The 115,343-nt window shown below is 52.8% G+C and carries 83 protein-coding genes and 1 riboswitch (1 of these 84 running past the window's edge); of the genes, 58 read left to right on the top strand and 25 right to left on the bottom strand.

Annotated features, from left to right (window positions below; translation table 11 throughout):
• Window positions 1-6: the final stretch of a TVP38/TMEM64 family protein gene (locus tag DQG23_RS28820; RefSeq protein WP_158560744.1), read on the top strand. The gene continues 546 nt to the left of window position 1, outside the view; only the last 6 of its 552 coding nucleotides appear in the window; the start codon falls outside the window, past its left edge; it ends in the stop codon at window positions 4-6.
• A gap of 73 nt (window positions 7-79) precedes the next feature.
• Complete coding sequence (locus DQG23_RS28815; RefSeq protein WP_113034502.1) at window positions 80-1,075, top strand: inorganic phosphate transporter; 996 nt, start codon at window positions 80-82, stop codon at window positions 1,073-1,075.
• 519 nt (window positions 1,076-1,594) lie between these two features.
• On the opposite strand, the gene DQG23_RS28805 is transcribed toward DQG23_RS28815, so the two are convergent.
• A complete protein-coding gene (locus DQG23_RS28805) occupies window positions 1,595-1,930 on the bottom strand; it encodes a DUF4870 domain-containing protein (RefSeq protein WP_420330259.1) in 336 nt (111 codons plus the stop codon).
• 294 nt (window positions 1,931-2,224) lie between these two features.
• On the opposite strand from DQG23_RS28805, the gene DQG23_RS28800 reads away from it, so the two are divergent.
• On the top strand, window positions 2,225-3,463 hold the full coding sequence (locus DQG23_RS28800; RefSeq protein ID WP_113034499.1) for a two-component system sensor histidine kinase NtrB: 1,239 nt from the start codon (window positions 2,225-2,227) through the stop codon (window positions 3,461-3,463).
• A 118-nt stretch (window positions 3,464-3,581) separates the two neighbouring features.
• Here the strand turns inward: DQG23_RS28800 and DQG23_RS28795 are convergent, their stop codons facing one another.
• Window positions 3,582-4,487, bottom strand: a complete 906-nt coding sequence (locus DQG23_RS28795) for a helix-turn-helix domain-containing protein (RefSeq protein ID WP_113034498.1) — start codon at window positions 4,485-4,487, stop codon at window positions 3,582-3,584.
• 174 nt (window positions 4,488-4,661) lie between these two features.
• On the opposite strand from DQG23_RS28795, the gene DQG23_RS28790 reads away from it, so the two are divergent.
• The 10 genes from DQG23_RS28790 to DQG23_RS28745 all read left to right on the top strand — a co-directional run bounded on the left by DQG23_RS28790 (window position 4,662) and on the right by DQG23_RS28745 (window position 14,989).
• Entirely contained in the window at window positions 4,662-5,792 is a 1,131-nt protein-coding gene (locus tag DQG23_RS28790; protein ID WP_113034497.1) for a Gfo/Idh/MocA family protein, read from the top strand.
• A 98-nt stretch (window positions 5,793-5,890) separates the two neighbouring features.
• On the top strand, window positions 5,891-6,325 hold the full coding sequence (locus DQG23_RS28785) for a hypothetical protein (RefSeq protein WP_113034496.1): 435 nt from the start codon (window positions 5,891-5,893) through the stop codon (window positions 6,323-6,325).
• A 218-nt stretch (window positions 6,326-6,543) separates the two neighbouring features.
• A complete protein-coding gene (locus DQG23_RS28780) occupies window positions 6,544-7,083 on the top strand; it encodes a PadR family transcriptional regulator (protein ID WP_113034495.1) in 540 nt (179 codons plus the stop codon).
• Between the two features lie 110 nt (window positions 7,084-7,193).
• On the top strand, window positions 7,194-9,116 hold the full coding sequence (locus tag DQG23_RS28775) for an ABC-F family ATP-binding cassette domain-containing protein (protein ID WP_113034494.1): 1,923 nt from the start codon (window positions 7,194-7,196) through the stop codon (window positions 9,114-9,116).
• A gap of 182 nt (window positions 9,117-9,298) precedes the next feature.
• On the top strand, window positions 9,299-10,177 hold the full coding sequence (locus DQG23_RS28770; protein ID WP_113034493.1) for an ABC transporter ATP-binding protein: 879 nt from the start codon (window positions 9,299-9,301) through the stop codon (window positions 10,175-10,177).
• Window positions 10,170-12,032: a hypothetical protein gene (locus tag DQG23_RS28765; RefSeq protein WP_113034492.1), complete on the top strand. Its 1,863-nt coding sequence runs from the start codon at window positions 10,170-10,172 to the stop codon at window positions 12,030-12,032. The genes DQG23_RS28770 and DQG23_RS28765 overlap by 8 nt, the downstream gene beginning before the upstream one ends.
• 73 nt (window positions 12,033-12,105) lie before the next feature.
• Window positions 12,106-12,771, top strand: a complete 666-nt coding sequence (locus tag DQG23_RS28760; RefSeq protein WP_113034491.1) for a hypothetical protein — start codon at window positions 12,106-12,108, stop codon at window positions 12,769-12,771.
• 30 nt (window positions 12,772-12,801) lie between these two features.
• Complete coding sequence (locus DQG23_RS28755) at window positions 12,802-13,413, top strand: RNA polymerase sigma factor (RefSeq protein ID WP_113034490.1); 612 nt, start codon at window positions 12,802-12,804, stop codon at window positions 13,411-13,413.
• Window positions 13,410-14,297 carry a hypothetical protein gene (locus DQG23_RS28750; RefSeq protein WP_113034489.1) on the top strand — a complete coding sequence of 296 codons (888 nt, stop codon included), beginning with the start codon at window positions 13,410-13,412 and terminating at the stop codon, window positions 14,295-14,297. Before DQG23_RS28755 ends, DQG23_RS28750 begins: the two co-directional genes overlap by 4 nt.
• The gene (locus DQG23_RS28745) at window positions 14,294-14,989 is read left to right on the top strand and encodes an ATP-binding cassette domain-containing protein (RefSeq protein ID WP_113034488.1); all 696 of its coding nucleotides are present in this window, start codon (window positions 14,294-14,296) and stop codon (window positions 14,987-14,989) included. Before DQG23_RS28750 ends, DQG23_RS28745 begins: the two co-directional genes overlap by 4 nt.
• 548 nt (window positions 14,990-15,537) lie before the next feature.
• Here DQG23_RS28745 and DQG23_RS28740 read toward each other — a convergent pair.
• Entirely contained in the window at window positions 15,538-16,806 is a 1,269-nt protein-coding gene (locus DQG23_RS28740) for a BaiN/RdsA family NAD(P)/FAD-dependent oxidoreductase (protein WP_113034487.1), read from the bottom strand.
• A 398-nt stretch (window positions 16,807-17,204) separates the two neighbouring features.
• Here DQG23_RS28740 and DQG23_RS28735 point away from each other — a divergent pair, with 398 nt between their 5' ends.
• From DQG23_RS28735 to DQG23_RS28700, 8 genes are all read left to right on the top strand, one after another.
• On the top strand, window positions 17,205-19,304 hold the full coding sequence (locus DQG23_RS28735; RefSeq protein ID WP_113034486.1) for a glycoside hydrolase family 36 protein: 2,100 nt from the start codon (window positions 17,205-17,207) through the stop codon (window positions 19,302-19,304).
• 90 nt (window positions 19,305-19,394) lie between these two features.
• Window positions 19,395-20,300 carry an AraC family transcriptional regulator gene (locus DQG23_RS28730; RefSeq protein WP_113034485.1) on the top strand — a complete coding sequence of 302 codons (906 nt, stop codon included), beginning with the start codon at window positions 19,395-19,397 and terminating at the stop codon, window positions 20,298-20,300.
• Between the two features lie 337 nt (window positions 20,301-20,637).
• Entirely contained in the window at window positions 20,638-21,957 is a 1,320-nt protein-coding gene (locus DQG23_RS28725) for an ABC transporter substrate-binding protein (protein ID WP_113034484.1), read from the top strand.
• 57 nt (window positions 21,958-22,014) lie between these two features.
• The gene (locus DQG23_RS28720) at window positions 22,015-22,923 is read left to right on the top strand and encodes a carbohydrate ABC transporter permease (RefSeq protein WP_113034483.1); all 909 of its coding nucleotides are present in this window, start codon (window positions 22,015-22,017) and stop codon (window positions 22,921-22,923) included.
• A gap of 100 nt (window positions 22,924-23,023) precedes the next feature.
• Window positions 23,024-23,860: a carbohydrate ABC transporter permease gene (locus tag DQG23_RS28715; protein WP_113034482.1), complete on the top strand. Its 837-nt coding sequence runs from the start codon at window positions 23,024-23,026 to the stop codon at window positions 23,858-23,860.
• A gap of 29 nt (window positions 23,861-23,889) precedes the next feature.
• A complete protein-coding gene (locus DQG23_RS28710) occupies window positions 23,890-27,540 on the top strand; it encodes a DUF4838 domain-containing protein (RefSeq protein WP_113034481.1) in 3,651 nt (1,216 codons plus the stop codon).
• A gap of 14 nt (window positions 27,541-27,554) precedes the next feature.
• Window positions 27,555-28,580 carry an S-layer homology domain-containing protein gene (locus DQG23_RS28705; RefSeq protein ID WP_113034480.1) on the top strand — a complete coding sequence of 342 codons (1,026 nt, stop codon included), beginning with the start codon at window positions 27,555-27,557 and terminating at the stop codon, window positions 28,578-28,580.
• A gap of 46 nt (window positions 28,581-28,626) precedes the next feature.
• A complete protein-coding gene (locus DQG23_RS28700) occupies window positions 28,627-32,481 on the top strand; it encodes a cohesin domain-containing protein (RefSeq protein WP_158560743.1) in 3,855 nt (1,284 codons plus the stop codon).
• A gap of 70 nt (window positions 32,482-32,551) precedes the next feature.
• On the opposite strand, the gene DQG23_RS28695 is transcribed toward DQG23_RS28700, so the two are convergent.
• Window positions 32,552-32,779: a hemolysin XhlA family protein gene (locus DQG23_RS28695; protein ID WP_113034478.1), complete on the bottom strand. Its 228-nt coding sequence runs from the start codon at window positions 32,777-32,779 to the stop codon at window positions 32,552-32,554.
• Between the two features lie 443 nt (window positions 32,780-33,222).
• Between DQG23_RS28695 and DQG23_RS28690 the strand changes: the two genes are divergently transcribed.
• The 7 genes from DQG23_RS28690 (at window position 33,223) to DQG23_RS28660 (ending at window position 41,014) form a co-directional block, all read left to right on the top strand.
• Entirely contained in the window at window positions 33,223-34,104 is an 882-nt protein-coding gene (locus DQG23_RS28690; protein ID WP_113034477.1) for a helix-turn-helix domain-containing protein, read from the top strand.
• Window positions 34,105-34,468: 364 nt separating this feature from the next.
• Window positions 34,469-35,392 (top strand): hypothetical protein, encoded by a 924-nt coding sequence (locus tag DQG23_RS28685; RefSeq protein ID WP_113034476.1) that lies wholly within the window; start codon window positions 34,469-34,471, stop codon window positions 35,390-35,392.
• Window positions 35,393-35,527: 135 nt separating this feature from the next.
• Window positions 35,528-36,268, top strand: coding sequence for an ABC transporter ATP-binding protein (locus DQG23_RS28680; RefSeq protein ID WP_113034475.1), 741 nt, complete (start codon window positions 35,528-35,530; stop codon window positions 36,266-36,268).
• Window positions 36,261-37,007 carry an ABC transporter permease gene (locus tag DQG23_RS28675; protein WP_113034474.1) on the top strand — a complete coding sequence of 249 codons (747 nt, stop codon included), beginning with the start codon at window positions 36,261-36,263 and terminating at the stop codon, window positions 37,005-37,007. Before DQG23_RS28680 ends, DQG23_RS28675 begins: the two co-directional genes overlap by 8 nt.
• A gap of 69 nt (window positions 37,008-37,076) precedes the next feature.
• A complete protein-coding gene (locus DQG23_RS28670; RefSeq protein WP_113034473.1) occupies window positions 37,077-38,555 on the top strand; it encodes a sensor histidine kinase in 1,479 nt (492 codons plus the stop codon).
• 6 nt (window positions 38,556-38,561) lie between these two features.
• Window positions 38,562-39,248, top strand: a complete 687-nt coding sequence (locus DQG23_RS28665) for a response regulator transcription factor (protein WP_113034534.1) — start codon at window positions 38,562-38,564, stop codon at window positions 39,246-39,248.
• A gap of 230 nt (window positions 39,249-39,478) precedes the next feature.
• Window positions 39,479-41,014, top strand: coding sequence for an MDR family MFS transporter (locus DQG23_RS28660; protein ID WP_113034472.1), 1,536 nt, complete (start codon window positions 39,479-39,481; stop codon window positions 41,012-41,014).
• 169 nt (window positions 41,015-41,183) lie between these two features.
• Here the strand turns inward: DQG23_RS28660 and DQG23_RS28655 are convergent, their stop codons facing one another.
• The 3 genes from DQG23_RS28655 to DQG23_RS28645 form a co-directional block, all read right to left on the bottom strand.
• On the bottom strand, window positions 41,184-41,642 hold the full coding sequence (locus DQG23_RS28655; RefSeq protein WP_202865964.1) for a MarR family winged helix-turn-helix transcriptional regulator: 459 nt from the start codon (window positions 41,640-41,642) through the stop codon (window positions 41,184-41,186).
• 27 nt (window positions 41,643-41,669) lie between these two features.
• Window positions 41,670-43,703, bottom strand: a complete 2,034-nt coding sequence (locus DQG23_RS28650; RefSeq protein ID WP_113034470.1) for a Na+/H+ antiporter — start codon at window positions 43,701-43,703, stop codon at window positions 41,670-41,672.
• 139 nt (window positions 43,704-43,842) lie between these two features.
• On the bottom strand, window positions 43,843-45,462 hold the full coding sequence (locus DQG23_RS28645; RefSeq protein WP_113034469.1) for an MDR family MFS transporter: 1,620 nt from the start codon (window positions 45,460-45,462) through the stop codon (window positions 43,843-43,845).
• A gap of 296 nt (window positions 45,463-45,758) precedes the next feature.
• Between DQG23_RS28645 and murC the strand changes: the two genes are divergently transcribed.
• Window positions 45,759-47,051: a UDP-N-acetylmuramate--L-alanine ligase gene (gene murC / locus DQG23_RS28640; RefSeq protein WP_113034533.1), complete on the top strand. Its 1,293-nt coding sequence runs from the start codon at window positions 45,759-45,761 to the stop codon at window positions 47,049-47,051.
• Window positions 47,052-47,258: 207 nt separating this feature from the next.
• Here murC and DQG23_RS28635 read toward each other — a convergent pair whose 3' ends face one another.
• Together DQG23_RS28635 and DQG23_RS28630 are read right to left on the bottom strand one after the other, a co-directional pair.
• Window positions 47,259-47,669: a VOC family protein gene (locus tag DQG23_RS28635; RefSeq protein ID WP_113034532.1), complete on the bottom strand. Its 411-nt coding sequence runs from the start codon at window positions 47,667-47,669 to the stop codon at window positions 47,259-47,261.
• 107 nt (window positions 47,670-47,776) lie between these two features.
• The gene (locus DQG23_RS28630) at window positions 47,777-49,159 is read right to left on the bottom strand and encodes an AraC family transcriptional regulator (RefSeq protein ID WP_113034468.1); all 1,383 of its coding nucleotides are present in this window, start codon (window positions 49,157-49,159) and stop codon (window positions 47,777-47,779) included.
• Between the two features lie 222 nt (window positions 49,160-49,381).
• On the opposite strand from DQG23_RS28630, the gene DQG23_RS28625 reads away from it, so the two are divergent.
• Window positions 49,382-50,452 carry an LLM class flavin-dependent oxidoreductase gene (locus DQG23_RS28625; RefSeq protein WP_192894652.1) on the top strand — a complete coding sequence of 357 codons (1,071 nt, stop codon included), beginning with the start codon at window positions 49,382-49,384 and terminating at the stop codon, window positions 50,450-50,452.
• Window positions 50,453-50,554: 102 nt separating this feature from the next.
• On the opposite strand, the gene DQG23_RS28620 is transcribed toward DQG23_RS28625, so the two are convergent.
• On the bottom strand, window positions 50,555-51,310 hold the full coding sequence (locus DQG23_RS28620; protein WP_113034467.1) for a hypothetical protein: 756 nt from the start codon (window positions 51,308-51,310) through the stop codon (window positions 50,555-50,557).
• 161 nt (window positions 51,311-51,471) lie between these two features.
• On the opposite strand from DQG23_RS28620, the gene DQG23_RS28615 reads away from it, so the two are divergent.
• From DQG23_RS28615 to DQG23_RS28595, 5 genes are all read left to right on the top strand, one after another.
• Complete coding sequence (locus DQG23_RS28615; protein WP_113034466.1) at window positions 51,472-52,203, top strand: response regulator transcription factor; 732 nt, start codon at window positions 51,472-51,474, stop codon at window positions 52,201-52,203.
• The gene (locus DQG23_RS28610; protein WP_113034465.1) at window positions 52,200-53,561 is read left to right on the top strand and encodes an ATP-binding protein; all 1,362 of its coding nucleotides are present in this window, start codon (window positions 52,200-52,202) and stop codon (window positions 53,559-53,561) included. The genes DQG23_RS28615 and DQG23_RS28610 overlap by 4 nt, the downstream gene beginning before the upstream one ends.
• A 1,021-nt stretch (window positions 53,562-54,582) precedes the next feature.
• Window positions 54,583-56,130: an MDR family MFS transporter gene (locus DQG23_RS28605; protein WP_272949073.1), complete on the top strand. Its 1,548-nt coding sequence runs from the start codon at window positions 54,583-54,585 to the stop codon at window positions 56,128-56,130.
• Between the two features lie 114 nt (window positions 56,131-56,244).
• Window positions 56,245-56,808: an NAD(P)/FAD-dependent oxidoreductase gene (locus tag DQG23_RS28600; RefSeq protein ID WP_113034464.1), complete on the top strand. Its 564-nt coding sequence runs from the start codon at window positions 56,245-56,247 to the stop codon at window positions 56,806-56,808.
• A 130-nt stretch (window positions 56,809-56,938) separates the two neighbouring features.
• Window positions 56,939-57,084, top strand: a riboswitch (cyclic di-AMP (ydaO/yuaA leader).
• Window positions 57,085-57,449: 365 nt separating this feature from the next.
• Entirely contained in the window at window positions 57,450-58,625 is a 1,176-nt protein-coding gene (locus DQG23_RS28595; protein ID WP_113034463.1) for a KamA family radical SAM protein, read from the top strand.
• A 313-nt stretch (window positions 58,626-58,938) separates the two neighbouring features.
• Here the strand turns inward: DQG23_RS28595 and DQG23_RS28590 are convergent, their stop codons facing one another.
• The 3 genes from DQG23_RS28590 to DQG23_RS28580 all read right to left on the bottom strand — a co-directional run bounded on the left by DQG23_RS28590 (window position 58,939) and on the right by DQG23_RS28580 (window position 61,226).
• On the bottom strand, window positions 58,939-59,607 hold the full coding sequence (locus DQG23_RS28590) for a DUF2642 domain-containing protein (RefSeq protein ID WP_113034462.1): 669 nt from the start codon (window positions 59,605-59,607) through the stop codon (window positions 58,939-58,941).
• 61 nt (window positions 59,608-59,668) lie between these two features.
• Window positions 59,669-61,012, bottom strand: a complete 1,344-nt coding sequence (locus DQG23_RS28585) for an arsenic transporter (protein ID WP_113034529.1) — start codon at window positions 61,010-61,012, stop codon at window positions 59,669-59,671.
• Window positions 61,013-61,034: 22 nt separating this feature from the next.
• Window positions 61,035-61,226: a hypothetical protein gene (locus tag DQG23_RS28580; protein WP_113034461.1), complete on the bottom strand. Its 192-nt coding sequence runs from the start codon at window positions 61,224-61,226 to the stop codon at window positions 61,035-61,037.
• Between the two features lie 295 nt (window positions 61,227-61,521).
• Between DQG23_RS28580 and DQG23_RS28575 the strand changes: the two genes are divergently transcribed.
• The 12 genes from DQG23_RS28575 (at window position 61,522) to DQG23_RS28520 (ending at window position 78,181) form a co-directional block, all read left to right on the top strand.
• Window positions 61,522-62,550: a hypothetical protein gene (locus tag DQG23_RS28575; protein ID WP_113034460.1), complete on the top strand. Its 1,029-nt coding sequence runs from the start codon at window positions 61,522-61,524 to the stop codon at window positions 62,548-62,550.
• A gap of 19 nt (window positions 62,551-62,569) precedes the next feature.
• Window positions 62,570-63,019: a DUF3905 domain-containing protein gene (locus tag DQG23_RS28570; RefSeq protein WP_113034459.1), complete on the top strand. Its 450-nt coding sequence runs from the start codon at window positions 62,570-62,572 to the stop codon at window positions 63,017-63,019.
• Between the two features lie 150 nt (window positions 63,020-63,169).
• Window positions 63,170-63,604: a BrxA/BrxB family bacilliredoxin gene (locus tag DQG23_RS28565; RefSeq protein ID WP_113034458.1), complete on the top strand. Its 435-nt coding sequence runs from the start codon at window positions 63,170-63,172 to the stop codon at window positions 63,602-63,604.
• A gap of 590 nt (window positions 63,605-64,194) precedes the next feature.
• Window positions 64,195-65,196 carry a zinc-dependent alcohol dehydrogenase gene (locus DQG23_RS28560; RefSeq protein ID WP_238178082.1) on the top strand — a complete coding sequence of 334 codons (1,002 nt, stop codon included), beginning with the start codon at window positions 64,195-64,197 and terminating at the stop codon, window positions 65,194-65,196.
• Between the two features lie 60 nt (window positions 65,197-65,256).
• Complete coding sequence (locus tag DQG23_RS28555) at window positions 65,257-66,213, top strand: ABC transporter permease (RefSeq protein WP_113034456.1); 957 nt, start codon at window positions 65,257-65,259, stop codon at window positions 66,211-66,213.
• A gap of 15 nt (window positions 66,214-66,228) precedes the next feature.
• Window positions 66,229-67,116, top strand: coding sequence for a carbohydrate ABC transporter permease (locus DQG23_RS28550; protein WP_113034455.1), 888 nt, complete (start codon window positions 66,229-66,231; stop codon window positions 67,114-67,116).
• Between the two features lie 188 nt (window positions 67,117-67,304).
• Complete coding sequence (locus tag DQG23_RS28545) at window positions 67,305-68,912, top strand: type 2 periplasmic-binding domain-containing protein (protein ID WP_158560742.1); 1,608 nt, start codon at window positions 67,305-67,307, stop codon at window positions 68,910-68,912.
• 381 nt (window positions 68,913-69,293) lie between these two features.
• Window positions 69,294-70,076, top strand: coding sequence for an SDR family NAD(P)-dependent oxidoreductase (locus tag DQG23_RS28540; RefSeq protein ID WP_113034453.1), 783 nt, complete (start codon window positions 69,294-69,296; stop codon window positions 70,074-70,076).
• 38 nt (window positions 70,077-70,114) lie between these two features.
• Entirely contained in the window at window positions 70,115-71,848 is a 1,734-nt protein-coding gene (locus tag DQG23_RS28535) for an IlvD/Edd family dehydratase (RefSeq protein WP_113034452.1), read from the top strand.
• Between the two features lie 44 nt (window positions 71,849-71,892).
• On the top strand, window positions 71,893-74,343 hold the full coding sequence (locus tag DQG23_RS28530) for a twin-arginine translocation signal domain-containing protein (RefSeq protein ID WP_113034451.1): 2,451 nt from the start codon (window positions 71,893-71,895) through the stop codon (window positions 74,341-74,343).
• 100 nt (window positions 74,344-74,443) lie between these two features.
• On the top strand, window positions 74,444-76,645 hold the full coding sequence (locus DQG23_RS28525) for a peptidase C14 (protein ID WP_113034450.1): 2,202 nt from the start codon (window positions 74,444-74,446) through the stop codon (window positions 76,643-76,645).
• A gap of 159 nt (window positions 76,646-76,804) precedes the next feature.
• Entirely contained in the window at window positions 76,805-78,181 is a 1,377-nt protein-coding gene (locus tag DQG23_RS28520) for an extracellular solute-binding protein (RefSeq protein WP_113034449.1), read from the top strand.
• An 899-nt stretch (window positions 78,182-79,080) separates the two neighbouring features.
• On the opposite strand, the gene DQG23_RS28510 is transcribed toward DQG23_RS28520, so the two are convergent.
• Both DQG23_RS28510 and DQG23_RS28505 read right to left on the bottom strand, forming a co-directional pair.
• The gene (locus tag DQG23_RS28510; RefSeq protein ID WP_113034447.1) at window positions 79,081-79,743 is read right to left on the bottom strand and encodes an HAD family hydrolase; all 663 of its coding nucleotides are present in this window, start codon (window positions 79,741-79,743) and stop codon (window positions 79,081-79,083) included.
• 145 nt (window positions 79,744-79,888) lie between these two features.
• On the bottom strand, window positions 79,889-80,767 hold the full coding sequence (locus DQG23_RS28505; protein ID WP_158560741.1) for an AraC family transcriptional regulator: 879 nt from the start codon (window positions 80,765-80,767) through the stop codon (window positions 79,889-79,891).
• A 269-nt stretch (window positions 80,768-81,036) separates the two neighbouring features.
• Between DQG23_RS28505 and DQG23_RS28500 the strand changes: the two genes are divergently transcribed.
• From DQG23_RS28500 to DQG23_RS28475, 6 genes are all read left to right on the top strand, one after another.
• A complete protein-coding gene (locus DQG23_RS28500; RefSeq protein WP_113034445.1) occupies window positions 81,037-87,057 on the top strand; it encodes a DUF4838 domain-containing protein in 6,021 nt (2,006 codons plus the stop codon).
• Window positions 87,058-88,260: 1,203 nt separating this feature from the next.
• On the top strand, window positions 88,261-89,604 hold the full coding sequence (locus tag DQG23_RS28495) for a neutral/alkaline non-lysosomal ceramidase N-terminal domain-containing protein (protein ID WP_113034444.1): 1,344 nt from the start codon (window positions 88,261-88,263) through the stop codon (window positions 89,602-89,604).
• A gap of 170 nt (window positions 89,605-89,774) precedes the next feature.
• Window positions 89,775-91,427 carry a LamG domain-containing protein gene (locus DQG23_RS28490; protein ID WP_113034443.1) on the top strand — a complete coding sequence of 551 codons (1,653 nt, stop codon included), beginning with the start codon at window positions 89,775-89,777 and terminating at the stop codon, window positions 91,425-91,427.
• A gap of 216 nt (window positions 91,428-91,643) precedes the next feature.
• The gene (gene nadE / locus DQG23_RS28485) at window positions 91,644-92,453 is read left to right on the top strand and encodes an ammonia-dependent NAD(+) synthetase (RefSeq protein ID WP_113034442.1); all 810 of its coding nucleotides are present in this window, start codon (window positions 91,644-91,646) and stop codon (window positions 92,451-92,453) included.
• 60 nt (window positions 92,454-92,513) lie between these two features.
• The gene (locus tag DQG23_RS28480) at window positions 92,514-92,759 is read left to right on the top strand and encodes a hypothetical protein (RefSeq protein ID WP_113034441.1); all 246 of its coding nucleotides are present in this window, start codon (window positions 92,514-92,516) and stop codon (window positions 92,757-92,759) included.
• A 412-nt stretch (window positions 92,760-93,171) separates the two neighbouring features.
• Window positions 93,172-93,381: a hypothetical protein gene (locus DQG23_RS28475; protein ID WP_113034440.1), complete on the top strand. Its 210-nt coding sequence runs from the start codon at window positions 93,172-93,174 to the stop codon at window positions 93,379-93,381.
• A gap of 2 nt (window positions 93,382-93,383) precedes the next feature.
• Here DQG23_RS28475 and DQG23_RS28470 read toward each other — a convergent pair whose 3' ends face one another.
• From DQG23_RS28470 to DQG23_RS28445, 6 genes are all read right to left on the bottom strand, one after another.
• Window positions 93,384-96,005 carry a glycoside hydrolase family 20 zincin-like fold domain-containing protein gene (locus DQG23_RS28470; protein WP_113034439.1) on the bottom strand — a complete coding sequence of 874 codons (2,622 nt, stop codon included), beginning with the start codon at window positions 96,003-96,005 and terminating at the stop codon, window positions 93,384-93,386.
• Between the two features lie 295 nt (window positions 96,006-96,300).
• A complete protein-coding gene (locus DQG23_RS28465) occupies window positions 96,301-101,202 on the bottom strand; it encodes an Ig-like domain-containing protein (protein ID WP_113034438.1) in 4,902 nt (1,633 codons plus the stop codon).
• A gap of 212 nt (window positions 101,203-101,414) precedes the next feature.
• Window positions 101,415-102,251 carry a carbohydrate ABC transporter permease gene (locus DQG23_RS28460; RefSeq protein WP_113034437.1) on the bottom strand — a complete coding sequence of 279 codons (837 nt, stop codon included), beginning with the start codon at window positions 102,249-102,251 and terminating at the stop codon, window positions 101,415-101,417.
• A 29-nt stretch (window positions 102,252-102,280) separates the two neighbouring features.
• Window positions 102,281-103,240 (bottom strand): carbohydrate ABC transporter permease, encoded by a 960-nt coding sequence (locus tag DQG23_RS28455; RefSeq protein WP_238178080.1) that lies wholly within the window; start codon window positions 103,238-103,240, stop codon window positions 102,281-102,283.
• Window positions 103,241-103,317: 77 nt separating this feature from the next.
• Window positions 103,318-104,772 carry an extracellular solute-binding protein gene (locus tag DQG23_RS28450; RefSeq protein ID WP_238178079.1) on the bottom strand — a complete coding sequence of 485 codons (1,455 nt, stop codon included), beginning with the start codon at window positions 104,770-104,772 and terminating at the stop codon, window positions 103,318-103,320.
• A 260-nt stretch (window positions 104,773-105,032) separates the two neighbouring features.
• Complete coding sequence (locus DQG23_RS28445) at window positions 105,033-107,267, bottom strand: helix-turn-helix domain-containing protein (protein ID WP_158560740.1); 2,235 nt, start codon at window positions 107,265-107,267, stop codon at window positions 105,033-105,035.
• 230 nt (window positions 107,268-107,497) lie between these two features.
• Between DQG23_RS28445 and DQG23_RS28440 the strand changes: the two genes are divergently transcribed.
• From DQG23_RS28440 to DQG23_RS42305, 3 genes are all read left to right on the top strand, one after another.
• A complete protein-coding gene (locus DQG23_RS28440; protein WP_113034434.1) occupies window positions 107,498-107,902 on the top strand; it encodes a DoxX family protein in 405 nt (134 codons plus the stop codon).
• A gap of 244 nt (window positions 107,903-108,146) precedes the next feature.
• The gene (gene acpS, locus DQG23_RS28435) at window positions 108,147-108,641 is read left to right on the top strand and encodes a holo-ACP synthase (protein ID WP_113034433.1); all 495 of its coding nucleotides are present in this window, start codon (window positions 108,147-108,149) and stop codon (window positions 108,639-108,641) included.
• A 166-nt stretch (window positions 108,642-108,807) separates the two neighbouring features.
• A complete protein-coding gene (locus DQG23_RS42305; protein ID WP_158560739.1) occupies window positions 108,808-108,969 on the top strand; it encodes a hypothetical protein in 162 nt (53 codons plus the stop codon).
• Window positions 108,970-109,042: 73 nt separating this feature from the next.
• On the opposite strand, the gene DQG23_RS28430 is transcribed toward DQG23_RS42305, so the two are convergent.
• From DQG23_RS28430 to DQG23_RS28415, 4 genes are all read right to left on the bottom strand, one after another.
• Complete coding sequence (locus DQG23_RS28430) at window positions 109,043-109,429, bottom strand: c-type cytochrome (protein ID WP_238178078.1); 387 nt, start codon at window positions 109,427-109,429, stop codon at window positions 109,043-109,045.
• A 176-nt stretch (window positions 109,430-109,605) separates the two neighbouring features.
• Window positions 109,606-110,250 (bottom strand): c-type cytochrome, encoded by a 645-nt coding sequence (locus DQG23_RS28425; protein WP_113034432.1) that lies wholly within the window; start codon window positions 110,248-110,250, stop codon window positions 109,606-109,608.
• 198 nt (window positions 110,251-110,448) lie between these two features.
• On the bottom strand, window positions 110,449-111,042 hold the full coding sequence (locus tag DQG23_RS28420; protein ID WP_146762399.1) for a hypothetical protein: 594 nt from the start codon (window positions 111,040-111,042) through the stop codon (window positions 110,449-110,451).
• Between the two features lie 12 nt (window positions 111,043-111,054).
• Complete coding sequence (locus DQG23_RS28415; protein WP_113034430.1) at window positions 111,055-111,918, bottom strand: helix-turn-helix domain-containing protein; 864 nt, start codon at window positions 111,916-111,918, stop codon at window positions 111,055-111,057.
• Between the two features lie 258 nt (window positions 111,919-112,176).
• On the opposite strand from DQG23_RS28415, the gene mutY reads away from it, so the two are divergent.
• Both mutY and DQG23_RS28405 read left to right on the top strand, forming a co-directional pair.
• Entirely contained in the window at window positions 112,177-113,346 is a 1,170-nt protein-coding gene (gene mutY / locus DQG23_RS28410) for an A/G-specific adenine glycosylase (protein ID WP_113034429.1), read from the top strand.
• A gap of 725 nt (window positions 113,347-114,071) precedes the next feature.
• On the top strand, window positions 114,072-115,343 hold a 1,272-nt coding region (locus DQG23_RS28405; RefSeq protein ID WP_238178077.1), incomplete at its 3' end, for a spore germination protein.

The following is a 115,343-nucleotide window of genomic DNA, read 5'->3' as shown; positions in this document are numbered from 1 at the left end:
GCTTGACTTTGTTTACGAAAAATACATAAAATAATCGAGTGTGCAATTTCGACATTTTGCAACGCTCGGGAGGCGTAACGTGACACTTCTTGTCATAATTGTAATTTTAGCCCTGTTGTTCGACTTCATCAACGGATTCCACGATACCGCAAATGCGATTGCGACTTCGGTTTCCACCAAGGCGATGAATCCTAGGTTTGCCGTATTTTATGCGGCGGTTCTCAATTTCGTAGGGGCCGTTACGTTCGAAGGCGTCGCCAAAAACATTGGCGGAAGCATCGCCGATCCTTTTAAGATCGAACATGGACTGGAAATCATCGTCGCAACTCTTATTTCCGCAATACTCTGGAATTTGCTTACTTGGTATTTCGGAATCCCGTCATCCTCTTCCCACACGCTGATCGGGTCCCTTGCGGGAGCGGTTATCGCCGGAGCGGGCTTTAGCGGGCTCAACTGGGCAGGCTTCAATAAAATCATTATTATTTTGATTTTATCGCCGCTTATCGCGTTCGTCGTCGGATTCATTTTCATGAATCTCGTCAAATGGATCGTCAAACTTCTCGGCAACGGCTCTCCGAGCAAGTTCAACCGTACGTTCAGAACGATGCAGATCGTATCGGCGGGCTTGCAGGCTTTCTCTCACGGGACGAACGACGCCCAGAAGGCGATGGGGATTATCGTATTCGCTCTTGTAGCACAGGGACAGCTGACCGAGATGCATGTTCCGCTGTGGGTCAAGCTTTCGGCGGCGACTGCCATGGGCTTAGGAACATCGGTGGGCGGCTGGAAGATCATCAAAACGGTCGGCCGGAAAATTTTCAAAATCGAGCCGATGAACGGCTTCACGTCCGATATCACCGCTTTCTCCGTCTTGCAGACGGCTACGGCGTTCGGGATGCCGCTTTCCACAACTCACGTTATCACGTCTTCGATTATTGGGACAGGCACGGCATTAAGGCCGAAGTCGGTTAACTGGAGCGTCGTCGGACGGATGGTTATGACGTGGGCGATCACGATCCCGATTTCGATGCTGCTTGCTTTCCTTATTTTCAAAGTATTGATTATTTTTATCTAGTAATGGCATGTATATGCCGCAGGGATTTGTTTGCAAACCGCCTTTTGGATGCCTTTGGAGGGGATCGCGGAAAGCGGTTTTTTTGAATTGTCAGAAAGTATATCCTCCGCTGATTGCTCCAATTCCCGGTAAACGCGCTCGTCCTTTAAAGGACGGCGAAGCCGTTTATCCTTGAATTGTCAGAAAGTATATCCTCCGCTGATTGTTCCAATTCCCGGTAAACGCGCTAGTCCTTAAAGGACGGCGAAGCCGTTTATCCTTGAATTCTCAGAAAGTATATCCTCCGCTGATTGTTCCAATTCCCGGTAAACGCGCTCGTCCTTTAAAGGACGGCAAAGCCGTTTATCCTTGGTTTTTTCAGACAGAAATAGCTCCGGAACATTCTGCGTCGGAGCGTTTATGACTTGACGGATCGTTTTGCTGCATAAAAAAGGCTGAGCAGCCCGCTCAGCCTTTTTTATATGAATGTAGTCTTTTAGCCCTATGTCGGACGCCGAGCGAAGCTGCGTCATCCGCCTTCTACTTGAGGATCGAAATCGAGCCTACCAGCGGAAGCGGTTTTACTTGGCCGTTAGCGGCGTTGATGATGCCGATGATCATAAGGATGAAGACGAACAGATTGGCGAACGGCAGCAAAATCCAGCCGATGATCGGAATGATGGTTAAGACCACATTGACGATCAAATAGCCAAGAAAGACGAGCAGTCCTTGATTGGCGTGATACATCGCGAACTTCGAATCCTTGGCCGCCAGCAGTGGAATAAAAAATAAAATATAAGCAAGTATTGCCATCCCTTTGTTGTTCTGTACGTCCGATGGCTCCGGTGATTGTAAATTTGGCTCCAACTTAAACACCTCGCTCGTTTTTTCCATGCGCTTGCTCTTTACTCGTATACTATGTATGCTGTTCACAAATATGACACACATTCTAGCAAATTGTCAATGAGTGGATAGCACTACCTTGGAAAAGCTCCGAGAAATAATTTATTTTCTAATTAAAGGTAATTGTGATACAATATGAAACAACGATTATCGTTCCTATTTGCCATATTTGGGAACCGATTGATAGAGCGTGGTAGAATACATAACAAGCATTAATGACAAGTACTATGCATAGAGATCCGATAAGCGCTTGAGAGGAGTCAGGCCATGAATCGCGCGGCTACGACCGACAAGCCTGATCAATTCGTTTTGCTCCTGCTGCTCGTCCATTTGCTGGCAGGTTGGGCTGTCGTCTCGATTTACGATGGAGTGCGGTACTTGCTACCAGGAACAATCATTGTCATCGCCGGGGCTGTTCTGATGGTTGTTTCAAATAAATGGTGGCGCCAGACGAGCATCTATCATCGGTATTTTCTTTTTTTCGGCCTGCTTAGCTGCGAACCGCAATGGTGGCATATGGATTTTTCGTTCACCGTTCTGATCGTCCACGCGTTGACGATTATTGTCGTGTCCGCGCTATATTTGCAGCCGCTGCTTATTTGGGCGATAGCCGCCTGCTACAGCCTAGGATTCTTGCTGTTCGGCAGAAATGTAATCGCTTTACAACAAGAAACGTCCTCGCTGATGGTACTGCTGTTTCTTGAGCTGTTCATCGTGGCGGGCTTACATATGATCTGTTACATTTACCGCGAAAATATGCTGCTCATCCGCAAGCTGGAGCGCGAGCAAAACTTCGAGCGGCTCGGCCAGCAGCAGCATTTGGCGACGATCGGACAAATCGCGGCTTCTATCGCCCACGATATCCGCAACCCGCTTACCTCCATTCAAGGCTTCGTCCAGCTTATCGAGAAAAATGAGCGCAGAGGCAGCTACCAGGAATATTATCATATTATTCGAACCGAAATTGCGCGTATCGATAAGCTGCTGCGCGAAGTGCTCATGCTTTCCAAATCGCATACGATTGCCGATTCGATACAGGCGGTGCAGCTTGGAGAGCTGCTACAACGGCTTGTCGTTCTGATGCAGCCCGACGCAATCAAGTGGAATATTCAGATCCGGCTGCATCTGCAGAAGGATTTGGTCGTGTCCGGTTCGGAGGAGAAGCTTCAGCAGGTGTTCCTGAATGTGCTGCGCAATGCTTTCGAGGCGGTGCAGGAGAACGGGAATATCGATATTTTGCTGTACGAGGACGAGAATCAGGCGGTTGTCCGCATTCGCGATACGGGGCCGGGCATACCGGAGGATAAGCTGGATAATTTATTTACGCCCTTCTATACGACGAAGGAAGAGGGGACGGGACTCGGGCTTTCCATCTGCCAGTCGATCATTAAAGCGCATGACGGTTCGATATCCGTTCGCAATTTGCCGGAGCACGGGGCCGAGTTTACGATCAACATTCCGCGGGTAACAAGCTTCGACGTTAAAGAATACGCAGCGAGCTCTTGAGGGAGCAAGCTGCGTTTTGTTCGTTACCGCCCGGCAAAAATGTTGTGGAAGCGGTCCTTAATCCCGGTATGAGCCGACAGGAACGCCGTCAATACCCGATCGAGGCTGAAGACACGCCTTATTCGGCTCCGCTCTTCAAACGGCCTTTGACGGACCGGGCATATTCCGTCGGGCTCATGCCGGTCGTTTTTTTGAACGCTTTGGAGAAATAGTGGACGCTGCTGAAGCCGAGCATCCCGGATATTTCCGTCATATTGTACGTCTCGTCGCGAATGAGCTGCTTGGCTTGCTTGATTTTCATGCCTGCGAAATATTCCATAATGGTGCTGCCCGTACTTTTTTTGAACAGGTCCTTAAGGCGGGTTTTGGAAATGTGCAGGGCGTCGCCGATTTCAGCCAGCGAGACGTTCGCGTCCAGCCGCTCCTCCATATAAGCGATCACGCGCTTGATCACTTCGGCGTTGTCATTCTCTCGCGCCGTAGAGGAAAGCGGCTCGCTCGTTTCCGTATGAAAGTCTCTCCGCATCAGCCGGATCAGCAGCATTTCGATGTTAAGCTTGATGAGCTGCTCGCTGCCGAAAGGAGCGTCGTCGCGCCGCGATTCGGACAGGGGATAGCGGAACGGAAAATGGAAGGAAGCCATGCCTTCCTTGACGATTTGCGCGAGCAAATTCCGTTCCTCGTCATTGAGCACGATGACCTGATTTTCGAAATGGCGCATCGCCGGCGATTTGCAGTCGAACGTAAAAACGATCACGTTGGGCGCCTTTCCCTTGTAGGCATAAAAGCTGTGAAATTCGTTCGGCTTGTGAAAAATAATCATGCCCTGCTTGAGCAAATGCCGGGTGGTGTCGGCCATAACTTCGATCTCGCCCTTGTCTACGTACAGCACTTCCCAAAAATCATGCTTCTCGCCGCGAAAAATATAGTGTTTGCCGAATTCGTAGTAGTAAAGCGAAATCAGGTTGTGAATAACGATAGGCCGTTTCAACCGCGTTCGCTGATAGTGATTCTCGTTTGACATTAGCTTCCCCCGACTGTTTTGCTTACCTCCATCATACCTCGCGGCACCTTTTCGGAAAAGATGTCTTCCCGACAAAAAGAACAAAAAATGCGGCTTTCAGGACAAAGAAAACCAAGGATTCTGCTCTTATACTGTAGGTGACTGCGAACGGATTATTTGAGGGAGGCTATCATTTTGAAAATCGGTGTAATCGGGTATGGTGCGCGTATTCGCGGCGTCATTGGAGAGGTGCAGAAACTGTCGCCGGACTGTCAAGTGGCAGCCGTCGTGGACGTAAATCCGGAGAAGAGACAGAAGATCGAGCAGGAAAACGCAGAGGTGCGCACGTTCGAAACGGTGGAGGATATGCTGAACGGCCTGAAGCTGGATGGAATCATGATCGGCACGCGCTGCTCGCAGCATACGCCTATGGCGCTTAAGGCGCTGCCTACCGGGCTTCCGCTTTTCCTGGAAAAGCCGGTGGCTACGAACATGAAAGACGTACGGCGTCTGAAGGAAGGCTATGAAGCGTCCGGCAATCGCAACGTGGTCGTTTCATTCCCGCTGCGGGTCACTTCGCTCGTTCAGATTGTGAAAGAGATTGTCGACTCCGGCAAAATCGGCACGGTGGAGCATGTACAGGCCGTCAACAACGTGCCTTATGGAAGCGTATACTATCAGAACTGGTACCGCGATGAGAGCGAAACGGGCGGATTGTTCCTGCAAAAGGCGACGCATGATTTCGATTATATCAATTACGTGCTGGGCACGAGGCCGGATACCGTCTGCGCCATGATGTCCAAGCAAATTTTCAAAGGGACGAAGCCAGCAGGCCTGAAATGCGTAGACTGCGACGAAAACCGGACTTGTCCCGAAAGCACCGCTTTCCGGACGGACGGGTTGAAGGAAGCTTGGCCGTTCTGCTGTTATGCGGAGGATACGGGCAACGAGGACTCTGGCAGCGCGCTGATCCGCTACGAGTCGGGAATGCACGTTTCGTACTCGCAAAACTTCTTCGCCCGGAATAAAGCGGCTGCCCGCGGAGCCCGGTTCCTCGGCTATAAAGGGACGATCGACTTCGATTTCTACACCGGCCTAGTCAAGGTGTTCATGCACCATTCGACGCGTGTCGAGACGTATGAATTCAGCGGGGACGAAGGACATTTTGGCGGCGATACCGTGCTGGCCAGAAACTTTATCGACTTGATGCAAGGGCAGGCGGAATCCGTTTCGACGCTGGACGACGGATTGCTGAGCGCGCTTCTCTGCTTGAAAGCGAAGGAATCGGCGATTAGCGGAACGTTCCAGCAGATCGATTGGGAATAAAAAGGAAAACGCAGGGATAAGCTAAGTCCATTCCAGCCTGGCGCACGATTCTGCATGCAGCGGACGTGAGCCGGCGCCACAGAAAGGACTCGGTTTGGATGCACTTAGCCCCGATATATTTTCAATTCGCCGAAAGCAGAGCGGCCTATCAGGCGATGGATACGCTGCATGAGCTAGGGTTCCGCGCCAATTGGATCGATCATGCTCATCCGGAGCATAAGCCGACTTTGCAGGTGTATATCGAGAACAACGATTTGACGTCCGCGCTTGAAATTACGCAGTCTTTTGGCGGAACGCTGCTGGAGACGGATGAAGGCGAAAGCGAATCGCAGGCATATACGTCGGCTTACGGACTTAACGGGATCCCGATCCCTGCGCATTTGGTGAACGAGGATTTGCCGGAAGGTTACATGTCCCCGGCGGACGGCGACGGCGGCGCGTTTCGAGGCACGACGTCGGACAACAGCGATGACAAGCCGTTCGATCCTTCGGACGACGACTACAGTCAATTTTCGGCCGGCATTCACATGTAGGTCGAAGCACGCAATGAGGAAGAACGTCCCGCGGCGTTATGGCGGAGGCGTTCTTTTTTTCGTTATGGGGACGGCAATGATTCCATTGAACCACCGGACATGTGGGACTATAATGGGAAGCAAGGCGATTGTGCCGCAAACGGACGGTTTGCTATGACAGGGTACAATATATAGAAAATGCGGCTTTCCCTGAGGAAAGCTACGGGGAGGTGCTGCTAATGGATGAACGCGAACTGCTGGTGCTGGGACTTCTGAAATCGCAAAGGCAGCACGGCTATCAGATTAACGAATTTATCGAGAAAAATCTCGGCCGTGTTTCGGATATGAAAAAAGCGACAGCTTACGCGATTCTGAAACGTTTGAACAAAGCCGGCTATGTCGAGGTGTCGCACGAGCAGGAGGGGAACCGGCCGCCGCGGCAGGTTTATACGATTACTCCGCTTGGCGAGAAGAAGTTCGACGAGCTGCTGCGCTTCTCTCTCGCCAATCACGATCAAGTGACGCCGGCCGGGGACATCGGGCTGATGTTCCTCGATCATTTGCCGAAGGAGGAAGTGACGGCATGCTTGCGGGAACGGCTGCACAAGCTGGAGGAACTGCTGAGCTGGTTCGAAGCTTCTCCGGCGCACGGGCACGGAATCGGCGTCGATTTGTCGAACCGGCACCGCATAGCGCTGCTTCGCTGCGATCGGGATTGGCTGAGTCAGGCGATCAAGGACATTGAGGAAGATCACGGAAACGCGAGCCGGCCGATTTAATTATGAAAAGCGGGTGTTTTGTACGGTAACGGCATACCTGCATATCGGCATACCTGCGTCGGCAAAGCCGAGAAGACCTTTCCATCCATTTTGCGAAAAGGATTTGAATCATGAACCTATTAACGATCGAATCGATTACCAAAAGCTACGGCGAGAAAATATTGTTCGAAAACGCGTCGTTCGGCATCGACGAACACGATAAAATCGGCGTCATCGGTGTGAACGGGACGGGAAAGTCGACTTTTTTGAAGGTGATTGCAGGGCTTGAGCCGCCGGACAGCGGAACCGTGACCAAAGGGAACCGCGTCAGCGTCCGGTATTTGCCGCAAAACCCGCAATTTCTTGAGGGCGCGACCGTATTGGAGCAGCTTTACCAAGGCGATACGCCGGTCATCCGCACGATACGCGCGTACGAGGAAACGATGGCGGCGATCGAGCGCGATCCGTCGGACGCCAAGCTGCAGCAGAGGCTGCTTCAGCTCAGCTCGGAGATGGATGCGCTGGACGCTTGGCAGTTCGAGAGCGATGCCAAAACGATTCTCGGCAAGCTCGGCATCGACCGCTTCGACGCTAAAATCAGCAGCTTGTCCGGCGGTCAGCGGAAGCGGGTGGCGCTGGCGGAAGCGCTTATTCATCCGGCCGACCTGCTCATTCTCGACGAGCCGACGAACCATATCGACAATGAGACGGTCGATTGGCTGGAGCAGTTTCTGAACAAGCGCCGCGGCGCCTTGCTGATGATTACACATGACCGGTACTTTCTGGATCGCGTAGCGAACCGGATGCTGGAGCTCGATCGCGGCAGGCTGTACAGCTATACGGCGAATTACAGCCGGTTTTTGGAGCTGAAGGTAGAGCGGGAAGAGAGCGAGCAAGCTTCGGAGAAAAAGCGGCAAAATCTGCTGCGGACCGAGCTTGCCTGGATACGCCGGGGCGCTAAAGCACGCTCGACCAAGCAAAAGGCGCGGATCGAACGGTTCGAGCAGCTGCAGGATGCGGCACCGGAAGCGCGCGGCGAGCAGCTGGATATTTCGATCGGAGCTACGAGACTGGGCAAAAAGGTGCTCGAAATCGAGCATTTGAACAAAAGCTTCGAGAACCGTGTGCTGCTAGGCGACTTCAGCTATATCGCCCAGCGCGACGACCGGATCGGCATTATCGGGGTGAACGGAAGCGGCAAGTCGACGCTCCTGAATATGATCGCAGGCCGCATAACGCCGGACGGCGGCAAAATCGATATCGGGCAGACGGTAAACATCGGCTATTTTTCGCAGGAAGCGGTCGAAATGAACCCGAATCAGAGGGTGATCGAATATATCAAAGAAGCGGCCGAGGTCGTCCGGACGTCCGAGGGGGAAGCGATATCCGCATCGCAGATGCTGGAGCGGTTTCTGTTTTCCGGCACGATGCAATGGACGCCGATCGGCAAGCTGTCGGGCGGGGAACGGCGCAGGCTGTACCTGCTCCGCGTGCTGATGGGCGCGCCTAACGTGCTGCTGCTCGACGAGCCGACCAACGATCTCGATATTCAGACACTGACCGTTCTGGAAGATTATTTGGATGACTTCCCGGGTGCCGTCATCGTCGTATCCCATGACCGGTATTTTCTTGACCGGACTGTGGAGAAGCTGCTTGTTTTCGAAGGGAACGGCGTTATTTCCCATCATGTCGGCAACTATACGGAATACCGGGAGTTTGCGGGCAAGCAGACAGCCGCGGAGGCGGACAGTGCCGTGAAAAAGCCGCAGCCAGCAGCCAAAAGCGCTGCTCCTGCGGAGCCTCGCAAAGAACGCGCTCTGCGCTTTTCGTACAGCGAGCAGAAGGAGTATGAGCAGATCGACGAACTGATCGCCGGCGCCGAAGCGCGGCTTCAGGAAATCGGCGAGGAGATGAATGCTGCGGCCAGCGATTCTGCGTTATTGCAAAAGCTCGTGACCGAGCAGCAGGAGCAGGAAGCGAAGCTCGATCAGCTGCTTGAGCGCTGGACTTATTTGAACGAGCTGGCCGAACAAATAGCCGGTCAGAAGAAGTAGGCTGCTCGGACGTTTTCCTCTCGGGAAAGCGGGTATCGAACGTAAACGGCAAGGGAGGCGGGTTACCCGCAGGCGTCCCTTCGCCGTTTTTTTTATAAGAAAAAATTGCGTCCGAACCGAACGTTAAGCAAATAGCTTCGTCTTACCTTTCAAGAAGATTAGGAAGGGCGGCGGTCCGCACAATGAATATTTCCATTGAACGATTGACAAAGGCCTATCAGCCGAACATGCTCGCATTGGACGGTATTGACTTGACTATAACGGGCGGCATGTTCGGACTGCTCGGGCCGAACGGAGCGGGCAAAAGCACGCTGATGCAAATTATGGCGACGCTGCTTGCGCCGACGGAAGGAACGATCCGCTTCGGCGATTACCGGCTCGGCAAGGACGATCATGAAATTCGCCGCGCGTTAGGCTACTTGCCCCAATATTTCGGCTTATACCAGAAGCTTACGGGCGAGGAGTTCCTGACGTATATCGCAACGCTCAAGGGTTATACGGCGACGGCCGACCGCCGCAAGCGGGTAACGGAGATGCTGGAGAAGGTCAATTTGGCGGACAAGGCCAAGCGCAAAATAAAGACGTATTCGGGCGGCATGAAGCAGCGTATCGGTATCGCGCAGGCGCTGATCGGCGATCCCCGCGTTATTATCGTCGACGAGCCGACTGCCGGCTTGGATCCGGAGGAGCGCGTCCGTTTTCGCAACCTGCTGGAGGATTTGAGCCTGGAGCGCACCGTCCTGCTATCCACCCATATCGTCGCCGATATCGAAAGCAGCTGCGGAGCAATGGCGGTTATGCGCCAAGGGAAGCTTATATTCAAGGGGGCGCCTGACGAGCTCCTTGCGATGGTTAAAGGCAAAGTATGGACCGGGGCCGTTACGGAACGCGAGCTGCCTCACGTATCGCTGAACGGTAAGGTCGTCAGCCAGCGCAAAACGCGTAATGGCTTCGAGCTGCGCATTCTCGCAGCCGGGCAGCCCTTTGCGGAGGCGGTTCCCGCTATACCGGACCTGGAGGACGGATATATGGCGCTGGCAGGGGTGGATAGCCATGAGTGAGTGGGCGGTGTACTGGCGTACGGAATGGAAGCTGATGCTTCGCGGGCCTTTCCTATGGGTGCTGCTTCTCCTCGGAGCCGGGCACGGATGGCTGGTTTATTCGATAAACGACGATATTTTCGACTACGGCTATTTGATTCACCAATTCGGCTTTTTATACAGCATGCCGATATCGATTCTGACGCTGCTGGCGGGCATTCACGGGGCCAGAAGAGATACGGCTCTGGGGACGAACCGGCTGCTTGGCAGCTTGCCTTACCGGAGCGGTAAGCTGCTCTCTGTCCGTTTTACGGTTACGGCCGTCCCTTTCGTGCTGCTCGGCCTCGTTTCCTCGGGGTTATTGCTCGCGATGTCTGCGTTTCGCTTGGAGGAGAGCGTCGGGCTTGGGCGCAGTTTGCTGGTCATGGCGCCGTTGGCCGCGGGAATGGTATACGCGGTTGCGCTCGGCTGGGCACTGGGCACGCTGGTAAGCGGACGTATCGGATACGTGCTTGGTTTCGCGGTATGGTTCGTCCATGTGTATTTGATGCTGCTGGTCATCGATTCCCGCCTTCCCGCCCCTTTGAACGCTTTATTCAACTTTATGCTTTTCGATCATAAGTCGATGGGCTTCTACAATGACCTGTGGGGATTTCTGAACGACCGCACGTTATGGCTTCATCGTAGTATGTATGCTTTGCTTACATTGCTTGTTTTGTTTATCGTGTGGCTTGCGGAAAAACGCAGGCGCAGAGAGCCGTTCTCCAGGCTCCGCTGCTACGGCCTGCTCGGCGTAACGGCTGTACTCGCTTTATCGGCGCTTGCAGGCTATGCCGCCGTCCGCGGAGAACGAGCAGAGGCATTTCGCGAGCTGGAACGGCAGCAGGAGACGGCTTCCCAACAGATGGAGCAGGCGCCTGCGTTCAGCGTCAGCCGCTACGACTTGAAGCTGACGTATAACGGCTCGGCGGTCGGGATAACGGCCGGGCTGGATGTCGGGCTGCCGCCGAATGAAACGCCTGAGGAGCTAACGTTCACGCTTAGGGATACCTTTAAGATCGAATCGGCGGAAGCGGACGGGAAGGGTGTATCTTTTCGCCGGGAGGGCTCTCTCGTCAGGCTTGACCTTGGGCAGTCCGGCGGCAAGCAAGAGGTCAAGCTGACGCTTACTTATAGCGGCGTTGTCGACGATTGGCGGGTGTTTCATCCGTATGGCAATAACCCCGGGAATATGATCGTTCCGGTTCATATGGTACGGGAGGATCGCGTATTTTTGCCCGGCCAGTATGGCTGGTATCCGCTTCCGGGCAGTCACAGGCTGCTTCGCGTTCAGGATGAAAAGCGCGGCAGCCCCGTCAAGCTGCAGGAGGTTTATCCGGCTGTAGGGCTGTCCGACTATAAGCTGACGGTAGATTTCCCGAATTCGTTGAACTTGTTCAGCAATGCGGAAACGACCGGACGGACGGTTAAGGGAGGAAGGCAAACCGTCACGTTCGAAGGCCGGCAAACCGACGGAATCACGCTGCTCGGCGGGGCGCTGAAAGAGATCGTTGCGGATACGGAGGCACCGAAGCTTAGGGTGATCGTAGGCGGGTTAACCGACGAAAGGGCGGTTAAAGAACTGCTGCCGATTTTGGAGGAGGTCGTCTCGGCGGCCGATGAAGAGCGTAAAATCATGCGGGCGGGTTCGCTCACGATGATGCCGTACGACCTCGTTGACGGTTACGGAGACGGGCGGAACCTTGGCGGGATGATGACGGTCAAAAGCAATCTTTTCCTTTATAGGCATGAAGAAGCCCAATTGAAAGAAATATTCTCCTATGATTACACCTCGTACCTTGATCAGCTTGAAGGAGTAGAGAACGTACGTAAATGACGCCCTGAACTTGCTGTGAACGGCCGGCGCTCCCGGATCAAGGAACTGGGCTAACGAAAGGAGTACGATAATCATGCCGCAGCGAATACGCATCCATTTGAAAATCGTTTGTACGGGCATATCATACGGCGCTCTGCTGTTCGCCCTGCTGCTGTTGACGGCAGCTTGTCTTCTTAAGCCGCTTGGGATTGTGGAGGCCGTTACGCCTTCGCACATTCTGGCGATTTATGAAATCGGATTTCCGCTCGTCGCCGTGTTCTGGTTTTCCCAGCTTGCCGCGGAGGAGTTGGAGGAAGGCGTATTGAAATGGTTGTTTTCATTGCCGGTCCGCGGCTGGCGGCTGCTCGCCGAAAAATGGGCGATCGGTTTGCTGCTGCTGCTTGCCGTCTATTACGTCTCGCTAGCGGCTATCGATTTGGCGGTTGTCGGTCTCGATTGGCGAACCGTTACGTTACAAACGCTGGTTCCCTCGCTCTGGCTCGGCCATTTGACGCTGCTTGCGGCGCTAATCGGCAGAAAAGATGCGGTAGGCATAGCGGCGGGCCTATTTTACTGGGCTACGGAGAGCTTGTCGCGCGGGATGGTGACGCAAAAGCTGTATTTGTTTATGGCGACATTTCCATATGGGGGGGCTGAGGGGGATGTTGTCTGGAACCGCTCGCTGCTTATCTTGATGACGATCGCCGTATGTGCGGCCAGCTTCGCCGTTTTCCGATATAAGCGGCATTTTATGAAATAGCCGGTTTCGGGTCGAAAGGAGGCGCGAAGGTTGCCAGTAAGCGACGAACAATTGCTGCGGGAGCTGCTGAACGGAAATGCGGCGGCTTTGGAAAATATCGTGAACCGGTATCACGTCCCGATTTATACGTATCTGTACCGGATGCTCGGTTCGCCCTCGTTAGCCGAGGATTTGACGCAAGAATGCTTCATCAGGGTAATCGAATACGTTCGCAAAGGGAGGCTGCCGGATTCGTTCCGGCCGTGGATATACAAAATCGCGGCTAATCTTTGCCGGGATTTGTGGCGCAAGCCGTCTTACCGATATGAATGGGTCAACGACGAGGCGCTGCGGGATTTACCGTCCGACCATTCTGTGGCCTCCATCTTCGAGAAGCAGACGGATCGCGAGGCGGTCATTGCGGCAATCGGTCGGCTCGCTCCGGAAAAAAGGAATTTGATCGTGCTGCGCTTTTACCAGGAGCTGAAGCTGGAGGAAATCGCCGGCGTGCTGGACATTCCGCTGGGCACCGTCAAATCGCGGCTGTACCAGTGCTTGTCGGAGCTGCACAGGCTGCTGGCCGACCGGTACGGGGAAGACGCCGGCCAATCGGGCGGGATGAACCGCCAGGCACGGACCAAAGGAAAGGGGGGATATGCATGAATGGAAAAAACGGCAATCCGACCCGTTCGTCCAAGGAGAGGGAGCTATGGGAAGAATTAAACGATGGAAGCGAAGAAAGGCGGGAATCGCTCACGCCGGAGCAAATGAACCGATTAGTCGAAGGGCTTTCCAGATTTACCGTGGAGCCCCCCAAGGCGGACGATACGAAGCGGCTTGCGGCGGCGCTTAGCGCACGGTGGGAAGAAGGGCGTCAGGCTGCAGCGGGACGGAAACGACGCAAGCTGTCCGAAATGGGGCTGCTCGTTCATCTGCTGAGCTGGCTTCGTCCGCAAATTCGATTATTCGCGTGGCCGTTCTGGGTCGTTTCCGCGGCAATTGTGGTGATCGGCGGGTTGCTGGGGGCGTTATTCGGCGAAATAAACGCTGCTCAGCCGCTTGTGTTCGTTGCGCCGCTGCTTGCCGCTTTAAGCGTGTGTTATGTATTCCGTTCGTTCGGAACGCCGATGTTCGAGCTGGAGCTTAGCATGCCCGTTTCGCCTATTCAGCTTGTATTCGGCAGGCTGACGCTGATCGTTGCCTACGATGTCGTACTGACTACGCTTGTATCCTTGCTCGCGAAGCATCCGGCCGATGTCGGCGCCTTTATCGCAAGCTGGCTGATTCCGCTGGGCGTATCCAGTCTTGCCGCGCTTGTCGTCATGTTGTACTACGGCATCCTAAGCGGGCTGCTCATGTCGGTATTCGTCTGGGCCGTTCAGCTTATACTGAACGAACGGCTAGGTATGCTGTATATATTCAGCGGCGAGGCGTACCCGGACTGGCTGGCGAGCAAGCTGATCGGCTTTGGTCTGATTGTCGTCTTGTGCCTGCTTGCCTGGCATAAATCGGCGAAGCTTCGCGTACCGGAAAGGGTGACGGGATGATCATTCGTTTGCGGGGAGCGGTCGTTCGCGACCGTCAAGGAGTTTTGCGGCTGGGTCCCGTCGATTTGCAGCTCGGCAGAGGCTTGACGGGCATTGCGGGGCATAACGGAGCGGGCAAAAGCACGCTGCTCAAGGCGATTTGCCGCATTTATCAGATTCCCGACGCCAATCTTCATATGGAGCTGGAAGGGATTCGGCTTACGCAGCTGGAAGCCCGCATGTCTCTCGGCTACGTGCCGCAGGACATTGCGCTTTACGACGATATGACGCTGCAAGCGTATCTGGCCTATATCGCCGGATTGAAGGGCATTGCGAGGGAACGGACGGACGCGGAGATCGAGCGCGTTTGCGCTGCGTTCGGGATAGAGCGCATGCTGCACCGGAAGCTGAAGCATGAATCGGTGGGTTACCGGCGGACGGCGATGATCGCTCAAGCCTTTCTGGGCGACCCGTCGTTCGTTATGCTCGACGAGCCGTTCGTCGGGCTGGATATGGAGCGGCGAAACGAGCTGCTGGCGTTTCTTTCCGACTATGCGGAGAATGCCGTCGTGGTCGTCGCGAGCCACTTCGTCGAACAGATGGCGACGGGCTTTTATGATCGGATGCTCGTGCTGAAGGAAGGCTTGCTTGCAGGCGATTACGAGGCCGGAGACATCGAGGACGGGATAACGGCTCAATTTGCGAAGCAGTAGAGGGGCAGCTTGCTGATAAAGGCACAGATCGCTAAGGGAGCTTGGCGGTCTGTGCCTTCGAGCCATTCGGAAAGGAATCGCGGCAGCGGCGAGGAGCTTCTCGTCGTACGGATTCCACGACAAGTCGAGCAGCAAACCTTGGAATCAAGCGGTCAATGTACTTGTGAGGAAAACCTCACTGTTAATAAGGCAGAACTCACTATTCAACCGGTAAAAGGTCCATTCTTGCCGACTAATAAGGGAAACGAATAATGAGCTTTTCCTAACTATTCGTTTCGTTTCCCTCACTAACCATCCGGAACAAGCGTCTTAGGCGAGAAACAGTGAGGTTTGCCTCACTGATAGTGAGTTTTTCCTCATTACTTCTCTCCAGAATGCTAGTCATCAATGGGAGGGGTACTCGTCTGAAGCTGCGGCTGGATCGAGACATCCTCCGTCTAATTGACGTAAGCTAGCCGCACCGAGCCGGTGAAAGGCCGTTCTAGGTTACAACCAAGCTTCGGCCTCATAGCCGACAGGAAAACGGCGGAGAAACCGTAAGGCATCGATTAGTGCGTATGCTGCAGCTCCGCAGCGTGCTTGCCCGCCGTGTACCCCGTGACGAACGCCGCCGTAATGTTGTAGCCGCCGGTGTAGCCGTGAATATCGAGTATTTCCCCGCAGAAAAAAAGTCCATCCGTCAGCTTCGACTGCATCGTGCCCGGATCGATTTCCTTCAGATTGACGCCGCCTCCGGTAACGAACGCTTCCTCGATCGAGAGGGTGCCGTTCACATCGACCGGGAAAGCCTTAAGCAGCTTCGAAAGCTCGGCCCAAGGCTGCTTCGGAATGTTGTCGAAGGTAATGTCCGAGTCTATCCCGGCTTTGCTTAGCAGGAGCGGGATAAGCCGTTCCTGCAGCAATCCCTTGAGCACGTTCCGAACCGCTTTTTTCGGCTCGCTTTTGGCAAGGGACAGCGACTCGGCGAACAGCTCGTCGGCGCGCTTGTCCGGAAACAGATCGATCGTCAGCCTCACGGACGGCGCGCCGGATTGCTTCAGCGCCTTCACGACGAACTGGCTGCAGCGCAGCGCCGTCGGTCCCGAAAGGCCGAAGTGGGTGAACAGCAGGTCGCCTTCGTGCTCGATAAGCTTTTTGCCCTTGGCGTTCCATACCGACAGCGTGATGTCACGCAGGCTAAGGCCTTGCAGCTCCTTGCTGCGAATCCACGGCTCACGCGAGGTGAGCGGTACCTCGGTCGGATAAAGCTCCGTGATCGTATGCCCGGCCGCTTCCGCCCAGGCATAGCCGTCGCCCGCCGAGCCTGTGTGCGGCACCGATTTGCCTCCTGTGGCGATAATAACGGCGTCGCAGCCGATCGTCTCGCCCGAGCGCAGGCGGATGCCGGTCACGCGCCCGTCTCCGTAAAGCACTTCGGCCACAGGATGATTGACGCGCGTGCAGACGCCAAGGCTCCTCGCTTTGCCTACCAGCGCGTCCACAACCGTTTTGGCCCGATCGGAAACGGGAAACATGCGGCCGCGGTCTTCTTCCTTCAATCGTATGCCGAGATCCTCGAAAAAACGGATGATATCCCGGTTGCTGAACGTCGCAAAAGCGCTGTGAAGAAACCGGCCGTTACCTGGGATATGCTTAATGAGTTCGTCAATTTCTTTGGCGTTGGTCACGTTGCAGCGGCCGCCGCCGGAAATGCCGAGCTTGCGCCCCAGCTTGTCGCCCTTATCGATCAGCAGCACCTCAGCGCCGTGAGATGCCGCCGCAATACCGGCCATTAACCCGGAGGGGCCGCCCCCGATGACGATTACGTTAGTGTTCAATGTGCGTGCTCCTTACCCGTTACGTTCGTTTACCGCCATTCTAGCGCAACGGCGGAGGGAAGTAAAATATTCTATTGCACCGCAGGAGGGGCGGCGGGCTTGTTATTAAGCAACTGTATACAATTAAAGAAGATCGCCCTCACCTAACCGAGATGGTTTGGTAGAGGGCGATTGTAACGATTAGCGAGTTTGGGATCTCTAAGCAGTCCAAGGTAAAAAGTGATAATCGCTGACAGCGGAAATAAAAACAAGTCATAAATATGATAACGCTTACTTTCTGTCCTTGCTACAATTATATTTAAGAAAGTACAGCACACGAGTGCCAGTGTTTTGTGTATTGCTCGTCCCGACGCAATATGTGAATTGACAGCAACGGCTGTAATTTTTAAGGAGGATTTATGAAAGAGCTGCTCAACATTTCCATCAATGAAAACGGACTTTATTTCGAAGCGGAAGTGACAGAAAGCAGGGAGGTCCGGCTGCTGCATTTCTCACCGTTCCCGTTGGCCGTGCATGAGCTTGAGGCCGAAGAAGTGCGGCGCAAATTTCGCATCGTTGAAATTCAAATGACCGGACTGGATCAGGACGATCATCACGGCTCCAAATATACCGGCACAATGCCGGGCAGTCGCTTGAAATATGTCAAACATAACGACAGGCGCAATTCGCATGGCCGGAAGCTGGAAATCGTCATGGAGGATGAAGGACTTTTTGTAACGGCACACTACCAATTTTTCAGCCAAATTCCGGTCGTGCGCGCCTGGACTGAAATTACGAATCGCTCCGCCGGCTCGGTTGCGCTAGAATATGTATCCTCCTTCGCTTTGACCGGTATCGCCAAGGGAGGGGCTTCGAGCTGGGAGCGTCAAGGCCGCTTGTATGTCGCGCATAATACGTGGCACGGCGAAATGCAGTGGAGAAGCAATACGATGCCGGAGCTCGGTTTGACGCAAGCGAACGCTTCGTCCCTGAAGCGGCTTTCTTACAGCACGTCAGGAACATGGTCGTCTGCCGGCCTGATCCCGATGGGCTGTTTTGAGAACAGCGAACAGGGCACCGCTTTAATCTGGCAAATCGAACACAACGGTTCCTGGCACTGGGAAATCAGCGACGCGGCGAACCACCTTTACTTGCAGGTAAGCGGCCCGACGGAAAATGAAAACCATTGGTGGAAAAAACTTGCCCCGGGCGAATCGTTTCATTCGGTCCCGGTTGGCGTCGGTATCGTCGAAGGAGGCTTCGAACAGGCTGTCGGCGAATTGACCCGTTACCGCCGGGCGATCAGGCGGCCCAACCGGGACAATGAACGGCTGCCCGTTATTTTCAACGATTATATGAACTGCTTGTTTGCCGATCCTACGACGGAGAAAATTATGCCGTTGGTCGATGCTTCCGCGCGCGCGGGATGCGAATATTACTGCATTGATGCAGGCTGGTACGCGGACGAGGGCTGGTGGGATACGGTCGGAGCATGGCAGCCCTCAGAGGTGCGATTCCCCGGCGGTCTGAAGGAAGTGACGGACTATATTCGGAGCAAGGGAATGGTTCCGGGTTTATGGCTGGAGCTTGAAGTGATGGGGGTGCGATGTCCGCTTGCAAGCAAAGTGAGCGACGACTGGTTTTTCGTTCGGCATGGAGAACGGGTGATCGATCATGGCCGCTACCAGCTGGATTACCGCAATCCCGAAGTGGTGAAGTATGCGAATGAAGTGATTGATCGGCTTGTGAAGGAATATGGGATCGGTTATATCAAAATGGACTACAACATTAACGCGGGGATCGGCACCGAGATTAACGCGGACAGCTTCGGGGACGGCCTTCTCCAGCATAATCGCGCCTATCTCCAATGGCTCGACAACGTATTCGAGCGATATCCCAAGCTCGTCATCGAAAACTGCGCAAGCGGGGGAATGCGTATAGATTATGCGCTGCTTAGCCGCCATAGCGTCCAGTCGAGCAGCGATCAGACGGACTACCGCAAATATGCCGCGATTGTTGCGGGAGCTCCGGCGGCGCTAACCCCCGAGCAATGTGCGGTTTGGTCCTATCCGCTGAGGGACGGCTCCGAGGAAGAAGTCATTTTCAACCTCGTCAATTGCATGTTGATGAGAGTGCATCAGAGCGGTCATTTGGCGGAAATTTCAGCGAATCGTTTCGAGCTTATTCGGGAAGGATTGGAATTTTATAAGAAAATTCGAAAGGATTTGGCTGGCGGGTTACCTTTTTGGCCGCTAGGGCTGCCCTCGTATGGAGATTCATGGCTAAGTCTGGGGCTGCGTTGCGAGGATAAAGCGTACTTGGCGGTATGGCGTCTGGAAAGCGATGAGGATACCGTTGAATTGCCGTTGCCGGAGTTTAAACATAGGACAACTGCCATTCGCTGCGGATATCCGCAACGACAAGACTGCGACTGGTACTGGGATCGGGAATGCGGGAAATTGACGATAACCATGCCGTCCATAAATAGCGCCAGGCTCTTTGAATTCGTGATGGAGTAACCTGAAATGCATCGCCTTCCGCTTTGTCTGCACGGCAAATAGGGGGCGATTTTTATATCGAATTCTACATTCAGAAAGGATGGATACGGAATGGAGATCGGATCGTTGTTCCAACCTTTGCTGCTGCAGCAGCATTTCGAGCCTCAAATGATGGGTTATTATTTCAAGCAGTATCAGAACCTGCGGATGAATTTCCATAATCACAACTCAACGGAAATTATGTATGTGATCAGCGGAGAATGCCGCGTCGAGCTTAAGCTGGAGACTGGCATAAAAAGCGTGGCAATGAAAAAAAGCGAGTTCATTTTGCTTGACGGTAATGTCCCGCATCGTCTCATTGTCGATGAAGTCGCCTGCAGAATGTTAAACGTTGAATTTCACTTCAGCGAGCGTCAAGACATTTTTCCTTCGATGAAGGAGCTGGCGGAGAAGGAAGAGGCGCTTGCAGCCCTTATCCGTTTTCCGGATTCCTATTTGGTGCTGGCCGACCCGGATGAACTGTACCATGTGCTTAAGAGTCTCGTGTTTGAACTGGACAATCAACGTTTGGAAACCGGAGTAATGGTCGGACTGCTGTTCATGCAGCTGCTTATCCGAATCTCGCGGCTTTGGGAACAATTCAAGGAGGGACAGCCGCAGACAGACTACTATATCAAGCAATGCATTCAGTTTTTGCAGCATAATTACGACCGTCAAATACGCGTTAAGGAGATCGCCGCGCATGTCAATCTGCATGTGGGCTATCTTCAACGTATTTTTAAATCCATTACCGGTTCGACGATTACGGAATACTTGACTTCCCTGCGAATGGAGAAGGCAAAATTGCTGCTGATGAGAACCGATATTCCGATTATCGATATTTCCGAATATGTCGGAGTAGGCAGCCGGCAGCATTTTCATTCGCTATTTAAACAATATACGGGCCGGACGCCGGTAACATATCGCAATTCTGTTGATAAACAACGTTATAAATATAAATTAAGTGATTATTCATGACAGTGGGAAACTGATCAAGTCAGAATTCTGGTAACGCTTTCTTTACGACGCTTGATACAATTGTAATTGTTAGAATTTATCGGAATTAAGTCCAATATTTAAGAATGTCGAATCGCAATTAGAGAAGGGGGTGGTTGCCGGAATCAGCAGCGAATCGGACGGAAAACCTGGTTCTCTTTGCCTGCGTATTCCGCATCCGGATGGCGGGAAGCCATTCAGCGTAACGGGCGAAGCATACTCTGCCGCTTGTGAAACGGTTACGGTAGAGATGTTTACCGGAAGCGCTGAAATCCAATTGTATTTCTGATTTTACCAACACAAAAGGGACGGGATTAGTATGGGTGTTAGAAAATCGTCTGTTTTATCCATTATTTTTATCCTTATGCTTTCACTTGTAGTATCGGCTTGTTCTTCCAACGGCAAACCCGCATCCACAGCTACAGGAGCGGACGGCGGTACGCAAACACCGGCAACCAACGGCGAAAAAACAAAGATTCGGTTCTCGACCTGGTACGGCCCCGGCGATATAGAAATTTGGAAAAACGTCATTGATCGGTTTCAAACGGACAATCCGAACATTACCGTGGAATTTGAACCGCTTGAATGGGGAGCTTACTGGCAGAAGCTGCAAACCCAGCTTGCTTCGAAATCGGCTGCCGATGTAATAGGCATGCATGTAGGAATCGTTTACGGATACGTAGAGAAAAATCAGCTTGCTCCGCTCGACGATTATTTGAAAACGTATGACCGCAAAGATCAACTTTCCCAATCGCTTCTTGCCGAAGGCCAATGGCCGAAAGATAATCCTAAGCAATTTGCATTGCCATGGCATGTTACGGGGGCAGCTTTGTTCGTTAATATGACGGCTTTTAAGGAAGCCGGTATCGCTTATCCGGAAAACGGCTGGACCGTCGACGAATTCAAGGCCGCAGCGAAGAAGTTGACAACGGATAAAAGGTTTGGCTTTTCCGTCCCTTCATTCTCGATGGCCGCCGGTTTGGCAGGCGCTTTCGGCACCGAACCTACGACAGCGGACAAGCTGCACAGCAACTACAATTCGCCGGAAATGCTGACCTTCAAAACATGGCTGCACGACCTTATTTGGAAAGACAAGGCGGCTCCAAATCCAAAGGATCTCGACAAAAATATCGATCCGTTCGTAGCAGGCAAAGTGGCGATGTCCATGGGCGGCGCTTGGAATTTTCCGGTATATCGCGACATTAAGGATTTTGAATGGGATATTGCGCCGATGCCGAGCAAAGACGGGAAAACAAAAACGTATGCCGGGCCGGATATGCTCAGTATTACGCAAGATAGCAAAAACAAAGAAGCGGCGTGGAAGTTCATGCAATTTGTCACCTACAATCAGAAAGCTCAAGAGCTGCTTCGGGCGACTGGCGTTCCAATGCTTAAAGAAGACTTGCAAAATGCCGCACTGGTTAATGAAATAGCCGCTCAAAAACCTGCGCACTTTAAAGTATTCTTGGAGGGCGTTACCAACAACGGGGTCGGGTACGCCTTTACGAAAAAGTTTTTTGAAATCAGCCAGTTGGAACTTGATGCCGACGTTAAAATTATGGAAAACGCGAGTGCGGATATCAAAAAGGAACTGGAAACGCTCCACGAACAAGTTAATAAAGAATTCGCAAAACAATAATCATCAAGAAAGGGGATAGTGGCAATAAGGCTATCCCCTATTAAGGCGGTGTAACTTTTGCGCGATACACACTCTAGCGTAATTGAAAGAAAGCCGGCGAAGAAGAAGTTTTTGAGTCCGGACGCATTATGGGCATTTATTTTGCTAATCCCGTTATTATTGGGTATTGCTTTAGTTTATTTTTCGGCTTTATTCGGTTTTGCCATGAGTTTTACAAGCTGGGATATTGTGCGCAAAGCGGAATGGGTCGAGATGTCCAATTACCGAACGATGATCGGGGACGAACTGGTTTGGAAAGCGATGCGCAATACGCTGTTTTTCCTGCTCATCACAATACCGGCAAAGCTAGTTATCGGATTTTTTCTTGCGGTATTGTTAAACCAGAAGCTGCGAGGCATCCAATTATTCCGGCTTACTTACTTTTTTCCTACGGCTTGCTCGGTTGTGGCCATCGCCTTGGTATGGGGGTATTTGTATGGCGCAAACGGTTTTCTTAATCAAATTCTGCAGAGTTTCGGGCTCTCTAAAGTCTATTGGATGGATGAGAGTCATGCGATGGGTTCGATCGCTATTATGACATTGTGGAGTGGAATGGGGTACATTGCATTGCTCTTCCTGGCAGGACTGCAAAACGTACCCCCGGACTTCTACGAAGCCAGTCGGGTTGACGGCGCGTCAAAATTTCAGCAGATGTGGAAAATTACGATCCCATTGGTTACTCCGACCACGTTTTTTATCCTTGTTACGCAGATTATTGCGGCATTCCAGATGTTTGGCGAAGTTTATTTGCTGAAGGGGCCGTCCAATTCGACGTTAACTATTGTGCAATACATATTCAAAGAGGCTTTTCAGGGATTCCGAATGGGTTATGCTTCGGCATTGTCCTACATTTTGATCATCATCATCTTAATCATTACGGTGATTCAATTAAGAATTCAGAAGAGATGGGTGCATTACGATCTATAACGCTTTTTGCGTTTCGGTTATGTCTGGGTCATACACCTTCAATACGCCCGGCAGCAATAAAAAATCCCCTGCGAAGGTATTCCAATAACCGGAGGACCTGATGAAGACTACTAATGAGAACATTCCGCTTTCGCTTAAAGTAATCTGCTATGCCATTCTGCTCGGATTGAGCCTGGTCATCGTCTTCCCGTTTTTATGGCTGTTGCTTTCAACGTTTAAAAGCAGCTACGAAATCATTTCCGGCACCAACTTTTTTCCCAAAAAATGGACGTTTGATAACTACGTCACCATTTTAACCGAAATACCTATGCTGTCTTTTTTTAAGAATAGTGTGTTTGTGTCCGTTTTGGCCACGTTAGGCGGCGTCTTCGCCAGCGCTATGTCAGCCTTCGTATTCGCAAAGCTGCAGTTCAAGGGGCGTGAAACGTTATTTGCGATGGTGCTCGTCGTTATGATGATACCTTCGGTTGTGACGATGATTCCCTTATTTATTATTATCAAGACGGTAGGATTGATGGATAGCTTATGGGCGCTTATTTTACCCAGTTGGACAGGCTCTGCATTCGGCGTGTTTTTCCTAAGGCAGCACATGATGGCCGTCCCAGACGCTTTATACGAGTCTGCCAAGCTGGAAGGCTGCAGTCCGTTCCGAATTTTCATCTCGATCTTTCTTCCGCTTGTCAAAGCGGCGTTAGCTACGCTGGTCGTGCTCAATTTTATTGCTCATTGGAACGATTTGATCAGTCCGTTAATTTACTTGAACTCGCCTGAGAAGATGACGATTACCGTAGGGATATCCTATTTCCGAGGACAGTATGTCACCAACTATCCGGTCGTGCTGGCAGGTATTTTTCTCAGCTTGATCCCGACGGCATCGGTGTTTTTGTTCGCTCAAAAATATTTGACCAAAGGCATGCTCATAAGTGGATTGAAGTAATTCCGGCAGTAAAAAAGAGGAGGATCAGAATGCAAAACCGTTTTGTTCGAAAGACATCGCTGTATGTTTGTTTGGCACTCCTACTATCCTTCATTATGTCGGCCGGCTTGCCGCCGCAAATCATTCATGCAGCCGGTGCTGAACCGAAAAGTATGCCGAACGTGATGGGGGAATTCGACGATTCCTATTCCGTTTCCGCAGAACAATTAAATGCTGATGGTTTAGCGCTTGTAGTGGGGGGAGAAAGTCGTGCGGCGATCGTAGTAACGAATGCGCCAACAGCTCTGGAGGAGCAGGCTGCTCAAGAGCTGCAGCACTACTTGAAACAAATATCGGGAGCGGAACTGTCCATAGTAATGGATTCGGCCGCTGCCGAGGGCGTCAAAATCTTTATTGGAAGCGCTGCACCTGACCCGCAATTAGGGCAAATCCAGCAAAACGGCGCCGATTCCGATTCATTTCGTCTGTCCGTCGAAGGTGATCGCATTCAATTAGTCGGACTTTCTGACAGAGGGGTGTTGTTTGCCGCTTTCGAGCTGCTGGAGCAAATAGGCGTTCGTTGGTTCGCTCCAGGGGATATCGGGACGGAGATTCCGTCGCTGCAAACGATTCGCGTACAGGAGCAAAATACGATCCAGCATCCCGGCGTGATTAACCGTTATGTAGGCGGGATCGATTATCTGTTTTCTCAGGAACCGATCGATTACGTCGATCAGTTCGAAGGAAAGAAATGGCTGCAGCATGTGCGGGGGAACAACAGTATCGCGCTTGGCGCGCACGGACTTCCTTGCGATATTAAATCCACCGAGCGGCCGGATTTATATATTCAAGTCAATGGGAAACCGACGAACCAATTGGATGTGACAAAACCGGAAGTGCTGAGCTGTGTCGTCGACGGGGTGTTGGAATACCTTGAGGAAAACCCGGATACCAAATACATCGATATGGGGCCGGATGATGGCGACGATTTTGGCGTAACGGACTGGGACGCCTTAGATTACGATCCTCTGCTGGGCGGTAATTCGATTACGGACCGATATGTAAAATTTTACAACCTGATTCTGGAACGTATTGAGGATCAATATCCGGATGTCGGCATCGCATTTTTTGCCTATTTCCGCTACATGAGGCCTCCCGTTAGTGAAATTCCTAGTCCCAAGCTGTTACCGGTTATCGCCCCGATTACAGTGGATCGCATCCACTCGCTCAGTAACGGTATGTCATGGGAGCGCGCTTATTTAAAGGATCTAAAGGATGGGTGGGAGAAGCGGGGCGTTCCCGTAGCCTTCTACACGTATATGTACAATTTAGCTGATCCCGGACTGCCTTTTTCGATGATAAATCGCATAACGGAGGAAATGAAGTACTTCCATGAAGAGGGAATTAATCAGCTTCGGTTCGAAGGGCTGCCATCTTGGGCCTATCATGGGCCTTCGCTCTATTTAATGGCCAAATTAAGCTGGAACCCGGAGCTTGATGTTCAGGCAACGTTAAGCGACTATTTCTCGAAGTATTACGGACCGGCGGCGGAACCGATGTGGAATCACTTTCGCGAGCTTGAAGATGCGTTTGCTCATGCGGATTATTACACCGGGAACGTTCATGATTTCGCTAGAATACTGACGGCGGATGTGATGGCGACTCTCGAAGATACTTTATCCCAAGCGGAAAGCCTGGCGCCGGCGAATTCCAAATATGCAGAGCGCGTTAAGATGAACCGCACCGCATTAGAGTTTGGCAAATTGTTTTTCGAGATGCGGAATGCTTATGAGCAATTCGATTTTGTGACGGCGAAGCAGGCGTTCGATGAGGCTAACGCGCTTTTAGATGCCGCGGCTCTGCATTCTCCTGTAATCATCCACCCGTGGGCAGGCGGTTATTTAGACACCTTTTGGAAAAATCCGATGGAGCAAGCTTATGAACGTGTGGCAGATGGAAACAAGATGATCGCCGCTCTGCCGGACGAATGGTTGGCAATGCTTGTTCCGGGCGGAAACGGCGCGGATCTGGGGCTGTGGAAACCGGAGGCGGGTACGCAATCCTGGATGAAATTAAAAACCTATTCCGATACTTGGTCCAATCAAGGCTTACGTTACTATAAAGGCGAAATCTGGTACCGTACTTCAGTGGAGGTTGCTGCGGAATATGCAGAGAAACCGATTCGCCTCTGGTTTGGCGATATTGACGAAAGCCCGCGGGTTTGGGTCAACGGTATAGAAATTCAACCCAAATCGAAAGGCGTCCCGACGGTTGTGCCTTGGGAATTTGACATTACAAACGCAGTCAAGGTTGGACAAGATAACGTAATTGTCGTTTCGGTCGTCAACAAGTCAATAGATGAGTTGGGCATTGGGGGTATAACGGGTCCTGCTTTTCTTTGGACAGGGGCTCCGGATCAGGAACAGCCGGTCGATCCGGATGAGCTTATCGTAAACCCCGGGTTTGAAGACGGATTGAACGGATGGACGTACTACAATACCAGTGTTTTCAAAATCGTTAATTCTCCAGTTCATTCAGGTACAAAGTCGCTTAAGATCAGTTCGAGGGCGTTAAACTACACGGGCGTGAAGCAAGATATCACGGATGCTTTAGCAGAAAACGGTCAAGGGCTTTATGGCTTTGGCGCGATGCTGCGGACGGAAACGGATTCGCAAAACATGTATGCGGCTATTGTCGTGTATAACAAAAGCGGCTCGGTCTTTGCCTATGCCGGCTCCACTGAAAACGTCGGAAGCGACAGTTGGACGAGATCGTCCGGTACAGCCAATATTACGTGGACCGGGGAACTGGCCTCTGCAATGATTATTACCGAGTCGTTACCGGAAACGGGTAAAGGGGACTATTACGTAGACGATATCAGTCTCAAAAAACTGAAACCGTACCAAAGCACATTAACGGCAAGTGCAAGCACCGTGCCTTCCGGAACGCAATTTAAAGTAAATTACGGACTCCGCAATGTAGAGAAAGAAATATACGCGCAAGATATTCAGTTGGATTACGATGCCTCCGTCATGGAATTTGAATCTGCCGAATCGTTAATCCAAGGGGTCAATATTGTTGAAACCCAAAATGAACAGGCGGGCAAGCTCCGGCTGATTATTGCGAGCGAAGGCGCGCAACATGCAATCACAGGCAACGCCCAGGTGGCGGAGCTTACGTTCAAAGCAAAATCCTTGCCGCAATCCGCTTCAGGCTTGATTTCGCTTGCAAGCGGCGTGCTAGGAGATAAACAAGGCAATGAAATGGAAGCGGAATTGTCATCGATCTCGATTGCCGTAACGGCTGCCGCGGGCGGCGGTAACGGTAACGGCAATGGCAATGGCGAGGGCAATGGTAACGGTAACGGTAACGGCAATGGCAACGGCGAGGGTAATGGTAATGGCAATGGCAATGGCAATGGCAATGGCAATGGCAATGGCAATGGCAATGGTAATGGTAACGGTAATGGTAACGGTAATGGCACCGGCACCGGCGGCAACAGCAATGGCAACGGCGAAAGTAAAGAAGACATCAATCAAGACGGAAAGGTATCCGTTGGCGACTTATCTTTCGTGGCCCAATATTACGGAGCGATTATCGGCAGTTCCGATCCGGAGCAGCTTAAAAAAGCGGACGTAAATGGCGACGGCAAAATCGATATTCTTGATCTCGTGGCAGTGGCCAGGAAAATACTAGAGTGAAAGGGTGGTAATTTTTGACGCGCAAGCTTGCATTTATTAGTACGCTGATTCTTCTAACCTGCCTGCCGTTTATGGTTCTTAAACCCGCATATGCGGAAACGACACCATCGTTTCATTTAACTGCCAATCAACCTGTCGACGGGAAAATTACGATAACGATGAGCGGTAAAAATATTACGGATTTGTACGGATATGAGGCGAAATTTACTTTTGATCCGAATGATTTGGAGCTGGCGGAAGCGACATCCGATATGGGAGGGTTCTCGGCCGCGCCGATAGTCACAAACAATGAGATTTTAATTGCTCATTCCAAAATCGGCAACAAGCCGGGAGAAAGCGGAGACTTTAAGATCGGAACTTTGAATTTTATTATGAAACGGGACGGAAATTTCAATGTGAAATGGACGTCCATGAGGACGATTACGCACGATTTGTCCGATCGTACCTATTCCGTAAACGACAGCGTCTCCGTTCATTCCCAGAAGAAAAGCTTTGTGGATCTGGAGGGACATTGGGCCAAGGAAGATATAGAGTTATTGGCATCGAAAGGCATTATTAAGGGAATAAGCGAAGATCGCTTTGCGCCGGAAGCGCTTGTAACGCGAGCGGAATTTGCGACGCTGGTATCCCGGGCGCTTGATCTTAAAGCCGCTGACACGACAATGCCTTTTACGGATGTCGCATCTTCTTCCTGGTATAAGGATGCTATTAATCGTTCTTATGCAGCAGGGATTGTTCATGGCATTACAGATACTCGCTTTGCGCCGGACCAAAACATTACAAGAGAAGAAATGGCTGTCATGCTGATCAGAGCGATTAAGCTTTCTCCGGGTGCCGTATCGGAGGGGGGCACGGATAGGGTGTCGTTTGCAGATTCGGATGCGATTAGCGAGTGGGCTAGAGCCGATATCGAAACCGCCGTTCAATTAGGAATCATGACAGGCAGAGCGGAGGAGAAATTCATACCGGACGGTTTGGCGACGCGAGCGGAAGCTGCGACAGTGATCAAGAGACTGATGTCATCATCAGGATTGCTATAAACCGTATAGCGAACCGCTTTCTTATTTCATGCGAGGAGGCAAGCAAATGAGAATGAAGGCTGCAATCATATCCTTGATGCTGTTAATTATCATGAACATATTCAGCGTTATCGGTGCCTCGGCATCGAGTAATTCTAACGAACGGCTGCAATACTTCGGCTACTATGGTATGGATGGGCCTACCGCCGGCAAGCCGACGGATGAGTATATTCAACTTGTCGGAAAGTGGGGGAATAGCAACGTTGCCGTTATTCACGGTTGGCTTTACGGCGAAACCTTGCGGGATACTATTGAATCGGCTGCCTCGCAAAACATGCAAGTCATTCTCAATGTCTTTGATATTTTCTTTACGGGTGGTTTTGAAAACGGCGGACATTTGGTCGAATCATGGGAAAATAACTGGACAACGCTGAAACAAACATTAACCGGCCTTGAAGACAACGTGCTTGCTTTTTATTTCGATGAGCCTTGGTGGAACGGGGTTAGTGAAGAAAAATTCAGATTTGTTACCAAGCTGATCAGGGAGGATTATCCCGATACAAGAGTAATGCAAGTTAGCGCATTGTACGATTTGGATCCCGGCAATACGGGGGACGGTATAAGAAGTGAATATCTCGAATATGTCACAGACGTCGGCTTCGATTATTACAGCGGTTGGGACCTTGGAGAATATTTACTTTATCATGAAAGATTGAAAGCGCTAGCAAACAAAAACCAGGATATCTGGCTCATCCCGAGGGCATTCAGCGGAGATAACACATCCGACGGCATGCAGCAGGAACTGCTGCGGCATTATGAGCTGGCTTTAAAAGAGCCGCGGGTCGTCGGTATTCTTCCGTTCATTTTCTCATCAGCGGAGTGGTGGGAGGGTTTGAAAGTTTTTCTTGACGAAACGGACCCGCGGTATGATTCCTATTTGAAAAATACGCATATTCAGGTCGGGAAAAGCGTCATCGCAAGCAGCGGGCCTAACGATAATCTATATGGCGCTTCGCTTGATTTCAGTTCCGTACAAGGAACAAGAGGCTGGTCCTATCAACAAGGGGATGGCAGCACCTATACGGATTTGAACTGGAATGCGGGAGAGCTATTGTGGCAGGGAGCGAATCAGTTGACGGTAGGGCCGGATTTTCAACAGCCGGACATCAACGAAGCCGTTCGCAAGTGGGTTGCGCCAAAGTCGGGTACGATACAAATCGCGACTAACGGAAATATTCGTAAAAGCGATGCTTCAGGAGACGGCGTGCGCTTTAAGCTGTTAAAAAACAATATACGAATTTGGCCGGAGGATAGCGAATGGAAGCAGCTTCAAGCTAACGATAAGACCGGTTTTCCCATGAAATCAACAATTGAAGTGCAGGCCGGCGACGTTCTCTATTTCGTTGCGAATCCAAACAGCGATTCGACAGGCGATAAAATATTTTGGAATCCGGTCATTATTTACAAGACAATTACAGAACCATCTACCCGGTTGGACGGTCCGGTTTCAGCCCGGCCAGGCGATGCCGTCGATTTACAAATCGGCATTGCCGGTGACCCGTTGAACTTCACGACCTGGCGCGGCGTAGTGAACTACGATGCGGCAAAGCTGCAGTTTGCCACCAAAACGGTGCCACGCGAAAGCGGTGGAGGCACTTATCAAGCGCTGGCTGAAGAGGCTTATTCGAATTCGCGGGCGGGATTCGAGCTGCTATCCAGCGAGGTAAACGCAGAACAAGGAAAAATATACATCACGATGGCAAGTAACGGCGCAGGCAATGCGGTACGCAATGGGGGGGGTTTGCTGACCCTTTTCGGTTCCGTAAAAGCAGGTGCAGCCAAGGGAAATACGGAAATATCTCTTACCGATCTTAAAGTGTCGATGGAGGAAATGGACACGGATGTTGCGGGCTCTTCATTTACGATGAGCGTATTTAAGGTTGATCCTGATGAGCTTATTGTAAACCCCGGGTTTGAAGAGGGATTGGACGGATGGACGTACTACAATACCAGTGCTTTCGATATCGTTCATTCTCCGGTTCATTCCGGAGCTAACTCGCTTAAAATTAGTGCAAGGGCAATAAACTACACGGGTGTGAAGCAGGATATTACAGCTGCTCTATCGGCGAACGGCCAAGGACTTTATGACTTCGGGGCAATGCTTCGAACGAAGTCGGGTTCGCAAAACATGTATGCCGCTATTGTCGTATATAACACAAGCGGCTCGGTCTTTGCCTATGCCGGCTCCACTGAAAACGTTGGAAGCGACAGCTGGACGAGATCGTCGGGCACAGCCAATATTACGTGGACTGGGGAACTGGCCTCTGCGATGATTATTACCGAGTCGTTACCGGAAACGGGTAAAGGGGACTACTACGTTGACGATGTCAGTCTCAAAAAACAGAAACCGCCTGCTGCCCGGTTGGGCGGTCCGGCATCGGTCCAGCGAGGCGGTGCCGTCGATTTACAAATCGGCATTGCCGGTGACCCGTTAAACTTCACGACATGGCGCGGCGTTGTGAACTACGATGCGGCAAAGCTGCAGTTTGCCACCGAAACGGTGACGCGTGAAAACGATGGAGGCACTTATCAAGCGCTGGCGGAAGAGGCTTATTCGAATTCGCGGACGGGATTCGAGCTGCTATCCAGCGAGGTAAACGCAGAACAAGGGAAAATATACATCACCATGGCAGGCGGTGCGGTACAAAGCGAAGGAGATTTGCTAACCTTGTTCGGTTCCATAAAAGCAGACGCAGCCAAGGGAAATACGGAAGTATCCGTTACCGATATTAGAGTGTCGATGGAGGAAATGGACACGGATGTTGCCGGCTCCTCATTTACGATGGACATACTTGGGGATGATCCGGAAGAGCTTATCGTAAACCCCGGGTTTGAAGATGGGTTGGACGGATGGACGTACTACAATACCGTTACTTTCGATATCGTGAATTCTCCGGTTCATTCAGGCGCTAACTCGCTTAAGATTAGTGATCGGGCAATAAACTACACGGGCGTGAAACAGGATATTACAGATGCTCTAGCGGCAAACGGCCAAGGGCTTTACGACTTTGGAGCGATGCTGCGGACAGAAGCGGATTCGCAAAACATGTATGCGGCTATTGTCGTATATAACACAAGCGGCTCAGCCTTTGCCTATGCCGGTTCTACTGACACCGTCGGAAGCGGCAGTTGGACGAGATCGTCGGGCACAGTCAATATAACCTGGACCGGGGATCTTGCCTCTGCAATGATTATTACCGAGTCATTGCCGGAGACGGGTAAAGGGAATTATTACGTAGACGATATCAGTCTCAAGAAACAGAAATCGAACCAAAGCACGTTAACATCGAGTGCAAGCACGGTGCTTTCGGGATCGCAATTTAAAGTAAATTACGGACTCCGCAATGTGCAACAAGCTGTATACGCACAAGATGTACAGTTGGATTACGATGCTTCCGTTTTGGAATTTGTATCTGCGGAATCGTTAATCCAAGGGGTAAGTATTGTTGATACCCAAAATGAACAGGCGGGCAAGCTTCGGTTGACTATTGCCAGCGAAGATGCGCAGCATGCAATCACAGGCAATGCCCAGGTGGTGGAGCTTACTTTCAGAGCGAAATCCATACCGCAAGCAGCTTCAGGTTTAATTTCGATTAAGAGTGCGGCGCTGAAAGACGAACAAGGAGATGAAGTTCAAGCGGCATTGTCATCCGTAAATGTTGAGGTAACGGCAAGTGAAAACAATATGGACATCAATGCCAATGGAAAAGTATCAATAGGCGATTTGTCCATCGTCGCCGCACATTATGGCAAAGGAAGCGGCAGTCCCGATTGGAATGAAGCGAAAAAAGCGGATGTTAACGGAGACGGTAAAATCGACTTCCTTGATCTCGCGGCGGTTGCCAGGACGATAGTAAGCTAACGTTGAGCGCGTAATCGGCTTCTCTCCTTGCTCGTTTCAGAGCAAGGAGAGAAGTCGAGCGCGGTTGAAGTCACCCTTTCCATTTCAACAAAAGTCCGATCGCGCCAATGATTAATGCGCCGATAACGGTGCGCCATAACCACCGCTGATTGTCCGCAAGCTCGTCGATTCGCTTGTTTGCCGAATTCGCCGACTGCGACGCTTCATTAGCTACCTCCCTTACGTTCCCCATGATGTCGCTCTTCGTCTCCATACGCGTTAAGCGCTGTAAGATCTCGTTCTTGTCGTCGTTCGTCATCCTCCTATCACCCTTTCTTAAAGGATTATTATGAAATGCATGGATCGGAAACCCATTGCCGAGGTCGGATGCCTCCATCGGGAGCTGGCGGCCGGCGGCCGGCGCAGCCGCGCTTCCGTCCTAGGCAATGAACGTTTTCAGTGCCAGGCTCATTATTTTAGTGAAAAAAGCGCTTTTGCGACTTGCCGATAGCCAAAACACTGAATTTATTCTATAATTCAAGAAGGGATGGTTGTCCCGTACGGTTATAATACTGAAAATAATCAGTGATTGCAACTAGTTTGTGGAATTTTTTCAGTTTTGAAGAAAATAATAAGCGAACTTTGTTCACGTATCGGAAAGATTAAAAGCGGCGCGGCAATGCCGGCGTCCGCCGGCAGACGTTTATCCCGCGAGCGTCGGCGGTCGGCGGCAAGTTGTATATCCTTGGGAGGTAGGTCGGTTTGAATACGATAGGGAAGCGAATCAAGCATCTCCGCACGACGAGGGGGATGTCGATGGCGGAGCTCGAGGATGAAATCGGCGCCTCCAGAGGAAGCGTCAACCAATGGGAAAAGGAGCGCAGCATACCCGGCGGCAATTCGATCGTCGCGCTGTCGGAATTTTTTCAGGTGCCGACGGATTGGATTCTGAAGGGGATGGGCGCGGCATTATCCGAAACGGGCTGGCAGACGGGCGAATTTACGGCCGAAGCCGGGCTTGCCGGCGCTCCGATCAGCCTTACGCCGCAATCGCTGCAGGAGCTGGTCAACGAAGCGTTATCGCTGCCGGACGACGAAATCGAGCTTCTGAAGACGATGGCCATGAAGCTGGCGAAGACGCACGCCTACTCGAAATCGGCCGCCTCCCGCAATGACCGGAGGGTGATCCGGGAAAAATCCGCTGCCGCAAAATACGGTGCCGCCGGCCTGACGGAGGCTGTGTCCGACTATTCCGATATGGTGCCGATTTGGGGAGAAGCCGCCGCGGGCGAACCGATCGAAGCGATTCGCATGTTCGAGGGTTATTTGGGCGTCCCGGCCGAGTACAAAAAATGCTTTGCCGTACGCGTCAAAGGCCACAGTATGGTTGGTGCGGGCATAACGGACGAGGGATATGCGATCATCCGCCAGCAGGACATGGTCAACAACAACGAGATAGCGCTCGTTATGGTGGAAAACCGCGCCACGATCAAACGGTTTAAAATGACGAAGGAGCACGCCATCCTCGTTTCGGAGAACGATCAATTCGAGCCGATGGTGTACCATCGCAGCCAGCAGATGCAAATTGTCGGCAAGGTGGCCCATTTTATATCCGGTAACGAAGCCGTTATTGCGGAGCCTTAATCGAATAGCTGTTTATGAAGCTTTGAAAAGCCGTATACGGACCTGCCGGGCCGGCGTTTCGAGGCTTTTTTGCCGTTGCCGCGGGTTATTTGGGTAAACGGGCATGTCATTAGCTTATGCTTACGAAGTCGCTTTCTTCGAAAACGTTTAGGACGGCGAAGCCGTTTATCCTTGATTTATCAGAAAGTATATCGTGGAAGTGGCTCTAAATCTCGGTAAACGCCAGCGTCAAAGACGCCGGTAGGCGTTTATCCTTACCTATCGCCGATAGTTAATATTTATTTAATAGTTGGTTTATGGGCGTTTCATTTTTGGCGTGTACGATGGATTTGTAACGAAATCTTGGTTAACGAGGAGGCAGACTATGAAGAAGAAATGGGTGGCGTTAGGAAGCGCCGTCGGCATCAGCAGTATCGTGATGGTGACGGCGGGGATGTCGGTCATGGCCGGTACGTCCGGGTATGACGCGTATAAATCGGCGCTTAAAACGACGAAGTCGGCGGCAAGCTTCAGCGTACAAGCGGAGGCGGCCGTGAAGGATAACGGCGCCGTGCTGACCAGCGCGAACGGCAGCTTTAAAGCCAGCCGCGATAACGGAACCGGAAGCGGGCGAATCGAAGTGGCGAGCGGCGGGGCCGGCCAGAAGCTGAGCTTCTATAAGCAGGATGACGGCGTGGTATTCAAAACGGACGACAGCGACGTCTATTATGTCAAGCCGGGCGATCCGGAGAAGGAGAAGCGCTCGAAGTCCAATGAGTCAGTTGACCCGGCGATACCGCAGCAGGTAGAAACGGTTATTGACGCGCTCGTCGGCAATTTGAAGGATTACGTCGCCGTCGACGAGAAAGCGGACGGGTCCAAGGAGGTTTCGGTTGAGCTTACGGGCGCGCAAATTCCCGCCGTCGTAAACGCGATCGTGCCGATAGCCGTCAAACGGGCAGCGGATGGGCACGGCGGCTTCGGCGAGCGGGAAAAGGCCGACGGTCAGGGCAAGCTTCCTTTTGACAAAAATTTGCTTGCGAACAAGCCGCAGCTAAGCCAAGACATCAAGATCGACAAAATCGGCTTGAAGGCGGTCATCGACGAATCGAACTTCATTACGCATCAGGAAGCGGCTATTACGATTTCCGGCAAAGATGACGCGGGGACGCCGCATGTGGTTTCTCTGCAATTGAATGCGGATTTCTCCGACTACAACAACACGACGCCGGACCAAGCGGACCTGACGGGCCAAACGATACAAACGATCGAAAACGAGCATAAGTGGAAACGGGGACACGGGCGGTAAGCCTAGATAAGATCGCAAGGGTAGGGCATGGCCTAGCGCCGTCCCCGCAGTGACGCACCGTGCGCCGGGATCCTGGAGCCGCGCGGTGCGGCTGCTCTACCATATATATTTCACAAGGAGAAGGGGGCGAACCCAATGACGGCGGCGATTTTGCAAATGAAGCGGGCAACGAAGCTTTACGCGAACGGCCGGGGCATACGTGACGTCAGTCTCGAGCTTCGCGCAGGGGACGTATACGGGCTGCTCGGACCGAACGGGGCGGGCAAAACGACGATCCTCAAGCTGATGACGGGTTTGATCCGGGCGAAAACCGGCTCCATATCCTTGTTCGGATACGATATAACGGAGCATTTTGAAAAGGCGATGCGGCCTGTGGGCTGTATGATCGAATCGGCGGATTTTCACGATTTCCTGAACGCTTCCCAGTATTTGCGGATGGTCGCTTATTATTACCCTTACATCACGGAGAAGAAAATCGACGAAACGCTGGAGCAGGTCGGCTTGCTCAACGTTCGCAAAGATAAAATCAAACACTACTCGACGGGCATGAAGCAAAAGCTGGCGCTGGCCGCGGCCGTTCTGCCGGACCCGAAGCTCGTTATTTTGGATGAACCTACGAACGGGCTCGATATCGAAGGAACCGTCATTTTTCGCAATGTGGTCAAGCGGCTGGCGGAGGAGAAGGGCACCGCCTTTATCATCTCAAGCCATATGATTCATGAGTTGGAGCAGCTATGCAGCCGGATCGGCATCGTGTTCGAAGGCGCTTTGCGGAAGGAAGGAAACGTTTCGGAGCTGCTGCTGCATAATCAGTCGCTGGAATCGTTCTACATCGACGAGCTGCAAAAAGCGAGAAAGGGGAATGTCCATGCTTAGCTTTCAGGCCGGTTTGAAAAGCGAGCTGCTGCTGATGCTGTACCGCAAAAAGACGATCGCATTCCTGCTTGTTTCCGCGCTGGTCCCGGTACTATTGGCGCTGTCGCTCCATGCCCTTCGTCCGGTATTGGGATTTGCGGCCGACGGCGGGTCGTTCCCTGTGCAAATGCTCGGCTTGTATACGGTGTTCTGGATCCCGCTATTCATCTTTTTGACGGCGGCCGACCTGTTTCCGAACGAAATCGCATCCCGCACCTTGAAGCTCGCTCTGCTGCGTCCGATTACGCGCTTCCGCATCTACGCAGCCAAAATGGCCGCTCTCGTCATCGGAATCGGCGTCCTGCTAGCCGTATTGGGGACGGTTACGGTCGTCTGCGGCTTATTCGCAAGCGCGAACGGTATCGGAGGCGGCTTGTTCGGAACGGTCGTCGCGTATGCGGCCGCATTCGTCGCTATGTCGGCGCTCGCATCGGCGTTCGTTTTTATCGCGCAGTTTTTCAAAAGCGCCGGCAGCGCGATCGTCGGATCGATCATTTTGTATGCGGCCGCAAAGCTGCTTCCGTTTTTCGAGAGCGCGGTTACGGCATTTTCGCCGGCCTCTTACACGGATTGGCATATGCTCTGGCTGAGTCCCGCGGTTGCGGGCGGCAAGCTGGCACTTACCTCGCTGCTGCTCATTTCGAGCTTCGCCTTGTTTTTGTCCCTCGGATATTTTATGTTTGATAAAAAAGAAGCGTAAACGGTGCCCGGCCGAAGCGTTCGCTTACCGGCGGATGCCGGGAACGGCCCGTAAAGAGGAGGCGGCGCGATGTCGATACGGCTGAGACTTATACTATCCTATGCGGCCATGCTCGTCGTGCCGGTCGTACTCATGTTCATAACCGTGCTGCTGCTTGTCGTCGTCTTCCGCGGCGACCTGCAAAATTTGCACGATATGTACGGCGAGGAACGCGGGCAGAGCGCGTTTTGGCGTGACGAGCGCCTGATAGAAGATATCGGCCGCACAGCCGAAACGGATCCGGCGCGTTTGTCGCAAGCGGATTATTTGGCGGAGACGGACCGGAAGCTTGCGCCGAATCAAGCCGGGCTGATCGTTCGGGAAGGAGACCGGCTGACCTATATATCCGAATCCGTCAATTTGCCGGAATTGACCGGGCAATTGTCCGCTTTCAAGCACCCGGGCTATCGAGACGAGCATATTTCCGAGAAGCTCGGCGGCAAAGTGTATTCGGTCGGCCAATACGATTATTTGCTGCCGGATCAGACGCAGGGAAGCGTATTTGTCGTGACGTCGCTAAGTCCTTTCGCCAATTTCGCGCGTAAATTTTTTCCGGTTCTTTTTTTGCTGCTTGTCGTTATTTTGGTGCTGACGCATACGGCGCTGACTTTTTTTATGTCCCGCAGCATCATTCGACCCCTGAACGGGCTGAGGCATGCCGTAAAGCAAATCAAAGAGGGGAATTTGGATTTTCAAGTCGAGGTTTCCGGCAAAGACGAAATCGGCCAGCTCGGCGTCGCCTTCGAGGAAATGCGGGCGCAGCTTAAATCGTCGATCGAAACGCAGCTCCAGTACGAAGAGAACCGCAAGGAACTTGTGACCAACATCTCGCATGATTTGAAAACGCCGATCACCGCGATAAAAGGGTATGTGGAAGGCATTCAGGACGGGATCGCCGATACGCCGGAAAAAATGAAGAAATATATAAACACGATCTATGCGAAATCCGTAGAGATGGACCGCCTGATCGACGAGCTGTTTCTGTATTCGAAGCTGGATTTAAAGCGGCTGCCATTTGCGTTCGAGCGTGTGGATATGGCCGACTTTTTGCAGGATTGCTCCGAGGATTTGCGGTTCGATCTGGAGAAAACGGGCTTCCGCTTCCGTTCCGAAATCGCGCTGCAGCCGGGGACGTGGGTTTCGCTGGACCGGGATAAATTCATTCGGGTCATTCATAATGTGATCCGCAACTGCGTGAACTATATGGATAAAGACGACAAAAGGATCGCGCTTCAAGCGTCCGAAACGGACGGCGCCGTTCTGATCCGGATTTCCGACAACGGGCCGGGGATAGATGCCGCTGCGCTGCCGCATATTTTCGACCGTTTCTACCGGGCGGAGCAATCGCGGAATTCCGAAACCGGGGGAAGCGGACTGGGGTTGGCCATCGTGAAGCAGATTATCGAAGGTCACGGCGGCGAGATTTGGGCGGAGAGCGCGGAAGGTGAAGGCACTACAATATTTATGGCGTTAAAAAAGCTGCCGCCGGCCGGCGGGAAAGAGAGGTGATCCATGATGAAATCCATTCTGGTGATCGAGGACGAGCAGAGCATCGCGGAGCTGGAGCGGGATTATTTGGAGATAAGCGGCTTTCGCGTTGACATTGCGGCCAACGGAGAGCAAGGCTTGCAGATGGGGCTGCACGGGGAATACGACCTGATCATTCTCGATCTGATGCTTCCCAAAATAAACGGCTTCGAGCTGTGCAGGCAAATCCGCGAAAAGCGCGATATTCCCATACTGATGGTCACAGCCAAGAAAGAGGATATCGACATTATTCGCGGTCTCGGCCTCGGAGCAGACGATTACATTACGAAGCCGTTCAGCCCGGGCGCGCTCGTCGCCAGGGTGAAGGCGCATCTGGCCCGTTACGAGCGGCTGGTCGGCAGCAAGCTTCCTTCCACAGAGCTGCGGATTCGGGGACTGTCGATCGATACGGCGACGCGGATGGTTTTCGTGCACGATCAAGAGGTGGTTCTGACGACCAAGGAGTTCGATCTGCTCGTATTTCTCGCTTCGAATCCGAACCGGGTGTTCAGCAAGGATCAGCTTTTCGAGCGGCTATGGGGGATGGACTCGCTCGGCGACACCTCTACGGTCACGGTGCATATCCGGAAGCTGCGGGAAAAAATCGAAATGAACCCGGACAACTCGCAATTCATCGAGACGATATGGGGAGCGGGTTACCGGTTCAGAGCTTAACTTTCCCTTAAGCGTGTGTCAGATGGCCGAAACCTTCATCTTGCAGAAGAGAGAAGGTTTTTTTGCGTTCTCATTATAAGCTGCGGACTTCGGTGAAGCGTGTGAAAAAGAATCCTAAACGATATTTCTCGTCTTCAAAACACTGACACGCTGTTGTCAGTGTTAGCCGTTTATAATCAATCTTACGAATACGATAAAGGGATCATTTGAAGGAGGCTTTCGGTAATCTTATGGCTCAACAAAAAAGCAAGTTAGGTTATGTCATAGCCGGGCTGCTGCTCGGGATATTCGTGGCGGCGATCGATAACACGATCGTAGCGACGGCAATGGGAACGATCGTTTCCGATCTCGGCGGGCTCGACAAATTCGTCTGGGTAACTTCCGCGTACTTGGTGACGGAGATGGCGGCAATGCCGATTTTCGGCAAGCTGTCCGATATGTACGGGCGCAAACGGTTTTTCGTGCTGGGCATCGTCCTGTTTTTAGCGGGATCGATTTTATGCGGTATGGCCGGCAGCATCGTGGAGCTGAGCATTTACCGGGCGATCCAAGGGATCGGCGGCGGCGCTTTGGTGCCGATTGCGTTCACGGTCATGTTCGACGTCATTCCGCCGGAGAAGCGGGGCAGCATGGGAGGTTTGTTCGGAGCCGTCTTCGGGACCTCAAGCCTGTTCGGACCGCTGCTCGGCGCTTATATTACCGACTATATCGATTGGCGCTGGATTTTTTACATCAATCTGCCGATCGGCTTGATCGCTCTGGCGTTTATTATATTTTTCTACCATGAATCGATGGAGCATTCCAAACAGCGGATCGACTGGTGGGGGGCTGCGACGCTCGTCGGCTCGATCGTTTGCCTGATGTTCGCGCTGGAGCTCGGCGGACAGGAATATGCATGGGATTCGACGTTCATTCTCGGTTTGTTCGCGGCGGCGGCCGTTCTGTTGATCGTGTTCCTGATCGTGGAAACGAAAGCGGAGGAGCCGATCATTTCCTACGCGATGTTCAAGAACCGGCTGTTTGCGGCCAGTACGGTCACCGGATTGTTGTACGGTGCGGCTTTTATTACGTTTGCCATGTACATTCCGATTTACATTCAAGGGGTAACGGGAGGAACGGCGACGAATTCGGGGCTTATTCTGCTGCCGATGACGCTCGGCTCCGTGGCGGCCGCTCAAATCGGCGGAACGCTCGCGGCGAAGACCTCCTACCGGAATGTCATGATTTTATCCGCCGTCGTGTTCGTGCTGGGCACGTTCCTGCTGAGCACGATTACGCCGGACACGTCGAAATGGCTGTTGAGCGTTTATATGATCACAGCGGGGTTAGGCGTCGGATTTTCGTTCTCGGTGCTTGGCATGGCGGCTATCCATGGCTTCGATATGCGGCAGAGGGGCTCGGCGAATTCGACGATGGCGTTCGTCCGGTCGCTTGGCATGACGGTGGGGCTGACGGTGTTCGGCATCCTGCAGCGGAACCTGCTGAGCGGCGCTTTCGGCGAAACGGGAGGTACGGCAGGCGGCGTCTCGCTTGGGGATACCCGCGAGCTGCTGTCTCCGGAGAAGCGGGCTGCGATTCCGGCGGAGATTATGGATAAAATCGTCGACGCGCTTTCCTCTTCGATCTCGACGATGTTTCTATGGGCGCTCATCCCTGCGGGTTTATCGTTAATAGCCGTTATGAACATGGGCAATACCCGGCTATTAATCCCGTCGAAAGCGGAGAAGGAACAAGCCGTCCAAACGCGCGTCGAAATGGCGGAGTGAGAGGGAGGCGGGCTCCGGCGCGATCAAACGAAACGTTCAATACAGGGCGGTCCCTGATCCGGAAGAGCAGAACGGAGTGGGCCGGCCTCGCCTTATAAACAAATACGCTTCCGGGACCACCGTTAACGTGGCTGGAAGCGTATTTTGCTGCATTCAGCATGTTTACGTTTTATTCGTCGGTGTCGGCTATTTCGACGAAATAATTGTAAATCTGGTTAAGCAGTACGATAAGCGATCTGCTCTGCTCTTCCCCAAGCCTCTCGACAAGGCCGGTAAAAACAACCGTGAACCGCTCGTACGCTTTCTGAGCGGCGGCTTCTCCTTTTTCCGTCAGCCGCAGCAGGGTAATCCGCTTGTCCCGGGGGTCGTTATAGCGTTCCACATAACCTTCTGCCATTAAACTTTTGACCATTTGAGTGACTGTGGGGGAAGTTACGGAAAGCCTTTTGCTAATATCGGATACGTTGACGCCGTGTTCATTCTCGTTAGCGAGCATCTTCAGGCAAAGCAGAACGCGGACTTCGCTCGATTTAATGCCGGAGACGGATTGTTTGCGCCAATCGGATTTAGCGAACTGATGGAAGGCTTCGGTCACTTCCTTAACAAGAGAGGACATCTCTTCACTCACGGTATATTTCACCTCTACTTCAGTGTACTATTCCTGCTCGAGAATGGACGCTTCGCGGTTTCGGATGATACGTCTAAGCTCGGTAGCGATATCGCGGGTAATGTCGCCTTGCTCGTACAAGCTTTGAACCTCGTCCCGTTCCGCTTGGATCGCAATCCAATGCAAATCTCTTTTCACTTCTTCATTTCCTTCGTTATGATCCCGCAGCATCGGATGAGGCTCCGATAATCGGTCCGCCACGGCATGGTAATGGCTGCAAATGTCCGCCGCTTCATGGCGGTTCGGGCCGGAAGGCAGCTTCTCGAACGCTTCGATAACCGCCTGGCATGTTTGAAGCTTCACGTTACGCAGCGCGGTCCTATCGGAGACGGACAGCTTGTGCGAATGCTGCGATTCTTTCCCGGACAGCAATTGCTTAAGCCCTCTGACCATACCCTTCAGCATAACGGCCCAAAGATGCGTCCACCGCGACAAAGCGAGCTCGAGCTGCTCCAGGCTTCTCATAAATATAGCGGCGTGCTCTTTGCTGATTTTGCCGTTCACAAGTAAGCTCTGTACCGTTTCACGCTCGATTCCGAGCGCTGCGATCCGCAGCTCGGCTTCTTTCTTATTATGAATCCGCAGGCTTCCCTGCCTGCGTCCGTTATCCGGCTTAATCTGCCTGATCCATCGCTCGTAATCTTTGACGACAGCGGCGGTTTCCGTTTCATTATCCGTATTCGTCGCGTGATGTACCGCTTGAATGGCTGCGTTCATCATCTTGAGCTGCCCTTGGCGTTCTTTCCGTACGCGCTCCGCTTCGTTCCCTTCCTCATCGCTCTTGGCCAAAATAGGGAGGAGGATGCTTGCGGCAAGCAGCGAGAGCAGGATGACGAACGTTGCCAGAAAGATGACCAAGCTGCGCTCCGGAAAAGGATCGCCGTTATCGACGAACAGCGGAATGGAGAAGGCACCCGCAAGCGTAACGGCTCCTCGGACGCCGGATATGGACGTCATGGCGAGTATTTTGAAAGAGAGCTTGTCTTTGTTTTTGCCGATGCGGAATAACCTGCCGCCCTTCGAAAAAGCGAAGGTCCACAAAAACCGGAGTACGATCAGCATGACGAATATGACGAAAGCATAACCGACCGCTTCGAAATTGTTAAATTCCGGACTCTCAAATATAGTACTAAAAACATCGGGAATTTGTAAGCCCAGGATGACAAATACAAGTCCGTTCAAGAGGAACAAGATGACCGACCATGTGTTGTCCGAAACCTCGTTCGTACGCGGCATCACTTTCTGGGACCGGTCGCGTTCGACCGCGTGCACGACGCCGCCGGCAACCGCAGCGAGAATGCCCGATACGCCCAGTTCTTCGGCTGTCAGGAAAAGAGCGAACGGTGTCAGCAGGTGGATCAGCATATGCATCGTTTCGTCCTCGAGACCGGATCTGCGCAGCAGGAAACGAAAGCCGGTTATAAGCCAAGCCAAGACCGCCCCCACAACCAGGCCGCCGATTGCGATGATCAGAAAGCTAACGCTCGCCTTCGGCAATGAGAATGCGCCGGTTAGCGCGGCGGCTATTGCGAATTTAAAAGCGACAAGACCGGAAGCGTCGTTCATCAACGCCTCACCTTCGAGCAGATGCATTAAGCTCTTGGGCAGGCGGATTCTCCCTGCAAGCGAACTGACCGCTACCGCATCCGTAGGCGACAGGATCGCGGCGAGTCCGAATGCGACGGGAAGGGGAATGGACGGAATCATCCAGTGAATGGCATAGCCGACGACAAAAACGGTTGCGAAAACAAGCCCGACGGCCAGCAGCAATATCGGCGCGCGAAGCCGCCACAGCTCGCTGCGGGGTGTATGCTTGCCGTCGTTATAGAGGAGCGGAGCGATGAACAGCAGGAAGAAAAGCTCCGGCTCCAGGGCCGGCAGATGAAAACCCGGAATGAAGGTGATGGCGCTGCCGAGCGCGATTTGGATAAGCGGAACGGGGATGGACGGAACTTGGCGATTGATGATGTTGGACACCCCGATAATAGCAAGGAGAACCAAAATCGTTTCGAATAACTCCATCTTCACTCTCCTTTCGGGAAGGGCGTGCCGGAACAAACGGCACGCCTATATTTAGAGTGGATTTCGCGTAGAAGCGCTAGCGAGCCGAATGTTCATAACCGTTTTTGGCCCACCGAGCATGAACGTCTTATTCTCGAATTTAATTTGCAGTAGACTCCTGGAGATTATGCACTTGCTGTTCTTCCTGTTTGCCGGGCATTTTGTTGGAAGTGCGCAGCGGAATTTCCTTAAGGAAGAAGGTGAGTACCAGAGCTAAAGCTACCAAAGCGGCTCCAAGGAAAAAGACGCTGGACAGCGTATCGTGCAGAACGGAACGAAGCATGTCGAGCATCTGCGCGAACAGCGGCTGGATCTGCTCGGGCAGCTTGGTTTGCAGCTCCGCCAGCATAGGCTGATTCATCAGCAGCTTAGGGTCCATCAGCTCCGATAATTTTGCGGCCGTTCCCGAGTCTACCTTGGATAAGTCTACGCCGGCTCCGGAGGACATGGCTTGCTCCATATTGCGTGCCATAGTAGAGTTCATGACCGAGCCGAAAATGGCGATGCCGATCGTTCCGCCAAGGTTCCGGAAAAGCGTGGAAGTCGCGGTGGCGACGCCGAGCTGTGACGGGGGCAGCGCGTTCTGCACGGTCAAAGTAAAGACGGACATGCTTAACCCGAGTCCGATGCCGAAGACCGTCATGCTTAACACGGCCATTGTTACGCTGTTCATGTAAGCCATCATGATCATGCTGACGATCATAATCGCTACGCCGATGAGCGCGAAATGCTTGTATTTCCCCGACTTGGAAATCCAGCGGCCTACCAGTGTGCTGAGAATGATCATCGTAAGCGACATCGGTATGTTTACAAATCCCGATTGCGTTGGCGTCAAGCCTTCCACGCCCTGCACGAAGAAAGGCAAATAAATCATGGCGCCCATCATGCCGGCGTTCATCAGAAAACCGACGGAGTTGGAGATTGTGACAATGCCGTTTTTGAACAAGGATAAGGGCAATACGGGACTTGCCGCTTTCCGTTCGACCAAAATCAAAATAACGATGCCCACGATGCTCGCCGAAAAGAGGCCAAGTATTTCGGGCGAATCCCAAGCGTATTTATTTCCCGCCCAAGAGAAACCTAACAAGAGACAAACGATGGAGGCCGAAAGGGCAATCGAGCCCCAGTAATCGATCGATTCCGAGGAAGAGCGCTCCGCTTTGGGAAACATAAGCCAGATCATAACAAGCGCAACTATGCCGAGCGGCAGGAAGATCCAGAACAGCCACTTCCATGCCATATGATCGATCAAGACGCCGCCGAGCGTAGGGCCGAGAATGCTGGAAAAGCCGAAGATCGCCATCATGACTCCAGTCCATTTGGCTCTCTCGCGCGGAGCGAACAAATCGCCGACGGCCGTAACCGTCGTGGACATCAGAATGCCGGCGCCGACGCCTTGGATGGCTCTGAATGCGATCATTTGAAAGATATCTGCGGATAATCCCGTCAAAAAAGAGCCGATCATAAAAATGATGATGCCGCCGAGCAAAAACGGCTTTCTGCCGTATATATCGGATAATTTACCGACAAGCACGGTAGAAATCGTAGACATCAGCATGAAGATGGTAATGACCCATGAGTAATAGTCCATGCCGCCGAGCATCGCAATAATTCGGGGCATCGCCGAGCTTACGATCGTCTGATTGATGGAAGCGAAAAACATCGCCGCCATCAGAGCGATCATGACCGTCACTTTTTGCTTTTGCGACAAGTGATTCATAGAAACAATCATCTCCCATCGAATAAATTAGCATGAATGTATTAAAACATAAATTAAATAGGTTGGCAACCTATATATTTTGGCGGAGGCGGTAAATCGTAAGTTATGAAGCTGAAACGGTGCGCTTTTTCCGGCACGCATTGCAGCGCTGCATTGCTGTGGTCGGACCGATGTGAACCGTCCATCCGGACGTCCGCTATGATATCGGAGGACGGTTTTGTATAATGGCATATAGGCAAGAGCACAATTCTCTGATCGACATATACTATCCCGATTACTTTTTTCTGGAGGTCATTATGGACAATTTTCATTTTATCGGCATTAAGGGAAGCGGGATGAGCGCAGCAGCGCAACTATTATCCGATCTTGGCAATCAGGTGCAAGGAGAAGATATCGAATCCTTTCTGTTTACGCAAATGCCGCTCGACTCGCGGAATATTCCAATATACGCATTCGGGACCGCACCATTGTCTTCAAATATGAAGGTCATCGCCTCAAACGCATATGACGACAGCCATCCCTCGATCGTCCGCTGCAAGGAGCTTGGGATCCCAGTCTATCGGTATCACCATTTTCTCGGGGAATGGATGAAAGGATATACGAGCATTGCGATCACCGGCGCACACGGCAAAACCACAACTACCGGAATGATGGTACATGCGCTCGACGCGGTCGAACCGGCCAACAGCCTGATTGGAGACGGAACCGGCAAAGGATATCCCGATGCGCGTTTATTCATATTCGAAAGCTGCGAGTATCGACGTCATTTCCTTGCTTATAAGCCTGACATAGCGGTAATTACGAATATCGATTTCGACCATCCGGATTATTTTCGCGATATAGACGATGTCAGAAACGCATTTGAAGAGATGGCTTCCCAAACCGGCAAGCAGCTGGTCGTCTGCGGGGACGATCCGCAAATACGGTTGCTGCGGACGTCTGCCGATATTTTGCATTATGGCTTCGGAGAGAACAATGAGCTTAGAGCATCCAATCTTGAAGCGGGCAGTACCGGACTAACCTTCGACGTTTCCTATAAAAATACCGGTATCGGCCGATTCGCCATTCCCGTCTTCGGCAAACATAATGTTTTGAACGCGATGGCGGTTATCGGAACGGCCTTGGTTCTGGACCTCGATATGGAGACGATTAAAGCGCAGCTGGCTACGTTCTCGGGAGTCAAGCGAAGATTTACGGAGAAAAAATGGGGCTCTAACGTCGTGATCGACGATTACGCCCACCATCCGGCCGAGATCAGGGCGACGCTCGAAGCGGTAAGAAGCAAGTATCCGAGCAAGAAAGTCGTCGGTATTTTTCAACCGCATACATTCAGCCGACTGGAGAAGCTGTTGGACGATTTCGCTCTCTCGCTGAGCGATGCCGATGACGTTTATCTGTGTCAAATATTCGGGTCGGCAAGAGAAGGGAAAGGAAGCGTCTCGATTGACGATCTCAGAACGCGGATTCCCAATGCCCGGCTCGTATCCGAAAACATTACCTCCGACATGTCGCCCTACAACGACTCCATCCTTGTTTTTATGGGAGCGGGAGACATACAGAAGTATCAAGACGTGTTATTTCAATCGTAACGAAGGGGATAGCCCCATAAGAGGCGTTTGATGCAAAAAAACGGTTGAGCGGACTGGAGTCTGCTTAACCGTTTTCTTTTTAGGCTGATGATGCTTTTGGTCACTTGCGACGAGTCCCTCTGCTACCGATATCCGAGCCGACCGCCGCATCGCGATTGTTCGAACGAGTACGAATTTTCGCCCCCGCTAACCCGTGCAGATGTATCGCTACTCCTTGCAAATCATCAATTTGTTGCCATCCGGGTCCTTTACGACGAACCAATGGTCATGCTCGATTTCGGTGACGAGCTCCACGCCGAGCTCTTTCATATAGTCCAGCGAAGCCTGGAGATTATCGGTCATCAGCATAAAGGCAGGGGTCTCGATGGAGGGCGCTCCGCCCGGACGGTCGCCTCCCCACATCGGCATCGTATCAAGAATAATGCCGGTACCATCCATGAGAAGCGGACACAGATGGCCGGAACTTATGGGGCAATCGGCTTCATTCAGCCCGAGAACCCGGCAGTACCAGCTGCGGGACTTCTCGATATCCCGAACCGGGACAAAGATGCTTCCGACTTTGTTTTTGATCGGACTGGCTGTTGCGGAGCCTTCTTGGGTTTGCTGTTGTTCGTTCATTGGATTTCCTCCATTTATGATTTTTAGCGCCTTAGGAATTATAACCGGACGGTAGCCTTCGGGCAGTTTTTTGCGCAGCGGCATTTGGCTCATGAATGATCCTCCGTTTATGTATTCTTGGAAATGACCGGCACGCAGCACTCGACGGTCACCGACCGCTCCCAATCGGCGGCAGCCCGATCCGTCTCCTTGCCGCTTCCGGCCGGCATATAGCTGACATACCAGAAGCGTTCTTCATCCTCCGCATATTCGGAAGATGTGCCGAGCCATCGATAGATCCGCTCCAGTACGCCCGTCATCGAACCGTAAGCTTTGGTCGTCAAAGAGGCATACAATCCGGCTTCCAGCCGGGTAACCCGAAAACTGTCTTCCTCGGATGGAATGAAGTTTTCAGGCAGTGAAAGGTACACGTTATAAAAGCTGCTTTCGCTTTCGCTCTGCGGGAAGCTGCAGCTCATAAATATTCGAAGGCGGCCGTCGCCGGCAAAATCATGGCGGGTCAGCCAGTCGACCGAGGCTTTGTCGGCTTGCGTTACGCAATCGGCGCCTTCGGCTCGAAAGGATATGACCGTCACCGGCGGCCGTTCGCCGATTCCGATCGTCGCCGGCTCTTGGCCGCGCTTTACGGGAAGATACAGCTTCATGCGGGCGATATGGCTGCCGAACGGCTGATACTCTTCCAGAAAATAGCCGTGCTCCCCCAGCTCGAATGTGCTTCGGGGCAGCCATTCGGACAGCAGCCGGTTCCAGGAGGCGACGATGGCGGCGCCGGAGCCTGCTGGCGTTCGCGACACGGCATAGAGGCCGCCGGGCAATTCGATGGGGCGCAGGTCCGGATGCGCCGGCAGGCGTTCGCTGTCGCTCTCAATCTCGCATACAGCCGCCATTTGGTAGCCGTATGGCTTCTCCGATTCCCGGTCGGGCCCGACGTTCCAGCCGAAAATTCGCATGCGGCCCGGAAGATTTTCGCTTGCCGCCAGAAGGGCTCGAAACCGGCTGACAGCCGCAGCCTCCAATCCTTCTTCGTGCTCGGCGGCGTGCAGGCAGCCGATTCCTATGCGGGGATCCAGCCGTATAACCTTCACGTCGGGATAACGCTCGGACACCTCCCGTTCCTCCAAGTAAGATTCGTATTCATTGGTGTCGATTCGCTCGAAGCTGTAAATCAGCCCGGCTCGCCGGTATAAGCCCGGAGTCAGGCCGGTGGTTCGCTTGAACGATTTGGTGAACGTTTGATACGTATCGAAGCCGCAGCGGAACCCGATTTCGATGGCGGGAAGCCCGGTATGACGAAGGAGGCAGGCCGCCTCGCTCGTTCTACGTTTGCGTATGTATTCTTTGATGGGATGGCCCGTTACGGCATAAAACATGCGATACAGATTCGGCACCGACATCGCAGCCGCTTCGGCGATTTGCTCAAGCTCCAAGGGCTCGTCAAGATGTTCCTCGATATAATCGATCGCGCGCTGGACAATAGCTGCCGTGTGCATATCGGCCCTCCTTTGATTCGGCTGCGAAACCCGGGAAATTTACTTATGTTGGAATTATCATAGCAGAATGCTTCGGGCTTGGAGTGTATTTTTTTATCAACATACCGTAAAAGATATCTTTCACGGCATACAAGTTTATGCCTATTAAATATTTTTACTTACTAAATTTGAGAAACGATAAATAAATGAGTAAACTAGAGATATTGAAGGAGGCGAAACAAAATGACGGAGCTGGCAACAAGTATGGAAATAGGAATCAGTACATTTTTGGAGAGCACGCCGGATCCCGTGACAGGGAAGGTCATCAGCCACGCGGAAAGGCTGCGCGACGCGGTTGAGGAGATCGTGCTGGCCGATCAGGTCGGCCTGGACGTATACGGAGTCGGGGAGCATCATAGAGCCGATTATGCGGGCTCCGCACCCGCCGTCGTTCTTGCGGCCGCCGCTGCCATGACCAAGCGGATACGGCTCACGAGCGCCGTTACCGTGCTGTCCTCGGACGACCCGGTTCGCGTGTACCAAGCCTTCTCCACCCTGGACGGCATCTCTAACGGCCGGGCCGAAATTATGGCGGGCCGGGGCTCGTTCATCGAGTCTTTCCCGCTTTTTGGGTACAGTCTGGACGATTACGACGAATTGTTCGAAGAGAAGCTGGAGCTGCTGCTTGCGATCCGGGCCTCGGAGAAGGTGACTTGGCGCGGCGGCCATCGTCCGGCGATCCGCAGCCTGGGCGTTTATCCGCGGTCCGTGCAGAGTCCTCTGCAGGTATGGATCGCAAGCGGGGGCAATGCGCAATCGGCTATACGTGCAGGCATGCTGGGGCTTCCTATCGCATTCGCTATTATCGGCGGAATGCCCGAGAGCTTTGCTCCATTAGTATCGCTTTATAAGGAGGCTGCCGCGCGGGCCGGTCATAATCCGGATACGCTGCAGATCGCGACGCATTCACACGGCTTTGTCGGAGAAACGACCGAGCAGGCTGCCGATACGTTTTTCCCATCGACGCAGGCCCAAATGAACGTCCTTGCGCGCGAGCGCGGCTGGCCCCCGTACACTCGTGCAAGCTTTGACGCCGCACGAACCCTGCGGGGCGCTCTCTACGTCGGCGATCCCGAGTTTGTCGCGGAGAAAATTATTTTGCTGCGCAAAAATCTTGGGGTCACGCGCTTCTTCCTGCACGTAAACGTCGGCACGATGCCGCACCGCGAAGTGCTGCGTGCGATCGAGCTTCTCGGCACCAAGGTCGCGCCGATCGTCCGCAAGGAGCTGGCCCGGGACGGGAAGCAGGGATAGCTGAGTCCGCCGGACGGGAAGCGGCGGCATAGCCGCTAAAAAGCCGGGGTCCCCGTTTGGGGCCCCGGCCGTTTCTTTTTCTCTAACCTTTTTCTATACTGCTTACTCCGCCGCTTGCTCCAGCTTCTCGATTTGTGCTTTATACAGCTTCAAAAGCTCTGCGAGCGATTTCTTGATCGCTTCGGCATCCTTCGATTGAACCGCCTCATGAAGGGCGATCTGTCCTTCGATGAAGGAATCGGCGACAGGGGAAGCCTCTAATGTAACGATCTTGCCTTCCGAGACGGTTTGCAGCGAGGCGTTACCTTTCGGATCGTCTTGCGATACGGCGATAACGGCGGAAACTTGTCCTGCAGAATCGCTTTTTGGAAGAGTGACGTTTCCGCTGCCACCGGCAATCGGCTCCGCCGATTTGGCGGTTAGGCTGAACCGGATGTTTCGATTTCCGTCGACTCCTTGTTCAGGGAGCGTTTGAACCGTTTCCGCAGAAGCCAGGATCGACTTTTTAAACTCGATCGGCGCGTCGCCTGCGGGGACAAGCGAAGCTGTGCCCTCTTCCAGCGTTGCGAACGTGAATCCGCGGCCTGCAAGAGCATTGTATTTCTCCAGCGTTTGCTCCCAATCCGTCACTGTGTCAGGAGCGTATTCTTTGGCCAGCTTTAATGGATCGGCCAGTTGAACGGCGGCGACGGACGGTATGGCTTTTAACGTAATTGTAGCCGTGGGCGCCTCCTGGGAAGCCGTTTGGTGATTGGCCTGTTTCGTTCCGCTCTCCGCATTGGCGGCTGCAGGGACGGCGATGGCGGACACCATCAGGGCGGACAAGGCGATGTTTTTGACGAATTGTTTGTGCTTCAAGGCGAGACACTCCTTTAAAGTGGGATTTTGTTTTACAAGTCTCAGTTTATCGCCCAAGTATGGCAGGCCGTTGGTGGAATTGTGGAAAAACGATGGCACAAGCCCATGCGGGTATCCGGATTGCTATAATAGAAGTGGATTTCGGCAGGAGGTTATGGAGAATGAACGATTACGTCATCGCCGTCGTTGACGACGACCAGCATATACGCAATCTCGTTGAGGCCTATTTGATTAAGGAAAATTACCGGACGATCGGGCTGGGAACGGCCGAGGAGGCATGGGAGCTGTGGCGGAACGACCCTCCCGATATGTGGGTGCTGGACATCATGCTTCCGGGCATGGACGGCTTCGAATTGTGCAGACGGATCCGTCAAGAGGCCGAGGTGCCGATCATTATGATTTCCGCCAAGGACAACGAGGTGGATAAAATACTCGGCCTGGAGCTGGGAGGCGACGACTATATGGTCAAGCCGTTCAGCCCGCGCGAGCTCGTCGCCCGCGTGAAGCGGCAGATGCAGAAGTGGTATAAGCTCAGAGGGACGGACGATCAGTCGCCGAATCCGTCAAGCAGAGCGGCCGCGGGCGGACAGCCGGGGATCGGGCTCGGCCCGCTCACGCTTTTGCCCGAGGAGAGGCGCGCTTTCTGGGAGAAGGAAGAGATCGAGCTTACCTTCAAGGAATTCTCGCTGCTGCAAGTATTCGCCGAGCACCCGAACCGCGCTTATACGAGGGATGAGCTGCTTGTTCTCGTCTGGGGAGACGACTATTTCGGAAGCGATCGGGCGGTCGATCATCTTATCAAGCGTCTGCGCAAAAAAATGAACCGTTTGCCGGTCCAGGCGGTATGGGGACACGGCTACCGGTTAAGAATGGACGGAGGGCATCCGCAATGAAGCTGCTTCATCAAATCATTCTTGCATTCGGCCTGCTGCTCGTTCTCGTGCTGGGGATGACGGCGTTATTGATTCACTACGTGCTGCAGGATCATCTTATCGGGACGCAAAAGCAGGAGCTGACCAAGATGGGAGCTACCTTGTCTTCGCAACTGAGCGTAAATGACGCGCAGCCCATTCAGACCACAGGCGCGGCTTCTATAAGTCTTACCGCCGTTCCTGCAGTTTCCGGCGTAGAGGCGATCCTTTCGGACGCGGACGGGAACATCGTGACCGGCCCGGTGCCGGGATTTTCGCTTACGGAGTCGACTTCCGTCCAGCCTTTGGCGACGGCGGAGCCGGTCGCTCTCCAAGCGCTCTGGGAGGGGAAGGATAACCGCTATATATACAGCGTGAATACGTTGCCCGAAGGCACATTGACGCTTCTGACGCCGGTCAGCAAGATCAATGCGATCGAGCGTGCGCTGCTCGGAAAGCTGCTGATCGTACTGGGCGTCGGCGGGACGCTGGTGCTGCTGCTGAGCGCGCTCATCACGCAAAAGCTTATCCGGCCCCTCATGGAGCTGCAGAAAGAGCTGAAAAAGGTGAAGGCGCGCCATTTTGCCGAAGTGAAGCTCGTTAAAGCCGGAGGCGAAATCGGAGCCGTCGCGCAAACCGTGCATGAGCTGGCGGGCGAGCTGGACAGATACAACCGCGTGCAGAAGGAGTTTATCCAGAACGCGTCCCACGAGCTCAAGACGCCGCTTATGTCGATTGCGGGTTATGCGGAGGGAATACGGGACGGTGTGTTCGAGGGCGAAGGTACGCGTAAGGGGCTGGATATCATCTTAAGCGAGAGCGGCCGACTGAAGCGGATCGTCACGGAGATGACGCTGCTCGCCAAGCTGGACAGCGAAGAGGATATTTTTCGGCCGGCTGCGGTCAATATCAAGGAGATGCTGGAGGAGACGGTCGAGCGGATCAACCCGCTTGTCGTCGCCAAAGGGCTGGAGCTCCGCACCGCTTGCCGCGAAGAGGCGCGTAATCCGTTAATGGTGAGCGTCGACCGGGATAAGCTGCTGCAGGCGCTGCTGAACGTCGTATCGAACGCCGCGCGTTACGCGAACCGCTGCATCGCAATCGAAGCCAGGATGGAAGATGGAGGAATCATTATCTCAATCGCCGACGACGGCAAGGGCATACCGGAGCAGCTGCTGCCTCATCTTTTCCACAGGTTCGTCAAAGGCAAGGATGGCGAAACCGGCCTCGGCCTCGCCATCTCCCGGGCGATCGTCGAGCGCTGCGGCGGCCGGATCAAAGCGGGGAACCGGTCGGAAGGCGGCGCAGTCTTCTCGCTGCGCCTTCCGGCGGCAGCTTGACTGCAGGAACGTAATGCGGGGTATCTTATCGCAGGACAAGCCCGGAATCCCGGGCTTTGCTTTTTTAACGATTAACGTGCACTTCCCGATTTATGCTTACGAAGTCGCCTTTCTCGAAAGTATCTAGGATGGCGCAGCCGTTTATCCTTGTAGTTTCAGAAAGTTTACATTCTATAAAGCTATTCGTATACGGGAGGAACCCGCCATAAGTCGATGAGTCGAGATAGTGAAGAAAACCACATTGTTCATGAGGCTAGGCGCACTATTTTCGAAACAACATAGCGTTTTCGGCAAAAGAATGAGGGAAAACTTACTATTCCTTTTTTTCCTAACAAGAGAAGTAGTGAGTTTTTCCTTACTGTACCGCCGAACTCGAGAAATTGGCAAGAAAGAATGAGGCTAGTACGCCGTCAAGTCTAAAACTAGGGATTGATAACCTGGTTATGAAAGCAAAAACACGGATATCGTAATGGTTGTGCACGAACCGTGCGATTAGTGTAGAAAACCTTATTGTTCATGAGGCTGTCCTCACTATTCAACCGGTAAAACACTCCTTTTCGCCAAATAGTGAGGCAAACGTAACTATCAATTTCGTTTGCCTCACTATTCGTTGCGTTTGCCTCATTATGCCACCAGAACACGGGTTTTCGGCTAGAAACAATGAGATTTACCTTACTAATAGTAGCGCTTGCCTCATTACCTCACCAAAACACGGGTTTTCGGTGTGAAATAGTGAAGTTTGCCTCACGAATAGTAAACTTCGCCTTATTATGCCGATCACGATCCGTTGCACGATCAAATGCCTTGTCCCAGTTTATGCATACGAAGCCGCTTTCTTCGAAAGCGATTTGGACGGCGAAGCCGTCTATCTTTGACGCTTGGGCGCCCAAAAAAAGGGTTGACTTTCCATCCATATAATCGCATAATTTAACATACTATTATGTATGAAATGTATATTAAGTTTCGAATTAGGGGCTTATTCAAACATATAGTATTATTGCTTAGTATTTAGGAGGCCTGTATGTCGCAAATGATGAATGACAGCGCAGCGCCGAGCAGCGGCTCGAACCGTCGGAACGTGACGATTGCCTTGATGGTGGCGACGTTCCTGACGGCGATCGAAGGAACGATCGTCAGTACGGCGATGCCGACGATCGTCAGCGAGCTGCACGGCCTGGAGCGTATGAATTGGGTGTTCGCCGTATACTTGCTTACATCGGCCGTAACGACGCCCATATTCGGGAAGCTGGCCGATTTGTTCGGCCGCAAAATTATTTTTACAATCGGCACGGTGCTGTTCCTGATCGGGTCGACGCTGTGCGGGTTCGCGCAAGATATGGATCAGCTGATCTGGTTCCGGGCGCTGCAAGGGATCGGCGCGGGCGCGATTATGCCGGTGACCTTTACGATTATCGGCGATTTGTACCCGATGGAGCAGCGCGCAAGAGTGCAAGGTATCATCGGAATGATCTGGGGCGTGGCTGGCGTCGTCGGTCCGCTTGTAGGCGGTTTTTTTGTCGATGTGCTTACCTGGCACTGGATTTTCTTCATTAACGTGCCATTCGGCTTGCTTTCGATGGTGCTGGTCGCGGCGTCCTTGAAGGAATCGTTCGAACGAAGCCGGAAGAAGATCGACTATGCCGGCGCGGTAACGTTCACGATCGGTATGGTGGCTCTGCTTTATGCGCTGCAGAGAGGCAGCGAAACGCACAGCTGGGCATCGCCGTCGATGCTGCTCCTTTACGCGGCGGCCGTCGTCTTCCTGGCGTTATTCCTTTACGTGCAGACGAAAGCGTCGGAGCCGATGCTTCCGCTTAAGCTGTTCCGCATCCGTGACATCGCCGTCGCAAGCGTGGTCAGCTTCCTGACGAGCATGGTGATGATCGGCATCATGGTGTACATTCCGATGTGGATTCAAGGCGTACTCGGCTATGGCGCGACTTACGCGGGCTTCGCCATCACGCCTATGACGATCACATGGACGGTGGGAGCCTTTTTCAGCGGAAGGCTGCTGGTGCAGAAAGGCTCGCGTTACAGCGCCATTCTCGGGATCATCGTTCTTATTATCGGCTCTTTGTGGCTTGCGCTGCTCGATATTTCGGCGTCGCAGTTTGCGTTTTATGTCATCACCGGCCTGTACGGCATCGGCTTCGGTATCGTGGTGACCGTCTTCACCGTCACCGCCCAATCTGCGGTCGACTGGACGATGCGGGGCGTTTCGACAGCCTCGATTACGCTCTTCCGTACGCTCGGACAAACGTTCGGCGTGGCCGTTTACGGGACTTATTTCAACTCGCGTTTGGCCTCAGAGCTCTCAAGCAAGCAAGCGGAGTCCGGAGGAATGAAGCTGGAGGATATTAATCGGCTCATCAATCCCGAGACGGCGGCGCAGCTGCCGGAGGGAGGGAGGCAGGCGATGCGGGAAGTGCTTGTTTCCGGCATGCACAGCATCTTTTTGCTGCTTGTCGTTTTTTCGGTCGCCGCTTTGGCGATTTCGTTCCTGCTGCCCAAGCGGCAAAGCGGCGCACAGCCGGCGGCCATGCCTGCCAATGCCGGAGGCGCCGAATAAGGAAGCCCGGCCGCTTCGCGGCTATTCGTCGCGGAGCTTATGCATAAAAGTTTTTGGCCTAGGGGAAGCTTGAATTGCTGTTAAGACCCATCATACTTAAAGGAGTGTTTGAACATGTACGACATCGTTATTATCGGAGGAGGACCTGCCGGGTCCAGCGCAGCTATTTTCGCCGCAAAATCGGGTAAGAAGACACTCGTCATCGACAACGACAAAAGCGTCACCAAACGCGCATGGGTTGAAAACCACTACGGCGTAAAGGAGATTACCGGCCCGGATCTCGTCGCGATTGGCAAGGAGCAAGCCGCTAAATTCGGCGCGGAATACGTGGAGGATAAGGCAACCGGCATCGCTAAGAGCGGCGAAGGGCTGACCGTTTCCACGGAGAACGGCTCCTACGAAGCGAAGCATGTTATCGTCGCTACAGGCATGATGGTCGATGTGGCGGAAGCGTCCGGTATCGAGGTAATCCCGGGTACCGAGCCGCGCATCGCAAAAATTTTGAAGGTCGATGCAGCAGGTCGCACGAATGTCGACGGCGTTTGGTCCGCAGGCACCTGCGCAGGCGTCAGCATGCATACGATCGTCACCGCCGGCGACGGCGCGAAGGTCGCAATCAACGTAATCAGCGAGCTGAACGGCGCGCGTTACGTCGATCACGACGTGCTGAAGGCGTAAATCATTTAGCGGTTTATGCTGCCGGGGAATTTCGAGCCCCGGCAGCTTTTCGATTAATCCCCCTTATTTAGCTTAAATAAATCGCTGGGACAAGGGGAGCTAATTTGACTTTTTTTCCATAATGAGCTACAATTTGTTTGCGCTTAATTTCCGATTGTACAAATCGGAAAGCGGGGGAACCACTTTTCTGGGGCGAATCGATTTGAAGGTTGAATCGTAGGGAACCATCTTTCCCGAGTCCGTCAGCTAACCTCGTCAGCAGGGGATGGGTCAAATCCGATCTTTATTATTTGCTGCACGCTTTGACCCGTGAATAGGGTCTTTTTGCATTTTTTCGGACCTCCCGGCTTGCTCAAGCGCAATGTTGTTTTGTTGCGGTTGCTGCAGAGCCGGTTTTTTCATTTTTTGCCGGAATGCGAGGTTCTATCGGGTCGGTTTGGCGTAACGTCGAAGCAAGAATGCTAGGTATGGATGAATCGATCTTGCAGGTCGGATTTCCAACATTCACTGGGAGGGATAGGGCGCTTAGCCCCCATTCGATACGGTCATGGCGTTTATTTATCGGACGCTTTAGGCAATCGGCCGGATCATGGGGATCACATAGATGAAAAAATCCAACACAACCTTAGGAGGAAAATGCCATGCCACAACCAAAGTACATTACCGATATCGAGAAAATTACGTCGATACCCGAGAAGGAAAGGGCCCGGCTTAAGCAAATTACCGAGAAGTTTGTGTTTCGAGTCAACGATTATTACTTGAATCTTATCGATTGGAACGATCCGCAGGACCCGATCCGCAAGCTTGTCATTCCGAATGAAGGCGAGCTGGAGGAATACGGGCGCTGGGATGCGTCGGACGAGGACACCAATTACGTCGTGCCGGGCTGCCAGCATAAGTATCGCACGACCGCGCTGCTGATCGTTTCGGAGGTTTGCGGCTCCTATTGCCGGTATTGCTTCCGCAAGAGACTGTTCCGCAATGACGTTAAGGAAGCGATGTCCGATGTCGAACCGGGCCTTGCTTATATCGCCGCCAATCCGGAAATCAACAACGTTCTGCTTACCGGGGGAGACAGTCTGATTCTGGCGACGCCGAAGCTGCGCATGATTTTGGAACGTTTGCGCGAAATTCCTCATGTCCAAATCATTCGTTTAGGCTCCAAAATTCCGGTCTTTAATCCGATGCGGATTTACGAGGACGAAGAGCTGCTGGAGACGATCCGCGAGTTCTCGACGCCGGAAAAACGCATTTATGTGATGGCGCATATCAATCATCCGCGCGAAATTACGCCGGAAGCTATACAAGGCTTCAAAGCCCTTCATGAGGCAGGCGCGATTGTAGTTAATCAGACACCGGTGCTCAAAGGGATCAACGACGACCCCGAGGTGCTGGGCGAGCTGCTGAACAGGCTTTCTTGGGCCGGCGTAACGCCCTATTACTTTTTCATCAATCGTCCGGTAGCGGGCAATCGCGATTTCGTCCTTCCGCTGAACGAAGTTTACCGGATCGTGGAGGGCGCTAAAGCCAGAACGTCGGGACTCGGCAAAAGAGTGCGGCTTTCGATGAGCCATACGTCCGGCAAAATTGAAATTTTGGCGATCGAAAACGGCAAGGCGTATTTGAAATACCACCAGTCCCGCGACGGCCATTACGGCAAATTTATGACGCTCGATTGCCCCGATGATGCCGCATGGTTCGACGATCTGCCGGGAAATGAGAGACATTGGATCAAACCGGTCAAAAAAACGAACCGCGTCGTTTCCGTAAACGAGCTGCCGGATATGCCGCAAAAAAAGCGCGTAACCACACGTTAAAAATCGTCGTGAGGCGAAGGCTCCAAAAGCGACTCCTCGAATCGAATGTTTTTCTTTTCAACGATGCCCCCATATGCGCGTTCTCATGTGACGCTCCGTAATGTCGTCTATCCGTCGCTCAGAGTGCTCTCAACTTCTCCCGATTCGCAGGTCCGCCATTCGGATGAGAGTGGAAAAAGTTGGGAGCTCTTCAGGGCTTTTTTGAACCAAAAAAGAGGCCGAGACCGTCGTCGAGAAGCTCCTCCGCCAAGGCAGGCAAGAGGATGTGCTCGTCGACGAAGATCCGGCCCCCTGTGAAAGAGGTCGATCGCAGCTATTTCCGTATCGGGCTGGCGCAGTTTTTGACGTGGCTGATATGGAAGTACTGCCATTTTTGATCCGGTGTGACGAATGCCAGTGTATGATTCTCCACTTTTTCCAGAGTTCCCAACCGGTTTGATTTCAGGCCGAAGTCGAGCATGACGACCTTGCCTTCGTATGATCGGATCTGAGCTTCGAACGAATCGGCATACGATTCCGCGGAAGTGTCCGCTGCCGTGAGTCCGGGTTTGCCGCAGGAAAGCAGGCCGCCTTCATACGGGCTGAGCCATTTGATATGGAATACCGGAATCAGCAGCGTTTGATGAACCGGCGAATGGAATACGATATAGTCGTCTCTGAAATGGGCGATATGACCATAAACCGATTGCCGCTCGGCAAGGCAAAGCTCCGTAAGCAACCCTTGCGCCTCTTGTACGATCTTGGCGAAGCTTAGCGAATCGTCACTGCGGGCTTTTTTGTGCGGAGGCTGCGCGTATTCCGAATTTTTCTTGGAGCTGACCTCCATGTGTTGGATATGAGCTGCGGGAATATATAAATATTTGGTATCCTCGTAGATTACGAGCACATCCGGTCCGCAATCGATCAGCATACCGGAGCGTTTGCGTTCGCCGGACAGCTCGACGATGACTTCCTTTCCTAAATACGTTTTCAAAGTCTGCATAAGAAATCCCCCTGCCAAAATAGTAACGGGAACCGTTCATTTTCGTTTCGGCTGCTGCCGACTAGTAAATCCAATCCACCCAAAATGCGAGGCAAACGAGCGTGAAGAGAACCGAAGCCGGAATCGCGATAATCGTAACCTTCACATAGTCCTTCCAACTGATTTTTACGCGATGCTGGCGAAGAATATGAAGCCAGATAAGTGATGCTAACGTACCGATCGGCAAAAGCAAGGAGCCTAAATCGCTGCCGATGACGCTTGCGAGATAAGCGATCTTGAGCGTCAGCGGATCGAGATGCATGCTGGTCAAAGTAAGCGTCCCGACCATTAAGGCCGGATGGTTGTTGAAGAAGATGGACATGATCGACAGCAGGGCGCCCATCGTTAAGCTGGCGTTGAGCAGATCGCCGGCAATCATCGGCTGGATGACGCGAACGAGCCAATCGGTCAACCCGATATTATGCAAGCCGTAAATGATTACATACATGCCGAACGCAAAAACGAGAATATGCCACGGCGTTTTTTTGAGCATATCGACAGGCGTAACCTTCAAATAGTACCAGCGCCATAACAGCAAAACCGCCGAGCCGAAAACGGCGACGATTTCAATCGGTATGTGTAAGTAGGAAGCGACGAACAAGCTCACGCGAATGGAGAAAACGAATAAGAGCAGGTTGCGCATGAAGGTATCCCGATTTTGGGGAAGGAAGAACGATTGGTTCGATTGTGTGCCTAACGGATGTTTTCCCGGACCTTGGTACGGAATGCCCCGGGAAGGCGTCCGAAGCTTTCGCGGCAGCTGTTTATAAAAGCATAGAAACAGAACGAGCACCAAAAATAGAAGGCCGAGCGTTGCCGGAACGAACATCATGAGCGTGTGCATATAGAGGTCCATGCCGACGATTTTAAGCGCGATCAGGTTTACGATGTTGCTGACGCCGATTGGGGCGCTGGATGCTGTTGCGACTAAGGCTCCGGATAATAGATAAGGAATTTTCTCGTGGTTCTTGAGTCCGAGGTTTTTGAGGAGAATGAGCAGGATCGGCGTTGTAATCAGAATGCTGCCGTCATTGTTGAAGAACAGCGTCATCAGAAAACAGATCAGATTGACGTACCAGAAAAGCCGGACTCCGTCGCCCTTCGCTCTGGCGGCAAGCCCTTCGGCGGCCCAGACGAAAAACCCGAAACTTTCCAGGACGATCGCCATGACGATGGTCGCCATTATGGTTATGGCCGCCCCGCCTATCGTTTCCCCGATTGTACCCAAATCCGCTAACGATACGCTTCCGCTTGCAAGCACGATCAGCGCGCCGAAGGTGGCGGGGATCGCTTCATTCATTCCTCTCGGCCGCCATAGGACGAGTACCATTGTAAAAAGAAATGCAAGAACGGTCAGTGAAACCATGGAGGAGGAAATGTTCATCTTGTCACCCTTTTTCCTTTAAGACTCTATTGCCCTTCTCTGAAACCCTCCGGTGCCGATTGAGCGTTTTTGTCGGAGAACGGGAACGGTCGTCTTCGAGCGCTGCTCCGGGCGGCAAGCTGCGGGCTGCGACGGCTGCCGTCCCATGCAAAATACGGTTGAAGCCCATTGTTGCTGCGGCGATGGCCAAGACCATAACGATGCACCCTCCTTTGAATGTTGTGCATGACTATCGACTATCAACGAGCGGCTAGCGAAAGCTCGTCATAAGCGTGTGACTAAACTAGTGATTTTCTTTACCTACCAACTATCATTGATAGATAGTGATACCTTATATATACGTAACCTGCCGGCGGTTTGCTCTCGTGTTAAAGCCTGCCGGGCTGTAAATTCCACGCTAGTTGATAGATAGTAATCTAGCGTTTTGCAAGGCAACGCCCAATATGGTACAAAGGAAAGGAAGAAGCCGGAAACGATGGGGAGGGTAACCGATGCCTGAAAGCATATCGCTTGGGCCTCTGCAGCTGCAGTGGAGCCTGCTCGGCGTGTTGTTGTCCGCTTTGGCGGGATATGCCGTAGTCAGCTTTCGATTAAAACGCGAAGATCGAATCATGTCCCGCCGCCGTACCGAAGGTCTCGCGGACGGCCCGGACGGAACCGAACGGGAAATAGACGCGGATGTTTCCGCTTTAGATGGCGCTCATGAGGAGGTTAAGCCGCAGCCACTCTTACGCAGCACACTGATGAACATTTTTGCGAATGGTTTGTTTGTCGTGCTTCTGGTTTGGAAGCTCGGTTTTCTGCTGAAGACGCCGTCGATCATCTGGGAGCAGCCGCTCGGATTGCTTATCTATTGGAGCTCGCCGGACATGGTGGTGCTTGGTGCCGTCGCCGCTGCCGTGCTTGTCCTGCTCCAGCTGCGCAAAGCGGGCATACCCGTGCAAACGGCGGCCGATGCTGCGGCATTCGGCGTCCTGGCGGCTTATACGGTGCGGCAGGCGGCCATGTGGCAAGGCGGCAGAGTAACGGAACTGCCGTGGGCGATTGCATCGGAATCTTCGCTTTTCGGCGTTCACCCTTTGGGTGCGTACGCGTTGCTGTTGTCTGCGGCGCTCGGCGTTTGGCTGTGGTGCAGGAAAGAGCCTCTTGGCACAGGGGGATACGTTCGAGATTTATGCACGTACGGCGGGCTTGGCTTGCTGGCCGTGTCCTTGTTTAAGGAGCCACCGAAAGAAACGGTTTTTCTGCTGACGGCCGAGCAGTGGGGCTTTGCGGCGCTGGCGCTGCTGGGGAGCAGTGCCGCCCGGTTGTTCGGATTGATACAATTTCCCGAAACGAGGCATACTATGGCGAGCGGTGCGGATATCCAAACTATCGCAAAGGAGCAAGACATGATGGCAGCGAACGATTCCAAGGCCCAAATCAAACAGGCGCAGCAGAACGAGGCGGAACGGCGGCATGCGGACGATACGATACAGACCGATAAAAAACTGAACGGGCCGAACCGCCCGTCAACCTGAGTCGGGAGGCTTGCTTTCGATGACCAGCGAACAAACCGGGAAGCAAACAAATGCGCATGGAAACCAAGAAACGGCTGAAGCGCAGCCGGAAGCCGTTACGAAAGACCGGTCCGATTTGGATCCGTTTGAAATCAATTTTTTACCGGAGTTTCGGCAAGGCCGGGGGCCACAAGAGCCGTTCGTCAACGAGCACGGCGTCTTGATCGGGGATCATGATTACGAGTCTTCGAATTCTCCGCTGGAGCAATGGACCGAAAATACCGATCCTGCCGTAATGTCGGGCGACGAGTGGGTGCATCCCTTCAAGGACGTCGGGTTTCAAACAAGCGAAAACCGCGATTATTTCGAACGGGGGATCACTCCGCAGACGGGGATGTTCATGCATCCGGACAAAAATGCTTCTTACGATCTCGGTTCGGTAAAAGAGCCTGATGACGCGTCCGACGACCCGGCGGAAAACCGGGAGTGAGGATGGGGCCGGCTTCGAACGGCACGTTCGGCATGGAGCCGCTTTGAAGTGCGCGAAAGAGACACGGTATGCTTTGCATTCACTTGCTTGCCATGTATAATGAAGAGGTAAGCAACTTTTCTTAAATGGAAAAAGAGGAGTGAATGAATAATGTCGATGTCTTTTGAATCATATATGCGTGACATGGTTCAGCCCATGCGCGACGACTTGACCCGTATCGGCGTCACCGAGCTTCGCACGCCTGAGGAAGTCGTGGAAAATTTGCCGTATGCCAAAGGAACGGCGCTTCTCGTTATTAACTCCGTATGCGGCTGCGCAGCCGGACAATGCCGTCCGGGCGTTGCAAAAGCGCTGCAGAACGAAGTGAAGCCCGACTTGTTGTTTACGGTATTTGCCGGCCAGGACAAGGAAGCTACAGCGAAGGCGCGCGAATATTTGGCGCCATATCCGCCGTCTTCCCCATCCATCGCCCTGTTTAAGGACGGACAGCTGGTTCACTTTATCCAGCGTCATCAAATCGAAGACCGGTCCGCCGACATGATCGCAGCCGATTTGACCGGGGCTTTCGAGGAGTTCTGCAAGTAAAAGGAAGCAGCGCAAACGCAAGCTTTCGTATAAAAGAAACCAACCTAGCGGTGTTCCGCTAGGTTTTTCTTAATTTATTCAGAAAGGTTATCGTGGAAGCGGCTCTAAATCTCGGCAACCTAATTTGTTCTGATCCACTCCCGGTACGTGTCGGCTTGGTTTGTTGACGAGGCAAAAACAAACCAGAACAATGCCATTGAGAAGCGGAATAGCAGGAGGGGGACGAAGAATTTTGTCGAATCAAGTCGAAATTGTTATTGTAACCGGATAAATAACGATTTATTTAGGGGTACTGGTTTAAATAACATCAGAAGTAAATCACAAAAACGAGAATTATCACATAGACATCACAATCGAAGCATATGTTTTATTACCGACAATTTATAGACATACGAACAAATGTTTCTGTAAGCGGTTCCAATTCAATAATGCCAGCGGTTTCATATTAAATCGATGTAAAAATTCGCCGTTGACATCGCTTCCAATCGACCTATATAATTAAAAAACAAACCAGAAACAAATTAGATTATTCTATGTTATATAGAATTTCACCTGGCGAGACTCAGTTTGAAACCAGAAAGAGGTTGTGCATGATGAGAGCTGTAATTGGCCGCAATGGCGCGGCGGAATTGACCGATATTCCGGTTCCCGGAATGCGTGCTCAATTCGTAAAAGTGAAAACGGATTATTCGGCCGTCAGTGTCGGAACGGAACTCATGATGATCCGCAATAGTGGAAATACTTCACAAGACGCCAGTTTAGGCTATAGCGCAACAGGCATTGTGGAAGAGGTCGGCGAAGGCGTGACGCATGTCGTGCCCGGGCAAAGAGTCGCATGTTACGGCGTTCCCGCTCACCGCGATTACCTCTTGCTGCCGAAGCATCTTGTCGCGCCGGTCCCGGATGGGGTTCGGCCGGAAGAAGCGGCGTTCGTCGGAATCGGCGCCATTGCGATTCACGCGCTGCGTCAAGCCGATCTGCGCTTCGGCGAAACGATTATCGTGGCGGGGCTGGGCATCCTCGGACAGATGATTGCCCGCATCGCTCACGCAGCGTGCTACCGCGTTATCGGCCTTGAGCTGATGGAGGAGCGCTGCCAGATGCTTGAATCGATCGGAGCTATAGCTTGCCGCAACGAGGAAGAGCTGAAGCGCGCGATCGAAGCCGATCCGTCCTGCAACGGGGCCGATGCCGTTCTGCTTTGCGCGAGCAACAGGAAGCACAGCATGATCGATCAAGGGATTCACTGGCTTCGCGACCGCGGACGCGTCGTGATCGTCGGCGATACCGGGACGGAATTCGACCGGGATCTGCTTTTTATGAAAGAAGCGAGCGTTCATATTTCACGGGCCGGAGGGCCGGGCCGTTACGAGCAAACGTACGAGCAGGAAGGCGTCGATTATCCGATCGGTTATGTACGTTGGACGGAAGGCCGGAACATGAACGAGTTTTTGCGGTTGCTCGCCGGAAAACGAATCGATGTTACGCCGCTGATTACGAACGAGTGTCTGCTCGACGGTTTGCCCGCCATGTACAAAAATTTGGCCGAGGCGCCTCAGCAGACGATGGGAATTGTAGTTCGTTACGCTTAGAAATAACCGCCATGCAGACAACTAGGGTGTAACTGAAAAAATTATGGAGGTGAGGGGACGATGCAAGCGAACGGGACGGCGATTTCCGAGCCGCCTGCGGCGAACATTCCAAAGCGCAGCGCCTGGAAGACGTTTCTCCGCTACAAATGGTTGTATCTGCTAATGGTTCCGGGCATTCTGTATTACATCGTTTACCAGTATGTCCCGATGTTCGGATTGGTTATCGCTTTCAAGAAGTACAATCTGATGAAAGGCATGTGGGGGAGCGAATGGGTCGGCTTTGAAAATTTCCGCGTCATATTCAATTCGCCGGATTTCCCTCTATTGATCAAGAATACGGTGTTGATCAGCTTCTACCGTATCGTGTTCAACATGCTGCCGGACGTCATGCTGGCGCTGATCTTGAATGAAATCCGCGCGCAGTGGTTCAAGCGGATCGTCCAAACGATTACGTACGGACCGTATTTCTTGTCCTGGATTATCGTTTACGGTCTCGTCTTCTCGTTCTTCGCGCCGGGCGCGGGACTGATCACCACTTGGTTCCGGGATATGGGTTGGGGACAGATCGACGTATTGACCAACTCGGATTATTTCCGGTCGTTAATCATTACGACGGATATTTGGAAAAGCACCGGATACGGCGCGATCATTTATTTGGCCGCCCTTTCCACGATCAACAATGAGCTTTACGAGGCTGCCGTAGTCGACGGAGCGGGGCGCTGGCGCCAGCTCTGGCATATTACGCTCCCGGGCATTCGCGAAGTGTTCATTCTCCTGTTAATTTTGCGGATCGGACATATTATGGATGCCGGCTTCGAGCAAATCTACATTTTCTTAAACGCCAGGGTTTACGATGTCGGCGATATTCTGGATACATGGATATTCCGAAGAGGTATCGAGCAGATGGAATTCAGCGTACCGGCGGCAATGGGTGTATTCAAATCGGTTATCGGGCTCGTGCTCGTATTAGGCGCAAACAAGTTGTCCAAAAAAGTCGGCGGGTCCGGCATCTGGTAAAGGAGGCATCGTCACATGTCAGTCGTATTGAAAAAAACCAAATCGGACCGCATCGTCGATGCCGTTCTTTATACGGGCCTAACGCTGTTCTGTTTGGCCACCTTGTTTCCGCTTTACTTCGTAATCGTCATGTCGATTACGCCTTATACGGAAGTGCTCAAAAACGGCGGGTTCGTCGTTTGGCCGACCTCCGTAACGCTTGACGCGTTTAAAACGATCTTTTCGAGCAACACGGTGCCGAAGGCGCTGCAGGTTACGATTTTCATCACGGTTGTCGGTACGGCTCTTAATCTCGCGGTAACGACGATGCTTGCGTATCCGCTGTCCAAAAAGTTTTTGCCGGGCCGGAACATTGTCTTGATGGGGATCGTATTCACGATGCTGTTCTCGGGCGGTCTGATTCCGACTTATATGACGGTTAAAGCGACGGGGCTCATGAACACGCTCTGGGCGCTGATTATTCCGGGGCTCGTCTCTTCCTTTAATATGCTGATTATGAAAACCTACTTCGAGGGTCTGCCAAGCGAAGTGGAAGAAGCGGCGAAGGTGGACGGCTGCGGCGATATCGGAACGATGATCCGGATCGTGCTCCCGCTCTCCATGCCGATTATGGCGACGCTCGGTCTGTTCTACGGGGTCAGCCATTGGAATGCTTACTTCGGCGGGATCATGTACTTGAGCGACCGGACGCTTTATCCGCTTCAGGTCGTGCTGCGGAATATGATTCAATCGCCTGCCGTCAGTCAGGAGCTCGCGGTGCCGCAATCGTCGCTGAACGCGCTGCCGCCGGAGACGATCAAGATGGCGACCGTCGTCGTAGCTACCATTCCGGTTCTAGTCGTTTATCCGTTCCTTCAAAAGTATTTCGTCAAAGGCATGCTGCTGGGCGCCATCAAAGGCTAAGCCCGGCGGCGGCTTTGCCGCAAGGCTAAATGCGTTTACTCTTCTTGGGGGTGATGAAGGCCGGACGGGAAGCATCCGGGTCGGCGGTGAACGAAAGTGCAGTTCCGTTTCCTACTTTTGGTCGTAGCTTTCCAAGTGAAGTTGTTGCTATTCTCAATTATGCAAAATCGAATAGGGAGGTCTTTGTTTTGAAAACGTTCTCGAAGGTAACGTCCGTATTGCTTGCTTCGTCTCTCGTGCTCGCCGCTTGCGGCAGCAAAGAAGAAAAACCGTCTACATCGCCGGCTCCGTCGGGCGGCGCAAGCGCATCGCCAGGCGCGGCGAATAATAAAGAAAAGCTGACGCTGAACTGGATGGTCATCGCGGATGCGACGTATCAGCTTCCGGCTGCCGACAAAGATTTCGTGAAAAAAGCGATCGAGTCGAAATTTAACGTCGAGATGAAAATGACTTATATGCCGATGGGCGCCGATTACCAAACGAAGTTGAACACGCTGATCGCTTCCGGCGATATCCCGGACGTGTTCTACTCGCAAGGCGTCGATTCCAACAACTATATCAAAGACGGCGTTGCCCGCGATATGACCGGTATCGTTACGCCGGCCAAAATGCCTAACTATTTTAAATATTGGGTGACCGAAGCGAACCTGAAAACCTATCAAGTTCAAGGCGCCTTCAAACGCGCTCCGGTTCCTTACGAAACCGATTTGTACCGCACGTTTTACATCCGTCAAGACTGGCTCGACAAGCTCGGACTCAAGATGCCTACCAACTACGACGAGCTCATCGAAGTCATGAAGGCTTTCACGTTTAAAGATCCGGACGGCAACGGCAAAAACGACACTTACGGCTTCACGGCTGCCGGCGCCGGCGCCAACATTTCGATGGACTTCCCTGAGTTCCTCAAAAACGGTTATATCGGCGATACGTATGTGAAAGACGGACAATTCATCGACGTCCGCACCGATATCGGCATGACGAATGTATTAAACGATATTAAGAAAACAATCGATCTCGGCGTAGTCGACCCTGACTGGTTCCTGAATAAATACGGCCAGCATTTCGACAAAGCGGCGCAAGGCAAAGCGGGTATCATCATCGGCCAAGGCAAAGACCTTGCGTTCGACAACAACCCTGCAGGTCTGCAAATGAAATCGAAGCAAGCGGGACAAACGAACGCCAACTGGCAGCCTTTCCACCCTTGGGAAAAAACCGGTACTTGGGTAGAAACGATTCCAGGCAATCCGTTCCTGCTGAGCTCCAAATCGTCCGATGCGAAAGTCCAACGCTCGATCGAAATTCTCGACTGGCTTGCAGGCGAAGAAGGCTTCCTGCTGACTCGTTACGGCCAAGAGGGCGTCGACTACAAAAAAGACGGCAAAAAAATCGAAGTCAACAAAGACAACTACAAAGCGAACGTTTCGGACAACGGCAACTTCCTGGAAATTTACGGCTGGTTCACGCCGCGTAAACCGGAAGTATACGGATTCGACATTATCGATCCGAACATCACCGACCGCGACAAAAAAATCGTCGAAAAAATTCGTTCGTACAAAATCCTTCCTTCCGTCGGCACGGCTCTGACCGTTAAAGAAGGCATGGATATCGGCGCATTGCGTAAACAAATGAGCGTGTTCCATACGCAAATCCTGTTTAAAGAGAAAGACGCTGCCAAATGGCCTGATTACCGTCAAGAGCTTATGAACAAATACGGCGGCAAAGCGATCTTCGAAAACTACGCAGCGATTACAGCGACAGCGCAAGGCAAAACCGTTACGTTCAAATCGGAAAACTAATCGCACGTTTTACCGGGAAATCGAACGATCGACGGAGATATAGGATTTCAAGAAAGGCCAATCGCAGCATTGGCCTTTCTTCCTTAGATATAAGGATTAATAGATTGCTTTGAAATAAAGAGACAAGGTAAGATCGGTAGGAGTGAAAATACTGTCGCGGGAGAACCATCCTGTCAGACTTACATTTGTTCAAATATAAGAGTGGATAGTTTTCCTATATCAATTGCTTATATTTCAACGGTAAACGCGTTCGTCCGAACATAGGCTTGCGAAGCCGCTTTCTTTGAAAGCGTGCAGGACGGCGAAGCCGTTTATCCTTGCGAAATCGTAAGTGTGGCCGTAGCGATGCTTCTTCGCTAATTCAGAACGGAGGCTTGTTAGATGCGTTTGCAAGGAAAAAGGGTGCTGGTTACCGGCAGCGCCAGAGGCATTGGACAAGGGATTGCCGAAAAGTTTGTGATGGAAGGGGCAAGCGTTGTTCTGCTTGATTTTCGGGCGGATCAGCTTGAGGAATCGGCAGCCGCGATACGCAAAGCCGCGCGTGAGCGCGGGATTGACGTCGAGGTGTCGAGCGTGGTTTGCGATTTGAGCGAGCCGGAGCAGGTGGACAAGGCTGCGCAAGCCGCATGGGATTGCTGGGGCGGCATCGATATTTTGATCAACAATGCGGGAATTGCGACACGCGAGTCTTTTGTCGACATTCCGCTTTCGCGCTGGCAAAAAATTATCGACGTCAATCTGAACGCAACGTTCCAGCTTAGCCAGTGGATCGCCAAGCAGATGATCGGAAGCGGCATTCGCGGCTCCATCGTCAACATGGCTTCCAAGAACGGTTTGGCCGGAAGCGCCGTGCTTGCCCACTATAATGCCTCCAAAGGCGGAGTCGTGCTGCTCACGCAATCGATGGCCGTCGATCTGGCCGGCAACGGCATTCGCGTTAATGCGGTTGCGCCGGGCTTTATCGATACGCCGCTCGACCGCGAGCTGAAGGAGAAGTCCGCCGAAACGCTGAAGCTGACCGAGCGTACGCCGATGAGGCGGCTTGGAACGATCGAGGAAGTGGCAAACGCTTTCCTTTTCCTGGCGTCGGAAGAAGCGTCCTACATCACAGGCACGACGATTGTCGTTGACGGCGGTCACATTGCCAATGCAAGCGACTTGTAAACAAGCGTTTAGATACCGTTCGAGGAGGACTTACGAAAATGACGGAACAAGATAAAAAGTCGGGAACAAACGGCGAAGAACAGCTTCGCGGCGAGAAATTTTTTAACGACCCCGGTTTCTGGGGCTTTATCCATCGTTCGTTTACGAAATCGATGGGGTATACGGACGGCGATTTGAGGAAGCCGGTTATCGGCATCGCCAATACGTTCAGCGAGCTGAACAAATGCCACTCCCATTTCCGTGAGCTGACGGAGTACGTCAAGCGCGGCGTTTGGCAGGCGGGCGGCCTTCCGATGGAGTTCCCGACGATTTCGATCGGCGAGCCGTATGTGAAGCCGACTACGATGCTGCTTCGCAACTTAATGGCGATGGATACGGAAGAAATGATCAAGGGCCATCAAATCGATGGCGTCGTCTTGATCGGCGGCTGCGACAAAACGGTACCTGCACAGCTGATGGCTGCGATCAGCGCTAATGTTCCGGCCATCGTCCTGACAGGCGGACCGATGCTGAACGGCAGGCTGAACGGCCAGTCGCTCGGCGCATGTACGGACTGCTATCAATTTACGCTTGAGCATAAAGCCGGCAACATCAGCGACCAGCAGCTGTCCGACGCGGAAAATGCGGTTTGCCGCAGCGACGGCCACTGCCAGGTCATGGGTACGGCAAGCACGATGGCGGCGATCGCCGAAGCGCTCGGTATGGCGCTGCCCGGCTGCGCGGCTATTCCGGCGCCGGATTCCCGCCGCCGTCATATGTCCGAAGCTACGGGCATCCAAATCGTCGAGCTCGTTCGCCGGAACATCCGTCCGCGCGATATCATTACGCCGGAGTCGATCGACAATGCGATTCGCGTAACGATGGCATGCGCCGGCTCGACCAATGCGATCATTCATTTGGTCGCCATCGCGGGACGTTTAGGCTACAAGCTGCCGCTGGAGCGTTTTGACGAAATCAGCGCGGCGACGCCGTTTATTTTAAATGTTCGTCCATCGGGCAAATACCAGATGGAGGAGTTTTTCGAGGCGGGCGGCGTGCCGGCTTTGATGAAGGAATTGGAGCCGAGACTGAACGGCGATTGCTTGACCGTTACCGGCCAAACCGTCGCCGAAAACTTGCGGGACGTCACCATTCCGAACCGCGATGTCGTCGCTCCGCTCGATCAGCCGTTAGGGGCGCAGGGCGGCATCGCCGTACTGCGCGGAAATCTCGCTCCGAACGGAGCGCTGATTAAGCAAACGGCCGTATCGGAGCATCTCAAAAAGCACCGCGGCCGTGCCGTCGTCTTCAACTCGCCTCAGGATTTGATCGACCGCGTCGACGATCCGAATCTGGACGTTGAAGAGAGCAGCGTGCTCGTGCTCAAAAATGCGGGGCCGAAGGGCGCACCTGCGATGCCGGAAATCGGACAAATTCCGATTCCGAAGAAGCTTCTCCTGCAAGGCGTCCGCGATATGGTGCGGATTTCCGATGCGCGGATCAGCGGCACGTCCTACGGCGCGCTGATCGTGCATACCGCTCCGGAAGCGGCGGTCGGCGGACCGCTTGCGCTGGTCGAGGACGGCGACGAAATCGAGCTGGATATTGAGGCGCGCAAGCTGGAGCTGTACGTCGACGACGAGACGCTCCGCCGGCGCAAAGAGAAGTGGCAAGCGCCAGCCCCGGCGTACGACCGCGGGTATGGATTATTGTTTATCGAGCGTGTTCTCCAGGCGGACGAGGGATGCGATTTCGATTTCCTGCAGCCGCCGGAGATTCGCAATAAGAAGTAGAGGTTTATAAACCTTATCCCTATTACGAAGAGGAGCTGTTGTCTATGTTGCATGAAGAGAACAAAGGGAAGCCCGAAGCTGCAGAAGCGAACAAGCAAAACAGTAACGGAGGAGTCACCAGCAAAGAAGGTATCAGCAGAAGAAACGTACTTAAGACTCTAGGAATCGGAGGCGTTATGCTTGCAGGCAGCGCCCTCGCATCCCAGCTGGCTTTGGCAGACAACGCTCAATCGAATAAGGGGCAAGGAAACGACGATAAAGATAAGGATAAAGACAAGGATAAAGACAAAGATAAGGACAAAGATAAGGATAAAGACAAGGATAAAGATAACGATAATGGCAAGGGTACCGTCCTGCAGGTTGCTAATGTAGCGGAGCTGATTGCTCTTCCTCCAGGGCATCTTAAGGACGGAGTCCATGTCTTCGTAGGCGGCTATGCTGCGAACGGGGACGGCGGAGGCAAGCTTGTGCGTTATGCGGCAAGCAGCTCCAAAGCGGACAACGGCGGTACCGTGCATACGCCGGCGAATGGGAACGGCCGCTTCGAGGTCGTGCATAACGGCGTAGCCGACTTCCGCTGGTTCGGCGTTTTCGATGCGGCGAAGAATGCCGACGATGCGCTGAACGCGATGGTCAACGATTTGTCCATTCATCGGGTGGAGGCCCACTCCGACTTGAACTTCGTGAAGCGCAGCGTGTTCCATCGCAGCGATATCGAAGTGGATTTCCATGGGCATATGGTTACGACCGAAGGCATGGAATTGAACAAGATCGACAATCCGTTCGGCGCGGTCATGTTCTTCCAGGGCACGTTGACCGGCGTGACCCAAACGGTAACGTTGGCTGAGGACGTCATCGAGTATTCGGATATTTTCGAAGTAGCCGATTCCTCGATCTTCACGGTGGACAGCTGGTGGCATGCGCAAGTTAAAAACAACCCGGGCGGCGGCCAGCAGAAAGAGCTGGACTACCTGGTCAAGGTAACCGAAATTTTCGATGCTACCCATATCCGCTTGAACTACAAGTCCGGCTGGCTGCTTGCCAAGGGCCGTCAAATTACTTACAAGCAGGTCATTCCCGCTTTCCGCTGCCACGTTCGGAATATGCGCTTTACCGGCATTCCGGTGCCTGTTAACGGAACAAGCCAAAGGCCGTTCGAAACCTGGGATCAAATCGGATCGAACCCTGTGGCGTTCGAATTCGCGGTCGAGTGCGACGCTTCCGGCATCAATGCGACGAAGGTGTTCTGGCCGGTCGTTATGCGCCGTTACTGTACGCATTTCGTAACGGAGAACTGTCAGCTGATGAACCCGGAAGAACGCGATTGGGGCGGCACGGGTTACCTGACGCAGCAGATCAACGTCTTGTACGGACATATCCGGGACTGCAACACGAGCAACGCCCGTCACTTGAACGACTTTACCTGCGCAGCGTTCTGCATGGTCGAGAACTGCCACGGCGACGGCGACGAGTACGGCCCGTTCGTTACTCACGGCCAATTCGAGCACGACATTACGTATATCGGCAACTCCGGTCTGCTGTCGTTTGCGAACAGCGGCACGACATGGGGCGACAGCGCGAAGCGCATCACGGTCAAGAAACATATCGCTTCGCGGATCGTAGCCATGAAGCGGATTACCGACCTGACGCTGGAGGATTGCCATGCAGTCGTGACGTATACGAAGCCGGGTACGAAAATGGCCAACTCGGGATCGATTTGGGTCAATATGGACGGCTTGGTCATGAGAAATTGTACGGCGCAGGAAATGATTACGATCAATAAGGGCTCGTCGCGCGGCAAGAAAGTGAACATGATTGACAGCTGCTCCTTCGGCATGCTGAAGGGTTATGAGCTTGCCCGTCCGATCCGCAACGGCACGACGCAAGTAGGTTATACGCCGAGCAACGGGGAATTGACGATTTTGAACAGCGAATTTTACAACGTAGAAGACGTCAACCTCGGCAGCATCAACAAGCTGACGCTCATCAACACATGGTTTAAAGGCTTGAAGGATGCGGGCGGCACCGTAAAAGTCGGTACGCGCGAAGTCGTCATGCAGGGCGGAGGACTCGTCGATTGCTGCTTCCTGTTCACGGGGGCATGGGATAAAGTCGGCGACGTCAACAATGCGAAGAACAAAATCGATCAATGGATTACGGTCGACGGCGGCGCCTCGTTCAGCGGATCCAATCCGGATAAAGCGTTCCTGAAAAGCGTTGCTGCGGACAACATCATTACTTGGAACCTCGGCAATGTGACCAGTACGGCGGGTTCTTCCGATATGGCGCATTTCCATATCGAAGGCGGCTCCCATAAAGTCAGAGTGCAGGGCTCGCGGTTTGTCGGCGGCAAGTATAACGCTGCGAACGCAGGCTCGGGCAACGGCAATTATTTGTTCCTTACGTCCTGCATCGAAGAGGGCGTCAACCGCTCCGCGCTTCCGGGAGAATCGGAAACCGTTAAGCATAGCGCCGGCAATTTGACGATCGCTTAAGCAGTAAGCTTTATATTCGGCCCACCGGCATCATAACTACTTTATCGTACATGTTAGCAAGAAGCCGAATGCATATTTTATAGAAACGGGTTGTTTGCCAATGCTTCAAAGCAATGAACATGCGAATGATTGTGCAAACAGCTTGCAGCAGGGCGGCCCCCAAGGCCGCCATTTGCTGCAGGCTGCGAACGTGAAGGAGCTGCTCTCGCTCGCGACCGGCCTTCTTCGGGAAGGAACGATCGTACAGGTAGCCGGTTATTTCGAAGCCGGCGACGGCGGAGCCAAGCTTATGCGCTGGGTATCCGGCAGCGCGAAGGCGGATAACGGGGGAACGGTTCATGTCCCTTCCGCAGCTTCGGATGACCGGACTGCCGCAAGCGGCCGATGGGAAGCTCTGCATAACGGCGTCGCGGATTTCCGCTGGTTCGGGATTTTCGGTTCCGGCGTGAATGCGGACGATGCGATGGATGCGATGGCGAACGATCCTTCGATCCGCCGGATCGAGGCGCATACGAATTTGAACTTCATTCGCCGTCATACGTTCCATCGCAGCAACCTGGAATTCGATTTCCACGGCCATACGGTGACGACGGAAGGCATTGCCTTGAATACGAGGGATAATCCGTTCGGAGCCGTAATCTTCTTTCAAGGGATGGAAGCCGGCGTCGCGCAAACGGTGAAGTTAACCGCCGAGCTTGCCGAGCTGACGGACGTCCTGGAGGTCGCCGACTCCTCCGCTTTCCAGGAAGAGGACTGGTGGCTCGCGCGTATCGCCCATCGTCCGGAAGGCAAGGCGCAGCGCGAGCTGGATTATCTTTTGAAGGTAACGGAGATTATCGACGCCACGCATGTCCGGTTCAACTACAAGCTCGGCTGGACGATCGAAGCCGGACGCGAGCTTACGCTCAAAAAAATGAATCCGGTCGTCCGGAGCAACGTGAGGAATATGAAATTTATCGGCGTTCCGGTTCCTCCGAGCACATCGACCAGCATTAGACCTTTTGAAACCTGGGATCAAATCGGCTCGAATCCGGTCGCTTACGAATTCGCGGTAAGCTGCGATGTATCCGGCATCGAAGCGAAGCATGTTTTCTGGCCGGTCATTCAGCGCCGCTATTGCACGTACTTCGTAACGGAGCGCTGCGAGCTGATCAACCCGGTGGAGCGCGATTGGGGCGGAACGGGTTACTTGACCCAGCAGCTTAATGTACTTTATGGGCATATTCGGGATTGCAATGCGAGCAACGCCCGCCATTTAAACGATTTTACCTGTGCAGCGTACTGCATGGTCGAGAATTGCCATAGCGACGGCGACGATTACGGTCCATTCGTGACGCACGGGCAGTTCGAGCATGATTTGACGTTCGTCGGCAATTCCGGTCTGCTGTCGTTCGCCAACAGCGGCACGCATTGGGGCGACAGCGCCAAGCGGATTACGGTCAAGAAACACACGGCGTGCTGGGTTGTCGCGCACAAGAAGCTGACCGATTTGACGCTGGAGGATGTCCACGTTTTTGTTAAGGAAGGCAACCCGTATTCCGGCGCGATTTGGGCGAATGCGGACGGACTGCAGATGAAGGGTTGTACCGCGCAAAAAACGGTCACGCTCTCGCAAAGCTCGGCGCGCTCCGTTCGAAGAAACGTGCTCGACAACTGTACGTTCGGTACCGTAAACGATATCGAAATTGCCCGTCCGGCCGAAAATCAAGATGTCGGCTATCGGCCGGTCGCTTCCGAGGTAGTCATGCAGAACTGCAGATTCCATGGCATTGAGAAGGTTAGCGTGGGCAGCATAGACCGGCTAATTCTGATCAATACGTGGTTCGAAGGCGCTTCTCCGCAGGCGGGAAGCCTGACCGTCAAAAGCAAGGAGATTATCATGCAAGGCGGCGGTCTGCGAAATTGCTGCCTTCTGCTGGAGGGCGCTTGGGATCAAGCTGCTGCCGGCAAACCCGATCAGTCCGTTACCGTCGGCGGCGGGGCGCAATTCAGCGGAACGAATGCGGAAAAAGCGTTCCTGAAGAGCACGGAGCCGGGGAACGCCGTCACATGGAGCTTCGGCGACCTGACGAGCGCCGCATCGGATGCGGACACTGCGCATTTTCACATCGCCGGAGGCGGTCACAAGCTAAAGGCAATCGGATCGCGTTTTATCGGCGGCAGGTACGAAGCTGCGGAGGGCGGATTCGGTGAGGGACGTTATTTGTTCATCCATGCTTGCATCGAGGAAAGTGTCGACCGGTCGTCTCTGCCGGAGGAATCGGCTGGGGTTAAGCATAACGAAGGAAACTTGACGATTTAACGGAAATCGGCGGCCTTTCTCGGTGCCGGCGGAAGTGCATATTTTGACCGTTTAGCGATCTATTGACATTGAATGGTAGACGATTGCTATAATAACAATTAACGACATGCGGAAACTCATAAAGCTCCGGCCTATCGCTTGAAGAATGAGGTTTTTAAAATGGACAAACGGAATAGTCGCAAAACATCCCGGACGCGCCTAGGCGATCTCGTGAACTTGCTTCGGGAAGAGATTTTGATGGGAAAACGAACGGCCGGCGAATATTTGCCTTCCGAAAAAGCGTTCGCAGAGCAGTACAGCTTGAGCAACCAATCGGTGCGCAAAGGGCTGGACGTGCTGGTTTCGGAGGGGCTGATCGAGAAAATTCCCCGGGTCGGAACGAAAGTGGTCGGGCAGCCCGAAGGGTCGTTCGTCACCGTGAAGCTTGGCTTCCACACTTCCGTTACCGGCGAAGCGGACATTTTAAGGCTGTTGTCTTTGTTTCATAAAGAAAATCCGCATATTCGGGTGCAGGCCGTCCCATTGTCGGGATACAGCTACGCGTATATTCATAACTATTTGACAGGCGGCATCCTGGATGTCGTCATGATGAACTATATCAACTTTCAGGAATTTCTTGAAATCGACAACGGCGATTTGCTGGAGCCGCAGCAGCGGAATCCGGAGCTGTATCCTTTTCTTTCGGACGCGTTCACGACGGGGGATAACCGTCTGCTCGTGCAGCCGTTCATTTTTTCGCCGCTTATTTTATGCTATAACCGCAGTCATTTTCAAGAAGCGAACCTGTCCGAGCCGAACAGCAGCTGGCAGTGGCAGGATTTGATCGAGCACTCGAACAAGCTGGCGATTCCTAATGAACGGCTCGGCTTCCACTGCGATCTGTACTCGCCTAACCGGTGGCCGTTGTTGCTGCTTCAAGCGGGAGCCAGATTCGAACGCAGCGCGAACGGCAGGATCAAGCTTTCCGGTACGCCGATGATGGATGCCCTTCGTTACAGCAAGGAAATGAAGCACAGCATTCCGTATTTGTCGGAAGGCGTAACGACCGGTCAATCGGAGAGGCTGCTGGCCAAAGGCAAAGTATCGATGATCATGACGAGTTATTTTTATTTGAACTATTTGCTCGGCGAGGAGCTGCCTTTCGACATTGCGCCGGTTCCGCATCTCGGCACGCCGCTTACGCTGCTGCTGAATACGGGGCTTGCGGTGTATCGGCATTCCCAGGTGAAGGACGCCGCCGTCAAGCTTGTCGAATTTCTGACCTCCTACCAGTCGCAGCTGTTTATCCGGCAGCATACGTACAGCTTGCCGGCGCGCAGGCTGGCGGCGGAATGGGTCGGCGAGGAGCAGCGTTACAGGCCGTCGCGGTTCTCGCTTTTCCGCGAGACGATGCCTTGCTTCCGCTATTTCACGGACCTTGGCATCAACGCGACGGAGCTTGCCGAGCTTAACCAAGAGCTTAAGCTGTATTGGGCCGGCCTCGAGAACGAGGAATCGTTATGCTCTTCGATCGAGGGAAGCGGGCAGTACGCATAAAGCGGCATGAAAAAGACGGGTTCTGATGGATACATCAGATCCGTCTTTTTCTTTGTTGTGGGCGAGGTTTGCGTTTAGAGGGAGGGGGGGCTGTGCTCTCGGTCTGCATCTTAGTTTAATCGTCAGAAGTTCAATACACATGATAGGTATCGCCATTCTTTATTATTGGGGAATTATTTAAGGCTATTATTTTTCTTGCTACATGAGCGGGATCGTGCAACGGATAGTAACCCTCATAATGAGGAAAAGATTATTATTCGTGAGGCAAACCTCACTATTTCAAGCCGAAAACCTGTGTTTTGGTGAGATACTGAGGCAAACGATATTATTAGTGAGCCAAACGAAATTGATAGTTGCGTTTGACTCACTAACGGGCGAGAACTAGCATTATACCAGTGAAATAGTGAGGACAGCCTTATGAATAATAAGGTTTTCTCCACTAATCGCACGGTTCGTGCATAACCGTTGCGATATCCGTGTTTGTTTTCGTAACCAAGTTATCGATCCCTAGTTTTAGACTTGATGACGTACTAATTCTCTGGAGTATATGGTTGTTACGAAAATAATCGGTATATTCAACGCGCTCCATTTCTCCGGATGCAGAAAATCGGAACACAAGTTGTTCATTAATCATTTTGGTTATAAAAGTTGTCCTGGTTGAATCGTGGCTTACTGGCACAAGTTTGAATTTGTAGGGGACGCCGTGCATTTTAGGAACCGTGAGGTAAAGCTCATTGTTTTTTAGCGATATGTCCAAGACTGCGTTCATCTCATTAATTGCCGTATACGTACCTATTACGGATTCTTGATTAGCGAATCGAATAGGCTTGGCAGGCGGCGGTAAAGGCACGTATTCTCCAAATGGAACGCCCCTTTTAAGGCAGCCCCTTTTTTTGAATCTAAAGATTATCTATTAACCGTTCTAAATCGATTTCCGTCATCGACTGTAATCGTATAGTATATCCGTCAAATAGTAAGTTTTTGGTGAGATCATTTGGAACTATAACAGTATGCATGTTTGCTGCCATTGCAGCTTTTGCACCGTTGGGGGAATCTTCAAATGCTATCGCATTTTGAGGAGGAACGCCGAAATAATCCAAAACATTTAAATAAAGCTCGGGGTCCGGCTTCACCTTTTTTACATCATCGTGAGTTCGAATGCAATCAAAATAACCGACAATATGTAATTCTTCTAAATTGGGCATAACCCAATCAAAGGGGGCGCTCGATGCAAGACCTATCTTCAAACCGAGCTTCTTGGCGGATTCTAAATAATGTAGAACGCCTGGACGAGTTTTTTCGTGTTTCATCATGATATCGTATTTTTGTCTTCTTACTAATCTCAATTCCTCGCGATTGATAGGCTTTCCCACACATTCTTGCAGATAGGAATAAGGGTCGAACGCCTTCATATGTCCCCCTATTCTTTTGCAATACAGGTCCAGCGGCAGTTCAACACCGTACTCGCTAAAAACTTCTTGAAAGGAGTAAAACTCGAACGTTTCGGTATCTCTAATTAAACCGTCGAAATCAAATATAACTGCTTCAATTGAATACCCCATTCATCTCGATCCTTTCATACGTTATCACTTTACTTTGTTACCATGATAACGTAATAAAGGGGTCTTGGATATAACTTTCCTGCCCGTTCAGCGCAATGCCTCCCGTAAGTCCTGGCTTTTTTTCTGTACAATTTTAGCGGCAGGACTAGCGAGAAATGCTCTTATGCATGCTGCGGTATTCGCTGGGCGTAACTTTCTTCAGATTTTGAAATACGCGCGAGAAGGTGCGGTACGATTCGAACCCGGTTTCGGCGGCGATGTCGATAATCGACATGTTGGTCGACGTCAGGAGGTTGGATGCGGACTCGATCCGCAGCTGATGCAAGTAGGTGAGGAAGCTTATGCCTAAATATTGTTTGAAAATGCGGCTTATGTAGGAAGCGCTTACATCGAATCGTTCTGACAAACTTTCGAGGGAGACCGCGTCGGTGTAATGAACGTGAATATATTGCAGGATGGGCCAGAACGGCTGCTTCATTGCCGGCTCTCTGGAAATGTCGGCGGAAGGGATGCAGCTTGCGGCGCGAACGAATCGGAGCAGCGCCTCCTTGATCATGGAGCAAATAATGCTGTTTCGGCCGGGAAGCAGTGAGGCGCGGTTGCTTTCTACCAGCAGTTTGTGGAGGATTTCGCTTATCCATTTGGTTTCGTCGGCTGAGAATTCGACATGTGAAGGGTACTGCGAGCCTATTTTATAAAGCAGGCCGCACCATTCGGAATCGTAAGAGCTGTCCAGCAAAATATTGATATCGAACATGCAGCAATATTTACGCACTTGATGGTTAACGTCGCAAGATATTTCATGCATATGGTTAGGCAGCGTTAAGGAGGCCACGCCGGGACGGAGGCGATGCGTTTTGCCGTTGATGGATTCCGTGCCGCTTCCTTCGATGATGAAGGAGAACTCGATATGTTCGTGAAAGTGCAAAGGAGTGGAAATGATTTCGTGTATCCCGATATAAAACGGCAGAGGTCCCTGCTTCGGATTTTCCGACAGATCCATGTGCTCGGGGATGGTGATCATCGCTCGAACCTCCTGCAAGGATAAACGGCTTCGCCGTCCTAAACGCTTTCGAAGAAAACGCTTCGTAAGCATGAGCTAAGGACAGGAGCGTTTACCGATGAAATGTAAGCGCTTGATAGGTGAAACAAATAATTCTTATATTTTAAAAAAATGACCGTTCCGTTCTTCGATTTGACGTGTTTCGCGGATGCGCTCATTTTATCATACAAGACACGGGGAAGAAAACCTTCCCGTCATGCGAACAAACACAAATTTTTAGGAGGTGTACGATGAAATCATTTGGCAGGCGAGGCAAAAAGCTTTTGATGTGCTTTATGATGTTATGTCTCTGCTTATCTTCACTCGGTTCCGCCGTCGGTAAGGCATATGGCGCAGCATCGGATCAGATCGCACCGTCCGCTTCTCTTCCCGCGGCATTTGCCGATATTAAGGATCATTGGGCAGAGAAGCCGCTTTCGGCATGGATTGCAAACGATTACATCGAAGGGTATCCGGACGGTACGTTCAAACCGGATCACGCAGTCAATCGGGGAGAAGCGGTCGCTTTGATCAATCGTTCCTTTGGCTTTCATAATAAGGGCCGAATCGATTTTTCCGATCTGACCGTTGCGGATTGGGAGTACGAAGAGTTGGCGAAGGCGGTTAACGCCGGTTATGCCGGGGGATATCCGGACGGCACAATCGCTGCGAAGAGGGAGATCAGCAGGCAAGAAGCCGCGATGATGATCGCTCGATTGCTGGGTCTGGAAGTTGGCGGGGAGGATACCGCGGCGAACGGCTTTAAAGATGCTGCGCAAATCGCTCAATGGAGCAAAGTGGCGGTTGCGGCGGTTGCCGCAGCTCAAATCATGGAGGGTTATGAGGACGGAAGCTTTAAGCCGGAAGCCTTCCTGACTCGCGCCGAGGCTGTAGCTATTTTGGATCGGGCTTTGGCATCCAAAGCGGCATTCACGTTCGACCGTGCAGGTACATACGGACCTTCGGGAGGTGTTCGGCAGATCAACGGCGATGTCGTTGTCAGTGCTTCGGATGTCATTCTTCAGAATATGAAGATCGAAGGCAATCTGCTTTTGGCCGAAAGCATCGGGGAGGGCGACGTATTTCTACGCAATGTCACCGTTCGGGGGATGACAAACGTTAAAGGCGGAGGGGTGAACAGCATCCATGTAGACAATGGCATGCTGGCTGAAGTGATCGTGGATAGAGCCGCAGGAACGGTGCGTATCGTGGTAACGGGCAAAACGGTCATTGCGGAAACGGTTGTCAAATCCTCCGTCATTTTGGAGGAGTCGGGTGCGGATCCGGATGCGGGATTTCGCTTAGTGAAGCTCAGCGAGGCATTGGCTGATGGCTCGAAGGTAACGATGACCGGTACCTTTGACCGAGTGTATGTCGACGCGGAGAGCATCTCGATTTTACTCGAGAGAGGCATGATCGGGGAGCTGGCGGTAGCTGAAAGCGCATCGGGCGCGAGCATACAAATCGGCAAAGAAGCAAGAGTCGTTTCGATGATTCTGGATGCGATCGTTAAAGTGATTGGGGAAGGAGTAATCGAAAAGGCTGCCGTCAGCGAGAAGGCAAGAGGTACGACCTTCGAGAAGAGGCCATTGCTGGAGGCGGGAGCAGGCGCCCAAGGCAACGGCAACAGTGGCAATAACGGCGGCAACAATGGGAACAACGGCGGTAGTAACGGCAATAACGGCGGCAACAATGGTAACAATGGCGGTAGTAACGGCAATAACGGCGGCAATAATGGGAACAACGGTGGTAGTAACGGAAATAACGGCGGTAACAATGGGAACAACGGTGGTAGTAACGGCAATAACGGCGGTAATAACGGAAACAACGGCGGTAATGAACCGTCAACCTCTGCCGTAATAGCTGCGGTCTACGCGGTAAACGGGTCGATTAGCGTTACATTCGATAAGGTGCCGAATAATGTGCCGGCGATCGGCGATTTTGCTGTGCAGCAATTGATTGGTAACGGCACCCCGGCATCTGCAGCGCCGACCCATCTTGTATGGGACGAAAACGCGAAAACGGCCGTTTTAACGGTGCCTGTCGTTCATGCAAGCGAGAGCGCGCAGTCGGTCGTATATCGGGTCAGCTATAAAGGAGCGGCATCTGTCGATGCGGCGGCATTCGTCGTACCCGGCGGCATCCCGATCGTCATGAACGGGGAGGCCAAGGCGGTCGTCGTCGCACCGGCGAATCCGGATTTGCCGGTCGATCAAATTCCGGGCTGGCATAATTACAACACGTTCCTGAAAGGCAAAGTTAGAGTCGTCGATACGAAGAAGCACAGCGGCGGCAATAGTTTGCACATCAACGACGAGGATGCGATGAACTACACGGTGGAAAGCAATCGCGTCGAGGTTTCGCCCGGAAGCAGCTATACGGCGTCCGCGCAATATTACTTGGAATCCGGCGATCCGTACCCGGCGCTTCTCATTTATTTTTACGACGAGAACGGATCGCTGATCGATTTTTACCCTTATGATATCGGCGATCAAACGGGAGAGTGGGCTGAGCTATCCTGTACGGGTACGGCTCCCGCCCAAGCGAAATATGCGGCAGTCGTGCTTCAATCGGATTCGACCGGCAAGAGGAGCGTATATTTCGACGATGTTGTGTTTAAGGAAACGAGCGGCGGAGAGCTTCCTGTGCAAAATCCCGGTTTTGAAAATAACGCGGGGATAGCAGTCGACACTTTCGTCGAGTATGTCCGAAAAGCCTCGGGGGCGACGCTGCCGATCGTAACGGAGGAGCAGCTGCAGCAAGATGAAAGCATCGATCCCGATCTCATCCGCATCTACGTAGGAGGAAGCACACCGACGGGAGATGCCGACATCGATCAAGCACTGGCTGCTATCAATACCGGCGGCTTTGTCATTCGAACGGAGGACGGCGCGATCCGAATTATCGGCTCGACTTCACAAGGGACGGAATTCGGCGTTTATGAATTTTTGGAGCGTTACCTCGGCGTCCGCTGGTTAATGCCTGGAGATGAAGGGGAGCATGTGCCGAAACGCAGCACGATTATCGTGCCTCAAGAGCGGGTTCGCGAAGAGCCTGCCACGATATCCCGTCATATTTTCTGGATGGAGTCTCCGGCTTCCAATGTCGACTGGCTGCGTTTTAACCGCATGCATGACAATATTCAGTTCCATCATAACCTGGAATATTTGTTCGATCCGGCGGTTTTCGGCGATCATCCCGAATATTATCCCGGCGGCGTTTTGCCTGAACCCGGTACTTGGGAATGGAATCCGTGTCTGAACGACGATACGGCAGCGGCGGCTATTGCACGCATCAAGCAGTATTTTCAGCAAAATCCGCAAGCGTCATCGTTCTCCTTGGGTGTAACGGACAGCAGAAAGCATTGCGAATCCGATCCGAGCCATCCGAATTACCCGGGAGCCGATCATCTCAACTCGATTGGATTATTGAACATCTCCGATCTTTACTATCCGTGGGTGAACCGGATTGCCGAAGGCGTTCTGGAGGAATATCCCGACAAGTATTTCGGATTGCTGGCGTATGCCCAGGTTTACGATCCTCCGATGAATGCGGACGGTACGCCGTTTAAGCTTAATTCGCATGTCATTCCTTACATTACGGACGACCGGGTATCGTGGCTCGATCCGGAAATCGATGCGGAAGCGCAAGCGCATATGGTACGCTGGAAAAAGTCGGCGACGAATTTCGGTTTTTACGAGTATTTATTCGGTTCGCCGTACAGCTTGCCGCGCATGTATTTGCACAAGATGGCCGAGAACTATCGATACGCCAAGGATAACGGCGTCATCGGCCATGTGGCGGAGTGGATGCCGAACTTTGGCGAGGGCCCCAAGCTGTGGATTTCGGCCAAGCTGCAGTGGAATCCGGATCAGGACGTCGAGCAGCTGACGAACGAATGGTATACGACTGCCGTAGGATCGGCTTCAGCGCCGTTTTTGCAGGAGTACTACGAGCATTGGGAGGATTTTTGGACCCGGCGCGTGTTCGAATCCGAATGGTATTTAATGTGGAAGCATTCGGTTCCCAGATCGAATTATTTGAACATCTACACCCATGATTACTTGAAAATGATCACGAAGGAAGAGCTGCAAGCAAGCCGCATCTTGATGCAAAAGGTTGTGGACCTTGCGGAGACGGACGAACAGCGGGCCCGCGCCGAATATTTGATGGGCACCTTCGAGTTTTACGAGGCGTCCGCACTGAGCTATCCGCGTACGCAAGCTGTACCCGTTCCTGCAGACGAAACGTCTGCGCTCGCCATGGTCGCCGATTTCAGGCAAAGCATCGAGATGGCGGCGAAGCGGAAGTTGTATATCGCAGACAACCAAATGAGATACACGCAAATGTGGGATGGCGTTCAGCAGGTTCTGATCAACGCGCTCCTCGCCTATGTGGAGGCTCACGAAGACGAGAACGGCGTCATACGCGGGGAATTGGATCAAATTATGATCGATTTCCCGGGAGTCATCAGGCAGCCGGCGTATGCCGTCAAAACGAACGCAGGCGAAGAGATCATCCTGCAATCTCTTGATTTCAATCAGGGGCCGTGGGTTCACGCCAAGCCGTTCAATCAATTTTTGACGACGCCGGATAAGCAACAGCCTCCTGTTGAAACGAAAGTGCGTCTCCTATGGGACGACACCAATCTGTATGTCGGATACGAAAACTTCGATTCCGATATAGGCGCCATGGTATATAACGATGCCGTTTCCGGCAATTGGTGGGATGGGCCGACTCCGGATTCCGTCGAAACGTTCCTGGGCGATACGAGCACGATGTACAAAGGGTTTTTCAGCAATATGAACGACGTAAAATTCGGCTTTAAAATGGGGATCAATCCTCCGACCGGCCGGCAGGGAAGTCCGGAAACGCAGTGGAAGGTCGGCTCCCGTATTTATGGCGACCGCTGGAACACCGTTCAGGTCATTCCTTTTGCAAGCATCAATATTGATCCTGAGACTGCCGGCTCCTTGATGGGATTTTTCTTAAGGAACTACCACGGGCAGAACCTTTATTTGAGCTGGTACGGCGGAAATACGTGGGCAACGGAGGACTTTAACGTCATTCATCTGGAGGACAATCAGACCGACCCGGAAATATGGGTGACGGCGGTCAACGGATCGATCCAGGTTAAACTGCCCGAAGGCTCCGAAGCGCCGACGGTCGGGGATTTCCAAGTGGAGCAGGCGATTATGCCCGGAGCTCCCGCCGCAATAACGGCAGCGCTCGACTCCTGGAATCCGGATTCGCGTATAGCGGTCTTAACGGTTCCGGCCGTTGCGGCGGGCGAGTCGGATCAGTCGGTGGTGTACGGGGTGAGCTACAAGAACGGACCGCCGGTTGAAGCTGCGGCATTCCTTGTGAAAGGCCAAATTGTCATCGTGGAAGACGGGTTAGCCAAAGCGGTCGTCGTCGTTCCGACGCCGGCGGATCATCGGATACCGGGGTGGAGACTGACTCATCCGATCAGGGAAATGGAAGCCGGCAAGATGAAGATCGTCTCGTCCAAAAGCTACAGCGGCGGCCACAGCGTACACATCGACGACGCCTCCGTCACTCAAGTGCAAGGGCTGGAAAGCAATCTCGTCCCGATAACCGGGGGTGAAGCTTATACGGTCAGCGCGATGACGTACAGCGAGTCAGGCAGCTTGCCGCTACTATTGATTTACTATTACGACCAGGCGGGAACCTTGATCGACGGCGGTTATGTCGAGGGAGGGATAGAGGGACAATGGGCCCCGATATCGATAACGAGAGCGGCTCCCGTCAATGCGGCGTATGCGTCCGCGGTTCTTTTCTCCGATTCGGTCGGCGTCAGAAATATGTATTTTGACGATGTCGTCATGAAAAACGCGAACGGCGACGAGCTGCCGATCGGCAATCCGGGGTTCGAGCTCGTCTCGAACGGCGCGGCTGAAATGTTCGCCGAGTATGTGCTCAAGTCATCGGCCGCCGTTTTGCCGGTCGTAACGGAAGAAGAGCTGTCGGGCGGCGGGGAGAGCTATGACGATTATGTCCGGATTTATGTCGGAGGCGCCGTTCCTACGGGTTATCCGGTGATCGATCAGGCGTTGGAGGGGCTCCAGGACGACGGTTTTGTGATCGATGCGGCAGGCAATAAAATAACGATCATCGGGCCGACGGATACGGGAACCGAACGGGGCGTCAAACATTTTCTGGAGCGTTATCTCGGCGTCCGCTGGGCGGTGCCCGGGGGAGACGACGAAGTTGTGCCCCCAATGAGCACGATTGCGATCCCCCGCAGTTAGCGGACCGAGCCCCGCGCGCCGGAAGTCGCGCGGGGGCGGAAACGCAATCCATGCCGCAGCAGCGCGTTAGGCCGGGTGCCGACGAAAGTGTCGGCACCTTTTTTCGATAGCTTGTGCGAATCGAGATGGAATAGGGAAACACACGAATTGGTGAAGCCTTGAGGAAAAGGTAATTGCTAGCGAGCCAAACGAAATTATTCTTTTACCCAAACTCCTACTCCTTACCGCCGATGCCCTTTTTCCGGAAAAATAATAAGGGAAAGTTAACTACTAGTGGCATTCGTTACTAATCCTCGCCGAAAGCCCATGTGTTTTGGAGGCATAATGAGGCAAAGTGAACTATCAGTGAGGCCAGCCTTACTATTTCTCGCCGAAAACCCGTGTTTAAGCGAGTTAATGAGGCAAACGCAACCAATAGTGAGGCAAACGAAATGAATAATGCCGTTTGCCTCACTAACGGGCAGAACGAGCAGATTACCGGTGGAATAGTGCGGACAGCCTCATTAACAATAAGGTTTTCACAACTACGCGTACAATCCATGCATAACAATTAAATTTCCGTGTTTGCTTTCGTAACCGTTTCTTCAACAATTTGCGTCAGCCCGGCGGCATGGTTGAATGCGGAGGGCAGCTACGGAATAGCCGGACGGTCCTTAGGACGGTCTTAGGTCTTTTGTCTTTTGCTATTACGCATATCGTAGAAGCGGCTCTACACCTACGGTAAACGCCGGTAACAGGACGCCGGCAGCGTTTTGCCTTGAAATTTTTATAAAAAATGGCCGGAGCGTATTAAATTTTGGCATGCATTTTGCAAGCTCTTATTTTACATTGAAGGGTAAGGAAGAAAAGGATGCACAGGTCCTCTTCCTTATACGATAACCGGAAGGGTGGGGTACTAGGATGAGCGAACATCAACCATCGTATGCCCGATTGCATGCAGGTTTCTGCTCCTGTTCATGGTTTTGATAACGGTTATCTTCGAGGAACGGTCATTCATAAATCCAGTCACGACTAGCGCGATATTCGAAAGCGCTTTTCTACGCCATTAAGCGCAATGCAAGCGCAATTATTATAACGATAACGTCATGTCGGGCATATCGAGCTGTTTACGACAGGACATCTCGTTGACCCGGCTTTCGAACAGTGATCATAGAGGATGCTTATAAACGATTACTTATAGTGTCGGAGGAGTGGAGAACGAACATGAAGTTCAGTTTAGGAAAAGTGGATATCACGCCTGACAAGCCTATATTTATGCATGGATTCGGTGACAGATCGCATAAAAGCGAAGGGGTTCTCGAACCGATTTATATGAAAGCCGCCCTGCTTCAAGCGAACCAAACGCTGCTGATCGTAACGATAGACGCTCTGGGCTCCGACCGCAGCTTTATCGCAGGCATTAAAGAGGCGTTACGGGAGCGCTTCGGATTCGCACCCGATGAAGTGCTGATCAATTTTTCCCATACGCACCACTCCGTTTATTTGACAGGCGTCGATCCCGAGCTGCGCAAGGGCGGGTACAGTATGGGGCAGTCCTATTGGGCGGAGAACGAGCAGGAGCTGGACTATGCGGAAGACGAAGCTTATTTTGCCTTCATTAGGGATGAGCTGCTGCGTACGGTTTCCTCTTGCTTCGATAGCTTATGCGACGGGGAGCTGCAAATCGCACGCGGCACGTCGGATTTCGCGGTGAGCCGGAGACGCCCGACGCCGGAAGGCGGGGTATCCTGGCAGCCTTATTACGAAGCGGACATCGACAAGGATTTGTTCGTATTAAAGCTGACCGACACGGCGGGGAGCCTGAAGGGGATTATTTACAGCTACGGCTGTCATACGACGGCGATGGGCTCGGATAACTATTTGATCTCCAACGATTTTGCCGGAACGACGTCAGCCGTACTCGAGGAGGCTTACCCCGGTTCTATCGCCATGTTCCTGCAGGGCTGCGCCGGCGAGCTGAAGCCGCTGCATAGTGCGGAAGAGGACCGGTTCATCGCATGCGATGCCGTTCGAACGGGGAAGGCGGGCGCCTATTTGGCCAAGGACGTTATAACGGTCATGGAGCAAGGCGAGTTTACGAAAGTGAACTGCCGCTTCCGGACGGAGCTCCGCGATCCTTTGCTTTATACGGAGCAGACACAAGCTTCCTTCTACGAACGGATGGTCGAAGATCCGAAGTACAATGATTTTTACCGCAACGCGGCTTTGCGGACGATCGACGCTATGGCGAACGGTACGATCAAGGAGCGGGTGCCGTTCTATATTTCCGTGTGGCAGCTGGATGAAGAGACTTCCCTGATCGCCATGGAGGGAGAGGTGTCGACGGAATACTCCCTGCTGCTGAAACGAATATTCGGCAATGGCAAAATGATCGTGATCGGCTACACAAACGGTGTATTCAGCTATGTACCAACCCGTAAAATGATCGGCGAAGGCGGCTACGAAGCGGAATGCAATTTTTTCTTCGGGCTCCGCGGTCCTTTCGTTCCGGAAATAGAAGATATCATCGTCGGGCAAGTGGCTCAGGCGCTGCACCGGCGGGCTTGACAAGCCGCCAAGTTTAAACGGTCTCGCCACCCTTTCAGAAGGAAGAGCGCGTTTACCGGGAAATCGGACATTCAGCGGCGTGTTCTATCTAGGATGTTGAGAAAACTTTGTCCCTGGCTTTACGAGTACGGTTCTTTGAAAATAACATATGATGCAAGGAGAGATATGGCATGTTAATCGCGCAATGGTCGTTAAAAGGCAGCGGTCGGGATGGCTGCGGCAAGCATCACGGGCAAATGCACAATGTGGAATTTGTCGAAGGGGTGGACGGGCAGCCCGGCGGTGCGGCGTATTTTAATGGAATCGATAGCTTTATCGAAGTGGAGGATCAAGCCGGCTTGCATTTTGACGACGGCGATTTCACCGTTACGGCATGGGTAAAAGCGCCCAAGCATGCTCACCCTGTCGGCGACGTGCTCAGCAAATTCGATGCGGATGCCCGGCGCGGCTTTCATCTGACGGTCGGCGGCAACAGCTCCGGATACAGCTCGGTCAGCGACAATCGCGTCGTCTTGTTCGGCATGGACAACGCGGTCACCGGGGAGTGGAGGGATTGCGGCAAGCCGCGGGAAGACAATACGCTCATCGCCGGCTTGGTCGTCTACAAGAACAAGCTTTATGCCAGCATGGCGGATGCGCTAACGAACGAAGAGGCCTGCAAGGTGTACAGGTATGAAGGAAACGGCCGCTGGACGGATGTGGGCAGAGTCGGCAAAGACCCGCGTACGCGGTCGGTCCAGGCAATGATCGTTCACGACGGGGAATTGTATGTCGGCACCGGCGTATGGGACTGGACGAAAATGTATGCCAATCTTTGCGGGCCGACCCGTTTGTTCCGTTACGTGAAGGATCACGAGTGGGTGGACTGCGGCGCTTTCGGCAAAGGCCAAACGACGATCAGCCTCGCATCCTATCAAGGCAAAATATATACCGGCGACGACCGCGGCCAATGCTTCAGCTACGACGGCAAAGGCAATTGGGAGTTTTGCGGACAAATCGGAGTCGGCGGACATGACGACCGGCTCGATTCGATGACGGTTTGGAAGGAACGCCTGTACGGGTGCACGCACAGTGACGTGTACATCTACGAAGGCGGCCGCACCTGGAGGCGGATCAGCCAGCAGCCGCTCATGCAGACGCAGCTACACAAAATCCACGTTCACCGCGGCGAGCTGTTGGTCGGCACATGGCCGGACGGCAAAATCATCCGCTACCTCGGCGGGGAAGAGTGGGAGGATCTCGGCGAGACCGGGATCGACTCCAGCTATAAAATTAATGAGGTAAACGATCTGATCGCTTACAATGGCAAGCTTTATGCGGGTGTCATCCCGAAATCGGAGGTTTTCCGCTTCGACGGCTTGCATCAATGGGAGAACATGGCTCAGCTCGTGGACAACGCGGATTGGGACGTGTACGACATCGAAACATGGTGCCGCATCCCTTGCTTTGCGACGTACGGCGGCTTGCTGTATGCCGGAACATCGACCTGCCACGGCAGAGCTTCGGACAATCCGGATGCGAACGTCGGTAAGGTGTTCTCCTATGAAGCGGGCAAATGTGTCTCGTACGACGACGATATCGGAACGGAATGGGCGCATATCGCTGCCGTGCGATCGAACAACTCCTTGCAGCTGTATGTTAACGGCGAGCTGGTGTCCGAAAAATCCGATTTCTCCTCGCAGGATTACGACTTGTCCAACAAGATTTCGTTAAAAATCGGAGCGGGCGAGCATCATTATTTCAAAGGAGCTTTATCGGATTTGCGCATCTATAATAACGCTTTGAGTGCGGATGATATCCGCAAAATTAGAGAAGGTCGGTAAGCCTGCGATACAACCCCCTGTCTGGACGGCAGGGGGTTTTTACGTACGTATGATGAACGAATATCGGATAGCAACGATGCGGACGGACTAGATGTTATACCGCTCAAAACGATTTCGCTCAGCCTCCTCCGGAAGGCGCAGGTTTATTTTCCTTATGCGGCAAAAAGCGGTATAATCGGGGGAGAAACGAAAGACCGCAGAAGAGGTGAAGAAGCGATGAGCTTACAGCAGGACGTGATCAACCGGTTTGGCGTCAACCCGGCAATCGACGTGGATGAGGAAATACGCAAGCGGGTCGACTTTCTTAAGGAGTATACGCTTAAATCGGGCACGAGCGGGCTGCTCATAGCGATTAGCGGGGGGATCGACAGCGCGGTTGCGACCGGTCTTTGCAAGAAAGCGACAGACGAGCTGACTGCCGAAACCGGCAAGGAATATATTACGCTCGGCGTGTTCCAGCCATATGGCGAACAGAGCGATATTTCCGACAGCTACGCGGTAGCGGAAGCGTTCAAGCTGGACAAGAAGGTGGAGACGAACATCGAGGACGGCGTGAACGAAACAGTGCTGGAAACCGAGTTCGCGCTGAAGTCGCTCGGCATTCACAAGCACCTGAGCCGCGGGGGCAAAGGCAATGTCAAAGCCCGCACCCGCATGGTCGTACAGTACGCGCTGGCGTTCGAGATGAACCTGCTGGTCGTCGGTACGGATCATGCGTCGGAGGCGATCACCGGCTTTTTCACGAAATACGGGGACGGGGCCGTCGACATTACGCCGCTCAGCTCGCTCAACAAGCGGCAGGTCCGCCAATTGGCATCGAGTCTCGGCGTTCCGCAAAGCGTCCTTGATAAAGCGCCGACTGCGGGGTTATGGGACGGGCAAACGGACGAGAACGAGCTCGGCATCACTTACGGCGACAACAGCGACTATCTTGAAGGCAAGCAGATCGATCCGGCTGCCCAAGAGAAGCTGGAGAAACAGTATTTGAAAACGGAGCATAAGCGTTCGCCGATTCCCGGCATCTAGTCGTCGCCAAGAAATAGGAGCGGAACAGATAATGCTGCATATAACGAGGAGGAGTTAAGGATGGCACAAACATTCAGCGAAATCGTCGAGAAGCTGATCGCGGATCAATCGATCGTAACGATCGGCTCGGGCGAAAATGAAATTACGGGTTCGATCGCCGCTTTTGACCGGGAAGCGAAGGTGTTTACTTACGTGGAGCGCAATAATCCGTTCACACACCTTATCCCGCTGGCATCGGTGCGCAGTATCGGCGTCGAGCAATCGGGGAACTTGTTGTCTTGCTACTTGGAGCTGTTCAAACGATAAATATTGTAAAAACCGTTCACGGTCTTGTGCCGTCGAACGGTTTTTTATTGAATGTATCCGTATATCGCGGAAGCGGATCTCAGCCTCGATAAACGCGCGAGTATTTAGCTCATGTTTACGAAGTCGCTTTCTTCGAAAGCGTTTAGGACGGCGAATCCGTTTATCCTTACTATGAGAATAAGCCCCCTATGCTGTAGTCCGAAATAGCCCGCTTGGATCAAGGGATCGAGGTTCGCCTTACGATGGAGTCCGATTTTGCCCGCTTAAAGAACGGATTTACCGGTGTGCCGAGCAAAATCCCCGCTGCAAGTAGGCGTTTTCGGACTGCGGACGAGGAAAGAAAGCCGTACTCGATTCCAAGTGGGCAAAATCGGACAACGCATGCAAGCGACGAGTAAGGAGGGGCAAGCAGGTGACGGAGAGCACCGAAGGCGAGCAAGAGGTAATGGGTATGGGGGCCACCAGCAAAGGAGCTTTGCTATCGGCTGCCTTTGAAATCGTGTTTCTACCTCGTAATAAGTTCAAAGACGAACACCACAGACGCACGTCGGCGTTTATTCGCGGATTATGCGTCACAATAAAGCCTGCCGGCGTCAATGACACCGGCAGGCTTTTATTATAGGCCTAAATTTTGCGATCCTCTAACCTTTGGCGAAGATGCATGCAATTGATTACTTTTTCTTTGAGATCCTGTACCGTATAAAAGTAATGATTGCTGGCTTCGAAGCCGATGCGGGAATCGTTCCGCACAATATGGTAAAGCTCCTTGGCCAGTTCGATTTCCTCGTCGATAATAGCAAAGAGCTGCTCCTTCAAACGTTCGGCCTCTTGGTTATCTGCAGCAGCATCCAGCTTATCCCTCAGTCTCACAAACATCGTTTGCAAATGGGAAGTTTTGAGATGGCAGTATGCCGCTTTGGCCACATGCTGCAAATCGACGAATGCGGCCGTCTTCCGGCTGTCCGAGCTGTCGATGAGCGATTCCGCTTCTTTAAGGATATCTAGGCCTTGCTTCCAGCCGTCGGCAACCAACTGAAACTGCTCCTCGAGTACTTCCTCCGGATAGATCGACCGCCAGCGCTTCAGATCGTCATAAGGAATGCCGACCATGGTGGCGCTAAAGCCCGTCGGCTTGTCGTACAGCAAATTGGCCGGTCCTATATTTTGCGGGGCGGTGTACGCAACGCCGATATCGAAAGGAAAGTGCCCGAATGCGCTGCTGAACGCGCTCCACGCTTGCCTGACGACGTCACCGGCCTCGTCGCCGAATACTTTGCCGGCAACAAGCGCGGGTCCCTTAACGCTCGTTTCCTCCGTATCCCAGTAATATTGGGAAGCGAACTCCAAATTCAAGGACGGATAGCCGCCAAGCGTCCAACTAAGCATCAATCCGCTTACGCCCGACTTTTCCAGGTTGTTCAAATGCCGCTCGAGCAAATCCATAGTAGGCAAATAAGGGACGGATGCGCATTCCCAGGTGATATTGAACTGCACCTTGGCTACGGCAGAAAGTCCTCTTTGTTTGGCCTTGCTCCAAATGCGCAAAGACTTCTCGCTGGGGCCCACTTGCGAAATGGAGTAGTCGACTACATGTCCTTCGACGCCGCCGATATTTGTAATAAGGCCTTCTTCGCTGTTGCTCATCACGCTTACGCGGTCGGGCAGCAAGCCGATGGCTTCGTCGATCGACTCGGGAGTCCATCCGAGCCACTTCGTCCATCCCCAAGTCCAGCATAAAATTCTGGCATTAGGCGCCACGCTGTGCGCGGCTTCGGCGATAATCCGGTTAACCTCCGATGCAACCTCATGCGGCGTTCGGCTTGCGCAGCGCGGACAGTTCGTATTGCCGCCGCCCGCCCGGGAAAAACAGTTCGTCAAATTTTCCGACATGGTGATCGTGAAGAGACCTGCGAGCTTCGGAACTTCCGTGAACAGCCGGGCAGTGCTCGTTCGGAGATACGCCTGAACTTCAGGGTGCGAAGTGCAAAGCGTTGCATCCTCTACATCGACATGGCCCTTCCAGTCCGGAAACTCCTCAAAAAACTGCAGAGGCATCGCCCGCGGCTCGTTGTAGTACAAGTAGATCCCGATGCCGTAATCGGCAGCGCGATCGACGAGCCTTCTCAAGCCTTCGATACGCTTCTCCCAGTCTATCGAAAGCTCTGGCGCACGCTCGAAAGGAACCAGCTTGTAAAGAACGGCCTGCAGCCATACGCCGTTAACGCCCAGCTTGGAGAGCTGAAGCAGCAGTTCTTCCGGATACGGATCGATGTCGGCATCCAGCAGCGGATCCCCGTATACGGCGAAGTAGGAATAAACATAACGCAGATCGAAGCGGGTATTGCGCGTAACCGATTTTTGCTCGAGGTAAGGCGCGTTGCGTTCCTCCATCTTTTTTTGCAGCCAGTTCAAGCCTCTTAACAGCCCGACTTCGTCGACGGCCTGGATATCGATACGGTCTGCGGTTACCCGGATTTGATGGCTTTCGGACAATAAGGAAGAATCGGGCTTAACGGAAAGCAAAATAGTTTTCTGTGCGGGAGCCGCCACCTCATCGGCGGAATCGGGGGAGGCGGACAAACGGATTCCCCATGCCGCTTCATGCTCGTCCGCAAAACGGCGCGCAAACTTCTCGGCCCTTTCCAGCCCTTGCGGATAGACGAGCGTCCATTCGTCGCTTAGCAGCACTTCGTCCGGATTTGTCGAAACAACCCACGGCGAAGCGGGTTTGTTACGCTTTGCAAAGGTATTCAAGAAATCAAAGGGCTTGACCGGGCTCTCGTTACGGCTGTCCGGAAAATGAGTATCGATAATACCGCGGATTTCCCGAGTGCGAGTTTCCTCTTCCGGCGTAAGCGGTCTGTACGTAACGGGCTCTACCGAAGGCTTTAAATTACCCAATTTGACCCAAAGGAAATCGTCCTCTTTGAGTGCGTAAGCAAGCATGTCGGCACTCCATCCAAGCAGCTCCAGCAGCTGATCGTAGGGCAGGATATGCCAGTTGGCGCGGATGATCGTAATATAACCGCGGATCAGCCATTGCTCATCGATGCTCGGCGGAACGCGAAGCCCCATGTCGCGGGCGAGCGAAAGCACGTTTTCTTCCGTCGTTCCGAGAATTTTCGCCAATCTGTCCAGCGGAACAAGCTCCCAATTGCGCCATACCACCGTTTGCTGAACGGTTGGGAAATGGGGGAGACTCAGCGGTTTAATCTCTTCTTTCGGTGCATAGCCGGGATACAGCATAGTTACCTCCGCATATGTTTAATATAGCTAACCAAAAGACCCTTCGAATGATTAATTTTATATAATATATAATATTTATTTTAGCAAAGTTAAATTGTTTGAACAATAGGAAACGAAAAAAGACGGTACGGCTGGGGAGCTGTACCGTCAAACTTTTAAGAAAGTATTTCATGATAGCGGCTCAAAAAACTTGCGGTAAACATCAGCGTCAAAAACGGCGGCAGGCTATTGCCTCGGCAAGCAGTGCTTGAACAAATCGCGGTCGTGGCCTACAGACTGTTCGGCTGACATCTCCCTATTGTTTTTTTGGATTTTTTGGAGTGATCGTTACAGATACCGATGCGGTATTGGAGTAATCCTGTCCGTCAAAAGCCTGAAAAGTAAAAGTATCGCTGCCCGTTTTCCCGGGTCTGGGCGTGTAAGTGAAGGAACCTGTCGAAGGGTTCGTTATTACCGCCGTACCTATAGTCCCGTTCTGCACGATTCTGTAAGTCAATTCGTCAGCATCGTCGTCCGCAGCCGTTAACGTGCCGCTTACCGCCGTTTTTTTTACGGTTGTCAACGTCAAGTTCTGCGCGGCAGGCGCTTTATTTGCGGCGGCAGGCGCGATTATCGTTTCGTAAGCCAGCGGAATGCGGAATGCCGCTCCCGGAGCGATGTCATATACATATCCTTTGCTGAAATCATTGTTGTCCACATAACGCCGGATAAGCGTCGTAGTTCCCAAATCGAGCTTGTATTGATTCGTTCCGACTTGCGTGACGCCGTGAATTTTATAGACCGCATTCCGCTCGCCGTCATTGTCGACATAGACGTATTTTCCGACAAGCTCGCCGCTGTCCACACCTTGCAGGTCCAGATTGACCGTGATGTCGTTCGTCATGGACAGATCCTGCGTGAAATCGGCGACGGTGCCTGTTAATTGCGCCGTATCTTCGTCGATAAGCGGAAGCCCGGCCGGTCCGATCAGCGTTCCTTCATTGAGGTAGCTATACACAGGCTCGCCGTTTTGCTCCGAGTAAACCCCGAATGCCCCCTGGAACTGGAATTTCCCATCCACGGTATAAAGCACGGACGGATCAAGCGCGCTGACGATGTAGTCGGTTCTGCCGTTCGTCAAGACGACTTTCACCGCCTTCACGTCATTGCCGGTCTCCGGTGTGCCATACACGGTTACCGTTACCGGCTCGATCGATTGAACGTATCGTTGCGATTCGTACGGCTCGATGATCGAAGTGAACAGCGAATCCAGATTGCTGCCGCCGCGGTGGGCGACTACATAACGGAAGCTTTTCGGATTGTTCACCACTCTTTGCGACGGGCTTCCGTCCGCCAGCGCCACATCGTCGACCTGTCCGAGCATAGTCAAGCGGAGATGAACGTCCCGCGGCGGCTGGTTGAGATTCCATGTATCCGTAATATCCCAGTCCACGCTGAATTGCTCGGCAGGAGCCGTATCCCGATCGACATTTTTCAAATAGTGGAAGCCCGAACCCATATAGTTGGGGCCATCGACGCTGTCGCCTGGCGCCCGTTTTCCATACTCCACATTCTCGCCTGCATAAGAGCCGATATAGTTGCCGCTTCCGTCCTTCTGCGAAACGAGGGTCAAGCCATCCGTCGTCACAGGCCCTTCGGCCGCATGGAAGCTGAAATGATGGTCGTTGCCGCCCTTAATCCGGAAGAAGTCCACCGTGTAAGAATTGGCGTCGTCGACCTTAATCATCGCCGTCGTCCGTTTGTACAGCTCGGTTTGCGGATACGGATCGGGCGCATCCACGTCGATCAGCTTCACTTGCTCGCTATCGTCAAAATGCTGCGGCTCACCGTCCCATTGAATCTGCTGCTTTGCCTTATCGACGACGACCGTATTATGGGAAACCGTATTGCGCACCCACTGATAATTATGAGTATCCGCCGATTCGGTCGATTCGGGATAGCCCAAATCCGGCGTCAGGTCGAGACCGAAGGCGTGCAGCCCGATTTGCAGCGTGTCCCGGTGGCCGTGGAAGCTGTTATTCCCGTAATACATCCAGACATTGCGCAGCGTGTCGCTATTGAAGCCTTCGCCTTTACCGTCCCTCAGCGCCGCGTACCCGGTACCGGTCATATTCGTGCTTTTTAAATTCAAAGGACCGTATTGCGCAATAATAGCTTCAATATCATCGGCAACTTGTTCGGGATTATCGGTGAAAATGTCTCCGTACAAGCCCTCCGTGCTAAACCCGTTCATGAAATGAATCAACTGGGCGTATTCGGGGTCTTGATAGTGCTTGAATGCTTCGATCATCGTCGGCATCGAGAAAAAGATGATCGGTTTTCCCGTACTTCCCGAATCGCCTATTGACGGGGTGAAAACCTCGCTTTGTATCCATTGATATACGCCTGAAAACATGTTTCGGAACTTTACGTTCTGGTAAAGGTCAGCGCTCGGATACAAGTCGTAGCCGTCAAGGATATTCGCCAGCTCGAGATAGTTGGTCAGCCATAACGAGTTATAGAGAGGAGCGGCCTCGTTGCCGTTGCCGTCGCGGTCTACAAGGTCCACCAACGTCGAGCCGATGTTACCCCCGGTAACCCGAAACGGGTTCGTTTGGAAGCCGCCGGACTGGAAGTCGAAATCCAGCCATTCCTTCGTCTCCGGAAATTTGTCGTAGACGACAGCCGCCAGCGCCAGCGCGCTTTGGTGAAATCCGGGATTCCCCCTTATACGGGAGGATTGTATACCGGGATAAATCTGTTTGACAATGCCGTCTTCAATATTGCGGCGAATGCCGCTTGCGTTGAACTTAAGCGGTCCCAGATCATATTCGGCGGATTTTGCACCCAGAAACGAGAGGAGCGCCGAATCGTTCATTGCCGGATAGAAAGCATCGTAAGCATAAAGGAAATGCTTTACGAGCAGACTCTCCCAGATCGACCCCGTAGCTTTGCCCAAACGGGTAAAGCCGTCGGCATTTTGATAGATGCTTCTGTTATAAACCGACGTATCCAAACTTGGATAGATGTCGGCTATGCGATCCAGCAGAACAGTGCCCGCACGGGCATATTTGATGTCCCCCGTATACAGATAGGCATCCCGGAACGTATCCAGCGCATTCGGAATAAACCCTTTCAAGCCTCCGGGACCGTTATCGGCCCAAATCCCCCAGTGGATATAGAAAGCGATGAATGTATAATAGTTGCCGTTTTCGTCCACCCAGCCCGTGCCGTCATCCACTCCCCAAGTCGGGCCTTTTTCCGGATAAAGCGTATTGACGAGCAGGCTGCGGTCCGCTTTATTCGGATCAAAGACGCCATGGTTGTCGAGTCCGCTGCGATAATAAGCGCCGAAATCGTTCGTCGGAAATTTGTAGCCGCTGCTCGGATCGGTAATTTTCCAAGGATCGTTAAGCGGATCGACCTTATACGGATAGGAACCGAATTTATCGATTTCCTTCCCGGTTACCGGGCTTCCGAGCTTTTCGTTTACGCTATAGCCGCGGGGAAGACTTTGCGGCGGCACTAATTCCCAAAGGAAATCAAGCCCTTTCGCCAAAAAGGCGTCCGCTTTGGTGACGGCTTCGTCTCGCAGATCGGCCGCCCAATCGTAGCTGTCGATATTGCTGCGGGCTGCGGCAATCTTATCGGCCGTATAGATCGTGCTGCGGGATTTTCCGTTTGTAATCTCGACAACATGAACCGGCAAAACCGCCGAGCGGCTGACGCCGTTCAAATAAACGTCGGCCGTTACGGTAGCCGTGCCCAATCCGGCAGCGGTCAACATCCCGGTTTGATCGACGACAGCTATGCTCTCGTCGCTGCTTGTAAATTGAATGTACTCCTGTGGGAGCTCGAACGGAACGCCGGCTTGCGTTTTCCCGATAACAGGGAGCTTGGTCTTGGAGCCGACGTAGAGCTCCGGAAGCGTGGAAGCGAACGCTACGCTCTCCAATACAGGCAAGTCCGGCGTATGCTCCAAAATAAATTCGCTTGGTGTCATCCGGTACTGGGCTGATGCCTCTTGCTTGCCAACCGTTTGCAGCGTTAGCGTATGCGTGCCTTCCGTTAAAGCTACGTAGCGGATCGGATTCGTCGGGCCAAATCCGGCGGTCGCGCCGTAAAAGTCATAGGTGCCGATCGCTTTTCCGTCGATTTGCAGCTCCGCGATCGCTCCCGATCCGGCCAGGAAACCTTTGAATTTGATCAAATAGGTTCCGTCTGCGGGGACATCGAACCGGAAATCGCGTGACATGCCGACACCTTCGGTGCCGATCGCCGCTCCGTAATTTTGATAGCCAAGGGTAGGGTACGTAGTCGGCAAGCCTACAAGACTCCAGCCTTCCTGTGTCGGCTGTCCGGGAAAGCCGATATGCGTGAACTTGTAAGTCATCGGCGGAATCAGCACGTTGATTGGCAATACCGCCGAAAAGTGAGCGCCGTTATAATATACGTTTGCCGTAACGGAAGCGGCGCCTATACCCGCAGCGGTCAGCATGCCGCTATTGGTATCGACCAAGGCCACTTCTTCGTTATCGCTGGCATATTGAATTTGCGCTCCGTACAAATCCGTCACAACGCCGTCATTCGTTTGGCCGCTTACGGCTAATTGAACTTGGGAGCCGAGAAAGATGTCCGGCTGTCCGGCAGCAAGCGTCACACCTGCCAATGACGGCATGGCCGAAACCGGCTCCAGTATAAACTCGCTTGGCGTCATTCGGTATTGGGCCGATGCCGCTTGCTTGCCGATCGTTTTGAGCGTCAGCGTGTGCGTGCCTGCCGTTAAAGCGGCATATCGAATCGCGGTCGTCGGGCCATAGCCGGCGGTCGCGCCGTAGAAGTCGTAGGTGCCTATCGCTTTGCCGTCGATTTGCAGCGCTGCGATCGCTCCCGACCCGGCCAGGAAGCCTTTGAACTTGATCAAATACGTTCCATCTTCGGGAACATTAAATTGAAAGTCGCGCGACATCCCCACGTTTTCGGTACCGATCGCCGCTCCGTAAAACTGATAGCCCAGGACAGGATAAGTCGTTGGCAAGCCTACCAGACTCCAGCCTGGCTGTGTAGGCTGGCCGGGGAAGCCGATGTGGGTGAACTTGTATATGATAGGGCTGCTCCCGGAAGCATGGGCGACAGGCGAATTAACACCCGGCATCCCGCTCATAAGCAAACTAAGAAGCAAAAGATAAAGGACAAGGCTGCTTTTCATTACTTTCATTGGTTTTCGCACCCTCTTCGACACTTCCTTTTTTTCATGAGTTTGGTCGCGCCAGAAAGCTTATCTCCGCTGTTCGTTTTTCGTCTCGGTAAACGCTCGGGATTAAAAGGCTCCATGAACGTTTATCCTTGTCTTGTTCTCCTATCCGAAGCGGCACCCAACGCTAGAGCCCCACGATACGAATAATCACCTCCTTACGGACTGGCATAACTTTATCCCTTTACAGCTCCTAATGTAGCGCCTTCGACAATCCAACGCTGGAAGAAGACGAACATAATGACCGAAGGCACCATAGCAATGACGACCCCCGCAAACAGGGTGACCCAGTCGGCCGTATACTGCATCATCTGATTGGCCGCATACATACTTACTCCGATCGTATATTTCTTGGGATCGCCCAAGTATATAAACGGGCCGAGGAAGTTGTTGTACAGTCCGAGGAACTTGAAAATGGCGACCGTCATCACGCCCGGCATCGACAGCGGCACGATAATTTTCCAAAATACTTGAAAGAGGGAGGCACCGTCCATGAAAGCGCTCTCCTCCATCTCCTTGGGCAGCGATTGCATAAAGCCTCCAAGCAGCAGCAAATAAAATACGCTTTCGCCTAGGCTGTCGAGTATGACGAGTCCCGTCAAGCTGTTCGTCAAATGCAGATCCCGCATGAGCACGTATTGGGGGATCAAAGCATTGATACCGGGCAGGAACAAGGAAAGCATGATGACGGCCCAAAGCAGCTTGCGGCCTTTAAATTGCATGCGCGTCAGCGCGTAGGCATTGATTGTCGTCAGGAAGAGGCCGATCAGCAAGCTCGCCCCTACGTAATACAGCGTGTTCAGCATCGAAGCGCCGATCCCGTACTTGGCCCAGGCAAGCGAGTAGTTGGCCCACTTAAGCTTTTCGGGTAACGCCCATATGTCTTGGAAAAATTCGCGGTTTGTTTTTAACGATTCGTACAGCACCCACACCAGCGGGAAAAGAATAGTGATTGACCAGGCAAGCAAAATGATCCACCATATGCCGTCAACCCACGTTCGTTTTTCATTCATGCAAGCTATCTGCCCTTTCACGCTGCCAGTTAGTATTCGACGGACTTGTTCGGAAGCGCTTTGTCCATCAGCAGCTTGGCGGCCACGAGAATAACGAACAGGAACATGCCGACCGCCGAAGCATAACCGTAATTGTGGTAGTCTTTGCCGAAGGCAAGGTTAAACATATACAAGCCGATGACATCCGTCGAGCCCGCGGGCCCTCCGTTGGTTAGAATGAGCACATGCTCGAAGCCCTTTAGCGAACCGAGCACGAGAAACAGTACCCCGACGCGAATGATCGGCATAATTAACGGGATCGTAATGCGTGTGAGGCGAGTTATATGATTGGCCCCTTCCAAAATGGCGGATTCATAGAGCGATTTCGGAATCGTCGCCATGGCGTTGACGAAAATGATCACGTATAAGCCGACTCCTCCCCATACATAAGGCGGAATGACGGCCCAAATCGCCGTGCGGACATCGCCGAGCCAGTAAAAGTTGCCGATCCCGATCCCGATCATTCTCAGAAAAGCGTTAAGAATGCCGATGCTGCCGTCGTAGACGAACGCCCACAGCAAAGCGATGACCACAGTGGACAGAACATTGGGAAAAAAGAACAGCACCTTGAAAAAGGAGGAGCCTCTATATGCTTTGCTTGTCAGGATATACGCCAACAACAGGGAAATAAAAATAACCAGCAGCGGGACGGTAGCCATGTAAAGCAAATTGTGCAGCAGCGCGCGCCAGACGTATTTATCCTGAAGCATCGCCGTATAATTGCTCAGTCCTACGAATTTCGGAGGCGAAATGCCGTCCCAATCGAGCAGCGAGTAGTAAATGGACAGCAGATTTGGATAGAGAGTAAATAGGACATAGCCTCCGAAAGCGGGCACCAGGGCTACAAGTAAAAAGATGCTTTTTTGAGTTTGCGCGAGAGTCAGCTTTTTTTGCAGCCATCCTTGTCGTGCAGGTCTTAGTTCGGCTGCGGCAGGTTCATGCCGGTTCAAAGATAGCGCTCCTTTCAGGTAATGACTGGAGAGGGAGGGAGAGCATCCGGAAACCGGAGGCCCCCTCAGGCGTCCGTCTATTTTGCTTGCGCTTCGATTGCCTTCTTCATCAATTCATCGGCTTCCTTCAGCTTCGGCAGGGGATCCTGCTTGCCGGAGGCGATTTCCGAGGTCGCGTCGCTCATGACCTTCTTCGCTTGGGCTGCAGCGGGGTCGGTCACATTCGTAGCGCGGAATTCGCTTTCGATATGAACCTTATTCCGTTTCATATAGTCCAGCAATGATTTAGGAGCGTCCTGAAGCTTGCCGGCGCGCGTCTGATCGTCGGAATAATCCTTGCGGATCGGCAGTTGTCCGCCCTTCTCCGCAATAGCCTCCTGAATATCCAAGTTCCATAACCACACGCTGAATTCTTTAGCCCATTTCTTGGTTAGCTCCGGTTTGGCCGCCCAGATGAAAAAGCCCTCGCTGGTCGTATTTCTGACCCAGATCGTATCGTCCGGACTATCTCCCATCGGCACCGACATAAAGCCCCATTTGAAATTTTGCGGCGTCGAATCTTTCATTTCGTTCTGTACCCAAACGCCCGTAGAAACCATGGCGGCTTGATGCTGAAGCACCTGCATTTGCGATTGGGTATGGTTCAGAGCGGCAACGCCATCGGGGAAAAATCCCTTCTTGCCAAGCTCGTAAATGCGGCTCCAGAGCTCGACGCTTTCAGGCGACATATATAGCGATTGCGTATAATTTCTGAAGCTGTCCTCGACCTTATTTAAATTCCCTTTCAAGTTGCCGAGCTCGAACAGCTTATAGTCCCCAAAGCCATTCGTAATGTAGCCGGGAAACTTGCCGGGATACGTAATCGGGATGATCCCCTTCGCTTTGATGGCCTCGCATAATTCGACGAATTCCTTCCAGGTTTTCGGGTTTTGATTCCATCCGTGCTGCTCGAACAAGGTTTTGTCGAAGAATAATCCGCCGCCGGAAGAAACGACCGGTACGGCGTACGATTTCCCGAGAAAACGCGGCGCCGAGGCGAATTGACCGTCCAGGGACAATTCCTTCAAGGTTTTCCCGTTGCCGTCGTATGCTTTCCGGTCCCAAACGTCCTCCTGCGGCTCCAGCTTGCCCGCTTTTACGAGCGATAGGGCATCCGTAGCAGTGGAGAAAAGATCGAACATGTCGTTATCGTTATTGGCCGACACTTTGGTTGTAATGATTTTGGTCATCTCCGGCGAATAGGTAACGGCAAAGTCGACGTTAGGAAATTTTTTCTTGAACGTATCTATCGCGTAATCGAAATATTCTCTGCCCATCCCGCCTTCAAAAAAGCCGACCTTAAGCGTTACTTTTTGATCCTTCGGCAGTCCGTTCTCCGGGTAAACCGCGGCTTCCGTTTCGGCCGGGGAGTTTTTCGCCGCAATCGGGCTTGCGGAAGGCGTGTTTTCATTTTTACCGCCGCAGCCTATAAGCGACAGCGAAACGGCCAGACTGACGAGCGATACTCCTGTGCTTTTCCAAGTGATCTTCAATTCTGCCCCTCCTTGAATAGAACAAGCTTCTTTTTTTAGGTTGACGCATTCGTGCCATGTTTTTTACACGGCGGCATGTTCTCCTTTCCTTTTCAAATCAAGACCGGTTTCATGTCATAAGGTAGCATCCCGCGTAACCGGCCGTAAATGACCGTTTTTTTTCTGATGGTCAAAATTTGCGAAAGCCTTATAAAAACAGCCTGAATCGGCTTCGGCAGCGCTTATGGCACGGGCCGAACAGATTCAGGCTGTCGTCATATTTATTCATTTCGGAAGCTTCCGGGAGTGGAGCCTTTGAGCTTTTTGAACACCCGGATGAAGGTCCGGGCATTCGTATAGCCGACAGCGACCGCAACATCCTGGACGGCTTTCTCGGTATTCTGAAGCAGTTCCTCCGCTTTTTCGATTCGGATCCGGGTCACATAATCGACGAAGTTCACGCCGAACGCTTCCTTGAACAGCCTGCTCAAATAGCTGGAGTTCAAGCCGAATTCCTCGCTAAGATGGGACAAGGACAAGTCGGGGTTCATAAAATGCTCGCCGATGTACTGTTTGACACTGTGAATCAGATTGTAGCTGTTTTTGCTTTCACGCAGCTCGCGAATTTGAGCGGAGGCATCTAGCAGCACGCGAAAGAACTCCGCATAAATCTCGGCGGCGGTCTCTTCCCGTTCCAATATAAGCTGCAGCTTGGGATACGCGGCGGTCTCCCAAATCTCGCGGTGTTCCTCAGGCAATTCCAGCATTTCCTTATGCAGATGATAGACCAGATAATTAAGCATGTTAAGCAGGTCCTCATGAGAAAACATGTTGGAATCCAGCGTATTGCAAAGCTCGTGGAATCTGCCTTCCCATTCGCTGTCTCCGGAACGGAAGGATTGGCAAATAGCGCGTATAATATGCAGCTGCATAAAAATCTCGCCCTGCGGCTTGGATACGAGATCGTTAGGCATGATTAGCCGGTTTATGCCGAGAGACGATTTGTAATGAAGCGCGCGGAGAGCGTTTTTGTACGTTTCCGAGGCGTCTTCGATGCGGGAGATTCGATTTCCGATGCCGACGGTGACGGTAAAGGACAAATTTTGTTCTACCCAAGTGCGCAGCTGTTCACATTGTTGTATAGCGTTTTCATCCTGTTCCGCGGCGTCTTTATAGAAATAAAGGACAGCCAGTTGATGCCGGCTTACCCATTCCGGCCAAACGAGAAAAGGACTGCTTTCGCTGATTTCCATAACGACGGCCCTAAGCGCTTGCTTCAGCAAATATTGGTCCCGGCTGTTATAACGTGCGACGAAATCCGCGTAACGGTCTATTTCCACAACTGCGGCAATCAGTCCCGAGTATGTATCGCTAAACCCAAGCTGCTCCAGCTCGGACGCCCAGCCGTCCTTTCGGACGCTCGCAGCGCCCTCGATCATATTACGAAAAACATGAAGCTTGCGATAATCGAGATTTTCCTTATTCTGCTCCTGCAGCAAGCTGGAGCGGTCAAGCAATTGTTCGAACACCGTTTCGATATATTGGAACTCGTCCAATTTCTCCGTATGAGCCGCTTTATCTCCTTGCTGCACGGAGTAATCGGCAACCTTATCGGCGAAGTTTCGAATCGGTTTATAGTTGCGTCTGGTAGCGTAGACAAGCCATACGATACAAAGCGCTACGACAAGGAAACCGACGGCAATCCATACGTAAAACAGTGAAGACACCCATTCGGCAATGCTGGCTTGATACGCTCCGCTGCGAAGCGTCCAGCCGGTATAATCCGAGCGTATATTCGACCATTCTTTGCCCGAAGGATGACTTGAGGCAGTTTTCGGGCTGTCCGTCAAATCCCTGGACGCGATCAGGTGTCCCTCCTGATCGACCAGATCGAGGAAATTAATCGATAGGCCCGACATTTCGCGCATAAGTTTGTCCAGGCTGCCGGCTGCCACATTAACGACAATCAGGCTTTTATCCGACAATTTGGCGAATTTGACTAAACTCACTACGTCTGTCGGACGCTCTCCGGCTTCCTTGCGATATTCTCTTCGTACCGTCCACTTAAAAGGAGCGAAGTTGGTAACCTGCTGTCCGATAAATTCCTTGTCGCCGAAATGATCCAATCCGGTAAACGTCGAGGGGGTGATAATGGTATTGTCATCCACCCTGTATACATAGAGCGAATGGATCATCGGATTGTCGGCAGCGAGATCGCTTAGCGCCAAAGAGGCCTGATAGTCGGCATATTGCCTTTGCTGCGCCGGAAGAGGCTCGAATAACTGCCTGATCGGGCCGTTATCCATAATGGCTTTGCTGAGCATCGCATCGATACCGCGCAGCGAAACCTCGACGGATTGCATAATATCCCGCGAAAGCATTTCATTCGCCCGCAGAGCGGATTTTTTGGACATTTCGCTTAAAGTAAGATAAGTCATTAGCAATAAACTGAGACTGACCACGAAAATGATCGGCAGGTAAGAAAGCAGCAGCCGTTGAAACCACTTCTTGTGCATACGACGCCTCCGATACTCATCAAGAAATGTAACGAGTGTGAAAAAATCCGGCCTTGATTTCATCGGGAATAGTTCAAAAAGAGGGGCACTTTGATATTTATCATGGATTTGGCATTTCGACAAGTCCTGTTATAAATCGCGTCCAATTAAACCGATATAGTTACTTGACTAAAGTTAGTCGAAAGGGTAATATACTAACAAATAGTAAGCTTAATAGGAAGGTGATTCGCATGGCTGTACAAAGTTGGATCTATACAATCATGAGAGTGGTAGTCGGCATTATTTTTCTCGCTCATGGAATCGATAAGCTCGACAGCGGCCTGGATAACATAGCCGGGTGGTTCGGCAGCGTCGGTTTGCCGCCGTTCCTGGCATTCCTGGTCGCCTATATCGAAATACTCGGCGGAGCGGCATTGATCATCGGGCTGGGCTCGCGCTGGGCGGCGATTTTATTCGCCGTCATTATGGTAGGTGCCATCGTGACGGTAAAGCTGCCTGCGGGGCTGCTCGGCGACGGCAAAACGGCAGGTTACGAGCTGGATCTCGCTTTATTGGCCGTATCGCTGTTTATCGCCGCCAGTCCGAAGCTGGGCTACGGTGTCGGGCAGTTGTTCGAGAGCGGCGAACGGGCATAAGTTCCACGCGTTCGGCATTCTTTTCCGGAAAGCTGGAAAAGAGGTTAAGTCGATCATCCTCCAGCGAAATAGAATTGGTACACTTTCTTACGGAGCGGCGGACGTTTAATCGGCCAATGGCTGCCTTCCGTGCAAATCGCCTCCGAATCGGGTAAACTGGGGAAAGCGGGACCGAAGAGGCCGGCCCATCCTATACGGGCGTCTTCCCTGGGAACGCGCAGATTATGGATTGGGAATGATCGCATTGATTATCGGAGTAGGAATCGATTTGCTGGATCTCGATCGGGTTCGCAAACTGCTTATGCAGACTGCGGGAGAACGTTTTATAGAGCGGGTGCTGACGCCTGCGGAGCGGGAGCTGCTGGAACGCAGGCTGGGCGCCACGATTGCGGAAACGCTCGCTGCTTTGCGCAATGCAGGTCCATCGGGACAAGCCAGCGGAGCGGCGTCCGGAATACCGCCGAAAATGGCGCGTCTTACGGAATTTGTCTCCGGCAGGTTTTCCGCTAAGGAAGCCGTCGTCAAGGCGCTTGGCTGCGGAGTCGGGAAGGCCGTTGGCTTTCAGGATATCGAGGTGCTGCCGGATCCGATGGGCAAACCGAATGTCCGGCTATCACAAGCTGCTGCAGAACGGTTGTCGTTGGACGCCTCCTTCCGTATCCATCTCAGCATTACGCATAGCCGGGATACGGCGGGCGCTTACGCGGTAGCGGAGCGGATCGTGACGGCGGAGGACTGATTTTGCTTATCAAGCGCCGAGACGGGAATTAGTCATAAAGAGGCGGGCCGCTCCGTAGCCAAAGGCTCGAAGCTCGCGAATCCGGGCGCATAACCGGCTTTAAGGAAGGACATCCTAGGAACGGACTGGAATGTTCAGGATTTCGTTCGTTTGGAGGTGATCTCTCTTGGAGCAATCGGAGCATACCGGCGGTTCGATTCCGCATTTGCCGGATTGGGATTGGTTCTTGGACTGTCTGCGGCAGGAAGGCGATTCGGCGGCTAAGCTGGACGCAGCTACCGAGCCTTTCCATGAGGCAGGCGCCCCGGATTGGATAGCTTATATGTAAAAAAAAGAACACCCGTTATCGCTGTTCGGGCGATATACGGGTGTTCTTTGTTGAAGTATAGTCGATTTCGGAGCTACTTCTTAGCGGCGAGCCATTCGGCGAGCGCGTTGATTTCTTCGTCCTTCAGTTTTCCTTTGAACGCCATCATGCCGCCGCCGCCGTTCGATATTTGATTGGCGATTTTGTCTTTGGACAATTTCGCGCCAACCTTGGCGATATTGGTGTTTCCGCCCATCTTTCCTTCGAGATTATCGCCGTGGCAGCTTATGCAGTTTTGTTTGTATACGGACTGCGCATCCACAGTGCTGGGCGAGCCGCCCGGCGAAGGACTTGCCGTCGTGCCTGCGGTTGCGCCCGGCGAAGGGCTCGTTTTCGGCTCTTCCTTCTTGGTGGCGCAGCCGCCTGACGCGAGCGCGCAAAGGAGCAGCGCGGCAAGCGCGGTTTTCGACATTCTATTCATAGATCGTTCGACCTCCTTGAATGACCGCCCGAGTAAGGAGCGGCTTTATCGGCTTTAAACGGTAACGAATCCGTCTTCATGGTTAGCATAACCATTGCCGCGATGCTCATTCATAGGCTGCGGATGGGGATGGAACGACAAAAAAACCGCCTTTGCAGGCGGCGGTTTCGCTGAAATTATTTTTTGGCGGCAAGCCATTCGGCAAGCGCGCTGATTTCATCGTCCTTCAATCTTCCTTTGAAGCCCGGCATTTTGCTGCTGCCGTTCAAGATTTGTTCGGAAATCTCATCCTTCGACAGGCTGGCACCGATTTTTTGCAGGTTCGGTCCGCTTTTGCCGCTTAAATCCACCCCATGGCAGCCGGTACAGCTTTGCTTGAACAACGCTTGCGCATCCTCGGCGGCTACCGATGTTTTGTCGCCCGCGGGAGAGGCGCCGGCGGAAGGAGCGGAAGACGGTGTCGCGGAAGGCTCTTTGGCTGTAGGCTTTGCGGTTGCGGCATCGCTTGGCTTCGGCTCTGCTGACGGAGAAGCGGTCGCGGCGGTCGCTGCCGGCGGCGAAGCTGGTTTGACGCTTGCCGACGGTTGAACGGATGGCGCAACGCTAGCCGACGGAGACGCCGAAACGGCTGCCGGCGAAGCGGTCGGAGCTTGGCTGCCGGAGGCCGGAGATGCGCTCGAACCGGTCGGAGCCGCCGACGGGGATGGGGATACGGACGGTTTGACGCTCGGGCTTACCGATGCTGTCGTCTCTTTGCCGCCGCATCCGGCGAGCGCTGCGATTAAAGCTGCGTAAACGATTGCAATGGCCATTTTTCTCATTGGATCCGTACCTCCATTTTCTCAAAGGGGACAAGGATAAAACTTACTATTTTGAAAAACAGACGGATATCCTCTAGACAACAGATAGATAATGTATTCTATGCAAATCGGAGAACTCCTTTTTGCGATATCGCGGAAAATAAAACGAGCCGCTCTCATTCTCCTGAAGCGGAAGCATGAGGCAGCCCGTTAGCGTCGTTATTCAGTTGGCGCAGCTGCGGTCCGCGCGATTCGCCCGAGGAGCCAGCCGCAGGCGATAAGGCTGGCTCCGCCGAACAAGCCCAGCACTTCTATGGAAAATCCTATGTAAAACGTTCCGATTATTGCACTCAGGGCAAACAGCCATAAGCCCAAATAAATGAACGATCGTCCGGCAAAAACGCCGAGCTGCACGTAGAAAAAAGACACCAGCAGCGAACGGAACAACTCCCGGAAGTAGGGATCGACCGCATGCAGCCCTTCCAGCAGAAGGACGGTACCCGCAAGCAGGAGCGCCGGCAGCAAAACAATGAAGCCCGAGCCGGAAAAAACGCCGCCGTCCGTTTGTCCGGCCGTTTTGGAGCGCTTGTCCGATGCTCCGGTACTGCGAAGCAAGATAAAGATGCTTACCAACACGGCCAGCCCGAGTAAGGCGACGTTTAGCCAGTCCGGAAATTTCCACTCCCCGATAACCGCGATAAGCGAAACGATCATCCACTCCGCCCCCCAGACGGCGAAAAGAGGGAGCCACGGTTTGGTTTTAACAATATACTCGTGAACGATCGTATTTCGCGTATGTTTCGTATTCGGCATTCCTTCCACCTACTATTCTCCGGGTCTGATCGGGACGACGCGGTATTTTTTGGCGTATTCCCGCGGCGACAGTCCGACTATTTTCTTGAACATGCGGCTGAAATAAAACTCGTCGCTGTAACCGACGCTGCTCGCGATCGATTTGAGCCGGTAATCGGACAGGACAAGCAGCTCCTTGGCGCGGTCGACGCGCAGATGGGTCAAGTAATCGATCGGCGTGTAGCCGATTATTTTTTTGAACAGGCGCGAGTAGTGACTGACGCTTAAGCCGGCCATGCCGGATAGCCCTTCCAGCGTCAGCGGCTCTCTGTAATTGGTCGTCATATAATCTTGAGTCGCTTCGATGGCGGCTGTCGCATCTCCGGCAATTTTTTGGGCGCGGAAATCCTGAACCAGCGCAAGCAGAAACTCATGGAGCAAAATATTGCGCCGCATCGCGGTCATATGGCCTCTGCGCTTCCACAGGACGACCAGCTGCTCCATCATATACATAAGCTGGGGCGGATTTTGCACGGTGTACATGCCGGCCAGCGGGAACGGGCTTTCCGCGGCGCTGCGGGAAATCCACTGTTCCTTCTCCTCGTAAGTTTCCGTATAATGAAAACGAAGCAAATAGTATTCCAGCGGACTTTCCGGATCGGTTCGCCGCTCGACGACCGTGCCTGGCGTGAAGAAGAAAATTTTGCCCGGCTCTGCGGGATAATGGATCCCGTCGATTTCGAACGACCCCTTGCCTTTAATAATAAGCCAGAATGAAGGATGGCGGATCGTGCGCAGCGGCTGGTACCAGTCGGGAGCGCATTTTTGATGGCCGATCAGCAGGATCGAGAACACCAGTTTATTCAGCTTGGCGGCTAGCTCGCCGGGCGTTAGCATGGGGACAAGCCTCCTCCCGCACGATTGCGGGCACTCGGAATACTTACCCATTATAACACAGCCTGGTCGGGCGCGCTCCCGGCCAAAGCTCCTGATAAGGCCGGGACAAAGGGAAGGCATATAACGCGCCCTATCTGTCTTGGGGGTTTTGATGAGCGTATAAAATGACTCTAGAAAGTTCGGACGGAGCTAAACACATTACCGTTAACCGGCAGTGGCTGCGGCGTTCGAAAAAGGAAGAGGAGAAGGGAAAAACATATGGAGCTTCAGGACAGAAAACAATTTTACTCGAGCCGGCTGCTTGCCTGGTATAAAGCGAATAAGCGGGATCTCCCTTGGAGAAGGAGCAGAAACCCGTACCATATATGGGTGTCGGAAGTGATGCTGCAGCAGACGCGTGTAGAAACGGTCATTCCGTATTTTCACCGGTTCCTTGAAAAATTTCCGACGGTCGAAGCGTTGGCCGAAGCGCCGGAGGAGCATGTGCTGAAAGCATGGGAAGGGCTCGGGTACTATTCCCGGGCGCGGAATTTGCAGGCTGCGGTGCGCGAGGTGCACGAGCAGTACGGCGGCATCGTTCCCTCCGGGAAGGAGGACATCACGTCGCTGAAGGGCGTTGGACCGTATACGGCGGGCGCGGTGCTCAGCATCGCTTATAACAAGCCTGAGCCTGCGGTGGACGGCAATGTGATGCGGGTGCTTTCGCGCTTCTTCGTGTTGGAGGACGATATCGCGAAGCCGTCGACGCGGGTGAAAATAGAGCGGCTGGCGCAGGAGCTTATTCCCGAAGGGGAAGCGAGCGATTTCAATCAGGCGCTCATGGAGCTTGGCGCGACCGTCTGCACGCCGCGCTCGCCGCACTGCCTGACCTGCCCGGTAATGGAGCGCTGCGGCGCTCGTCTTGAGGGCAGGGAAGCCGAGCTGCCGCTTAAGACCAAGGCGAAGCCGCCGCGGCCGGAGGCGCGGGCGGTTGCCTTGGTCGAAGGCAGCGGGCCGCACGCGGGCAAGCTGCTCGTGCGGCAGCGTCCCACAGACGGGCTTCTCGCCCGTATGTGGGAGCTGCCGCACGTGGCGCTCGCGCCCGCGCCCGGCGCCGGCGCCGCCGCGAAGAGCCGAGCTGCCGGCGGCGGGAACGCCGGCAGCCCGGCTGCGGCAGGCGCCCATGCCGCGCGCATGGCGGCGCTGCGGGCGGAGCTTGCGGCAAGCGACGGCGTTGACGTCGTCCCGGCGGAATGGCTGCGCGATGCGGAGCATACGTTCAGCCACATCCGCTGGGACATGGACGTCTACCGCTGCCGCTTGAACGGACCGTCCGACGGCTCCGCCGCGCTGCCGCCGAACTACCGCTGGCTCCATCCGGACGAAATGGAGCAGTACGCATTCCCCAACGTTTTTCTGCGAATTCTCGCAGATTGGTGGGAGGCTTGAGAACGGCGTCAGTCCGTGAGTCCCGAGTTTCGGGACTGGTCGAATACGGAACTCGTAATGGTTATGCACGCACCGTGCGATTAGTGGAGAAAACCTTATTGTTCATGAGGCTGTCCTCACTATTCTACCGGTAAAACGCTCCTTTTCGCCAAATAGTGAGGCAAACGTAACTATCAATTTCGTTTTCCTCACTATTCGTTGCGTTTGCCTCATTATGCCACCAGAACACGGGTTTTCGGTTAGAAATAGTCAGGTTTGCCTCACTGATAGTAAACCTTGCCTCATTATGATGATCACGATCTGTTGCACGATCAGATGCCTTACATCCCTAAAATCTTTAGGATAAGAGTTGAAATGCTACTAGTGAGCGAACAATTTTACACTCAGTAATTACTCGTTTTTCGACTGAGAACTTGTACAATTCATAATAGTTGTGCCGGTTGTGTGTTAACCGCCGCGTATTGAGAGAACACAAGGAAACCCCATTGAGGCAGAATGCTTCAATGGGGTATTTGTGCTGGATAAATTGCCGAAATTTGCATCAAACTAAAGTCGCCGACACCGGGAGTTTACTCTGGTAAAGACTACCCCGCAGCGGGGGGCTTGATTAGTCGAACCGTACGTGAGGGTTTCCCTTATACGGCTTTCTGGTGTTCATTATTCACGGGTATGCGGGTTACAAGAGCGTTGCGAAAAAAACAGCAGAGGGACGGGAGGCGAGGACAGTGGGATTGTTCGGATACTTTAGGCGGAAGCTGATGGGAAGAGGCAGACCTGAGGGAACGGACCGACAACCGTCCGAGGAACGGCGCTCCGAAGAAGCGTCTGCCGGCAGCCAACCGTCCAGCCAACCGTCCGAACGCCCGTCTTTGCAGCCCGGAGGAGCGGAATCCGGACGAGCGCCTGATTGCCGCGCTTTACAGCAAATTCGCGAAAAAATGTCCGGCTCGGCGGATTTGGTGTGCCATGAATTTATGGCAGGCGGCAAAGTGCCGTGCATGACCGTCTCCCTCGAGCATATGATCGACGATTTGGCCTATCGCAGCGACATTCTGGAGCCTATGCTCGTTCCGGGGTTTGCCGATTCGGGCGAAGAAATATACGTCCGGGTAGCGGAACGGAGAGAGCTGCCCGTCACCATTACGGTCGAAACGGACATCGATAAGATCATTGACGCCATTCTTGACGGGCAAGTCGCTTTATTCGCCGACGGGGAAGAGCGGGTCTTGCTCTTCCCGATCCGGAGGGTCGAGGTGAGGCAGATTGGCGAAGCGACGAACGAAAGCGTTATCCGCGGTCCGAAGGAAGCGTTCGTCGAGGATATCGCCACCAATCTGACGCTGATCCGCCGCAAGCTCAAAACTCCCGCTCTGCAAGTCGAGCGAATGACGCTCGGGCGGCTGACCAAGTCGTCGGTGATGATCGTTTATATCGATACGGTTTGTAAGCCGAAGCTTATCGAAGAGGTCAAGCTGCGCATGTCGAGGATCGATATCGACGGCGTTCTGAGCAGCCATTATATCGAGGAATTCATAGAAGATAATCCGTATTCCCCGTTTCCTCAGGTAATTTACACGGAAAGGCCCGATACGATGTCGGCTGCGCTGCTGGAAGGCAGGGTCGGCATCATTTGCGACGGCTCGCCGAACCCGATCATCGTTCCGGCGACGATGACGATGATGCTGCAATCCGCCGAGGATTATTATCAGCGCTTCATCGCCTCGACATGGATTCGCTGGATCCGTTTTATGTTTTTGACCATATCGCTGCTGCTGCCTTCACTTTATATTGCGGTTACGACGTTTCATCCCGAAATGATGCCGCCCTCGCTGCTCATTACCGTTGCCGCATCGCGAGATAGCGTTCCGTTCCCCGCCATCGTAGAAGCGTTCGCCATGGAGCTCGCTTTCGAAGGGCTGCGGGAAGCCGGGCTGCGGATACCGAAAACGATCGGTCAAACGATCTCGATTATCGGCGCGCTTATAATCGGACAAGCG

It is taken from the genome of Paenibacillus contaminans (assembly GCF_003285015.1).
Lineage (GTDB): Bacteria > Bacillota > Bacilli > Paenibacillales > NBRC-103111 > Paenibacillus_V > Paenibacillus_V contaminans.
The sequence above is the reverse complement of the archived record's forward strand: the minus strand, read 5'-3'. Positions and strand labels throughout refer to the sequence as shown.

Coding starts and splice junctions, on each gene's coding strand:
- DQG23_RS28800 (WP_113034499.1), top strand. CDS start 2,225: ATGAATCGCGCGGCTACGACCGACAAGCCTGATCAATTCGTTTTGCTC.
- DQG23_RS28795 (WP_113034498.1), bottom strand. CDS start 4,487: ATGTCAAACGAGAATCACTATCAGCGAACGCGGTTGAAACGGCCTATC.
- DQG23_RS28785 (WP_113034496.1), top strand. CDS start 5,891: ATGCACTTAGCCCCGATATATTTTCAATTCGCCGAAAGCAGAGCGGCC.
- DQG23_RS28780 (WP_113034495.1), top strand. CDS start 6,544: ATGGATGAACGCGAACTGCTGGTGCTGGGACTTCTGAAATCGCAAAGG.
- DQG23_RS28775 (WP_113034494.1), top strand. CDS start 7,194: ATGAACCTATTAACGATCGAATCGATTACCAAAAGCTACGGCGAGAAA.
- DQG23_RS28770 (WP_113034493.1), top strand. CDS start 9,299: ATGAATATTTCCATTGAACGATTGACAAAGGCCTATCAGCCGAACATG.
- DQG23_RS28765 (WP_113034492.1), top strand. CDS start 10,170: ATGAGTGAGTGGGCGGTGTACTGGCGTACGGAATGGAAGCTGATGCTT.
- DQG23_RS28760 (WP_113034491.1), top strand. CDS start 12,106: ATGCCGCAGCGAATACGCATCCATTTGAAAATCGTTTGTACGGGCATA.
- DQG23_RS28750 (WP_113034489.1), top strand. CDS start 13,410: ATGAATGGAAAAAACGGCAATCCGACCCGTTCGTCCAAGGAGAGGGAG.
- DQG23_RS28745 (WP_113034488.1), top strand. CDS start 14,294: ATGATCATTCGTTTGCGGGGAGCGGTCGTTCGCGACCGTCAAGGAGTT.
- DQG23_RS28735 (WP_113034486.1), top strand. CDS start 17,205: ATGAAAGAGCTGCTCAACATTTCCATCAATGAAAACGGACTTTATTTC.
- DQG23_RS28730 (WP_113034485.1), top strand. CDS start 19,395: ATGGAGATCGGATCGTTGTTCCAACCTTTGCTGCTGCAGCAGCATTTC.
- DQG23_RS28725 (WP_113034484.1), top strand. CDS start 20,638: ATGGGTGTTAGAAAATCGTCTGTTTTATCCATTATTTTTATCCTTATG.
- DQG23_RS28715 (WP_113034482.1), top strand. CDS start 23,024: ATGAAGACTACTAATGAGAACATTCCGCTTTCGCTTAAAGTAATCTGC.
- DQG23_RS28710 (WP_113034481.1), top strand. CDS start 23,890: ATGCAAAACCGTTTTGTTCGAAAGACATCGCTGTATGTTTGTTTGGCA.
- DQG23_RS28700 (WP_158560743.1), top strand. CDS start 28,627: ATGAGAATGAAGGCTGCAATCATATCCTTGATGCTGTTAATTATCATG.
- DQG23_RS28695 (WP_113034478.1), bottom strand. CDS start 32,779: ATGACGAACGACGACAAGAACGAGATCTTACAGCGCTTAACGCGTATG.
- DQG23_RS28685 (WP_113034476.1), top strand. CDS start 34,469: ATGAAGAAGAAATGGGTGGCGTTAGGAAGCGCCGTCGGCATCAGCAGT.
- DQG23_RS28680 (WP_113034475.1), top strand. CDS start 35,528: ATGACGGCGGCGATTTTGCAAATGAAGCGGGCAACGAAGCTTTACGCG.
- DQG23_RS28675 (WP_113034474.1), top strand. CDS start 36,261: ATGCTTAGCTTTCAGGCCGGTTTGAAAAGCGAGCTGCTGCTGATGCTG.
- DQG23_RS28670 (WP_113034473.1), top strand. CDS start 37,077: ATGTCGATACGGCTGAGACTTATACTATCCTATGCGGCCATGCTCGTC.
- DQG23_RS28665 (WP_113034534.1), top strand. CDS start 38,562: ATGAAATCCATTCTGGTGATCGAGGACGAGCAGAGCATCGCGGAGCTG.
- DQG23_RS28660 (WP_113034472.1), top strand. CDS start 39,479: ATGGCTCAACAAAAAAGCAAGTTAGGTTATGTCATAGCCGGGCTGCTG.
- DQG23_RS28650 (WP_113034470.1), bottom strand. CDS start 43,703: ATGGAGTTATTCGAAACGATTTTGGTTCTCCTTGCTATTATCGGGGTG.
- DQG23_RS28645 (WP_113034469.1), bottom strand. CDS start 45,462: ATGAATCACTTGTCGCAAAAGCAAAAAGTGACGGTCATGATCGCTCTG.
- murC (WP_113034533.1), top strand. CDS start 45,759: ATGGACAATTTTCATTTTATCGGCATTAAGGGAAGCGGGATGAGCGCA.
- DQG23_RS28635 (WP_113034532.1), bottom strand. CDS start 47,669: ATGAACGAACAACAGCAAACCCAAGAAGGCTCCGCAACAGCCAGTCCG.
- DQG23_RS28630 (WP_113034468.1), bottom strand. CDS start 49,159: ATGCACACGGCAGCTATTGTCCAGCGCGCGATCGATTATATCGAGGAA.
- DQG23_RS28625 (WP_192894652.1), top strand. CDS start 49,382: ATGACGGAGCTGGCAACAAGTATGGAAATAGGAATCAGTACATTTTTG.
- DQG23_RS28615 (WP_113034466.1), top strand. CDS start 51,472: ATGAACGATTACGTCATCGCCGTCGTTGACGACGACCAGCATATACGC.
- DQG23_RS28610 (WP_113034465.1), top strand. CDS start 52,200: ATGAAGCTGCTTCATCAAATCATTCTTGCATTCGGCCTGCTGCTCGTT.
- DQG23_RS28605 (WP_272949073.1), top strand. CDS start 54,583: ATGTCGCAAATGATGAATGACAGCGCAGCGCCGAGCAGCGGCTCGAAC.
- DQG23_RS28600 (WP_113034464.1), top strand. CDS start 56,245: ATGTACGACATCGTTATTATCGGAGGAGGACCTGCCGGGTCCAGCGCA.
- DQG23_RS28595 (WP_113034463.1), top strand. CDS start 57,450: ATGCCACAACCAAAGTACATTACCGATATCGAGAAAATTACGTCGATA.
- DQG23_RS28590 (WP_113034462.1), bottom strand. CDS start 59,607: ATGCAGACTTTGAAAACGTATTTAGGAAAGGAAGTCATCGTCGAGCTG.
- DQG23_RS28585 (WP_113034529.1), bottom strand. CDS start 61,012: ATGGTTTCACTGACCGTTCTTGCATTTCTTTTTACAATGGTACTCGTC.
- DQG23_RS28580 (WP_113034461.1), bottom strand. CDS start 61,226: ATGGTCTTGGCCATCGCCGCAGCAACAATGGGCTTCAACCGTATTTTG.
- DQG23_RS28575 (WP_113034460.1), top strand. CDS start 61,522: ATGCCTGAAAGCATATCGCTTGGGCCTCTGCAGCTGCAGTGGAGCCTG.
- DQG23_RS28570 (WP_113034459.1), top strand. CDS start 62,570: ATGACCAGCGAACAAACCGGGAAGCAAACAAATGCGCATGGAAACCAA.
- DQG23_RS28565 (WP_113034458.1), top strand. CDS start 63,170: ATGTCGATGTCTTTTGAATCATATATGCGTGACATGGTTCAGCCCATG.
- DQG23_RS28560 (WP_238178082.1), top strand. CDS start 64,195: ATGATGAGAGCTGTAATTGGCCGCAATGGCGCGGCGGAATTGACCGAT.
- DQG23_RS28555 (WP_113034456.1), top strand. CDS start 65,257: ATGCAAGCGAACGGGACGGCGATTTCCGAGCCGCCTGCGGCGAACATT.
- DQG23_RS28550 (WP_113034455.1), top strand. CDS start 66,229: ATGTCAGTCGTATTGAAAAAAACCAAATCGGACCGCATCGTCGATGCC.
- DQG23_RS28540 (WP_113034453.1), top strand. CDS start 69,294: ATGCGTTTGCAAGGAAAAAGGGTGCTGGTTACCGGCAGCGCCAGAGGC.
- DQG23_RS28535 (WP_113034452.1), top strand. CDS start 70,115: ATGACGGAACAAGATAAAAAGTCGGGAACAAACGGCGAAGAACAGCTT.
- DQG23_RS28530 (WP_113034451.1), top strand. CDS start 71,893: ATGTTGCATGAAGAGAACAAAGGGAAGCCCGAAGCTGCAGAAGCGAAC.
- DQG23_RS28525 (WP_113034450.1), top strand. CDS start 74,444: ATGCTTCAAAGCAATGAACATGCGAATGATTGTGCAAACAGCTTGCAG.
- DQG23_RS28520 (WP_113034449.1), top strand. CDS start 76,805: ATGGACAAACGGAATAGTCGCAAAACATCCCGGACGCGCCTAGGCGAT.
- DQG23_RS28510 (WP_113034447.1), bottom strand. CDS start 79,743: ATGGGGTATTCAATTGAAGCAGTTATATTTGATTTCGACGGTTTAATT.
- DQG23_RS28505 (WP_158560741.1), bottom strand. CDS start 80,767: ATGATCACCATCCCCGAGCACATGGATCTGTCGGAAAATCCGAAGCAG.
- DQG23_RS28500 (WP_113034445.1), top strand. CDS start 81,037: ATGAAATCATTTGGCAGGCGAGGCAAAAAGCTTTTGATGTGCTTTATG.
- DQG23_RS28495 (WP_113034444.1), top strand. CDS start 88,261: ATGAAGTTCAGTTTAGGAAAAGTGGATATCACGCCTGACAAGCCTATA.
- DQG23_RS28490 (WP_113034443.1), top strand. CDS start 89,775: ATGTTAATCGCGCAATGGTCGTTAAAAGGCAGCGGTCGGGATGGCTGC.
- nadE (WP_113034442.1), top strand. CDS start 91,644: ATGAGCTTACAGCAGGACGTGATCAACCGGTTTGGCGTCAACCCGGCA.
- DQG23_RS28480 (WP_113034441.1), top strand. CDS start 92,514: ATGGCACAAACATTCAGCGAAATCGTCGAGAAGCTGATCGCGGATCAA.
- DQG23_RS28470 (WP_113034439.1), bottom strand. CDS start 96,005: ATGCTGTATCCCGGCTATGCACCGAAAGAAGAGATTAAACCGCTGAGT.
- DQG23_RS28465 (WP_113034438.1), bottom strand. CDS start 101,202: ATGAAAGTAATGAAAAGCAGCCTTGTCCTTTATCTTTTGCTTCTTAGT.
- DQG23_RS28460 (WP_113034437.1), bottom strand. CDS start 102,251: ATGAATGAAAAACGAACGTGGGTTGACGGCATATGGTGGATCATTTTG.
- DQG23_RS28445 (WP_158560740.1), bottom strand. CDS start 107,267: ATGCACAAGAAGTGGTTTCAACGGCTGCTGCTTTCTTACCTGCCGATC.
- DQG23_RS28440 (WP_113034434.1), top strand. CDS start 107,498: ATGGCTGTACAAAGTTGGATCTATACAATCATGAGAGTGGTAGTCGGC.
- DQG23_RS28430 (WP_238178078.1), bottom strand. CDS start 109,429: ATGAATAGAATGTCGAAAACCGCGCTTGCCGCGCTGCTCCTTTGCGCG.
- DQG23_RS28425 (WP_113034432.1), bottom strand. CDS start 110,250: ATGAGAAAAATGGCCATTGCAATCGTTTACGCAGCTTTAATCGCAGCG.
- DQG23_RS28420 (WP_146762399.1), bottom strand. CDS start 111,042: ATGCCGAATACGAAACATACGCGAAATACGATCGTTCACGAGTATATT.
- DQG23_RS28415 (WP_113034430.1), bottom strand. CDS start 111,918: ATGCTAACGCCCGGCGAGCTAGCCGCCAAGCTGAATAAACTGGTGTTC.
- mutY (WP_113034429.1), top strand. CDS start 112,177: ATGGAGCTTCAGGACAGAAAACAATTTTACTCGAGCCGGCTGCTTGCC.